This is a genomic window from Schaalia turicensis ACS-279-V-Col4 (genome assembly GCF_000296505.1).
GTDB lineage: Bacteria > Actinomycetota > Actinomycetes > Actinomycetales > Actinomycetaceae > Pauljensenia > Pauljensenia turicensis_A.
In genome coordinates, this window is the sequence record NZ_JH815209.1 from 523,407 (window position 1) to 638,749 (window position 115,343).

108 protein-coding genes and 1 riboswitch (2 of these 109 cut by a window edge) are annotated in these 115,343 nt (G+C 59.3%); of the genes, 17 read left to right on the forward strand and 91 right to left on the reverse strand.

Going from position 1 to position 115,343, the window contains the following annotated elements:
- The 3 genes in view from HMPREF9241_RS06070 to pth are tightly spaced (at most 48 nt apart) and all read right to left on the reverse strand, a layout consistent with a single transcriptional unit that may run on beyond the window.
- Nucleotides 1–11 carry the 5' end (the start) of a hypothetical protein gene (locus tag HMPREF9241_RS06070; RefSeq protein WP_006681406.1) on the reverse strand. Its footprint begins 610 nt before the window's first position, so the window shows 11 of its 621 coding nt (coding positions 1–11); its start codon is at nt 9–11; its stop codon lies beyond the left edge, outside the window.
- Nucleotides 12–59: 48 nt separating this feature from the next.
- Nucleotides 60–3,644: a transcription-repair coupling factor gene (gene mfd, locus HMPREF9241_RS06075; protein WP_006681407.1), complete on the reverse strand. Its 3,585-nt coding sequence runs from the start codon at nt 3,642–3,644 to the stop codon at nt 60–62.
- A 3-nt stretch (nt 3,645–3,647) separates the two neighbouring features.
- Nucleotides 3,648–4,259 (reverse strand): aminoacyl-tRNA hydrolase, encoded by a 612-nt coding sequence (gene pth / locus HMPREF9241_RS06080; protein WP_006681408.1) that lies wholly within the window; start codon nt 4,257–4,259, stop codon nt 3,648–3,650.
- Between the two features lie 147 nt (nt 4,260–4,406).
- Here pth and HMPREF9241_RS06085 point away from each other — a divergent pair, with 147 nt between their 5' ends.
- Together HMPREF9241_RS06085 and HMPREF9241_RS06090 are read left to right on the forward strand one after the other, a co-directional pair.
- Nucleotides 4,407–4,955, forward strand: a complete 549-nt coding sequence (locus HMPREF9241_RS06085; protein ID WP_006681409.1) for a 2'-5' RNA ligase family protein — start codon at nt 4,407–4,409, stop codon at nt 4,953–4,955.
- A gap of 73 nt (nt 4,956–5,028) precedes the next feature.
- Nucleotides 5,029–6,159 (forward strand): YihY/virulence factor BrkB family protein, encoded by a 1,131-nt coding sequence (locus HMPREF9241_RS06090; RefSeq protein WP_050998798.1) that lies wholly within the window; start codon nt 5,029–5,031, stop codon nt 6,157–6,159.
- Between the two features lie 150 nt (nt 6,160–6,309).
- Here the strand turns inward: HMPREF9241_RS06090 and HMPREF9241_RS06095 are convergent, their stop codons facing one another.
- From HMPREF9241_RS06095 to HMPREF9241_RS06160, 14 genes are all read right to left on the reverse strand, one after another.
- Entirely contained in the window at nt 6,310–7,116 is an 807-nt protein-coding gene (locus tag HMPREF9241_RS06095; protein WP_040318574.1) for an exodeoxyribonuclease III, read from the reverse strand.
- Nucleotides 7,117–7,143: 27 nt separating this feature from the next.
- A complete protein-coding gene (argF, locus tag HMPREF9241_RS06100) occupies nt 7,144–8,142 on the reverse strand; it encodes an ornithine carbamoyltransferase (RefSeq protein ID WP_006681412.1) in 999 nt (332 codons plus the stop codon).
- Nucleotides 8,143–8,207: 65 nt separating this feature from the next.
- Nucleotides 8,208–9,440 carry an arginine deiminase gene (locus tag HMPREF9241_RS06105; RefSeq protein ID WP_040318652.1) on the reverse strand — a complete coding sequence of 411 codons (1,233 nt, stop codon included), beginning with the start codon at nt 9,438–9,440 and terminating at the stop codon, nt 8,208–8,210.
- A gap of 83 nt (nt 9,441–9,523) precedes the next feature.
- On the reverse strand, nt 9,524–10,417 hold the full coding sequence (locus HMPREF9241_RS06110) for a bifunctional methylenetetrahydrofolate dehydrogenase/methenyltetrahydrofolate cyclohydrolase (RefSeq protein ID WP_006681414.1): 894 nt from the start codon (nt 10,415–10,417) through the stop codon (nt 9,524–9,526).
- On the reverse strand, nt 10,414–11,706 hold the full coding sequence (gene glyA, locus HMPREF9241_RS06115) for a serine hydroxymethyltransferase (RefSeq protein ID WP_006681415.1): 1,293 nt from the start codon (nt 11,704–11,706) through the stop codon (nt 10,414–10,416). The genes HMPREF9241_RS06110 and glyA overlap by 4 nt, the downstream gene beginning before the upstream one ends.
- A gap of 40 nt (nt 11,707–11,746) precedes the next feature.
- A riboswitch (ZMP/ZTP riboswitch) is annotated at nt 11,747–11,830 on the reverse strand.
- A 203-nt stretch (nt 11,831–12,033) separates the two neighbouring features.
- The gene (gene purU / locus HMPREF9241_RS06120) at nt 12,034–12,900 is read right to left on the reverse strand and encodes a formyltetrahydrofolate deformylase (RefSeq protein ID WP_006681416.1); all 867 of its coding nucleotides are present in this window, start codon (nt 12,898–12,900) and stop codon (nt 12,034–12,036) included.
- Between the two features lie 49 nt (nt 12,901–12,949).
- A complete protein-coding gene (locus HMPREF9241_RS06125) occupies nt 12,950–13,903 on the reverse strand; it encodes a sugar-binding transcriptional regulator (RefSeq protein WP_006681417.1) in 954 nt (317 codons plus the stop codon).
- A 30-nt stretch (nt 13,904–13,933) separates the two neighbouring features.
- A complete protein-coding gene (locus HMPREF9241_RS06130) occupies nt 13,934–15,610 on the reverse strand; it encodes a ribulokinase (RefSeq protein ID WP_006681418.1) in 1,677 nt (558 codons plus the stop codon).
- Nucleotides 15,611–15,746: 136 nt separating this feature from the next.
- On the reverse strand, nt 15,747–17,114 hold the full coding sequence (locus HMPREF9241_RS06135) for a sn-glycerol-1-phosphate dehydrogenase (RefSeq protein WP_006681419.1): 1,368 nt from the start codon (nt 17,112–17,114) through the stop codon (nt 15,747–15,749).
- A gap of 21 nt (nt 17,115–17,135) precedes the next feature.
- Nucleotides 17,136–18,698, reverse strand: coding sequence for an FGGY-family carbohydrate kinase (locus tag HMPREF9241_RS06140; protein ID WP_006681420.1), 1,563 nt, complete (start codon nt 18,696–18,698; stop codon nt 17,136–17,138).
- 70 nt (nt 18,699–18,768) lie between these two features.
- A complete protein-coding gene (locus HMPREF9241_RS06145) occupies nt 18,769–19,638 on the reverse strand; it encodes an HAD-IIA family hydrolase (RefSeq protein WP_006681421.1) in 870 nt (289 codons plus the stop codon).
- 31 nt (nt 19,639–19,669) lie between these two features.
- Nucleotides 19,670–20,632 carry a DUF7973 family transport facilitator gene (locus HMPREF9241_RS06150; RefSeq protein ID WP_006681422.1) on the reverse strand — a complete coding sequence of 321 codons (963 nt, stop codon included), beginning with the start codon at nt 20,630–20,632 and terminating at the stop codon, nt 19,670–19,672.
- Between the two features lie 144 nt (nt 20,633–20,776).
- The gene (locus HMPREF9241_RS06155; RefSeq protein WP_006681423.1) at nt 20,777–21,256 is read right to left on the reverse strand and encodes a ribose-5-phosphate isomerase; all 480 of its coding nucleotides are present in this window, start codon (nt 21,254–21,256) and stop codon (nt 20,777–20,779) included.
- Between the two features lie 312 nt (nt 21,257–21,568).
- Complete coding sequence (locus tag HMPREF9241_RS06160; protein ID WP_006681424.1) at nt 21,569–22,558, reverse strand: malate dehydrogenase; 990 nt, start codon at nt 22,556–22,558, stop codon at nt 21,569–21,571.
- A gap of 242 nt (nt 22,559–22,800) precedes the next feature.
- Between HMPREF9241_RS06160 and HMPREF9241_RS06165 the strand changes: the two genes are divergently transcribed.
- Nucleotides 22,801–23,907, forward strand: coding sequence for a PPK2 family polyphosphate kinase (locus HMPREF9241_RS06165; RefSeq protein WP_006681425.1), 1,107 nt, complete (start codon nt 22,801–22,803; stop codon nt 23,905–23,907).
- Between the two features lie 148 nt (nt 23,908–24,055).
- Here HMPREF9241_RS06165 and pgi read toward each other — a convergent pair whose 3' ends face one another.
- The 5 genes from pgi to HMPREF9241_RS06190 form a co-directional block, all read right to left on the reverse strand.
- The gene (gene pgi, locus HMPREF9241_RS06170; protein WP_006681426.1) at nt 24,056–25,732 is read right to left on the reverse strand and encodes a glucose-6-phosphate isomerase; all 1,677 of its coding nucleotides are present in this window, start codon (nt 25,730–25,732) and stop codon (nt 24,056–24,058) included.
- Nucleotides 25,733–25,821: 89 nt separating this feature from the next.
- Complete coding sequence (locus tag HMPREF9241_RS06175) at nt 25,822–28,107, reverse strand: 6-phosphofructokinase (protein WP_006681427.1); 2,286 nt, start codon at nt 28,105–28,107, stop codon at nt 25,822–25,824.
- A gap of 269 nt (nt 28,108–28,376) precedes the next feature.
- Nucleotides 28,377–29,702 carry a dicarboxylate/amino acid:cation symporter gene (locus HMPREF9241_RS06180; protein ID WP_006681428.1) on the reverse strand — a complete coding sequence of 442 codons (1,326 nt, stop codon included), beginning with the start codon at nt 29,700–29,702 and terminating at the stop codon, nt 28,377–28,379.
- 187 nt (nt 29,703–29,889) lie between these two features.
- A complete protein-coding gene (locus HMPREF9241_RS06185; protein WP_006681429.1) occupies nt 29,890–31,107 on the reverse strand; it encodes an NADP-dependent isocitrate dehydrogenase in 1,218 nt (405 codons plus the stop codon).
- Between the two features lie 155 nt (nt 31,108–31,262).
- Nucleotides 31,263–31,541 (reverse strand): DUF3017 domain-containing protein, encoded by a 279-nt coding sequence (locus HMPREF9241_RS06190; RefSeq protein ID WP_006681430.1) that lies wholly within the window; start codon nt 31,539–31,541, stop codon nt 31,263–31,265.
- A 95-nt stretch (nt 31,542–31,636) separates the two neighbouring features.
- On the opposite strand from HMPREF9241_RS06190, the gene pta reads away from it, so the two are divergent.
- The 4 genes from pta (at nt 31,637) to HMPREF9241_RS06210 (ending at nt 37,085) form a co-directional block, all read left to right on the forward strand.
- Nucleotides 31,637–33,181, forward strand: coding sequence for a phosphate acetyltransferase (gene pta, locus HMPREF9241_RS06195; RefSeq protein ID WP_131367659.1), 1,545 nt, complete (start codon nt 31,637–31,639; stop codon nt 33,179–33,181).
- 43 nt (nt 33,182–33,224) lie between these two features.
- Nucleotides 33,225–34,421, forward strand: coding sequence for an acetate/propionate family kinase (locus tag HMPREF9241_RS06200; RefSeq protein WP_006681432.1), 1,197 nt, complete (start codon nt 33,225–33,227; stop codon nt 34,419–34,421).
- Nucleotides 34,422–34,575: 154 nt separating this feature from the next.
- Nucleotides 34,576–36,702 carry an NAD(+) synthase gene (locus HMPREF9241_RS06205; protein ID WP_006681433.1) on the forward strand — a complete coding sequence of 709 codons (2,127 nt, stop codon included), beginning with the start codon at nt 34,576–34,578 and terminating at the stop codon, nt 36,700–36,702.
- Nucleotides 36,702–37,085, forward strand: a complete 384-nt coding sequence (locus tag HMPREF9241_RS06210) for a hypothetical protein (RefSeq protein WP_006681434.1) — start codon at nt 36,702–36,704, stop codon at nt 37,083–37,085. The genes HMPREF9241_RS06205 and HMPREF9241_RS06210 overlap by 1 nt, the downstream gene beginning before the upstream one ends.
- 70 nt (nt 37,086–37,155) lie before the next feature.
- On the opposite strand, the gene HMPREF9241_RS06215 is transcribed toward HMPREF9241_RS06210, so the two are convergent.
- Nucleotides 37,156–38,544, reverse strand: a complete 1,389-nt coding sequence (locus tag HMPREF9241_RS06215) for a DUF418 domain-containing protein (RefSeq protein WP_006681435.1) — start codon at nt 38,542–38,544, stop codon at nt 37,156–37,158.
- A 225-nt stretch (nt 38,545–38,769) separates the two neighbouring features.
- Nucleotides 38,770–38,973 (reverse strand): Dyp-type peroxidase domain-containing protein, encoded by a 204-nt coding sequence (locus HMPREF9241_RS06220; protein ID WP_006681436.1) that lies wholly within the window; start codon nt 38,971–38,973, stop codon nt 38,770–38,772.
- A gap of 507 nt (nt 38,974–39,480) precedes the next feature.
- Here HMPREF9241_RS06220 and HMPREF9241_RS06225 point away from each other — a divergent pair.
- Nucleotides 39,481–41,154, forward strand: a complete 1,674-nt coding sequence (locus tag HMPREF9241_RS06225; protein WP_006681437.1) for a fumarate hydratase — start codon at nt 39,481–39,483, stop codon at nt 41,152–41,154.
- Between the two features lie 298 nt (nt 41,155–41,452).
- Here HMPREF9241_RS06225 and HMPREF9241_RS06230 read toward each other — a convergent pair whose 3' ends face one another.
- The 4 genes from HMPREF9241_RS06230 to HMPREF9241_RS06245 all read right to left on the reverse strand — a co-directional run bounded on the left by HMPREF9241_RS06230 (nt 41,453) and on the right by HMPREF9241_RS06245 (nt 46,470).
- Nucleotides 41,453–43,129, reverse strand: coding sequence for a phospho-sugar mutase (locus tag HMPREF9241_RS06230; RefSeq protein WP_006681439.1), 1,677 nt, complete (start codon nt 43,127–43,129; stop codon nt 41,453–41,455).
- A 4-nt stretch (nt 43,130–43,133) separates the two neighbouring features.
- Nucleotides 43,134–43,787: a deoxyribose-phosphate aldolase gene (deoC, locus tag HMPREF9241_RS06235; protein WP_006681440.1), complete on the reverse strand. Its 654-nt coding sequence runs from the start codon at nt 43,785–43,787 to the stop codon at nt 43,134–43,136.
- 209 nt (nt 43,788–43,996) lie between these two features.
- Complete coding sequence (locus HMPREF9241_RS06240) at nt 43,997–44,944, reverse strand: sugar-binding transcriptional regulator (protein ID WP_006681441.1); 948 nt, start codon at nt 44,942–44,944, stop codon at nt 43,997–43,999.
- A gap of 401 nt (nt 44,945–45,345) precedes the next feature.
- Nucleotides 45,346–46,470, reverse strand: coding sequence for a GuaB3 family IMP dehydrogenase-related protein (locus HMPREF9241_RS06245; protein WP_006681442.1), 1,125 nt, complete (start codon nt 46,468–46,470; stop codon nt 45,346–45,348).
- Nucleotides 46,471–46,615: 145 nt separating this feature from the next.
- Between HMPREF9241_RS06245 and HMPREF9241_RS06250 the strand changes: the two genes are divergently transcribed.
- A complete protein-coding gene (locus HMPREF9241_RS06250; RefSeq protein WP_040318655.1) occupies nt 46,616–47,353 on the forward strand; it encodes an exonuclease domain-containing protein in 738 nt (245 codons plus the stop codon).
- Between the two features lie 194 nt (nt 47,354–47,547).
- On the opposite strand, the gene HMPREF9241_RS06255 is transcribed toward HMPREF9241_RS06250, so the two are convergent.
- The 4 genes from HMPREF9241_RS06255 to HMPREF9241_RS06270 form a co-directional block, all read right to left on the reverse strand.
- Entirely contained in the window at nt 47,548–48,237 is a 690-nt protein-coding gene (locus HMPREF9241_RS06255) for a transaldolase family protein (protein WP_040318656.1), read from the reverse strand.
- 138 nt (nt 48,238–48,375) lie between these two features.
- A complete protein-coding gene (guaB, locus tag HMPREF9241_RS06260) occupies nt 48,376–49,902 on the reverse strand; it encodes an IMP dehydrogenase (protein ID WP_006681445.1) in 1,527 nt (508 codons plus the stop codon).
- Nucleotides 49,903–49,952: 50 nt separating this feature from the next.
- Nucleotides 49,953–51,227: an AGE family epimerase/isomerase gene (locus tag HMPREF9241_RS06265; RefSeq protein WP_006681446.1), complete on the reverse strand. Its 1,275-nt coding sequence runs from the start codon at nt 51,225–51,227 to the stop codon at nt 49,953–49,955.
- 83 nt (nt 51,228–51,310) lie between these two features.
- On the reverse strand, nt 51,311–52,243 hold the full coding sequence (locus tag HMPREF9241_RS06270; protein ID WP_006681447.1) for a MerR family transcriptional regulator: 933 nt from the start codon (nt 52,241–52,243) through the stop codon (nt 51,311–51,313).
- A gap of 316 nt (nt 52,244–52,559) precedes the next feature.
- On the opposite strand from HMPREF9241_RS06270, the gene HMPREF9241_RS06275 reads away from it, so the two are divergent.
- From HMPREF9241_RS06275 to HMPREF9241_RS06285, 3 genes are all read left to right on the forward strand, one after another.
- Nucleotides 52,560–52,856: a WhiB family transcriptional regulator gene (locus HMPREF9241_RS06275; protein WP_006681448.1), complete on the forward strand. Its 297-nt coding sequence runs from the start codon at nt 52,560–52,562 to the stop codon at nt 52,854–52,856.
- Between the two features lie 120 nt (nt 52,857–52,976).
- Nucleotides 52,977–53,822: a DsbA family protein gene (locus HMPREF9241_RS06280; protein WP_006681449.1), complete on the forward strand. Its 846-nt coding sequence runs from the start codon at nt 52,977–52,979 to the stop codon at nt 53,820–53,822.
- A complete protein-coding gene (locus tag HMPREF9241_RS06285; protein ID WP_006681450.1) occupies nt 53,819–54,664 on the forward strand; it encodes a cytochrome c biogenesis CcdA family protein in 846 nt (281 codons plus the stop codon). The genes HMPREF9241_RS06280 and HMPREF9241_RS06285 overlap by 4 nt, the downstream gene beginning before the upstream one ends.
- Nucleotides 54,665–54,745: 81 nt before the next feature.
- Here the strand turns inward: HMPREF9241_RS06285 and groES are convergent, their stop codons facing one another.
- Nucleotides 54,746–55,042 (reverse strand): co-chaperone GroES, encoded by a 297-nt coding sequence (groES, locus tag HMPREF9241_RS06290; RefSeq protein ID WP_006681451.1) that lies wholly within the window; start codon nt 55,040–55,042, stop codon nt 54,746–54,748.
- Between the two features lie 363 nt (nt 55,043–55,405).
- On the opposite strand from groES, the gene HMPREF9241_RS06295 reads away from it, so the two are divergent.
- Nucleotides 55,406–56,635, forward strand: a complete 1,230-nt coding sequence (locus HMPREF9241_RS06295; protein WP_006681452.1) for a THUMP-like domain-containing protein — start codon at nt 55,406–55,408, stop codon at nt 56,633–56,635.
- Between the two features lie 164 nt (nt 56,636–56,799).
- Here HMPREF9241_RS06295 and tsaD read toward each other — a convergent pair whose 3' ends face one another.
- The 12 genes from tsaD to glmS all read right to left on the reverse strand — a co-directional run bounded on the left by tsaD (nt 56,800) and on the right by glmS (nt 70,372).
- Complete coding sequence (gene tsaD / locus HMPREF9241_RS06300) at nt 56,800–57,855, reverse strand: tRNA (adenosine(37)-N6)-threonylcarbamoyltransferase complex transferase subunit TsaD (protein WP_006681453.1); 1,056 nt, start codon at nt 57,853–57,855, stop codon at nt 56,800–56,802.
- A 76-nt stretch (nt 57,856–57,931) separates the two neighbouring features.
- The gene (locus tag HMPREF9241_RS06305) at nt 57,932–58,201 is read right to left on the reverse strand and encodes a hypothetical protein (RefSeq protein ID WP_006681454.1); all 270 of its coding nucleotides are present in this window, start codon (nt 58,199–58,201) and stop codon (nt 57,932–57,934) included.
- 284 nt (nt 58,202–58,485) lie between these two features.
- Nucleotides 58,486–59,229, reverse strand: coding sequence for a succinate dehydrogenase/fumarate reductase iron-sulfur subunit (locus tag HMPREF9241_RS06310; protein ID WP_006681455.1), 744 nt, complete (start codon nt 59,227–59,229; stop codon nt 58,486–58,488).
- The gene (locus HMPREF9241_RS06315; protein WP_006681456.1) at nt 59,226–61,205 is read right to left on the reverse strand and encodes a fumarate reductase/succinate dehydrogenase flavoprotein subunit; all 1,980 of its coding nucleotides are present in this window, start codon (nt 61,203–61,205) and stop codon (nt 59,226–59,228) included. Before HMPREF9241_RS06315 ends, HMPREF9241_RS06310 begins: the two co-directional genes overlap by 4 nt.
- Before the next feature lie 15 nt (nt 61,206–61,220).
- A complete protein-coding gene (locus tag HMPREF9241_RS06320) occupies nt 61,221–61,922 on the reverse strand; it encodes a succinate dehydrogenase cytochrome b subunit (protein WP_006681457.1) in 702 nt (233 codons plus the stop codon).
- A 322-nt stretch (nt 61,923–62,244) separates the two neighbouring features.
- A complete protein-coding gene (gene rimI, locus HMPREF9241_RS06325) occupies nt 62,245–62,715 on the reverse strand; it encodes a ribosomal protein S18-alanine N-acetyltransferase (protein ID WP_006681458.1) in 471 nt (156 codons plus the stop codon).
- Nucleotides 62,712–63,407 (reverse strand): tRNA (adenosine(37)-N6)-threonylcarbamoyltransferase complex dimerization subunit type 1 TsaB, encoded by a 696-nt coding sequence (gene tsaB / locus HMPREF9241_RS06330; protein ID WP_006681459.1) that lies wholly within the window; start codon nt 63,405–63,407, stop codon nt 62,712–62,714. Before tsaB ends, rimI begins: the two co-directional genes overlap by 4 nt.
- 83 nt (nt 63,408–63,490) lie before the next feature.
- Nucleotides 63,491–64,051, reverse strand: coding sequence for a tRNA (adenosine(37)-N6)-threonylcarbamoyltransferase complex ATPase subunit type 1 TsaE (tsaE, locus tag HMPREF9241_RS06335; protein WP_006681460.1), 561 nt, complete (start codon nt 64,049–64,051; stop codon nt 63,491–63,493).
- Nucleotides 64,048–65,307, reverse strand: a complete 1,260-nt coding sequence (alr, locus tag HMPREF9241_RS06340) for an alanine racemase (RefSeq protein ID WP_006681461.1) — start codon at nt 65,305–65,307, stop codon at nt 64,048–64,050. Before alr ends, tsaE begins: the two co-directional genes overlap by 4 nt.
- A gap of 228 nt (nt 65,308–65,535) precedes the next feature.
- Nucleotides 65,536–67,212, reverse strand: a complete 1,677-nt coding sequence (locus tag HMPREF9241_RS06345; protein WP_006681462.1) for a bifunctional ADP-dependent NAD(P)H-hydrate dehydratase/NAD(P)H-hydrate epimerase — start codon at nt 67,210–67,212, stop codon at nt 65,536–65,538.
- A 180-nt stretch (nt 67,213–67,392) separates the two neighbouring features.
- The gene (locus HMPREF9241_RS06350) at nt 67,393–68,286 is read right to left on the reverse strand and encodes a GRP family sugar transporter (RefSeq protein WP_006681463.1); all 894 of its coding nucleotides are present in this window, start codon (nt 68,284–68,286) and stop codon (nt 67,393–67,395) included.
- Between the two features lie 175 nt (nt 68,287–68,461).
- The gene (glmS, locus tag HMPREF9241_RS06355) at nt 68,462–70,372 is read right to left on the reverse strand and encodes a glutamine--fructose-6-phosphate transaminase (isomerizing) (RefSeq protein ID WP_040318575.1); all 1,911 of its coding nucleotides are present in this window, start codon (nt 70,370–70,372) and stop codon (nt 68,462–68,464) included.
- A 128-nt stretch (nt 70,373–70,500) separates the two neighbouring features.
- Between glmS and coaA the strand changes: the two genes are divergently transcribed.
- The gene (gene coaA, locus HMPREF9241_RS06360; protein WP_006681465.1) at nt 70,501–71,463 is read left to right on the forward strand and encodes a type I pantothenate kinase; all 963 of its coding nucleotides are present in this window, start codon (nt 70,501–70,503) and stop codon (nt 71,461–71,463) included.
- A 156-nt stretch (nt 71,464–71,619) separates the two neighbouring features.
- Here the strand turns inward: coaA and glmM are convergent, their stop codons facing one another.
- The 11 genes from glmM to infA form a co-directional block, all read right to left on the reverse strand.
- The gene (gene glmM, locus HMPREF9241_RS06365; protein WP_006681466.1) at nt 71,620–72,969 is read right to left on the reverse strand and encodes a phosphoglucosamine mutase; all 1,350 of its coding nucleotides are present in this window, start codon (nt 72,967–72,969) and stop codon (nt 71,620–71,622) included.
- Nucleotides 72,970–73,394: 425 nt separating this feature from the next.
- A complete protein-coding gene (gene rpsI / locus HMPREF9241_RS06370) occupies nt 73,395–73,886 on the reverse strand; it encodes a 30S ribosomal protein S9 (RefSeq protein ID WP_006681467.1) in 492 nt (163 codons plus the stop codon).
- A gap of 43 nt (nt 73,887–73,929) precedes the next feature.
- Entirely contained in the window at nt 73,930–74,373 is a 444-nt protein-coding gene (gene rplM, locus HMPREF9241_RS06375; RefSeq protein WP_006681468.1) for a 50S ribosomal protein L13, read from the reverse strand.
- A 344-nt stretch (nt 74,374–74,717) separates the two neighbouring features.
- Nucleotides 74,718–75,800: a tRNA pseudouridine synthase A gene (locus HMPREF9241_RS06380; protein WP_006681469.1), complete on the reverse strand. Its 1,083-nt coding sequence runs from the start codon at nt 75,798–75,800 to the stop codon at nt 74,718–74,720.
- Nucleotides 75,788–76,537: an ROK family protein gene (locus tag HMPREF9241_RS06385; protein ID WP_006681470.1), complete on the reverse strand. Its 750-nt coding sequence runs from the start codon at nt 76,535–76,537 to the stop codon at nt 75,788–75,790. The genes HMPREF9241_RS06380 and HMPREF9241_RS06385 overlap by 13 nt, the downstream gene beginning before the upstream one ends.
- 402 nt (nt 76,538–76,939) lie before the next feature.
- Nucleotides 76,940–77,428, reverse strand: coding sequence for a 50S ribosomal protein L17 (gene rplQ, locus HMPREF9241_RS06390; protein WP_006681471.1), 489 nt, complete (start codon nt 77,426–77,428; stop codon nt 76,940–76,942).
- A gap of 43 nt (nt 77,429–77,471) precedes the next feature.
- Nucleotides 77,472–78,470 carry a DNA-directed RNA polymerase subunit alpha gene (locus HMPREF9241_RS06395; RefSeq protein WP_006681472.1) on the reverse strand — a complete coding sequence of 333 codons (999 nt, stop codon included), beginning with the start codon at nt 78,468–78,470 and terminating at the stop codon, nt 77,472–77,474.
- Nucleotides 78,471–78,616: 146 nt separating this feature from the next.
- On the reverse strand, nt 78,617–79,027 hold the full coding sequence (gene rpsK, locus HMPREF9241_RS06400; protein ID WP_006681473.1) for a 30S ribosomal protein S11: 411 nt from the start codon (nt 79,025–79,027) through the stop codon (nt 78,617–78,619).
- A 69-nt stretch (nt 79,028–79,096) separates the two neighbouring features.
- Nucleotides 79,097–79,471, reverse strand: a complete 375-nt coding sequence (gene rpsM, locus HMPREF9241_RS06405; protein WP_006681474.1) for a 30S ribosomal protein S13 — start codon at nt 79,469–79,471, stop codon at nt 79,097–79,099.
- Between the two features lie 146 nt (nt 79,472–79,617).
- A complete protein-coding gene (rpmJ, locus tag HMPREF9241_RS06410) occupies nt 79,618–79,731 on the reverse strand; it encodes a 50S ribosomal protein L36 (RefSeq protein ID WP_003790577.1) in 114 nt (37 codons plus the stop codon).
- 39 nt (nt 79,732–79,770) lie between these two features.
- Entirely contained in the window at nt 79,771–79,992 is a 222-nt protein-coding gene (gene infA, locus HMPREF9241_RS06415; RefSeq protein ID WP_040318576.1) for a translation initiation factor IF-1, read from the reverse strand.
- 492 nt (nt 79,993–80,484) lie between these two features.
- On the opposite strand from infA, the gene HMPREF9241_RS09300 reads away from it, so the two are divergent.
- Nucleotides 80,485–80,703 (forward strand): hypothetical protein, encoded by a 219-nt coding sequence (locus HMPREF9241_RS09300; RefSeq protein ID WP_006681476.1) that lies wholly within the window; start codon nt 80,485–80,487, stop codon nt 80,701–80,703.
- A 198-nt stretch (nt 80,704–80,901) separates the two neighbouring features.
- On the opposite strand, the gene HMPREF9241_RS06425 is transcribed toward HMPREF9241_RS09300, so the two are convergent.
- The 29 genes from HMPREF9241_RS06425 to rpsL form a co-directional block, all read right to left on the reverse strand.
- On the reverse strand, nt 80,902–81,810 hold the full coding sequence (locus HMPREF9241_RS06425; RefSeq protein WP_006681477.1) for a type I methionyl aminopeptidase: 909 nt from the start codon (nt 81,808–81,810) through the stop codon (nt 80,902–80,904).
- Between the two features lie 5 nt (nt 81,811–81,815).
- Nucleotides 81,816–82,394 (reverse strand): adenylate kinase, encoded by a 579-nt coding sequence (locus HMPREF9241_RS06430; protein ID WP_006681478.1) that lies wholly within the window; start codon nt 82,392–82,394, stop codon nt 81,816–81,818.
- On the reverse strand, nt 82,391–83,683 hold the full coding sequence (gene secY, locus HMPREF9241_RS06435) for a preprotein translocase subunit SecY (RefSeq protein ID WP_006681479.1): 1,293 nt from the start codon (nt 83,681–83,683) through the stop codon (nt 82,391–82,393). The genes HMPREF9241_RS06430 and secY overlap by 4 nt, the downstream gene beginning before the upstream one ends.
- A 185-nt stretch (nt 83,684–83,868) precedes the next feature.
- Nucleotides 83,869–84,345, reverse strand: coding sequence for a 50S ribosomal protein L15 (rplO, locus tag HMPREF9241_RS06440; protein ID WP_006681480.1), 477 nt, complete (start codon nt 84,343–84,345; stop codon nt 83,869–83,871).
- A gap of 2 nt (nt 84,346–84,347) precedes the next feature.
- The gene (gene rpmD, locus HMPREF9241_RS06445) at nt 84,348–84,533 is read right to left on the reverse strand and encodes a 50S ribosomal protein L30 (protein WP_179369897.1); all 186 of its coding nucleotides are present in this window, start codon (nt 84,531–84,533) and stop codon (nt 84,348–84,350) included.
- Nucleotides 84,530–85,222, reverse strand: coding sequence for a 30S ribosomal protein S5 (gene rpsE, locus HMPREF9241_RS06450; RefSeq protein WP_006681482.1), 693 nt, complete (start codon nt 85,220–85,222; stop codon nt 84,530–84,532). Before rpsE ends, rpmD begins: the two co-directional genes overlap by 4 nt.
- Before the next feature lie 28 nt (nt 85,223–85,250).
- Complete coding sequence (gene rplR, locus HMPREF9241_RS06455; protein WP_006681483.1) at nt 85,251–85,622, reverse strand: 50S ribosomal protein L18; 372 nt, start codon at nt 85,620–85,622, stop codon at nt 85,251–85,253.
- Nucleotides 85,622–86,158, reverse strand: coding sequence for a 50S ribosomal protein L6 (rplF, locus tag HMPREF9241_RS06460; protein WP_006681484.1), 537 nt, complete (start codon nt 86,156–86,158; stop codon nt 85,622–85,624). Before rplF ends, rplR begins: the two co-directional genes overlap by 1 nt.
- A gap of 15 nt (nt 86,159–86,173) precedes the next feature.
- Nucleotides 86,174–86,572 (reverse strand): 30S ribosomal protein S8, encoded by a 399-nt coding sequence (rpsH, locus tag HMPREF9241_RS06465; RefSeq protein ID WP_006681485.1) that lies wholly within the window; start codon nt 86,570–86,572, stop codon nt 86,174–86,176.
- Between the two features lie 59 nt (nt 86,573–86,631).
- Nucleotides 86,632–86,817: a type Z 30S ribosomal protein S14 gene (locus tag HMPREF9241_RS06470; protein WP_006681486.1), complete on the reverse strand. Its 186-nt coding sequence runs from the start codon at nt 86,815–86,817 to the stop codon at nt 86,632–86,634.
- Between the two features lie 3 nt (nt 86,818–86,820).
- A complete protein-coding gene (rplE, locus tag HMPREF9241_RS06475) occupies nt 86,821–87,366 on the reverse strand; it encodes a 50S ribosomal protein L5 (protein WP_006681487.1) in 546 nt (181 codons plus the stop codon).
- A 2-nt stretch (nt 87,367–87,368) separates the two neighbouring features.
- Entirely contained in the window at nt 87,369–87,803 is a 435-nt protein-coding gene (rplX, locus tag HMPREF9241_RS06480; RefSeq protein ID WP_006681488.1) for a 50S ribosomal protein L24, read from the reverse strand.
- Entirely contained in the window at nt 87,803–88,171 is a 369-nt protein-coding gene (rplN, locus tag HMPREF9241_RS06485) for a 50S ribosomal protein L14 (RefSeq protein WP_006681489.1), read from the reverse strand. Before rplN ends, rplX begins: the two co-directional genes overlap by 1 nt.
- A gap of 555 nt (nt 88,172–88,726) precedes the next feature.
- Nucleotides 88,727–88,993, reverse strand: coding sequence for a 30S ribosomal protein S17 (rpsQ, locus tag HMPREF9241_RS06490; RefSeq protein WP_006681490.1), 267 nt, complete (start codon nt 88,991–88,993; stop codon nt 88,727–88,729).
- A 5-nt stretch (nt 88,994–88,998) separates the two neighbouring features.
- Entirely contained in the window at nt 88,999–89,232 is a 234-nt protein-coding gene (rpmC, locus tag HMPREF9241_RS06495; RefSeq protein ID WP_006681491.1) for a 50S ribosomal protein L29, read from the reverse strand.
- Entirely contained in the window at nt 89,232–89,651 is a 420-nt protein-coding gene (gene rplP / locus HMPREF9241_RS06500; protein WP_006681492.1) for a 50S ribosomal protein L16, read from the reverse strand. The genes rpmC and rplP overlap by 1 nt, the downstream gene beginning before the upstream one ends.
- Nucleotides 89,652–89,656: 5 nt before the next feature.
- Nucleotides 89,657–90,457 (reverse strand): 30S ribosomal protein S3, encoded by an 801-nt coding sequence (rpsC, locus tag HMPREF9241_RS06505; protein WP_006681493.1) that lies wholly within the window; start codon nt 90,455–90,457, stop codon nt 89,657–89,659.
- Between the two features lies 1 nt (nt 90,458).
- Nucleotides 90,459–90,830 carry a 50S ribosomal protein L22 gene (gene rplV / locus HMPREF9241_RS06510; RefSeq protein WP_006681494.1) on the reverse strand — a complete coding sequence of 124 codons (372 nt, stop codon included), beginning with the start codon at nt 90,828–90,830 and terminating at the stop codon, nt 90,459–90,461.
- 30 nt (nt 90,831–90,860) lie between these two features.
- A complete protein-coding gene (rpsS, locus tag HMPREF9241_RS06515; protein ID WP_006681495.1) occupies nt 90,861–91,142 on the reverse strand; it encodes a 30S ribosomal protein S19 in 282 nt (93 codons plus the stop codon).
- A 16-nt stretch (nt 91,143–91,158) separates the two neighbouring features.
- Nucleotides 91,159–91,995, reverse strand: a complete 837-nt coding sequence (gene rplB, locus HMPREF9241_RS06520; protein ID WP_006681496.1) for a 50S ribosomal protein L2 — start codon at nt 91,993–91,995, stop codon at nt 91,159–91,161.
- A 24-nt stretch (nt 91,996–92,019) separates the two neighbouring features.
- A complete protein-coding gene (rplW, locus tag HMPREF9241_RS06525; RefSeq protein WP_006681497.1) occupies nt 92,020–92,325 on the reverse strand; it encodes a 50S ribosomal protein L23 in 306 nt (101 codons plus the stop codon).
- Entirely contained in the window at nt 92,322–92,966 is a 645-nt protein-coding gene (gene rplD / locus HMPREF9241_RS06530) for a 50S ribosomal protein L4 (protein WP_006681498.1), read from the reverse strand. Before rplD ends, rplW begins: the two co-directional genes overlap by 4 nt.
- Nucleotide 92,967: 1 nt before the next feature.
- On the reverse strand, nt 92,968–93,636 hold the full coding sequence (gene rplC, locus HMPREF9241_RS06535) for a 50S ribosomal protein L3 (protein WP_006681499.1): 669 nt from the start codon (nt 93,634–93,636) through the stop codon (nt 92,968–92,970).
- Nucleotides 93,637–93,647: 11 nt separating this feature from the next.
- On the reverse strand, nt 93,648–93,956 hold the full coding sequence (rpsJ, locus tag HMPREF9241_RS06540) for a 30S ribosomal protein S10 (protein ID WP_006681500.1): 309 nt from the start codon (nt 93,954–93,956) through the stop codon (nt 93,648–93,650).
- A gap of 474 nt (nt 93,957–94,430) precedes the next feature.
- The gene (locus tag HMPREF9241_RS06545) at nt 94,431–94,814 is read right to left on the reverse strand and encodes a hypothetical protein (protein ID WP_131367646.1); all 384 of its coding nucleotides are present in this window, start codon (nt 94,812–94,814) and stop codon (nt 94,431–94,433) included.
- Between the two features lie 177 nt (nt 94,815–94,991).
- Nucleotides 94,992–96,179 (reverse strand): elongation factor Tu, encoded by a 1,188-nt coding sequence (gene tuf, locus HMPREF9241_RS06550; RefSeq protein WP_006681502.1) that lies wholly within the window; start codon nt 96,177–96,179, stop codon nt 94,992–94,994.
- Between the two features lie 163 nt (nt 96,180–96,342).
- Nucleotides 96,343–98,466 (reverse strand): elongation factor G, encoded by a 2,124-nt coding sequence (fusA, locus tag HMPREF9241_RS06555; protein ID WP_006681503.1) that lies wholly within the window; start codon nt 98,464–98,466, stop codon nt 96,343–96,345.
- Nucleotides 98,467–98,555: 89 nt separating this feature from the next.
- A complete protein-coding gene (gene rpsG / locus HMPREF9241_RS06560) occupies nt 98,556–99,026 on the reverse strand; it encodes a 30S ribosomal protein S7 (RefSeq protein WP_006681504.1) in 471 nt (156 codons plus the stop codon).
- Nucleotides 99,026–99,400 carry a 30S ribosomal protein S12 gene (rpsL, locus tag HMPREF9241_RS06565; RefSeq protein WP_006681505.1) on the reverse strand — a complete coding sequence of 125 codons (375 nt, stop codon included), beginning with the start codon at nt 99,398–99,400 and terminating at the stop codon, nt 99,026–99,028. Before rpsL ends, rpsG begins: the two co-directional genes overlap by 1 nt.
- A gap of 665 nt (nt 99,401–100,065) precedes the next feature.
- Between rpsL and HMPREF9241_RS08790 the strand changes: the two genes are divergently transcribed.
- The gene (locus HMPREF9241_RS08790; protein ID WP_006681506.1) at nt 100,066–101,112 is read left to right on the forward strand and encodes a hypothetical protein; all 1,047 of its coding nucleotides are present in this window, start codon (nt 100,066–100,068) and stop codon (nt 101,110–101,112) included.
- A 372-nt stretch (nt 101,113–101,484) separates the two neighbouring features.
- Here HMPREF9241_RS08790 and HMPREF9241_RS06575 read toward each other — a convergent pair whose 3' ends face one another.
- Together HMPREF9241_RS06575 and rpoB are read right to left on the reverse strand one after the other, a co-directional pair.
- A complete protein-coding gene (locus tag HMPREF9241_RS06575) occupies nt 101,485–105,381 on the reverse strand; it encodes a DNA-directed RNA polymerase subunit beta' (protein WP_040318664.1) in 3,897 nt (1,298 codons plus the stop codon).
- 15 nt (nt 105,382–105,396) lie between these two features.
- On the reverse strand, nt 105,397–108,876 hold the full coding sequence (rpoB, locus tag HMPREF9241_RS06580) for a DNA-directed RNA polymerase subunit beta (protein WP_006681508.1): 3,480 nt from the start codon (nt 108,874–108,876) through the stop codon (nt 105,397–105,399).
- A 132-nt stretch (nt 108,877–109,008) separates the two neighbouring features.
- Here rpoB and HMPREF9241_RS09805 point away from each other — a divergent pair, with 132 nt between their 5' ends.
- Nucleotides 109,009–109,284 carry a transposase gene (locus HMPREF9241_RS09805; protein ID WP_006681509.1) on the forward strand — a complete coding sequence of 92 codons (276 nt, stop codon included), beginning with the start codon at nt 109,009–109,011 and terminating at the stop codon, nt 109,282–109,284.
- 260 nt (nt 109,285–109,544) lie between these two features.
- On the opposite strand, the gene HMPREF9241_RS06590 is transcribed toward HMPREF9241_RS09805, so the two are convergent.
- The 4 genes from HMPREF9241_RS06590 to HMPREF9241_RS06610 all read right to left on the reverse strand — a co-directional run.
- Nucleotides 109,545–110,795, reverse strand: coding sequence for an InlB B-repeat-containing protein (locus HMPREF9241_RS06590; protein WP_207326475.1), 1,251 nt, complete (start codon nt 110,793–110,795; stop codon nt 109,545–109,547).
- A 729-nt stretch (nt 110,796–111,524) separates the two neighbouring features.
- Complete coding sequence (locus tag HMPREF9241_RS06600) at nt 111,525–112,541, reverse strand: class C sortase (protein WP_006681511.1); 1,017 nt, start codon at nt 112,539–112,541, stop codon at nt 111,525–111,527.
- Nucleotides 112,542–112,654: 113 nt separating this feature from the next.
- On the reverse strand, nt 112,655–114,244 hold the full coding sequence (locus HMPREF9241_RS06605; protein ID WP_006681512.1) for a SpaH/EbpB family LPXTG-anchored major pilin: 1,590 nt from the start codon (nt 114,242–114,244) through the stop codon (nt 112,655–112,657).
- Nucleotides 114,245–114,461: 217 nt separating this feature from the next.
- On the reverse strand, nt 114,462–115,343 hold the end of the coding sequence (locus HMPREF9241_RS06610) for a hypothetical protein (protein WP_006681513.1). 4,911 nt of this gene lie beyond the right edge of the window; only the last 882 of its 5,793 coding nucleotides appear in the window; its start codon lies beyond the right edge, outside the window — the gene reads right to left on this strand; the stop codon is at nt 114,462–114,464.

Here is a 115,343-nt window from a genome sequence, read left to right on the forward strand (position 1 = left end):
GCCACGGTCATTTTATGACACGTTCCTTTAAAAGTGCTGAAAGCGCCGTAATGATGAAATCAGGCGTTGAAAGGGACAAGAATCTTCGTTACCAAAGTTTCAACCCAATCCAGCAACGCTTCATCCGTGAGCGGTTCTCCGCCGATTCGACTAGTCATGGGAAGGGGAACCATGACCTGTCGAACAGCAGCTTTAATGACCGCACCCGGGTGTAAACGCTTCAAGCGAAGAAGCTGAGACTCGCGCAGGTCTACCGGACCAACACGCAGATACTTGCCCTGGGTCACGATCTCTTCAATACCGGTTGCGCGCACGATAGTGCGAAGGCGAGCAACATCGAACAGCAATTCCACATTTCGGGGTAACGGCCCGTATCGGTCAATCAGTTCCTCGCGCACATCGGCTGCTCGTTCGGGCGACGTGATCGACGCAATCTTGCCGTATACCTCCAAGCGCAGACGCTCACCGGGCACATAGTCCTCAGGAATGTGAGCATCAACGCTCAGATCCATCCGCAGGTCGCTCTTCTCTTCAGGAGCCTCGCCCCGATAGGCTGCGACCGCATCGGCGACCATCCTCACATACAGGTCGAAGCCAACCCCTTCAACATGACCGGATTGAGCCCCGCCCAGCAGGTTGCCGGCACCTCGGATCTCTAGATCCTTTTGTGCGACAGCAAGCCCTGCACCCAGGTCGGTGTTCGCAGCGATAGTTTTCAGGCGCTCATGCGCGGTTTCCGTCAGAGTCTTGTCCGCCGGATAGAAGAAATAGGCGTACGCACGCTCGCGGCCTCGTCCCACTCGACCACGCAACTGGTGCAATTGGGACAAACCGAACACATCGGCGCGATCCACGATCAGCGTATTCGCGTTGGAAATATCCAAACCGGTTTCCACAATGGTGGTGCACACCAGAACGTCGAACTCGTGGTTCCAGAAGTCGACGATCACGTCCTCTAGCTGGTGTTCGCTCAGTTTTCCGTGAGCGATCCTCACGCGCGCCTCGGGAACGAGTTCCTGAATGTGGGCTGCGACCTTCGAAATTGAATCCACGCGATTGTGGACAAAAAACACCTGTCCGTCGCGTAACAACTCACGGCGAATTGCCGCGCTGACCTGCGCATCCGTGTACGCTCCAACAAAAGTCAAAACCGGCTGACGTTCTTCTGGCGGAGTCTGCAGAATCGACATCTCGCGAATACCTGACACTGCCATTTCCAGCGTTCTTGGGATCGGCGTGGCTGACATCGACAGCACATCCACATCGGTGCGCAGCGCCTTCAGCGTCTCTTTATGCTCAACGCCGAAACGCTGTTCCTCGTCAATCACGACAAGGCCGAGGTTCCTGAACACCACCGTTCCTGTCAGCAAGGAATGAGTGCCAATCACAAGGTCAACGCGCCCCGAGGCAAGCCCCTCTTTCACCTCTTGTGTTTCCTTCGGCGTTGAAAAACGCGAGAGGGATGCAATGGTCACGGGGAAGCCCGCGTAGCGTTCGGTGAAAGTTTCGACATGCTGTTGTACAAGCAGGGTCGTCGGGACAAGCACAGCAACCTGCTTGCCATCTTGAATTGCTTTAAACGCAGCGCGAACAGCGATTTCGGTCTTGCCGTATCCGACATCGCCCGTCAGCAGGCGATCCATGGGGATCGGCTTCTCCATATCAGCTTTCACTTCATCAATCGTCACCAGCTGATCGGGGGTTTCCACATATGGGAATGCATCCTCAAGTTCGCGTTGCCACGGAGTATCGGGGCCGAACGCGTGTCCTTTGGTTGCTTGACGGGCAGCGTAGAGGCGAATAAGCTCCTTGGCGATCTCGTTGACCGCTTTCTTCGCCTTCGCTTTCCGCTTCGCCCAGTCAGCTCCACCCATCTTCGTCAGCGTCGGCTGATCCGAACCCGTGTACTTGGAAATCTGTCCAAGGGCATCGGTCGGAATAAACAACTGATCCCCACGCTGGCCTCTCTTTGAAGGCGCGTATTCCAAAACCAGATAGTCACGGGTGACAGATGCGGAGCCACGTCCCACGGTGCGCGAGACCATCTCAATGAATCGGCCGATACCGTGTTGCTCGTGGACGATGTAGTCACCCGGGTGCAGTGACAGCGGGTCGACACCCTTCTTGCGACGCGAGGGCATCCGTCGCATGTCCCGGGTTGTCGAACCCGTACGACCCGTCAGATCCGACTCCGTGAGGATAACGAACCGCTCATCCGGCAGGACAAAACCCTGTCCAGCTTGCGCGGTCGTAACGGCAACCGAACCGGCTTCGACAGGAGTCTCAATATCGTCGCGCAGAGTTGCCCGAACCCCTGATTCAGCCATAATTGTGCGGATTCGGCGTGCAGGACCTGGGCCTTCGGTTGTGATGACAATCCGCCAGCCCTGCGACGCAAGCTGCTTCAAATCTGCGCTTGCCGACACAAAATCGCCCCTGTACGAGCGTACGTCACGCGCTCCCATGCTCATCAGAGTTGGGGACGCAACCACTGCCTTCGTCTCTTCCGCGAGCGCGTCGGAAGTGTCCTCGCCGAGCGCGTCGGCAAGTTCGGGTGGGGGGAGCGTGGTCAATTCCCACCAGGCACGATCGTCCGACTTCCAGATGTCCTCGTACTGAAGGAACGAGGCCTCGCCTGCTTGAATGGGCACGTGTCCCCCACCGGCGGCGGTGGACCAGGCGGCTGCTAAGAATTCTTCGGTCGTTGCAATCAGGTCTTGGGCGCGGGCAGCGATCCTCTCCGGGTCGCAGGCGATAATCGGGCTATCTGCGGGCAGAAGGTCAAGCAGACGATCCATGCCGGAGGTCAGAACCGGTGCCAGGGATTCAATGCCGGGCGCCGCGATACCTTCGGAAGCGAGTGCCAGCATTTCTGCCGCTCCTGGAAGCTTGGTGGCCAGTTCGCGCGCTCGAGCTCGCACGGCCCTATTGAGCAGGAGCTCACGGCATGCGGTTGCCCAGAGGCCGTCCGGTGCTTCCCCTAAGGTTCGCTGGTCTTGAAGAGAGAAGGCACGAATCTCGTCGACTTCGTCCCCCCACAACTCGATGCGTAGTGGATGCGCTTCCTGAGGCGGGAAAACGTCAAGGATTCCACCGCGAACGCTGACTTGTCCGCGAGATTCGACCATGTCGGTGCGCTGGTATCCCAGTTCGGTCAGTCGGTCGACAAGATCCGTCAGGTCAACACGATCCCCGACTTTGACGCGCACGACTTCAATGTCAGCCACACCTCGAATAATTGGCTGGAGGAACGCGCGGATCGGGACAACAAGAACCGAAAGTGGACCCGCATGCGGATCGCCTGCAACGGGATGGACCAGCCTGCGGAGCACAGCAATACGACGGGCCATCGTGTCGACCTGAGGTGAAAGACGCTCATGCGGGAGCGTTTCCCAGGAAGGGAACATTTCAACACTGTCCGTCCACGACCTCAGGGCAGCAGTCAAACGTTCAGCTTCACGCCCCGTCGCAGTCAGGGCAATCAGTGGCTGTGCCTGTCCGTATTCGCTCAGAGCAGCAAGAACGGGAGGATGCGCGCCAGCGGGAGCAACAAAACAACCGTTCCGTGCCGACGAGATCGAACCGCATGCCTGATCAAGTGCAGAATCTGAGGCAATGATGCCTTTTAAACCGGTAAGGTTCACTCTTTACTTCCCTGAGTTCGCTGAGTGCAGAGCCATCTGAGTCGGAGCAAAACCGTTTGTCACGATGGATTCGACAACATCGGCAGCATTTTCAAAGGTCACGTCCCATTCGGGGCGGTCTTTGGCGCTCAGACGAGCAAGAACAAAGTCGGCGGGGGCCTGCCTTCCTGGCGGGCGACCGATACCAATACGCAGGCGATGATAGTCCTTCGTTCCAAGGACCTGAGAAATGGACTTCAACCCGTTGTGGCCACCTTCGCCACCGCCCTTTTTCAAGCGAAGCTCATGCGCAGGAAGATCCAGATCGTCGTGAATGACTAGAAGATGACCGGCATCGATTCCAAGGAACTTCATCAGTCGGCCAACCGGGCCACCCGAGGTGTTCATATAGGAATCCGACTTTGCAAGCACAACCTTCGGGCCGGGCACACCACCAGGAAGAATTCCAAGACGCACATCCGCTACGTGGGTGCCACTTCGATGAGATGACCACGATGCACCTGTACGTTGGAGCAACACATCTTCGGTCAACTGACCGACATTGTGATGGGTCGCAGCATACTGCTCCCCCGGATTACCAAGGCCAACAACAAGCCACGTGGATGAAGACGTCATACGTCGATTCTGCCATTAGCGTCCACACAATGACGTATAAGGCGTTGCACACCACGCGGACCGAAGTGGGTTAGCGGGCATATGCGTTGCTCACGTAGGCTTGTCAACAGCTACTCCGCTTGTTCACCATCTACCCTAGGCATTGCAATGTTTCTTCCTCAGCGTTCCCCCGGCCAAGACTGGCTCGGTGTCGTTGTTGCAATCCCGGAGCCGTGGGTCACACAGCTGACAGAACTTCGCTTGAACCTCGGAGATCTTCAAGGGTCGATGGTGCCGGCGCACATTACGATCCTTCCGCCGACGCCGTTCCCCTCGGGCGAGCGTCCCGAAGTCATTCGTCACCTGCGTGAAGTGGCAAAACACCACCGCCCCTTCCGCCTGACCCTCAAAGGCAGTGGCTCATTCCGTCCGATTTCACCGGTTGCCTTCCTCAATCTGGATCACGGTGCGCGTGAATGTGAAAGCCTCGCCGACGAAGTCCGCACTGGGCCACTGAACATCGAGCAACGTTTCCCCTACCACCCGCACGTCACCTTGGCGCAGGGTCTTGAGGATCCTGTGCTTGACTTGGCCGAAGATATCGGCGATACCTTCGAAGCCTCGTGGATTGTCCCCGGATTCCGCCTCGACAAAGTCGATGAACGAGGTATGTACTCCACCATGGCCCTATTCGACTTCGAAGCAGCCACACTCTAATCTCTTCACCCCGTCGCTAAGGGGTCCGTCACGTTCGTTGTGTCCACTCATCCGCCACCGTTACGGTGAATACATGACGAAAGAACAGGCGGCCTCGTCCCCTCAAACACAAGAAGATGCCATCCCCACTTCCGCACCCCCGCGTCTCGGCGACGCGCTCCACGCCCCGACCCTGGGTGATAAGGTCGCCCAACTTGGCGCCTGGTGGGCACATACGCGCCTGGCGCGCATGCTCGCACGCTACAACGGGGTCTCCGGCAACCTGATTTCTTCAGGCATGGCCCTGACCGCAATCCTGTCATTGACCGCCGCTTTGACCGTTCTTGTCACTGTTTTCCTGTCGATCATCGGCGACAATCAGGAGCTCCGCACCGCATTCTTCGATGCGATTGCGCAGGCCATCCCATCCCTGATCCAAACAGATGACAACCCGAACGGCATGCTCAGCCCCGATGATTTCGTGATGACCGGAGCCGTGTCGATCACCGGCATCATCGCTCTTGTGATCATGACGTGGAGTGCCATCGGCGTGATTGGACAGCTCGCGAATTCGATTCGCAAAATGTTCGCGATCCCCACGGTCCCCGACAATCCGGTGATACAGATTCTGCGTAACGCGCTGGGGGCACTCGGCCTTGCGCTCTCCATCATTCTGGGCGCCGGCCTTGGCATTGTCGTCGATCTTGGTGGCCAGTGGATCCTAGGCACGATTGGTTTGTCTTCCGGACCCGTTGCCACCGGCCTGCTGAAAATTGCTTCCTACGCGGTCGCTTTCGTCGTCTATGCGCTGGTCACATGGCTTCTCATCTGGGTTGTCGCACGCGTTCATCCTCCACACAAAGACCTAATCTGGGGGCTGGCAATCATCTCAGTCGCATCGATCGTGCTACGAATTCTTGGCACGTCTGCAGTCAGCGCTTCGTCGAGCCCACTCCTTGCGGCGGGCGCTTCCATCATCACGCTGATCCTCTGGATCAACCTACAAATGAGAGCTTTCCTGATGGCATGCGCGTGGACGGCAAACCCGCCGGCACCCGGCAAGCCCGCGGATGCTGACGAAGTCCATTTCACAGAACGCCCGAACTACATCACCTGCTCGGATCCGCGAACACTGCTCTGGCCACACCACCCGATTTCCGGGGAAGTTCGCCCCGACCCGTTGTATTCGGCAAGCCGTGACTTGGAGTGGCAGACGATCAAGTAACTGCCCTCCGCCGTTAGTTCACGAGGCCGGGCAGGCTGAATACGACTGTGGGGGAACATCAGATGATGTTCCCCCACTTCGCTTGTTTCATGCTCGAGTTGAAAAGAAATCCAGAAGATTCCCTTCCAGGCCCCACGACAGCCTTAGCGGTCAAACCTGGTAGGTCACGGTGAGTGGTGCATGATCAGAGAATCGCTGGTCGTAAGCCTGAGCGCGCCCGATCGCGAATGCAGTCGCGATCGATGCCAGAGTCGGAGTTGCATAGTGATAGTCGATGCGCCAGCCCGTGTCGTTATCGAAGGCTTTGCCTCGCCACGACCACCACGTGTACGGCCCCTGCACGTCACCGGCTAGGTCACGAACAACGTCATGCCAGCCGGCATCGACCCAATCGTTTAAGAATACGATTTCCTCGTCCAAGACACCCGCACGTTTATTGTGGTTCGGCGTCCAGTTCTTTATGTCCTGACGTGAGCGAACAACGTTGTAGTCACCGCAGACGACAGCCTTTTCACCCGACGCAAGAATCTCAGCCATACGCTCGCCAATGCGAGGCAGATGAGCCATCTTCGCTTCTTGTTTCGGCGTATCCTTTTCACCCGAATGGAAGTATGCGGACACAACACGAACACTCTGAGAGTCCGCGGTGACAACAGCTTCAATCCAACGCCCAGAGTCAACGTCAGTGTCCGCGTCCCCCAACCCTGCGCGAACATCATCTAGGGTTGCACGGCCTCGTCGCACTGCAATCGCAACACCCGCGCGACCTTTGATGCGACACGGCTCGGTGGCAAGCAACCACTCTTGCCCCAAGATGTCTTCGGTGATCTGAGTATCGGCGCGCACTTCCTGCATCAGCAGAACATCCGGGTCTTCCACCGCAATCCAATCAAGAAAACCACGTTTTACCGCTGCACGGATCCCGTTCAGGTTAATGCTTGTAATCTTCACGCTTATCCCTTGTGCGTTGAATTCGGCAGGGTGTCAGTCGCCCAGCGTGGCAACCATGACCGCCTTGATCGTGTGCATACGGTTTTCTGCCTGATCGAAGACGATCGAAGCGCCTCCTTCGAAAACCTCGTCGGTCACTTCGATACCATCCATACCGGTGGCTTCAAACAGCTGCTCACCAATCGCGGTCTTACGATCGTGATACGCCGGCAGGCAGTGCATGAACTTTGCCTGCGGGCCAGCCTTTTCCATCAGCGAAGCATTCACCTGGTAGTCACGTAGCATCTCGATGCGTTCATTCCAGACATCTTTCGGCTCGCCCATCGACACCCAAATGTCAGTGTGGACGAAGTCAACACCCGCAACACCTTCATCAACGTTGTCGGTCACCGTCACCTTCGCACCGGTTTCTTCGCCAATACGGCGTGCGTGAGCGATGCATTCTTCATCCGGCCAAAGTTCACGCGGCGCAACAATGCGGACATCAGCTCCGATCAACGCGCCATTGACCAGCAGGGAACGACCCATGTTGAAACGAGCATCACCAACGTAGGCGTAGGACACCTGATTCAGAGGCTTACCAGCGTGTTCACGCATGGTCAGTGAATCGCAGAGCATCTGAGTCGGATGCCAGTCATCGGTCAGACCATTCCACACCGGAACACCGGAGAGCTCCGAAAGAACCTCAACCTTTTCCTGCTCATCACCGCGGTATTCGATACCGTCAAACATGCGACCCAGAACGCGAGCGGTATCAGCAGTCGACTCCTTGTGTCCCATCTGCGAACCGGAAGGATCTAGATAGGTGGTGTGTGCCCCCTGATCGAAAGCTGCCACCTCGAAGGAGCAACGCGTGCGCGTCGACGTCTTCTCGAAGATCAGCGCAATATTGCGCCCCTTGAGGTGCTGAACCTCGGTACCATTCTTCTTCGCGGCTTTGAGTTCAGCTGCCAGATCAATCAAAGACAGCCATTCAGCAGGAGTGAAGTCGATTTCGCGGAGGAACGGACGACCATGAAGAGCGTGAGGCATGGATGCTCCTTGTGAGATTGTGTAGGTCTGAGAGTAGGAACGTTGAACGTTCGAGGCGTCAAACGTTAAACGCGTGCGGGTAAAGTATCGCGCACAATCGGGCAAGTCATGCAGTGCGCCCCGCCACGTCCGCGACCAAGTTCATTGCCGGGGATCGTAATGACCTCGAAACCCTGGTCCGAGAAGTAGTCGTTCGACACCGTATTTCGTTCGTATGACATGACGACACCGGGCTCTAGGGCAAGGAGATTCGAACCGTCATTCCACTGTTCGCGTTCGGCGGTCAAGGAATCCGTGGGGACCGTCAGCACGCGGATGGAATCGAATCCCAATCCGGCAGCGATGACGTCATACATCTCATCAGCTTCGTGAACGGTGATATCCAATTCGCCAGCAGCACCGGGGCGAATCACCTGAGTACGAACCTTCCCCAACCCGGCATAGGCAGTAAATGTTGCTTCATCGAGCATCGTGAAGATCGTGTCGAGGTGCATCTGAGCACGCTTCTTTTCGATCTGCAAAACAATCACGGTGGACGCTACTTCGCCGGCAAAAAGCCTGCGAGCAAGACGTTCAATTCCCTGCGCAGTCGTACGTTCTGAGGCGCCAATAATCAGTGTGTCGTTTCCGGCGTTAATGATGTCGCCACCTTCGATTGTGGCCTGGCCGTCAAGAGTCCCGTGCTTCCAGAAGGGGATGTTGAGATCAGCGAAACGCGGGTGTAACCGGTAGACGATCTCTTGGTTGATCGTTTCGCGACGACGAGCCTGTTTCCGCATAGACAAAACCGCAACTCCCCCGCCGATCCACGACGAGGTGTCACGAGTGAACAGGTGGTTCGGCAACGGGGCAAGAATGAAGTCATCCAAGTCCATTCCGGAGATCCAGGCGGACTTCGGTTCATCGATCTGTTCTAAAAGCTCACGCTTCGTCATGCCGGCAATCAAGATCTCGGCAAGGTGAGACGAATCCAGTCCGGCTGTAAAAGCGCGGAGTGAATCCAAAGCTGCAGGACCAACCGTTTTATCGGTGAAAACGAGTTCCAGGGCTTCATCACGACCGCCTGGAACTTCGAGGGCTTCAGTCAAAAGAGTCGAAAAATCAAGAACCTCGATGCCATGACGACGCATCTTTGAGGTCATCGCATCGTGTTCTTCTTGGGCGCGCTCCAACCAGATCACGTCATCGAAGAGGAGTTCTTCCATGTTCGTTGGCGTAATACGCGACATTTCGTTACCGGGACGGTGAACGAGGACTGTCTTCAGCGCGCCAACTTCAGATGTGACTGACGGATTCAATGAACTCAATATCTTCAACTCCAACATATGTGGCACTGGGGTGGAGCCTCAACGCCAAGGCTCCACCCCACCACCAAAAACAGTTACGCGAGGCGCTCTGCTGCCTCGACAACGTTCGTCACCAGGAGCGCGCGAGTCATGGGACCTACGCCCTTCGGGTTCGGGGATAGCCACGATGCGACCTCATCAACACCGTCTGCAACGTCGCCGTGCAGGCGAGCCTTACCGTCTTCACCTTCAACGCGGGATACACCAACATCAAGCACAACTGCGCCCGGCTTCACCATGTCTTTGGTGATCAGTCCAGCACTACCCGCCGCGGCCACGACAACGTCCGCCTGACGCACGTGAGCAGCAAGATCCTTCGTGCCGGTGTGGCAGACGGTGACGGTTGCATTGATTTCCTTGCGGATCAGTAGCAAACCAATCGAACGGCCAACAGTGACACCGCGACCAACAACGCACACATCCTTGCCACGAAGGTCAATGCCGTGTCGTTCCATCAGTTCGATGACGGCGCGAGGCGTGCACGGAAGCGGAGTATCGATCGGCCCAGAGCCACGAAGAACCAAGCGACCAAGGTTCATCGGGTGCAGGCCATCTGCGTCCTTCGCAGGATCAATGCGTTCTAGGATCGCGTTCTGGTCGATGCCCTTCGGCAGTGGCAACTGAACGATGTAGCCCGTGCATGCCGGGTCAGCATTCAACTGGTCAATCGCTGCTTCAATTTCAGCCTGCGAAGCCGTTTCCGGCAGGTCAACGCGGATGGATTCGATACCCACTTCAGCGCAGTCGCGATGCTTACCCGCAACGTAGGACACCGAACCGGGATCTTCACCGACGAGGATCGTGCCAAGGCCGGGCACAACACCACGAGCGCGGAGATTCTTCACACGCTGGGCAAGTTCCGCCTTGATTGTGGCAGCTGTACCCGCACCGTCGAGGACCTTAGCGGGCCCTTCCCAGGGAGCCCTCATTCGCCAAGTCCAACGTAGAGCGGACGAGCGTCGGTCAGAGCCTTCACGCGTGCGCGCAAGCCGTCAACGTCAACCGATGCGCCCGATGCCCCCTGAACCAGCGTGGTGCCGATGATGTCGGCGACCTCAGCGAAGTCCTTGGCGTCGAAGCCACGGGTTGCTAGAGCCGGCGTGCCGATACGCAGACCGGAGGTGCGCATCGGGGGACGCGGATCAAAGGGAACTGCGTTGCGGTTGACGGTAATGCCGACCTCGTGCAGAAGATCTTCTGCGTCGCGACCGTCCAGCTTCGATTCGACGAGGTCAACGAGGACCAAGTGAACGTCGGTACCACCGGTGACCAACTTGATGCCGGCTGCTTTCGCATCGTCTGCATTGAGACGATCAGCCAGTAGCTGAGCACCTTCGAGAGTGCGACGCTGACGATCCTTGAATTCTTCGGTCTGCGCGACCTTCATGGCGATTGCCTTTGCGGCAATCGCGTGCATGAGCGGACCGCCCTGCTGGCCGGGGAAGACTGCGGAGTTAATCTTCTTGCCCCACTGCTCGCCACGAGACGACAGAATCATGCCCGAACGCGGGCCACCGATCGTCTTGTGGACGGTAGTGGTGACAACGTCAGCGTGCGGGACTGGGCTGGGGTGCAGGTCTGCTGCGACAAGGCCGGCGAAGTGTGCCATATCGACCCAGAGTGCTGCGCCGACCTCGTCAGCGATCTCACGAAATGCCGCAAAGTCCAGATGACGCGGGTAGGCGGACCAGCCGGCGATGATGACCTTGGGGCGCTCACGCAGAGCAGCTTCGCGCACCTGCTCAGCCTCGATACGCATGGTCTGACGGTCGACCTCGTAGGCCACCGCGTTGTAGTTTTTGCCGGAGAAGTTGATCTTCATGCCGTGGGTCAGGTGACCGCCGTGAGCGAGGGACAGGCCAAGAATCGTGTCGCCCACGTTTGCCATCGCCATCAGGGCTGCAGCGTTTGCCTGCGCGCCGGCGTGTGGCTGAACGTTGACGAAGTCGGCACCCTTGAAGACCTGTTGTGCGCGCTCGATCGCAAGGTTTTCTGCGACGTCAACGGCTTCACAGCCACCGTAGTAGCGACGACCCGGGTAGCCTTCCGCGTACTTGTTCGTCAACACGGATCCCTGCGCTTCTAGGACTGCGCGCGGGACGAAGTTCTCTGACGCAATCATTTCGAGGGTCGCCCGCTGACGTGCCAGTTCAGCGTCGAGCACAGCCTGAATCTCGGGATCCAGCTGGGCAAGGGTCATGTCATTAAGGGAATCCATTGGGTTCTCCTGCTCCTTGAACTGCCGATTTCTCGGTCGGCGCCTTAGCCCAGGCGGGCGGCTATGGTGCCTGTTCATCGCTCCCCGGTGGTTTCCCACCTGTTCGCCAGTCACGACTCATCCACCATATCGCGAAGCGACCAGTTCGCGCACTGCCTTCCCACGTACGAGGCCGCCTCCATCTAGGCACTCCCAGCCTGCTATGGGGCGGATGTGGCGAAAGCCGAAACCGTCGCTCACACTCACCAGCGAGAAGCGGTCTCGGCCTCGTGAATCAATTCCTCAGCAGTGCGTGCGTCACGCATCCGCCTGGGGAATAGAGGAAAACTAGCGGGAGAACACCACGGTTCGCGTGCCGTCCATAAGGACGCGACGCTCGACGTGCCAACGGACTGCCTGAGCCAAAACGCGACGCTCCACGTCCTGGCCAAGCGCCACCATGTCCGGCGTGGAGTCGGCGTGCGTCACGCGCGTGACGTCCTGCTCGATGATCGGGCCCTCGTCCAGGTCGGCGGTCACGTAGTGTGCGGTCGCACCAATGAGCTTCACGCCACGATCATGCGCCTGCGCGTACGGGCGAGCACCCTTGAACGACGGCAGGAACGAGTGGTGAATATTGATGACGCGCCCCTGCATTTCTTCGCAGACCTTCTCAGACAGAATCTGCATGTAGCGTGCCAGAACAACTAGCTCCACCTTTTCCGAGCGGACCAGGTTGAGCAACTCACGCTCAGCGTCAGCCTTCGTTTCCTTCGTCACCGGAATATTCAGGAAGGGAACGCCGTAGAACTGAGCAACGGGAGCAAGATCCGGGTGGTTACCCACGACCGCGACAACCTCGATCGGCAGGCCCTGGCTACGCTGACGGTAGAGCAAGTCAGTCAGGCAGTGGCCCTCGCGCGACACCATGATGACCGTACGCAGGCGACGACCGAGGGCATCAATATGCCAGGTCGCATCAAAAGTCTTCGCAACCTTCGCCAGACCTTCTTCGACGGGACCTCGACCGACCGGCGAGTCAACCTCAATACGCATGAAAAACAGTCCCGAATCCGGATCCCCGAACTGCTGGGACTGAATAATATTGCCGTTCACACTGCCGATCACACCCGTCACCGCGTGGACAATACCCGGCTGATCCGGGCAGGACAGCGTGATGACAAGCTTCGTGTTTTCTACGGTCGATTCACTCATGGGTACAGATTAGCGGAGGCGGACGAGATCGGGTCGGACCGCCCGGCCCTCAGTCGCGGAGGCGGTCGGCCTCGCGGAGCATCGCGAGGGCCCCCTTCTCGTCGACGATGAGGGCGTTCGCGATTCCGATCCGCAAGGAGACGACCAGGGGCAGGGCCTTCGCTTCGCCCCAGCCTATCGCGAGGGAGCGCTTCGACGTCCGCACCGCGTCGAGGGAAACAGCGATGGTGCGCTTTTCGAGCTCAGGTGAGATCGCGTTGCCGTCAACGTCGACGACGTGGGAGAAGAGATCGGTGACGGCGCCGAGCTCGCGCATCCTCTGCATGCCCTCCGCCGTGAGGAAACCCGAGCGGACGAGGACCGACCCCGGCTCGAGGATGCCGGGCGAGAATACGACGAGGTCGGCCCTCGGGCCGGCGTCCAGAGTCGCCGCGACCGAGGGCTCGCGCAGCAGTCGGACGCTGAGCTCGGGGTCCGTGACGATCGCCGGGGCGGGGAGCATGTGGCCGACGCCCTGCCCGCGACGCGCCATGAGACCGATCGAATCGGCCACCTCGTCGTCGTTCGAGCGGACGAGGCCGCCGTACATCTGGTAGACCTCCAGGCCACTCGTCCATTCCTCGGGCATCGCCCGGGCGACCGCGGTGAGCGATCGGCCCCAGGCGATGCCGAGGGATTGCGGAAGCGGGCGTTGGGCGGTGATGTAGTCGGCCGTCGTCGCCGCGACGAGGGCGCCGGTCGCCACCTCGGAGTCCTGGCTGCGGACGACGAAGACCTCTGAGATCCCGAAGCGCTCCGCCAGCTCCTTCTCGAGGTGGCGGACCCTCGCGCGGGGGTGGTTGATCGTGATCCTCACGATCCCCGACTGGCGCGCCTCCTCGAGGAGGCGCCCGACGGTCCAGCGCGTGCAGCCGAGACGGTCGGCGATCGAGTCCTGCGTCATGTTCTCGTAGTAATAGAGCTGCGCCGCGCGGAGCACGGCCATTTCCCGATCATCGTCCATCACGTCGGATCCGTACCTCTCTTCAGCCGGTCACTCCCCGGTGAGGGCGCGGTCGCGCAACCTCTTAAGGGAGTACATCCTGTTGTCGCCGCGGCCGAAGGAGTCGTAGAGGTCCCTGTACACGGCGTAGAGCTCATCGTATACGGCAGCGGCCTCCTCGTTCGGCTCGTAGGCCGTCTCGGACACTCCGCCCATCGCCTCGGCAGCGGTCGGCACATCCTCGTAGAGCCCCGCGGCGACGGAGGCGAAGATCGCGGAGCCGTGCGCGCCGGCCTGCAGGGTACGCGCGGTCTTGAGCGGGCGGCGCGTGACGTCGGCGTACATCTGCATGAGGAATGCGTCCTTCAGCAGGCCGCCAGCGACGCGCACCTCGTTCACGGGCACGCCGTGCTCCTCGAAGTTCTCGATGATCATGCGTGCGCCGAAGGCCGTCGACTCGAGGTGGGCGCGGTACATGTCCTCGGTACTCGTCCGGAGAGTCTGCCCGATCATCAGGCCGGTGAGGTTCGAGTCGACGAGGATCGATCGGTTGCCATTCCACCAGTCGAGAGCGACGAGGCCGTGCGCGCCGACCTTCTGCTCAGCCGCCTTGTTGCCGAGGACGCGGTGGATCGACACGCCCTGGCGCTCGGCCTCGTCGAAGTAGGACTGCGGGACGCAGTGGTCGATGAACCAGGCGAAGATGTCGCCGACTGCGGACTGTCCGGCCTCATAGGCCCAGTAGCCCTCGCAGACGCCGCCGTCGACGACGCCGAAGACGCCAGGGACCTCCTCGAGGGTCGCGGACGGGAGGATCCAGCACGTCGACGTCCCGAGGATGCCGGTGAGCTGGCCCGGGAGCACCGCCCCGACGGAGACGCACTGGACGTGCGCATCGATGTTGCCGGCGGCGACCGCGATTCCCGCGGGCAGGCCGAAGGCCTGCGCGTACTCCTCGGTGAGGCCCGCAACCTTCGAGCCGAGCGGGACGATCGGGTGGCTCATCTTCTGGGCGAAGACGTCGCCGAAACCGGGGGCGAGGGCCTCGAGGAACTCGGGGTCGGGGTACTTCCCATCCTGGTGCATGCGCTTGTAGCCGGAGTCGCCGGCTGCGTAGACGAGGGTGCCGCTGAGCTCCCAGGTGAGCCAGTCGACGATGTCGAGGACCTCGGCGGTCGCCCGGTAGAGCGCAGGCGCCTTCTCGAACATCTCGAGGGTCTTCGGGAGGAGCATCTCGGCGGAGAGGACGCCGCCGTAGCGGGAGAGCCACTCCTCGCCGCGCTCCTTCGCGAGCGCGACGATGCGCTCGGACTGCTCCTGGGCGCCGTGGTGCTTCCACAACTTGAGGTAGGCCTGCGGCTCGTCGACGAACTCGGGGTACTCGCACATCGGCTTCCCCTCGGCGTCGGTGACGACGACGGTGGCGGAGGTGCAATCGAGGCCGATGCCGACAACCCGGGAGGGGTCGATGCCGGATGCGAGGATCGCTGCGGGGACGACCTCGCGCATCGCCGCGATGTAGTCGGCCGGCACCTGGAGCGCGAAGTCGGGGGGCAGGGGCGCTCCCCCGCCGACCGCGAGGGTCCTGTCCATGATGGGGGTCGCGTATTCGCTGACGGCGTCGGCGAGCACCTCGCCGTCGCTCGTGCGGACGACCGCGGCGCGCACGGAGAGCGTGCCGAAATCGAGGCCGATGGTGTACGTGATGTCGAGGTCTTCCTTGATCATGCTCTTCGCCTTCTCATGAGTAGAACGGGCCCGCCCCGTCGGGGCGGGCGGCGCGAGGGCGCCGGAGGCGGACCCCTGTGGGCCCGCGGAGTCGGCGCGCCCGCCGAGTGATAGGCGGTGGGCGCGCCGACGGGTCTCAGGCCTCCTTGTGGGCGTGACGGCCCCAGTAGCCGTCCTCGGAGAAGAGGCGCTCGACGACCTCGTCGAGCATCCCGAGGTCGGTGAGCAGGTCGAGCACGGTGTAGCGATTGCGGATGGTCTGGGCCTTGATGTGCGTCTCGCGGAAGCGCGCCATGTCGATGCCGATCATCTCCGGGTGGTACGGGGCGCCGACCTTCTTCAGTCGGTCGACGGCCTCGTCCGCGGTGATGAGCTGGTCCTTCACTCGCGCGACGATGCGGGGCCAGGCCTCGCGGATGGCGGCGATGCGGGCGCGCAGTTCGTCGCCCTGGAGGTTCTTCTCGATGGAGTGCTTGACGGCCTCATCGGCGATACGCGGGATGAGGAGGCCGCGGACCTTCGCCTCGATCTCCTTGTCGGTCTTCGCGGCCGCGACGATCGCGTCAACGTCGAGGGCATCCATGTCGATCTTGAGGGCCTCCTCCCAGATCGCGCAGGAGGCGACGGTGCCGACGCCGACCTTCATGCCGTGCGAGAGCGGCGGCTCCCAGTCGAGGCCGTGGCCCTCCATCTCCCACACGTGGGAGAACTGGTGGCCGGCGCCCGAGGCCGGGCGCGACGACTGGGCGGCCTGCATCGCGAGACCGGACATGATGTTGCCCTCCGCGAGTCCGGTGATGGCCTCGGCGTCGCCCGCGCCGATGCGCTCGGGATCGGCGAGGGCGCCGCGGAGCGGGCCCTGGACGAGAGACCACACGTAGTCGTCGATCGGTTCGATGCCGAGCTCGTCGGCGAGTATCCAGTCGGCGCCCGCGGGGATCTTCTCGATGAGATCGCCGTAGCCGGTGGCGATGAGGCGCTGGGGAGCCGCGGCGATGACGCGCAGATCGGCGACGAGAGCGGTCGGCGCAGGGCAGGAACGGGTGATCTTGAAGCCGTCTTTCGAGATCGACGCGCCGAAGGCGGCGTAACCGTCGACCGAGGGCGCGGTGCAGACGTTCATATACTTGCGGCCGAGCTCGCCCGAGGCGAGCTTCGCGATGTCGTTGAGCGTGCCCGAGGCTATCGAGCAGACAACCGTGTTCTCGAGGGGGCGGATGTGCTCGCGGAGCTTCTCGACGTTCTCGTAGCCCGCGTAGAGGGTCGGGGTGCCGGGGAAGACGTAGGGTTCCTCCGCGAATTCGATCCCCGCGGCCTTCAGGGAGGCGACGACCGCCTCGCCGGCTGCGGCGAAGGTGTTGCCGTCGGCGACGACGAGGACCCTCGCTCCGGGGAACATGCGGACGAAGAGCTCGCCCGTCTTGTCAAGGACGTCCGTGCCGAAGACGATGTCCTTCGTCTCGGTGGCCGTCTTCAGCGCCTGTTCGATGAGTTCTTGCGACATTTCTTCTTCACTCCTTGCCGGTCACGCGAGGTGATCGATCATCTGATGCGAGAGGTCCTGCATCTGCGGGTAGGTCTCCATGTACTTCTCGAGGTAGAACTGGTACTCCTCGTGAACGTCGGGGCGGGGCTCGATGCGCGCAGTCTCGCGGACCATGTTGCGGGCCGCGTCCTCGATCGACTGGTACTGGCCCGAGCCGACGGCGGCGAGCATGCACGAACCGAGGACGACGGCGTCCCCGACCTCGGTGAGCGTGATGGGCAGGCCCGTGACGTCGGAGTGCATCTGCATCCAGTCGCGCGACTTCGTGGCGCCGCCGCAGGCGACGAGCTCGGTCGACTCGAAGCCCGCGTCCTTGAAGGCCTTGAGGACGTGCGCGGTGCCGTAGCAGACGGCCTCCTCGATCGCGTGGTAGACCTGCTCGGGCGTCGTGCCGAGGGTGAGGCCCCACATGATGCCGCGGGCCTTGGAGTCGGTGTAAGGGGTGCGGTTGCCCTGGAAGTACTCGTTGATGATGAGCCCATTGGAGCCGACCGGGATGTCGGCGACTCGCTCGTCGAGGATCTTGTAGGGGTTCATGCCGAGGCGCTCGGCCGCGCCCGTGAGGTCGCGGCAGAAGTTGTCCTTGAACCACTTGAGCACGGATCCGGAGGAGACGAGACCTCCCTCGCACGTGTACTGGCCGGGGATGACGCCGTCGGTGTATCCGCCGAAGAAGCCCTCGCCGTGGAGCGGGTTGCCGGACTGGCCCGTGATGACGTGCGAGGAGCCGGTGATGACGGCGGTCTTGCCGGGCGAGACGACGCCGAGGCCGATCTGGCCAGCCCACGCGTCGGCGCAGCCCTGGGCAACCGGAGTGCCGGGGAGGAGGCCGAGCTCCTGGGCGGCGGAGATCGAGAGGCCACCGATCGGGTGGCCTAGATCGTAGATCTTCTCGGGGATCTTCTCGAAGACGTCGCCGCAGCCGATGTGCTCGTAGAACTCGACCGGCCAGCCGCCCTTATCGCGGTTGTAGTACATGCGCAGGGCCGCGGAGTTGATGTTGAGCGTCCACTCGCCGGTGAGCTTGTAGGTGAGCCACTCGGGCGCGTCGACGAGGCGGTAGGCGTTCTTGTAGGTCTCAGGCTCGTTCTCCTTGAGCCACGCGGCCTTGAAGGGGTACCACTCGGCGGTCGCGGGCATCGTGCCGCCGCCGTTGTAGAGGCGCGCCCAGTGATCGATCGTTTCGGCGCGGGCGGACTGCTCGGTCGCGCGGACGTCCATCCACATGATCGCGTTGCGCAGCTCACGGCCGTTCCGATCCATGGCGACGACGGTCATCGTCGTCGCGTCGTAGGAGATGCCGGCGATGTGGCGAGCGGGGATGCCGGTCTCGTCGAGGACCTTGCGGGTCGAGGCGACGAGGGCATTCCACCAGTCGGCGGGGCTCTGCTCGGCCTGGCCGGGGCGGGGGTGGTGGGTCTTGTAGGGGGTCGCCGCGAAGGCGATCGGGTGTCCGGCGAGGTCGAAGATCGCGGCTCGGCACGACTCCGTACCGTAGTCGAATCCCATGACGAACGGGCCTTCGTATCCGGGTGCAACCATTTCTTGGTCTCTTTCTTGTCTGCCGCGGCACTGCGGCTCGGGTGCTGTTGGAGTGGGGCGCTCGGGGCGCTCAGACGATGGGGTCGTTTTCCTCGGTCCAGCCGATCTCGTCCCAGAGTACCTTCGGGATGAGGCGGTCGACGCGGTCGAGGACGTGGGTGGGGCGCTCGGCCTCGGGGAGGGCGAGCGCCTCCTCGAGGGTGGATTCCCCCGTGAGGGGCATGGCCGAGAACATGCCGGTGTTCACGGCCATCTTGATGTCGGTCATGATGCGGTCGCCGACCATCACGCATCGGGTCGGGTCGACATCCGTATTGCCGAGGGCGGCCTCGGCCATGACGGGATCGGGCTTGCCGACGACCATCTCGCACGTCGTGTTCGTGCACGCCTCGATGGCGGCAATGATCGACGCACAGTCGGGTTCTCCGCGTCCACCCGGGAACGGGCAGAAGCGGTCGGGGTTGGTCGCGATGAGGGTCGCGCGCTTGTGGAACCAGATCGCGTCGAAGGCAATCTGGAGCTTGCGGTAGTCGAAGGTCCGGTCGTAGGAGGCGACGACGACGTCGATCTTCTCCGGATCGTCGCTCATCTCGATGCCGGCCTCGTGGAAGGCGCGGATGAGGGGCTCCTCGGCGATCGGGAAGACGACGGCGCCGGGCTTGTTCTCGAGGAGCCAGCGGGTCGTCGTGACGACCGTGTTGGCGATCTCCTCGACCGGGGTCGGCAGTCCGAGCCGTTCGAGCTTCTCGACGTACTGCTCGGGATCCTTCGTCGGGTTGTTCGAGAGGAAGCGGACCGGGATGCCGCGCCGCCGCAGCTCCTCGATGAGGCGCTTCGCCCCGGGGAGGAGGTGGTCGCCGAGGTAGATGGTCCCGTCCATGTCGAAGACGTACGCGTCGTAGAGGCGCTCGGGCCAGGCGGTGAGGGCTGTGGCGGACACGGCGTTCCTTTCGGTCGGTTCGGGTCGCCGTTCAGGCGACGAGGGCGGCGGCGGAGACCGCGAGGGTGTTCATCAGCCAGATGACGCCGGCGGGCGGATCGATGTGCGTGTCGCCGTGGGCGTAGGTCCAGCGGGCGAAGTACTCGCCGGCGAAGCCCGCGAGAACGCCGAAGCAGGTGCCGACAAGGACGGCGAGCATTCCGGAGCCGGTCGCGTTGAAGAAGAGGACGGCGGCGAGGCCGGCCGAGATCGTCATGTGATGCGTGACCGGGAACTTCAGGCCACCGGCGACGAAGAAGATGCAGAGCGCGGAGATCCCGAAGGGGATCGCCTGGGCGTTCGCGATGATGACGCCGCCGTTCGCGCTGTTCGGGGCGATGTAGCCGACGAGCATCGTCGCGATGCCGGAGGCGAAGAGACCCGCGAAGGCGGAGACGGTGAGGAGCTGGCCGGGGGTCTCCTGCCAGTCGAGCCAGCGGGTCGTGCCCTCGGGCTTCGTGATCGAATGGAAGACGCCGGTCTTGCCGAAGACTACGCGGACGAGGATGCCGGAGCAGACCACGGTAAAGGCGACCGAGTCGGTGTGCGTGCCGAACCACGGGACGAGAGCGACGAGCTTCTGGAAGAGGTAGCCGCCGACACCGAAGAGAGCGCCGATGAGGAGCACGTCGGGCTTGCCGAGGCCGGCGAGCGGGCTGTTGATGTCCTTTCCGCCGGACTTGAGGTAGCCCTTCTTCGCGGCGTAGGCCGCGGCGGCGACGCCGCCCGCGAAGGCGATGTGCGGGCCGAAGGCGGGGCCGAAGGAGACGTAATCGAGAACTGTGGTGGAGCCGGTGGCCGCGGCGACGCCGAAGCCGAGGAGAATCGTCACGCCGGTGAACGAGAAGGCGTAGTTCGCGCCGATCATCGTGCCGAACACGCCGCCGGCGGCGGCCATGAGGAGCCAGAAGAGGTTCATGTTCGAACCGATGGCGAGTGCTGCGTCAGGTGTCATGTCTTCATCCTTGAAGATTCGGGGGTCGGCCTCGTCCTCGAGGCCCTCGCCCTGCTGTCAGATGGGGTGGTCGCGAGCGACGCCCTGGGGAGGGCGCCGGGACTGCTCGTGCTCGCAAACGAGCGGTCCCAGGTTCTGGGGGCTTCAGCAGCCGACGAACTGAAAGTCGGGGTCACGGTCGTAGGCCTCGAGGGCAGCGACCTTGGGGGCGGAGGCGGAGGTCTCGTCGAAGGTGTAGCCGAGCCACTCCTTCGCGAGGCGCCGAGCCAGCTGGAGCCCGATGACGCGGGCGCCGAAGGTGAGGACCTGCGCGTTGTTTGAGAGGATGAGGCGCTCAACGGAGAAGGAGTCGTGCGCGACCGAGGCGCGGATCCCGGGGACCTTGTTCGCGGCCATCGCGACACCCATGCCGGTACCGCAGACGAAGAGACCGCGATCGGCCTTCCCGTCCGCGATCATGCGGGCGGCGGCGACGGCGACGTGCGGGTAGTCGACGTCCTCTCCGGGCTTGAGGCCGGCGTCAATGACCTCGTCGACGCGCGGATCTGCTTCGAGATCTTTCTTCAGGACATCCTTGTACTCGACGCCAGCGGAATCGGCGGCGAGAACGATTCTTAGACCCACGGTGGCCTCCTCATCGATCCTAGGCGGCGCCCGGGTGGCTCCGCTCCTTCGCGATAGGTTCATCCTAGCCACCGCGCACGGGGTCGCGCTGGGAATGCGCACAGGTGCGAGGGGTCCCCTCCCGCTCATGCGTTGTCGAGTGCGCGCCGCCCACAAATGTGCACATCGAACCCGGTTGCGGAAATCCGCCGGGGCGTCTCCCCGGGGCCCTCGGGTCTCCCGATCCGCGAGGGCGGGGCCCGGACACGACGAGGCGGCCGCGGATCACGAGGATCCGCGGCCGCCTCAACCCCGAGCGCGGGGCCTACGGGCTCACTTGATGAAACCGAGAGCCTTCACTGCGTCATACTCTTCCTGCAGAGCCTTGATGTTGTGATCGATGCCTGCGCGAGTTGCCTCGGAGATCTCCAGACCGTCGACAATCTGCCACTCGCCACCGTCAGAGGTGACCGGGAAGCCGAAGCAGAGGCCTGCTGGGACGTCGTAGTGGGTGCCGTCGGACATGACGCCCGCAGTGACCCATTCACCCTCGGGGGTGCCGTGGATCCAAGAGTACATGTGATCGATTGCTGCGTTTGCAGCCGATGCTGCCGAGGATGCGCCACGAGCTTCGATGATGGCGGCGCCACGCTTTGCGACAACCGGACGGTAGGTCTCAGAGAGCCATGCTTCGTCAACCAGGTCAGCAGCCTTCTTGCCAGCAACGGTCGCGTAGGAAACGTCCGGGTACTGGTCTGCGGAGTGGTTGCCCCACACGACAACGTCCTTAATGTCGGCAACTGCTGCGCCGGTCTTGTGGGCCAGCTGAGCAACTGCACGGTTGTGGTCAAGACGCATCATTGCGGTGAAGCGGGATGCCGGAACATCCGGAGCAGCGTTCTGAGCAATGGTGGCGTTGGTGTTGGCCGGGTTGCCAACGACGAGGACGCGGATGTCGTCTGCTGCGCCATCGTTGATGGCCTTGCCCTGCGGGCCGAAGATGCCTGCGTTGGCTTCCAGCAGGTCTGCGCGCTCCATGCCCGCCCGACGCGGCATTGCGCCAACGAGGTAGGCAACGTTGGTGCCTTCGAATGCCTTGGTGGCATCGTCGAAGATTTCAACGCCGGCAAGAGTCGGGAATGCACAGTCATCGAGCTCCATTGCGGTGCCCTCAGCGGCCTTCACGCCCTGGGGGATCTCAAGAAGGTTGAGCTTGACGGGGACATCGGGACCGAACAGCTGGCCGGAGGCAATACGGAAAAGCAGGGCGTAGCCAATGTTGCCGGCGGCGCCGGTGACGGTAACGATGCGAGGTTCTGCCATGATTCGGCACTCCTTCTTAGTTTGTGTGCGTCGGCGGTGTTCGCCGTCGCCTGGTGGCGGTTTCGCCACATACTGACGTTCCAAGCCTAAACGCTTTCGGCGTGGGAAAACAGGGCTAGCAGTCCTACTTTTCATATACGCAAGCACGTGATCTAGACCATGATTAGAGTTGCACATACGTACATTCGTTTTCGAGCCTTGCATTTTCTAGGTTGCGTCGAGGTCATGCGGTGGAGGTCATCATGGAATCGAAAGAAAACACAGGTCAGGAGTCACCTGAAGACACCATGACCTACGTGTCTGGGCCGTCGAAGTATTGGACGGGTGATCCGCGCGATCTGCTGGTTGCCTCTGAGGCGTTCGACCTGAATTCCTTCATTCGTGACGCCACGCCCGGTTGGGGCGCAAGCAAAAAGAAGGCGTTGAAAGCGATGGCTAAGCGGGCAGTTGATTTTTCTGAACTCCAAGAACGCCTGTATGCCGCGTCGAAGGAAGGTGCGTCGGATTCAGTTCTGTTGATCCTTCAGGGTTTAGACACGGCTGGTAAGGGCGGAATCGTTCGCCACGTCATCGGGCAAGTGGATCCGCAGGGTGTTGCTCTGAAAGCATTCAAAGCACCCACGGAAGAAGAGCGTGCCCACGATTTCCTTTGGCGTGTCCGCCCACACTTCCCCCGCCCGGGATACATCGGTGTTTTTGACCGCTCGCACTATGAGGATCTTCTGGTTCCCACCTCCGCGCGTAACGCCAACCAAGAATCTATCTTCACCGCTGATGAGGATGAGCTAAACCGTCGCTATCACGATATCTACGAGATGGAATTAGAAGCCGTTCGAGCCGGGATGAAGGTCATTAAAGTCTGCTTGGTCGTCTCCTATGAAGAACAGGGGGAACGTCTGATGGAGCGCTTGGAGCGCCCAGATAAGCACTGGAAGTTCTCCACGGGTGATCTCGATACTCGCGACAACTGGAGCGCCTACCAAGACGCCTATTCCGAAGTGATTCGCCGGACCTCGACGCGTATTGCTCCGTGGTATGTCATTCCTGGCGACCACAAGTGGTATGCACGCTTGGCAGTCCAAGAGATCCTTGTCCGTACGCTCGAAGGCATTAACCCCACATGGCCACAAGCCGATTTTGATGTCGATGCTGCGAAAGATCGTCTTTCGGCTTCGCTCACTCCTGAGGTTCTGTCATCTCATGCCCACGAGAAGTCGGGTGACGCGGGATCCCAAGATAAGAATGAGGGCGAATCAAAGTCCAAGAAATCCAAGAAATTCGACAAGAAGAAGTCGGACGCTTCCGCTTCACAAGATGCGCCCCACATTTCCGTGAGCGCCTGGGGATAGGTGCTCCCCGCTCACTCCCGGCTATGAAGGGAGAGAGCGACAATAAAGTTTCGTCCTCGTCGATAATGAAATCAACGAGGCCAAAACTGTGGCGCTACGCTTGTCGCGCACAGCCGTCAAACCGGCGCAGCACTTAAGCTGAGAAGGGTCACTTGCGGTTCGCGCGGTAGTACTCGATGAGAGCCTTCGTGGAGGCATCCTGCGCGTCGAGTGCAGCCGAGTCACCTTCGATGGCCGGCAAGATCTGCTTGGCCAGGACCTTGCCTAGCTCTACGCCCCACTGGTCGAAGGAATCGATGCCCCAGACGGCGCCCTGGACGAAGGTGATGTGCTCGTAGAGAGCAATCAGTTCGCCAAGAACACGCGGGGTCAGGGCCGGTGCCATGATCGACGTGGTCGGCCGATTACCGGTGAAGACGCGAGCCGAAACGATGGCCTCCGGGGTGCCCTCGGCGCGAACCTCGTCCGAGGTCTTGCCGAATGCCAGAGCCTTCGTCTGAGCCAGGAAGTTCGACAGGAACAGCTCGTGCATGTCAGCCTCGCCATCCTTCAGGGGCCACGCCGGATTAGCGAAGGCAATGAAGTCGGCGGGAACCATGCGGGTGCCTTGGTGAATCAGCTGGTAGAAGGCATGCTGACCGTTGGTTCCCGGTTCGCCCCAGAAGACCTCGCCGGTCTCGTAGGTGACGGGAGCACCATCGCGCCGGACGGACTTGCCGTTCGACTCCATGGTCAGCTGTTGAAGGTAGGCCGGGAAGCGGTGCAAGTACTGCGAGTACGGCAAGACAGCGTGTGTGTCGGCACCGAGGAAGTTCGAGTACCAGACGTTCAGCATGCCCATGAGAATAGGTAGGTTTTCTTCCGGCTTCGCGGTGGCGAAGTGGACATCCATCGCGTTGAAGCCCTCAAGGAATTCAGCGAAGCCATCCGGGCCGATCGCGATTGCCAGCGAGGTGCCGACAGCGGAATCCACGGAGTAGCGGCCGCCAACCCAGGACCAGAAGCCGAAAGCATTGTTCGGGTCGATGCCGAACTCAGCGACCTTGTCCAGAGCGGTGGACACGGCGACGAAGTGCTTGGCGATGGCGCCCTTCTCGGTTGCCTCGTCGGTAACGATGCCACGGTCGCGCAGGGCGCCGAGGAACCAGTCGCGCACAACCTTGGCGTTCGTGATCGTTTCAAGCGTCGTAAATGTCTTCGACGCAACAATAACCAGGGTGGTTTCCGGATCGAGATCCTTCGTGGTCTCACCCGCGTCGGTCGGATCAATGTTCGAGATGAAACGGCATTCAAGACCATCCTGGACAAAGGGCTTCAGGGCCTCGTAGGCCATGACCGGGCCCAGGTCCGAGCCACCGATACCAACGTTGACAACCGTTTCAACCGGCTTGCCGGTAATACCGGTCCACTCGCCGGAGCGAACGCGCTCTGCGAAGTCGTAGACCTTGTTCAGAACCTCGTGAACGTCCGCGATCGCATCCTGGCCGTCAACGGTCAGCTCGTCGGTTGCCGGGCGACGCAACGCGGTATGCAGAACAGCGCGGTCTTCGGTGACGTTGATGTGCTCACCGGCGAACATGCGATCGCGCAGGTCGTAGACGCCAGTCTGCTCAGCAAGAGCCAGCAGGTCAGCAAGCACGCCTTCGTCAATCAGGTTCTTCGAAAAATCAACGTGCAGGTCGGCGCCGTCAATCGTCCAGCGAGTTGCACGGTTCGGATCAGCTCCGAACCAAGCGCGAAGATCCGGGTCAAAAGCGTCGGCACGTCCGTCCAGTGCTTCCCACGCGGGAGTCATTGTGGGGTCAACGACCGGATTGTCAGTCATGAATTCTCCTGTATCAATGGATCTGCGATGAGTTCGCGGTTCTTGAATGAAAAAACAGTTTTGGTCGAATCAGACGATTCGGCGATGTCTTACTCGGGATCTGCGTCTGCGATGGAAATCTCGACAGCGGGCTTACCCGAATCCTTCATCGAAACGATGCGCTGAACCGGGCTGAGCTCTCGCCACCACTGATCGAACGGACGACGATTGCGGATATCCAGATCCTCAAACATGTTCTTCACCAGGCGAGCTTCGATCTGGTTGCGCACCTGACCGATGTACACGCCCTCGGATTCGCCACGATTGAACTGGTTGTTGATGTGGTCGAGCGCGCGGTGAGCAAGACGCGTTGCCAGCAGGCGGTCGAACGGGCTGGGCGAACCCCCCTGTTGCAGGTGGCCGAGCGCCGCATGACGCACGTCGTACTTGCCGTCAGATTCTGCCTCGTACACGGACGCAAGGAATTCGCGGTCGTAGTACTTCGACACTGCCTCGTTGACGAGGACCAGGAACAGGCGGCGTCCTTCAGCGAAGGAATCAACCATGCGCTTCGTGTCATCAGCGATCTCATTCAGAGTCACATCATCTTCGTTGAGATAGATGTACTCAGCACCGGATGACAGTGACGCCATCAGCGTCAGGTACCCGCAACGTCGTCCCATGATTTCGGCGACGAAACAACGCTTGGTCGCTGCGGCGGATTCCTTGATGCGGTCAAGCGCCCAGGTGGCATTGTTGATCGCGGTATCGGCACCGATCGATAGTTCCGAACCGGGCAGATTGTTGTCGATGGAGGCGGGAACCAGAACGATCGGGATACGGAACGCCGGGTAGCGGTCACGCTCGGAGATCATCGAGTGGACAGCAAGGTAGGCGTTGAGGCCGCCAATAACAATCAGCGCATCCAATTCGTTACGTTCAATAGCGCGTCCCAGGGCGTAGAACTGCTCAACTTCGGGGACATCGCGCCTCGTGCCGAGTTCCGCGCCACCCTTGAACGCCCAGCCTTCAACGTCAGCCCAGGTCAGTTCTTTGACCGCGTTATCGGCCAAGCCCTTCCACGAGCCTTCGATTCCCAGCATCGTCCAACCGCGAGCGATGCCTAGGCGGACTGCCGCGCGCGCTGCCGTGTTCATGCCAGGCGCAAGACCGCCAGCGTGCAGGATACCGATTCGACGAGGCTTTTCAGTAGGTTCGGGCGTCAGCTGAGGCGGAGTCGAAAGGATCGTGTTAATTTCGACCATCGTCGTGAAAGAAACGCCGCGCGAAGCCTGGGCAGCTTCATAGTCGCCGGCCTCAATCAGGTGCTTGACCGCACGAGTATCGTGCACCGCCTTCATCAGCGGAATACGGGTCACGCGGTTGTGGCGGACACCCAGAACATTCGGGGTGTTTTCCGGCGTTGCTGAAAGCATTTCCTGAACAGCGGCGTAGCCAAGCAACGATGACATCCAGCGGTCATAGGCTGACGGCGAGCCACCACGCTGGACGTGGCCAAGGATCGTCACGCGAGCGTCTTCACCCGTGCGCTCAGTAATCACATCGGCAATGTGTTGAGTGGTCAGTACATTACCCTCGCGGTCGGTTGCACCTTCGGCGACCAACACGATGGATTCGCGTCGCCCTGCTTCACGACCCAAACGCAGGTGTTCAGCGAGGTCTTCTTCCCAGCCCGGTCCAACCGGATCTTCGGGGGTAAACACGTAGTCAGCACCACCGGCAACCGCTGCCATCAGGGGGAGGTAGCCACAATGGCGACCCATGACCTCGACAACGAATGTGCGCTGGTGAGATGCTGCCGTGGAGGTCAGCTGATCCATCGCGTCCAAAATGCGATGGAGTGCAGTATCCGCACCGATTGTCATGTCGGTGCCCACCATGTCATTGTCGATCGAGCCGACAAGACCAACAACCATCAGAGCCGGATGCTTTGCCGCTTCTTCTTCACTGAGCACGCCTTCATCAACGAGTTCGCGAATGTGCTGCGACCATTCGCCTCGGAATTCATCCGTGCCAGAGAGGGAGCCGTCGCCACCAATAACGACAAGGTGGTCAATACCGTGTTCGACCAGATTCTTCGCGGCCGCATGCCGGCCCTCGTAATCGCGGAATTCTGGACACCGGGCCGTACCGATGACCGTGCCACCCTCGGCGAGGATTGATGAGACGTCCGACCAGCAGAGCTTCTTGATCGCATCTCCGCCTTTAACGGCGCCGGCCCACCCTTCCATGACCGCATAGGGTTGGGCGCCCACGGCAAGCGCGGTTCTCACGACGGCGCGGACGGCCGCATTCATTCCCTGTGCGTCACCGCCTGATGTGAGAACGCCGATCTTGAAGTCAGCGGGGGCTTTGAGCGGTTGCGGAGTAGCCATTGCGTGAAGCTCCATTCCTATTCACGGTCTGAAAGTGTTACCAGCTTCGTCCAGTTTACGTTTCGTCCAGTTTACGGCGAAGCGGGAAGTGATGGGTAGAGCAATCGGGTATTCAGGGGTGTCAGAACAGTTTTCGGGAATAAAAGAGTGGTGGCCCGCATGTCTCATTGCGGACCACCACTCTTAGGGCATGTGAGCTCGTGCGTTGAAGAATCAGCGTCTATTCGTTTGATGACAAATAATGACGGGTACGCGCTTGAGCCAATCCGTCAGTTACTAGCCGACGGGTTCGCAGCAGCAGATGCAGCGAGGTCTTCGGCGCTGACAACGCCTTCGACCGAGACGCGGTCAAGGTAAGCCATACCGTCGAAGGAAAGCTCACGAGCGTTCTCCGGATCGCCTTCTGCGCCGATCTTGCCACCGGCCATCCGGTCAACGATGATCGCGATTGCGCCGTCACCGGTCACATTGGTTGCGGTGCCGAAGGAGTCGAGGGCGATGTAGGTGGCGATCATGAGGGCAACCTGGGCATCGTTGAAGCCAAGCATCGACGAGAGTAGACCGGTTGCTGCCATGATTGCACCGCCGGGAACGCCGGGGGCTGCGACCATCGTGATGCCGAGCATGAAGATGAAGCCAACCCACTGTACAGGGCCGACATCGATGCCCTGGGTGATGACGATAGCGAACGCGAATGCGAAGATCTTCGAGGTCGAGCCTGCCAGGTGGATCGTTGCGCAGAGCGGAATGGTGAAGGATGCAACGGCGTCGGAGATGCCGTTCTTCTTTGCCTGACGCAGAGTAACCGGGATAGTCGCCGCGGACGACGAGGTGCCGAGTGCCGTCAGGTAGGCGGGCATCATGGTGAGTAGCGACTTGATCGGGTTCTTCTTGCCGATTGCGCCAGCAACGATGTACTGCGTGAGCAGGATGACGACCTCAAGCAGGAGGACGACGACAACAACGCGGACCAGGGTGCGCATAATGTCCCACGCCTCACCGGTGTAGGTGAGGTTCAAGAAGATACCAAAGATGTGCAAGGGCAACAGCGGGATGATGATGCGCTCGATGAGCTTGGTGATGATGGCACGGAATTCAATGAAGCCCTTACGCATAACGCCACGCGGGATCATTGCAAGTCCGATGCCGACCACGAAGGAGAGCAACAGCGCGGTCATAACCGGGACAGCTGCAGGCATTTCGATGGTGAAGAACGATTCGAGTGCCGAGCCGGGCTCGGTAACATCAGCAAGACCGTTCGAAAGGAGCTTCGGGAAGACGGTTGCTGCGACCAGGTAGGTCAGGAAGCCTGCGAAAAGAGTCGAGGTGTAGGCCAGCGCGGCGGTAACGCCGAGCCACTTGCCCGCGCCACGTCCGAGATCAGCAATAGCCGGAGTGACCAGACCGATGATGATGAGCGGAATCGAGAAGGACAGAAACTGGCTGAAGATAGCTGAGAATGTCGCGAAGACTCGTCCAACTGCGACAGGCACCAGGTGCGAGTCACCCACTTTGGTGGATCCCAGCACGAGGGCGAGGATGATTGCGACGAGCACCCACACGAGGATGCTGCTCTTCTGCATAAACTTTCGCATGATTTTCCTTGAGTCGTTCGACTGATCGGGATACGTACAGGATGCCCACAGACCGCATTCCGATTAGTTTTCGTTCACTATTCGAACATTCCGACACCGCTACTCGGGCAGTTTCACGCGCTATAGAGACGAAACCGGGGCGGGCAAGCCGAAGCTCACCGCACCCCCGTTTCGTTGAGTGAGCAGATCAAGCGAGGGCTTTCGCCAGATTATCGTCGAGCGCTACAAGGAACTCTTCGGTGGTGAGCCACGGAGTATCGCCACCGACCAGACGAGACAGATCGCGCGTCATCTTGCCTGAAAGAACCGTGTCAATGATGACCTTCTCAAGCGTGTGGGAGAAATCGATAATCTCAGGCGTATTATCAAGCATTCCTCGGTGAGCAAGAGCGCGGGTCCAAGCGAAAATCGAGGCAATCGGGTTGGTTGACGTTGGTTCCCCCGCCTGATGCTTGCGGTAGTGACGGGTAACAGTGCCGTGAGCGGCTTCAGCTTCCATCGTGCGACCATCTGGGGTCATCAGGACGGAGGTCATCAGACCCAGCGAACCGAATCCCTGAGCGACAGTATCTGACTGAACATCACCGTCGTAGTTCTTGCACGCCCAGACGTAGCCACCTTCCCAGCGCAAGGACGAGGCAACCATGTCATCAATCAGACGATGTTCGTAGGTCAAGCCAACTTCGGCAAATCTGTCCTTATATTCGCGCTCGAAGACATCGGCGAAAATGTCCTTGAACGCACCATCGTAGGCCTTGAGGATCGTGTTCTTCGTCGACAGGAAGACCGGATAGTTGCGCTTGAGTCCGTATTCAAAGGATGCTCGAGCGAAGTCTGCGATCGATTCGTTGAAGTTGTACATGCCCATCGTGACGCCACCACCTTCAGGCATACGGATCACTTCGTGCTCGATCGGTTCCGACCCATCGTCGGGAGTGAAGGTCAGCGTGATGGTGCCCGCTCCCGGAACCTTAAAGTCAGTCGCACGGTACTGGTCGCCGAATGCGTGTCGACCGATAACGATCGGCTTGGTCCATCCGGGGACGAGGCGCGGAATGTTGTCAATAATGATTGGTTCACGGAAGACAACGCCACCAAGAATATTGCGAATCGTGCCGTTGGGGCTACGCCACATCGTCTTCAGGCCGAACTCTTCAACACGCGCCTCGTCGGGAGTGATTGTCGCGCACTTGACGCCCACGCCATGCTCTTTGATCGCATTGGCGGCATCAATCGTCACCTGGTCGTCAGTCGCGTCGCGATTCTGGATCGACAGGTCGTAGTAACGCAGATCAACATCCAGGTAGGGGTGGATCAGACGGTCTTTAATGAACTGCCACATGATGCGGGTCATTTCGTCACCATCGAGTTCAACGACCGGGCCTGCAACCTTAATTTTCGACATCGTTTCTCTTTTCGTCGGGCGAGCTGGCGCTACGCGAGAAATTATCTTGACATCAAGATTAGTTGATTAAACACACTCGCGCTCATAGATGAGACAGAAGAAATACGTTCGCCAACCCAAAGACCCCGACAGCACAACCATGTCGGACTGAGCGGTTAGGACAGAAGGTTCATCGTTGCCGTGAACGGCGAAAAATACCAAATACCAAGCGCCAAGAAAGCGAGCACCACGGCATCCACCCACCGATTACGTGAAGCAAACCATGGGCGTCCTGGCAAAACAAGACGCGCACCGGCCATCACAAGCAGCGTGCCAGCAAGGGCATAGACCGCACGATGAGGGTGGTTCAAAAGAGCCAAAATCGCCGTAACGCCAACACCGACGAGGACGAAAATGATCGTCCCCCAGTACGCATACGACGGCGAAGTATTCATTCGCACCTGCTTCTTCACACTGCAAGCCTACGGGGTAATGCATTATTCACACATCTTCACGTCTTAATTTACCTCCGGAGCGCGCTACCATGTTCATGCGACCGTGCAGGCCGCGCACATTTTCACGTGTTGAAGGAGCATCAGTGACTTCCCGTTACATCGTTGTCGGGCCCGATTCCGCAAATGCTGCAACAGACGCAGCTCACGAACTTGCCACCGCGCTTTCAGCGCGTGGAACGCTTGCGCGCATGAACGCGCTCGCTGGCACGACCCCATCCGAAGCAGCGACCTCCGGCACCTCGGCTTTGCCGGCAGCTGTCGAAGCTGTTCGCGCAGCTGACGCAGACTTCGTCCTCATCGACGGAGTTGTCGCCGGAGAAGCTCGCACGTTCGATGCCATCCGTTGGAACGTGAACCTGGCAGCATCGGCTCGCGCAAACGTCATCTTGGTCCTCGACCCCGAAGGTGTTCCAGCCGAACTGCTCACTGAAGAAATCAACGTTTTCGCTGCCCGTTGCAAGTCGCACCAGGCGCAGCTCGTGGCAGTGATTCTGCCCGGCACCCCCACTGCTCTCGGCGTCGACGTCCCCGTCTTCTCCCTTCCCCTTTCCGACGAGGCAATCAAGACCCTGGTTGAGGCCCCCGCCCCGACCGCAGTCACTCCCCTCGCTTTCCAGGCAGATCTGATTGACCGCGCACGCGCAGACCGCAAGCGCATCGTCATGCCCGAACCGGAAGACGATCGCGTCCTCCTAGCAGCTGGCGAGGTCCTCGCTCGCGGTATCGCAGATGTCATCCTCGTTGGTGACGCAGCTGCCGTTGCAACCCGCGCAGGTGAACTTGGTATTGACCTCACCGCAGCATCCGTCGTCTCCGTAGACGACCCAGAACTGTCCGAAAAATACGCCGTTGAATTCGCACGCCTGCGTGAAAAGAAGGGCGTCACCGTCGAGCAGGCTCGCGAAAAGATCAAAGACGTGTCCTACTTCGGCACGATGATGGTCCACATGGGCGACGCAGACGGTATGGTTTCCGGCGCAGCTCACACGACCGCGCACACGATCGTTCCCTCCTTCCAGATCATCAAGACCGCTCCCGGCGTCTCGATTGTTTCTTCTATCTTCCTCATGCTGATGAAGGATCAGGTGTGGGCATTCGGCGACTGCGCCGTGAACCCAAACCCGACTCCGGAACAGCTTGCCGACATCGCCATCTCCTCGGCACGCACCGCCGCTCAGTTCGGTGTCGAGCCTCGCGTTGCAATGCTCTCCTACTCCACCGGCACTTCCGGCTCCGGCCCGGACGTCGACGCCGTTGTGGAAGCAACCCGCATTGCTCAGGCAAAGGCTCCAGAGCTCGCTCTGGAAGGCCCGATCCAGTTCGACGCAGCCGTTGACGTGGCCGTTGCTTCGAAGAAGCTCCCCGGCTCCCCCGTTGCCAGCAAGGCAAACGTCTTCATCTTCCCGTCACTATCCGCAGGCAACATTGGCTACAAGGCCGTTCAGCGTTCCTCCGGTGCCGTTGCTGTCGGCCCGGTTCTGCAGGGTCTGAACAAGCCGGTCAACGATCTGTCGCGTGGCGCACTGGTCGAGGACATCGTCAACACCGTTGCTCTGACCGCCGTTCAGGCACAGGGCTGAAGCTTCCAAGTTTTTACCGATTACTCACAGGAAAGGCGAACTCGTGTCCCAGACCGTTCTCGTCATTAACTCCGGCTCTTCATCGATCAAGTACCAGCTGGTCGATCCCGAAACCGGTGAAGCAATCGCCAAAGGCCTTGTCGAGCGTATCGGCGACCCGGTCGGCAAGATCAAGCACACCCACGGTGACGACGTCACCATCGAAGAAATTCCGATCGCAGACCACGAAGTTGGTATGCGTGAGGTTCTTCGCCTCTTCGACAACAAGGGCCCGAAGCTTGCAGAAGCTGGCATCGTTGCCGTCGGCCACCGTATCGTTCAGGGTGGCAAGTACTTCGATGGCCCGGCCGTCATCAACGACGAGGTCCGTAACCTCATCGAAGAACTCTGCCCGATGGCTCCCCTGCACAACCCCGCACACCTCAAGGGCATCGACGTGGCTCGCGAGCTCATGCCGGAAATCCCTCACGTTGCAGTCTTCGACACCGCGTTCTTCCAGGCTCTTCCCGAAAAGGCCTACACCTACGCACTCAACGCCGAAGTCGCTGAGAAGTACGCTGTTCGCCGCTACGGCGCACACGGCACCTCGCACCAATTTGTTTCCCGCGAGGTCGCAAAGTACCTGGGTCGCGATGATCTCAAGCAGATCGTCATGCACCTCGGAAATGGCGCTTCCGTGTCCGCAGTCCTCAACGGTAAGCCGATCGATACCTCCATGGGCCTGACCCCGTTGGAAGGCCTCATGATGGGCACCCGCACCGGCGACATCGATCCGGCCGTTGTCTTCCACCTGGCTCGCCAGGGTGGCATGACGATTGACGAGATCGACACGCTGTTCAACAAGCAGTCCGGCATGAAGGGCCTGACCGGCGAATCCGACATGCGTAGCGTGTGGGAAATGATTTTCAACGATGACGACAAGGAAGCGCAGCACAAGGCTCGCGTTGCCATGGACGTCTACATCAACCGCCTGCTCAAGTACGTTGGCTCCTACACCGCTGAACTCGGTGGCCTGGATGTCATCACCTTCACCGCTGGCATCGGCGAGAACGACTGGGATGTTCGTAAGGAACTCGCCCAAGCATTAGAGCCCTTCGGCGTGAAGATCGACCTGGCAGCAAACGACGGTCGTATCGGCGAGCCTCGCGTGATCTCCACCCCCGATTCGAAGGTCACCCTGCTGGTGTACCCAACGAACGAAGAGTTCGCGATCGCGCGCCTCGCACGTGAGGTGATCTGAGTTCTGCTCGCGCCTCGCACGTGATGAGCTGTGGTGGGCTGGCTCGAAAGAGCCAGCCCACCATTGTTGTTTTTCCTGCCATCAGCTTTGAGCGTAAGCGCGTGGGCAAACGGATGGGTCATGGGAGACAATAGAGGCAACACTAGGAGGAAAGTTGAACTTCCATTCGCTTTACGATCAGGGCTTCGCGCGCGTTGCTGCGGTGACGGTTCCTGTTCATCCCGCTCAGCCACTTGCTAACGCTAACGAGGTCATTGACGTTGCTCGCGAGCTTGATGCCAAGGGTGTTGCCGCGGCCGTCTTTCCCGAGCTGGGCATTTCCGGCTACGCCATTGATGATCTGTTGCTTCAGGATGTCGTGCTGGATGAAGTGACTGAGGCTCTGCATCGCATTGCTGTTCAGACGAAGGATCTGTTGCCGATCCTCATTGTTGGTGCCCCGATTCGCAACGATGGTTCCCTCTACAACTGTGCGGTAACGATCCACCGAGGCAAGATCCTGGGTGTCACCCCGAAGTTGCACCTGCCGAACTATCGCGAGTTCTACGAGAAGCGCCATTTCGTGACTCCCGGCCCGACAACTCCTTCCTTCATTGACACAACCGCGTGGGGTTTTGTCGACGATGACTGTGCTTCGGCATCCGTTCCTTTCTCTCCGATCACAATCGATGTTGAGGATGTTCCTGGCCTCGTCATTGCCCCCGAAGTGTGCGAGGACATGTGGGTTCCGCTCACCCCGTCGACTCTTGCTGCTCTGAATGGCGCAACGGTTCTGATGAATCTTTCCGCTTCGCCGATCACCGTTGGTCGTGCGGAAGACCGCCGACTGTTGGTTCGCAGTTTGTCAGCGCGCCTCAACTCCGCCTACGTGTACTGCGCGTCGAGTGCGGGCGAATCGTCAACCGACCTGTCATGGGACGGCCAGACGATGGTGTACGAGGCCGGCGACCTGCTGGCAGAGGGTGAGCGTTTCAAAGCCGGCGGTCGTCAGATCACGATCGCTGACGTGGACATTGATCGTCTTGTCACTGAACGTACGCGCCAGAATTCGTTTAAAGACAACGCGGATCGCTACCTGGGCGAGGATCAGGGGCTGAAGGCAACCGCTCCTATGGACGTCTACACCCAGCTGAACCCACCCCGCACGGATCTTGGTTTGGAACGCCCCGTTGATCGTTTCCCCTTCGTTCCCGACGATCCGGAGCGCCTGGCTCAGGACTGCTACGAGGCCTACAATATTCAGGTTCATGGTCTGGTTCAGCGCCTCAAGGCGATCGGTAATCCGAAGATCGTTATTGGTGTTTCCGGTGGCCTCGATTCCACGCATGCTCTGATCGTCGCGGCGCGCGCAATGGATATGCTGGGTCGGGCGCGAACGGACATCTTGGCCTACACGATGCCCGGTTTCGCAACGTCCGATCACACGAAGTCGAACGCGATTGCGCTGTGCGAAAGCCTCGATATTCCCTGCCAGACGATCGATATTCGCCCGGCGGCTCGCCAGCTGTTGGCCGACATGGGGCATCCCTACGCCGACGGCAACGACACGTATGACGTCACCTTCGAGAATGTTCAGGCAGGTCTGCGCACCGACTACCTGTTCCGCATTGCCAACCACAACGGCGGAATTGTTCTGGGCACGGGTGACCTGTCCGAGCTGGCGCTCGGCTGGTGCACGTACGGCGTGGGCGACCAGATGAGCCACTACGCCGTCAATACGGGTGTTCCGAAGACTCTGATCCAGCATCTGATCCGCTGGGTTGCAGCTTCCGGCCAGTTCTCCGATCGTGCGGGCGAGGTTCTGACCTCTATCCTCGGCACGGAGATTTCTCCCGAATTGGTTCCCGCTAAACCCGGTGAGAAGATGCAGTCCACGCAGGACAAGATCGGCCCGTACAACCTGCAGGATTTCAACCTGTACTACGTGTTGCGTCGAGGGGCTCGTCCGTCGAAGATCGCCTTCCTTGCTGAGAAGGCGTGGGCTGATGTGAATGCTGGCGAGTGGCCGGCCGGGTTCCCCGAAGGCGACCGCGTCGCCTATTCACTCGAAGAGATTGTCAAGTGGGAGACCCTGTTCCTGCGCCGCTACTTCACGCAGCAGTTCAAGCGTTCTGCTCTGCCAAATGGCCCGAAGGTTGTGGCTGGTGGCGCCCTATCGCCTCGTGGTGACTGGCGAATGCCGTCCGACGTGACTGGTGCACGGTGGATCGCAGAGTTGGAAGAGGCCGTCGCGGGCGTTCCTCACAGTGGTGTTCCGGCTACTCAGACGAAGGAGAACTGATGACGACGCTGACGTTGACCGGCGTGATCGGTTTTGCCGTGATCGCGTGTGTTTTCGGCTTGGTTGCCCTGAAAGGCAGGGCCGGCACTCTGGCACGAGGCTCAGGCTTGGGTCTTCATTCGGCAGTGTTGGAGTCCTCCGACAACGCATGGAATACGGGTCACGAGGCCGCCTGGCCGATCATGGCCATGGCCTGCGTTGTGGCGGTGTTTCACGCGGTTGGCTGCGGTCTTGCTTCACTCATGGGCAATGACGGCGAAGCCTTCCTTCACGTTCTGTTGATCTCCGGGATTATTGTGTCCCTCGCTCTTGGGGCGTTGGCGCGCGCGGCCGCGATTAACGCGGCAAAGCGCCAGGCGGAGTCTGATCAAGCCGAGAGCTGATCTTTATCCTTGATACGGCGCGCCCCCCGGGTTTCTACCCGGGGGGCGCACGCTATTTCACAGTCAGTGTTTAACGCTCAGTGTCAGCCGGTGGCGCATACGCTGACATCGGGGTGAGCGCCGATTGCGGGGTGTTCACTTCTGCGTTTATACCTGCCGGCTGAATCATATGAGGAATCCGAGGCACCGGATGAGTGCCAGCGCTTCGTGCCACTGCGCGACGGAGAAGAACCTCCAGGGGACCTCGTTGATATCCCTTCGATTCGAGCACCCAGCAGAACAGCGCCATCAAGGTCCAGACCGCGAGCGCAATAGCAAGCCCGAGGGTCTGGGAAACTCCTCGAATACCCGCCAATCCGAGAGCAATGAACGTGGCAAGGAAAAGAACGGTCTGACCAACATATGCGGTCATTGAGCGCTTACCAACCGCGATAAAGAAGTGGCGCACTCCCCCGAGATTTTCGCGTGCAGGACCGGCAAGCAACCCGAGCAGGGCCAGCCAACCTGCAGCTCCAAGCAAACCAGTAATCTCGTGAAGAGCGTCCTGACCGAAGAAGTAGGAATCCATCAGGCCCGAATCCTTCAAGGAATAGGACAGGCCACCAAGGGCACCCAGAGCAAGACCCAGGAACGCCACCAGCATCAGGCGCCCCTTGTGAACGTCCGGGCGCGAAATATAGTCCGTGGTGGCCAGCCAAGCACCGAAGACGGTCGCAGGAAGGATGGTCGTCATGATCAGCCCGAGGAGCGACGAGATTACCCAGCCAAAGACGCTGATCAGCGGGTAGTACCAGCCGAGCATCAGGTCGGCGGGAGCGTTCGTCATCTGCGTATTGGTTGCGCCACCAAACCCCTTCAGGCTCTCGCCCCAGTTCACGAACGATTCGGCTCCAAACTGGCTGAGCGTCATGACGGTAAGGACGATGAGAGCAATCACGGTCAAGATCGTGAAGCGTCGCCGCGCAATGAGTCCTGCGAAAACAATCGCAACCAGCGCATACGCGCCGATAATGTCGCCGGAGAAGAAGAGTGCGTGGACAAAGCCGAAGAGGAGCATCCACCAGCCGCGCCTACGGATCAGACGGCGAGAGTCATCAATACTCTCGTTTTCGAATCCTGCGATCCACGTTGCGCGCACCTGCTCAGGCATTCCGGGCAGGTTCTCATCAAGTTCGTCGATTCGACGTTCCACGTATGCGCGCTGGCGTCGCAACACCATCGTCATCAGACCGAAACCGAAAAGCATCGAAAAGAGCGGATACGAGCGGTGGTCGATGAACATTCCGCGAATGAACACCCACCACTGATCGCTCAGTGAGTATTCGGGATTGTCGGGGAAGAAAGAAAGCCAAAACGGCACGTTTGCGACCGCGATCAGAATCAGCATGAAGCCGCGTGCAAGATCCGGCGCGGGATAGCGGACAGAGTTCTTCGGGGTAAACGAGGCCGAGCTAGACATACTCGAACACTATCCAAGGATTCGGGCTCGCTTCAATCAGGTGTCTCCCTGATTTGCTTGTAGGCGCTCGCTGAACAAGCGCGACCGCAAGCTAAGCAAACGGTGAACAAGCGCGACCGCAAGCTAAGCAAACGGTGAACAAGCGCGGTCGAGCAAGGTAGCGAAAATAAAGGAGGCGCGGCCTCGTCGAAGACAACACGACCGCGCCACATTGAAACTTTTCGCTCAGGCGAACAGCTTCTCACCCACGTAGGTGTCGGAATCCTTCACGCCCGGCAACACAAAGTACATGCCGGTCGCGATGTGCTGGAGGTACTCCGTCATCTGGTCGTTCACCATTTTCGACAGGATCGGAATGAAGTTCGTCGAAGGATCACGGACGAAAGCGATGAAGAACAGGCTGGCTTCGAGGCGACCCAGCTTGTCCACCTGCTCTTTTACCGCGCTTGTTCACCACCACCCGCTCTTCTACCGCGCTTGTTCACCACCACCCGCTCTTCTACCGCGCTTGTTCACCGCTTCACCCCCCGACGACGCCGGCACCGACTTCGCGGGCCTGCTATTTTACCGCGCTTGTTCACCGCTTCACCCCTCTATTCGAGCAGGAAAGGTTAGGCAAACCGTAGAGATATCCGCAAAATACGTAGCCCGTTAAGCGTCGCAAATCCGCGCCACAGACAAGGAAAGACACTAGGAATGTGGGCGCGGCCTCGTGAATTCATCAGTGCACGTCACCGAATTATTCGCACCAGCTTGCGAAAAACAAAAGGCGAGAAAAACACCAAAAGATCTGACGCTTTCAAACGGGACAACGGTCCCGAATTGGTGAACAAGCGCGCAATAGCGTGGGGACGAACACGGCGTTTTCTGGGCGCAATCCAGCGCACGGAAGCTGCCAGATCTACTGACTGACACATTCCCTTCCAAGGAGTCCTAATGACCGAGTTCTTCTACGAAGACATGCTGCCGCTGGGTGAAGACACAACCGAGTACCGTCTGCTCACCACCGAAGGCGTCGAAACCGTTGAAGGCCCTGACGGAACACAGTTCCTCAAGGTTGCCCCCAGCGCACTCGAACTACTGGCGAAAACCGCGTACCACGACATCTCGTACTACCTGCGCACCGCGCACCTCGAACAGCTGGCGAAGATCCTCGAAGACCCGGAAGCATCCGCAAACGACCGCTTCGTCGCACTCGACCTACTGAAGAACGCAAACGTTGCCTCCGCAGGCGTTCTGCCGATGTGTCAGGACACGGGCACGGCCATCATCAAGGGCGAACGTGGCCAGCGCGTCATCACCGAAGGTGTGGACGGCAAGCCCCTGGCGCACGGTGTCTACGACGCCTACACCGAGCTCAACCTGCGTTACTCGCAGAACGCTCCGATCACCATGTACGAAGAGAAGAACACGGGCTGCAACCTGCCGGCGCAGATCGAACTCTACGCGGACACGCAGGTCGGTCACGAGCTCGACTACCACTTCCTGTTCATGGCTAAGGGTGGCGGTAGCGCGAACAAGTCGTACCTGTACCAGATGACGAAGGCAATCCTTGATCCGGAACACATGATGCAATTCCTGGAAGAAAAGATTCGTTCCCTCGGCACCGCAGCATGCCCGCCGTACCACTTGGCAATCGTCATCGGTGGCACCTCCGCTGAATACGCGCTCAAGACCGCGAAGTACGCGTCCGCCCACTACCTCGATACGCTACCGACCACCGGTTCGGAACTGGCGCACGGCTTCCGCGATGTCGAGATGGAAGACGAGGTCTTCAAGCTGACCCAGCAGATGGGCATCGGCGCCCAGTTCGGCGGCAAGTACTTCTGCCACGACGTCCGCGTCATTCGCCTCCCTCGCCACGGCGCATCCCTACCGGTCGCCATCGCGGTATCCTGCTCAGCTGACCGCCAGGCAAAGGCAAAGATCACGCCCGAGGGTGTCTTCTTGGAGCAGCTCGACTTCAACCCCGGCCGTTTCCTGCCGGCAACCGACCCGTCTGAGCTGGGCGAAGACACCGGCGCCGTGTCGATCGACCTCGACCGCCCGATGAGCGAAATCCTTGCCGAACTGTCGAAGTACCCGGTGAAGACGCGCCTGTCCTTGAACGGCACGATGATCGTTGCCCGCGATATCGCCCACGCGAAGATCCGCGAGCGCATCGAAAACGGCGAGCCGATGCCGGAATACATGCTCAAGCACCCCGTCTACTACGCGGGCCCAGCGAAGACTCCGGAAGGTATGCCGTCCGGCTCCTTCGGCCCGACGACCGCGGGCCGCATGGACTCCTACGTGGATCAGTTCCAGGCGCTCGGCGGATCCATGATCATGGTCGCGAAGGGCAACCGCTCCAAGCAGGTCACCGACGCCTGCCACAAGCACGGCGGTTTCTACCTCGGCTCAATCGGTGGTCCGGCTGCTGAACTGGCCGCAAACTGCATCAAGAAGGTCGAACTTCTTGAATACCCGGAGCTCGGCATGGAAGCCGTGTGGAAGATCGAAATCGAAGACTTCCCAGCCTTCATCGTCGTCGACGACAAAGGCAATGATTTCTTCGCTGGCACGCAGGAGGTCACGCTGACAATCGGCAAGCGCCCCGGCATGTGCTGATTGTGTTTCTGCCGGCGGGCATCGCGGTTGCGTGGTGTCCGCCGGCAGCTGCGTGTCGGCTTCGTGATTGAGATGAACGAGGCTGCCGCCACGCCCTACCCCGCGCTTGTTCACGGGCGGAGCGAAAACCGAGGAGCACGAAAATGGGCTGCGGCAAATGCGCGCTTGTTCACGTTCCTTCCGGTTCAAGTGCGCGCTTGTTGACCACTCATTCAACCTCAGAGGGGAATGACATCACCGCCGGCGGTGAACAAGCGAAGTCCTCAGCAAGTAAGTCGGTGAACAAGCGCGGTCGGGACTAAATTCCGATCGCGAGCGCGAACTCGGCCTTGATGGTTTCAAGTCTCGCCCGAGCCTCGTCCCACGGCACTTCTCCGCCACCTGGAGCATCGAGAATGACCTCAAGGTAGCACTTGAGCTTCGGCTCGGTGCCGGACGGCCGAGCGATGACGCGGTCGTTCGCCTCAGTGGTGACCATGATCGCGTTCGTACCCGGCAGGCCGTCCCACCCCTGAGACATGTCGACGACGGAGACGACCGACGAGCCCGCGAGCTGCGACGGCGGGTTCCCGCGCAGACGATCCATGCCCTCGGCGATGAGACCGAGATTCTCGACGCGGAAGGTGAGCGGCATCGTCACGTAGCAGCCGTAGGCGCGAGCCATTCGCTCGAGCTCGTCCTGGCCGGTGTGGCCCTGCGCCTTAAGCTCGGCGAACAGGGAGGCGGCGACGACCGAGGTCGAGATGCCGTCCTTGTCGCACACGTGCTCGGGATCGGGGCAGAAGCCGATGGCCTCCTCGTAGCCGAAGACGATGCCCGGGGTGCGGGCGATCCACTTGAATCCCGTGAGGGTGTGGCGGTAGTCGAGGCCGTGCGCCAGGGCGATCCGCTCGAGCTGGCGGCTCGACACGATCGAGTTGGCGAAGACCCCGCCCTTCGGGGCCCGCCCGGCCAGGAACTCGCCGAGGATCGAACCGGTCTCGTCGCCGGTGAGCTGACGCCATCCGCTCGCCGAGGCCTCGTCCGGAATGGCGAGGGCGCAACGATCGGCGTCGGGGTCGACTGCGATAATGAGGTCCGAGCCGTGCTCGCGCGCATGCGCCATCGCCAGATCGAGGGCGTCGGGCTCCTCCGGGTTCGGGAAGGAGACGGTCGGGAAATCGGGGTCGGGCGCCGCCTGCTCGGCGACGAGCGACACCCGGGTAAAACCCGCCTCCTTGAGGACGCGCTCGGTGAGCGCTCCGCCGACGCCGTGCATCGCGGTCAGGGTGATCTTGAGGTCTCCCCGGTGGTCGCCGGCGGCCAAGGCCGCGGCGACTGCAACGTAGTCGTCGCGCGGATCGACCTGCTCAATGCGCTCCTCGTCCTGGGGGACCTCGTCGGCCGGGGCGGCTGCCGCGATGGCGGTGGCGATGCCCGCGTCGTGCGGAGGCACGATCAGGGCGCCCTGACCGGCGTCGGTGACGATGCTTCCGCCGAGGTAGACCTTGTAGCCATTGTCCTTGGCGGGGTTGTGCGAAGCGGTGATCATGATGCCCGCGTCGGCGTCGAGGGCGCGCACCGCGAAGGAGGTGAGCGGGGTGGGGTGCGAGACGGGGAGGGCCAGAGCCCGGCAGCCCGCCGCCGACACAACGCGCGCGGCCGCACGGGCGAAATCGACGGAGCCGTGCCGGGCGTCGCAACCGATGACGACGCGAGGTTCGCGCTCGGTTTGCGTCTTGAGGTAGGCGGCGAGGCCCGCGGTCGCACGGATGACGACGGCGAGGTTCATCCGAGATTCACCCGGGCCAATCTCGCCGCGCAGACCCGCGGTGCCGAACTCAAGGGGCCCGTTCATCGCGGCCCGCAGTTCGGCCAGGGCGCCCTCGTCACCCGCCGAAGCGGCCTCGACGGAAGCGAGGAGCGCTGAGGAGGTCTGGCCGTCCGGATCATGGGTGGCCCATTCGCGGGCCGTCGCGAGAAGCTGATCGTTCATCGTCTCACTCTTCGATCCCCTCGAGGATCGCGACCGTCGCAGATACGCCGAGACGCGAGGCTCCGGCCTCAATCATGGCGAGCGCGGTCGTGGCATCGCGGATCCCGCCCGAAGCCTTGACGCCAAGGCGGTCGCCGACCGTTTCGCGCATGAGCTTAACGGCGTGCACCGAGGCGCCACCGGCGGGGTGGAAGCCGGTGGAGGTCTTCACGAAGTCGGCCCCCGCGTTCTCGGAGGCGCGGCAGGCCATGACGATCTCCTCATCGGTCAGAGCAGCGGACTCAATGATGACCTTGAGGACGCGTGGAGCGGGGACGGCGTCGCGCACGGCGCGGATCTCAGCTTCGAGCTCAGCCTCACGGCCTTCTTTCACGAGGGCGATGTTGATGACCATGTCGACTTCGTCGGCGCCGTCCTCAACGGCGCGCGTGGCCTCGGCGGCCTTGATCTCAGGCTTGACAGCGCCCGAGGGGAAGCCCGCGACGCAGGCGACCATGAGGCCCTCGGGGGTCTCGAGGGGCAGCATGGAGGGCGAGACGCACACCGAGTAGGTGCCAAGCTCGGCGCCCTGGGCGACGAGGGCCGCGACATCGGCGGCGGTCGCCTCGGGCTTGAGGAGGGTGTGGTCGATCATCTGGGCGACTTCAGTCTTCTTCATGGTGGTGCCTTCCTCAGATCTGCGCCAGGGGTGGCGCGAGTTCCATCATCTGGGTGAACGCTGTCTCGCGTTCCTTTGCGGTTGTGGCTTCGCCCGGGACGGCGAAACCATTCGCCGGGCGTCCTTGCGCCGGGGTCCGATTAGACTAATCAGAGGTATTCCAAAGTGTCAAGCTTTACTTTTACATTTGTTTGCGACGAGGGCGGGGCTCAGGCGGGAGAGGATTCGGCGAGAAGCATCCTCGCGAGATCCTGATCGACCACGACATGCGTCGCCAAGCCCATCCGCAGAGCTGCCGCAAAAGCCACAGCCTTCTTCGGACCGCCCGCGACGAGCACGCGGATTGGACGCGAGGCAAGATCCTTCAAGGAAATGCCCACGGTCCTCTCATCGATTCCCGGCACCGCGATCTCACCCTCGGCGGTGAAGAACCGCGAACACGCATCCCCCACCGCCTTAGCGAGCAACTCAGTCACCTCGGATCCCTTGAGTCGGGAATGGCTAATCGCCAGGCTCTCGGCGGCGATGTCCCCGACCGTGAAGACCACGAGATCCGTCTGCCTGCCAGCCTCGAGGATCGCCGCGATATACGGGTCCGAGCACACGATCTCCAAGGTGCGGACATCCTCGAAGATCACCGGCAGGGGCAAGTAGCGCGGAATCGCATTGAAGGCCTCGCAGAAAGCCCTCATGACCTCGAAATCATTGGTCACCTCCGAGGAATGCGAGATCCCGCCCTTGAGCTGCACGATCTCGACATCGCGCCTCAGCGTGCGGCCCAGACGCGACGCGATTGCGTTCATCGTCCGCCCCCAAGAGACGCCGACGCTCATGCCGTCCTTGACGAGGGACTCGACGAGGCCGGCGCCGACGCGCCCGAGATCGTCAAGGATCTCGCGCTCGGATGCACCGAAACCATGGACGACCCGCGCTTCAACCAAGCCGAATCGCTGAGCGAGCTGCTCGCCCAGCACAGACGAAGTCTCTCGTGGATCGTGGATCTCCACGGTGACGAACCCGGCCTTTTTCCCGCGTAGCAGGAGCTTGGCGACGGTCGGACGCGAAATGCCCATCTTAGCCGCAACTTCGGCCTGGCTCAGGCCACGCTCAAAATAGAGCCGGACGGCGTCGATCGCCTGTTCGTCTCTCTTATCCACTCCTCCTCCTTCCGAATCGTGATCCGCGCCCCGATGCACGCAACCACGGGCATCCTTGCCAGGGGATCGGAATCGAAACGGGCATCAACTTTGACATCCCGCAAATCCCAAGATTAACAAATAGACACCCTACTCGTGAACGAAAATCATTTATTTACTTCTCAAAGACCCTTATTGTCCGCCCGAGTATGCGAATACAGAACATCCCAGTCGGGATCGAAGCACACATGGTTACCACGGGGCCCTCACCCTAGTAAGGGCCACCTTGCTCCATCAAACATGCCGAAGCCCCCACCACACACTCGCCCTACAACGGCTAAACGGAGACGAGAAGCGCCCAAGCACGGCAAAGAACCGCGACCGTACGCACCTAGGCGATCCCACAATGGAGGTTGAAGAAGTCAGCTTGGCTGATAGGGCGAGACCACCACATCCACCTTCTGCAAGTCTTTGACTTCCGAATAGCCGGTCGATGCCATGGTTCTCTTCAGGGCACCAACAAAGTTCAGGGAACCGTCTGCACGCGTCGAAGGACCGTAGAGAATCTGCTGCAGGCTTCCGGATGTGCCTACGTGAACACGCTGACCGCGAGGCATGTCTGGGTGCGTGGCCTCGGAACCCCAATGCCAACCGCGCCCGGGCGCTTCTTCCGCGCGAGCCAGGGCAGCACCCAGCATGACTGCATCCGCACCACAGGCGATGGCGCGCGATAAATCACCAGAACGCCCAATGCCACCATCAGCAATGACGTGAACGTAGCGTCCGCCGGATTCATCCATGTAATCGCGACGTGCAGCGGCCACATCGGCGATTGCTGTTGCCATCGGGGCGTGCACGCCGAGCGATTGACGGGTCGAGTGTGCCGCTCCCCCGCCAAATCCGACAAGAACGCCGGTGGCACCCGTGCGCATCAGATGCAACGCTGCCGTATTCGTGCAGACTCCACCAACAATGACGGGGACGTCGAGTTCATAGATGAACCGCTTGAGGTTGAGGGGCTCAGATCGGCTGGAAACATGTTCTGCAGAGACTGTGGAGCCTCGGATGACGAAAAGGTCCACGCCCGCATCGACGACTGCTCGCCAGTACTTTTGGGTACGCTGAGGCGACAACTTACCTGCAACAACTACGCCGGCTTGCCGAAGTTGAGCGAGGCGAGCAGTGATAAGCGACGGCTTAATTGGTTCCGAATAGATCTGTTGGAGTCGCGCAATAGACTCGTCTTCTCCAAGATGGGAGATTTCTTCGAGAAGTGGCTCCGGATCTTCGTAGCGCGTCCATAGACCGTCCAGATCTAGAACACCCAACCCGCCGAGTTTTCCGAATGCGATTGCTGTTTCGGGGCTCATGACCGAGTCCATGGGGGCAGCCATGATCGGAATATCGACGTGGTAGGCATCGATTTGCCAGCCGACGTTCACATCTTCGGGATCACGAGTGCGCCTTGAGGGAACCAGGGCAATATCGTCCAGACTGTAAGCGCGTCGCGCACGCTTTCCACGCCCAATTTCAACTTCGTTGCTCACGACTTGATACTAACCACTTTGGGCCACTGACATGCGCTTTTGTTGATGGTTGCAGCGTGGGTGCGATGAGGTAGTCGACGAGGCCGGCTTCGCCGACCTGATGATTGCCATTTTGTTTCTCCATGGTTTAGGCGACACTAGTTCCATGAATGAAAACACTTCTTGGATTGATCAGCCTTGGCTTGGTTTCGACACAGAGACAACCGGCACAAATCCTCTTTCGGATCGCCTTGTCACGGCTGCGCTTGTTTTGCGACGCGGGGGTATCAACCCGTCTAGCCCTGACGAAGTTGTCACATGGCTCGCTAATCCCGGGGTAGAGATCCCTGAAAGCGCCAGCGCTGTTCACGGGATTTCCAACGAAAAAGCTCAAACCCAGGGACGGAATATTTCCGAGGTTTTAAATGAGGTTGCTGATTCTTTGGTTGCGCACTGGCAACGCGGATTCCCTGTTGTTGTCTTCAATGCGGCGTTCGATATTACATTGATGAATGCCGAGCTCACTCGCCATGGTCTGCAGACTTTGGAAGAACGCCTTGGTGGCCCTGTTGGACTCATTCTTGATCCGATCGTCCTTGATCGTCACTTCGATAAGTACCGGAAGGGAAAGCGAACCCTGACCACCATGGCACCGCACTACGGTGTGGATCCGGATCCGAATGCTCACACGGCAGAAGTTGACGTTTCGATGACATTAGACGTGTTGGCAAAGATTGCCCAGGCGTTTGGCGCTCCGCTCACGCTAAGCAACGCTCATGCGTTGATGGCATTGCAGGCCAGCGCTTTTAAAGAATGGGCTCAGGGGCTTGAAACCTACTTTGCACGTCAGGGTAAACCCCAGCAGATTGATTCCCAGTGGCCACAAAGGGCTCTCAATAGCTGAAGGGGTTAGCATCCCCATCATTAAACGGGTCGGTTAATGAAAGAGGTCGATGACCCAATAGAACGCCCTTGTTGCTATCGGGTCACCAGTCTTCAGCGCGCTGTCGCTTCCATGTGCGGGCGCAACTTCGTCCCATAGGTGGGACTGATTAGACGCGTGGTGGCCAGCGCTAAGCGCTGACCACCACTGTGACGTCACTTGGTATCGATCAGGTCTTTCCATGTGCGCTTCTCACCGACCAGAAGGCTGAAGTGCTTGTTCTGTTCAGCGATCGCCGCATCGGTTGCGGGATTCTTAATCAGTGCCGCAAGAACCTCGGGGGCAGCAGTGATAGCGCCAACGCCCTGGCGGACCAGTTCAAGAACCTGTTCAGAGTTTTTGAAGGAGGCAGCCAAAACATCAGCTTCCATCCCATACGACTTCAGCGTGCGGTGGATTTCGCTAGCAACGCGAACACCATCAATGCCGTAGTTATCCATGCGGTTCACGTAGGGAGCAACATAGCGGGCACCAGCCTTTGCTGCCATGAATCCCTGCATCGAAGAGTGAATGCCTGTTGCCGTCACCTGCATGCCCTCTGCGACAATGCGAGGAATTGCCGCGAAGCCGTCGCGAGTGACAGGAAGCTTCACAAATAGGTTGCCACCAATTTCTTCACGCAGAGCACGCGCTTCGGCAACCATATCGTCGGCTCGTTCCGACACGATCTGAACATGCAACTGCGACCCATAGGGCAGCAAATCTTGGATCTTATGCAGAACATCCAAAGGCTCTTTGCCCTCGCGGTACAAGATGGTCGGGTTAGTCGTAACACCGTCAATCGGAAGGTAGGACAGTGTCTGTTCAATTGCTTCGACGTTTGCATAATCGATCAGGATGAGCATGTGCGCGATCCCCTTTTTCAACAGTGTGAAAACATGTTCCGACAGGTTCAGATTAATGCCCATTTTGGCACAAAAATAGGACCCCCGTCGCATACGCAAAACCGCCTACGACGAGGGTCAATACCTGTCAAACGTTTATCAGCGAGAAGACCCTGACGAATGGTAGTTCGGAGCTTCGCTGGTCATCTGCACATCGTGCGGATGAGATTCGCGCAGACCTGCAGATGTGATTCGAACAAAGCGACCATTCTTCTTGATCTCCTCGATCGACGAAGCACCCAGATAGAACATCGTCTGATGCAGGCCACCAACAAGCTGGTAAATCACCGAGGCAAGTGAACCAGTGAACGGAACCTGCCCTTCAATACCTTCTGGAACGATCTTGTCATCACTGGTGACATCGGCCTGGAAGTAGCGGTCCTTCGAGTAGGACTTGCGACCACGCGAACTCATTGCGCCCAGCGATCCCATACCACGGTAACGCTTGTACTGCTTACCGTTCGTGAAGACAACCTCACCCGGGGACTCTTCACAGCCGGCCAGAAGCGAGCCGAGCATGACCGTATCAGCACCGGCCACAAGAGCCTTACCGATATCACCCGAGTACTGCAGACCACCGTCAGCGATCAGCGGAACACCGGCGGGCTTACACGCTTTAGCAGCCAAGTAAATTGCAGTAATCTGCGGGACGCCCACGCCAGCAACCACTCGGGTGGTGCAAATCGAGCCCGGGCCAACACCAACCTTCACCGCATCGACACCGGCATCAATCAGCGCTTGAGCACCTTCAGTGGTTGCGACATTGCCACCGATGATCTGAACGCCAGCGAACAACGGATCCGCCTTAATACGGCGAATCATATCCAGCGCAAGCTGGGCGCCACCGTTAGCCGTATCAACAACAAGAACGTCAACACCTGCTTCAGCGAGCGCGGTTGCACGTTCCCACGTATCACCCCAATAACCAACAGCAGCGCCGACAACCAGACGACCACGGTCATCCTTCGTCGCGTTCGGGTACTGCTCGGTCTTCACGAAGTCCTTGACCGTGATCAAGCCGGTCAACCTATTATTCTCGTCAATAATCGGAAGCTTCTCCACTCGATGCTCAGCCAGCAAAGCCTTCGCATCTTCACGAGAAATACCAACCTGACCCACAACAAGATCCTCGCGCGGGGTCATGCAATCGCGAACCTTCAGCGTTGCCCACTGGGATTCAGGGACAAAACGCAGGTCACGGTTCGTGATGATGCCAACAAGACCATTTTCTTCGTCAACAACAGGAAGACCAGACACACGATAGTGACCGCAAAGCTCATCAAGCTGTTCGATGGTCGCATCGGGACCAACAGTCACAGGATCTTCAACCATTCCAGATTCGGAGCGCTTCACCTGACGAACATGCTGCGCTTGTTCTTCAATCGAAAGATTGCGGTGAAGGATGCCAATACCACCCTGACGAGCCATGGCAATCGCCATACGAGCTTCAGTCACAGTATCCATTGCTGCAGAAAGCAACGGAACACGCAGGGTAATTTTCTTCGTCAGCCGCGACGTAGTGTCAACAGTGGATGGAACGACGTCAGTCAGCTCTGGGAGCAGAAGAACGTCATCGTAAGTAAGGCCAGTCAGTGAGAACGGATCATGCTCTAAAAAGTCTCCCATGAGCCAAGTCTAGGCTGTGGCTCAAGCCGGATAAAAACTTCGGACGAACCTCACAATTCCGAGTGGTCGTGTGCCCTCACCTGCGCTAATGCCGCCGCGAATCCCGGATACAAGCCAATACGAGGCAACAGCAACATCTGACCGACATGGTAGGCATCAGCCTTGCCTGCCCAGACAGTTTCACTCTCGTGTCCATCTGCGTCGACTTCATGGATCCAGCGTCCCGGGCCAGCATGAATGACCTGATCCGCCCACGCCACATAGCGAGCGAAACGCTCCGACTGGACCATGACGTCGTCATCATTACCTAGTTCTTCACTGACTTTACCCAGAGCGAGCGTTGCATTCACAGCTTCGCAAGCAACCCAGTGCATGCGAGTATCCACAACAGTCTTTCCATCAAAGTCCGTCGTGTAAACGATCCCACCCTTTTCACTGTCCCAACCATCTGCATCCGCTCGATCAACAAGGCAATGCGCAACGTCATACATCCATTCACCCGGAGTATCCCCGCACGCAATGAGTGAGGCTCGACCATGCAGGATCAAACGCGCCCACTCAAACCCGTGTCCCGGAGTTGCACCGTAAGGACGGAAAGGATCAGCGGGATTTTCAATGAACATCTCGGGACAAACAACCCAGTTTTTATCGAAGTGCTCAGGTAAGCGCCAACCAAAGCGAGCACCAAGATCGGCAACAAAACGCATCATTTCGCGCGCACGATCCAACCAACGTCGCTCACCCGTCGCATCGAAGGCAGCAAGATACGCCTCGACCGTGTGCATATTCGCGTTCAGACCTCGATATTCTTCACACTCGCTCCAGTCGCGGTTCCACGAGTTCGCGACGCGCCCATACGACGGTTCCCACCAGTGCGCGTCCTGATCGGCAAGCGCTTCATCAAGCAACGCCCGGCCTCGTTCATGCCCAGCCAAATAGGACGCGGCAGTCGCGAGAATCACGAACGCGTGCGCATAGGCTTCCTTGCGGATCGGTTCAACCGGGCGAGCCTGCTCCCCCGTCGCATCCAGAGCGGAGAACCACCCGCCGTATTCATCGTCATGCAACGAGGTGGACAGCGCATCAAGCCCGTGCTCGACAAGACCAGACACTCCCTGGACACCACGCATCTCAGCAAGTGCAAACATGTACGTCATTCGACACGTAATCCACAGCTCAACGCCCTTGGACTCTGTAATAGCACCATCAGCATCCAGATAACCGAAGCCAGCAGGGCACGCTGAAGCTGAGGCGAACTCAACAAGCGCAGAGAAATCAGCATCAAAAGCGTCGATAAGAGCGGAATCATTCCAGGGGGTCTTCATTGTCACTCCCGGTCAAAAGATGTGCGTAACACCGATAAAGGTATCACTGCCTCAAGTTTCGATGAGAGGTTCTATGGGACTTGTTAAGACACAACCGAGGAAAGATCAACACCGGGCGCAAGTACCGCAAGAGTTTCTTCTACGCCGGCAGCAATTGTGCGCACGCGCAGGACGCGCTCATCAACGACCTTCGGAGCATCCGCGCCAACCAGCATGACATCAAGGTCAAGATCAGCAGTAAGACCATGAATAAATTTCTCGCAGGTTGCTCCAGAACCCATGACAATAGCCAACACGACCGGGCGTTCTTCGGTATGAAGCGCAACGCGAGCACACGCTCCCTGATCATCAACTGTCGCAGTCGAAACGACGCGCACATCGATGCCGTACCAGCCAAGAGCAACACCAAGAACGTGCGCTCCCAGCTCGTGGGCAACGTCCGTAAGAACAACAACAGCCCCCGGGGCTGTCTGAGGAGAAACGCACTCGCTAGCAAACTGAGCAAGCACATCAAGGAAAGCGTTTTGAAGAATCGTAGACGGCGCACATCCAGGTTTCTGCCCGCATGTAGAGGCACGCAAGGTGTCGAGCGCTGGGCTGACTAAGCGACTCCAAGTATGAACAAGCCCCTCGTCGCCCACCGCGGAACGAAGGACATTCTTCAGCTGATGCCCGTGGCAGGCTGATACACAATTCAGTAGTTCAGAAACCGTATGAGGAACGGGCAGGTCTTCTTGACGCGAACGCGCAGGGGTCGTCGCCAACACGGTAGCGGCAGCATCTGCGGGAGAAACACCCTGATGCACAAGGTCAACCATCGCGGTCAAACGCGCAACATCGCTGGCACGATAGCGACGATGAGTTCCTGCTTGGCGCTCATCTGGGCCAAGACCATAGCGTCGTTCCCAGGTGCGAAGAGTCGAGGGGGAGATTCCGAGACGAACGGAAACAGCAGTCACTGTCAGCGGAGCATCGACGCCTGAATCAGCTGAAGACGCAAGATGTGCGCGAGGCATGTCGTTTCCTTTCCGCTCGCCAGCTACCAACGTTTTTATTCAACGTTGTTCACCCCTACAACGATTGTTCACCGAAGAGCGAGCTTTCGCCACCGGAGCGAAGAAGATGTGTCAAGTAAGTGAGACAAATCTTCTTCATGGCATTCCGCATGTTTTGTAGCGATATATTCAGATTTTTCTCAGGTTTATTGCCTTTTCTGAGAAATAACTAAGAATGTATGAACGGGTCTTGAACAACTTACGAACAATATCTAAACTGATGGAGGCTGCTCGCGAAGAAGTACTTCGACTGGCAGTCACCGAATGAGAGGTACACATGTCTGACGTTTCACGTCTCCCCGGCCCAATGATCGACGCTTGGGATTGGCAGTACGACGGCGCATGCCGTGACCTCGACACCGAGCTCTTCTTCCACCCTGAAGGCGAACGCGGTTCAACGCGTCGCCGTCGCGCAGCAAACGCAAAGGCAATCTGCGCAACATGCCCCGTGATCGACCAGTGCCGCGAATACGCGCTGGCATCACAAGAGCCCTACGGCATCTGGGGCGGAATGACAGAAGAAGAACGACGCGAAGAAATACGTTCATCGCATCGTCAGCGTCGAGCGTCGTAATCTACCCCAGTCTTACAGAGGCGTCGCGCACATAGCGCGACGCCTCTTCACTTCTCATGCCACACTAAAGAATCATCGATAGTTTTCACTATTCCCCAACAACCAATCGGAAGCGAAGTCGTGACATCACCAGTTGTTTCATCCCAGCCACGCCGTAAATCCCGATCGCTCATCATTTCGATCGCACTCATCATCATTGCAGCATTCGTCCTTGCCGTCAGCATTTGGACAACTAGTGGAAACAAGCAAGCAGATTCGGCAGCATCAGCGCAATCGTCAGACTCGACGCACACTCAATCTGCCCAATCTGCATCAGCGACGCCAGGAGCCTCGTCCGCTGCCGCGGCGGCCGCCGACGTTGACCCGAACGTCGCAGCACCCAGTGAGAAGAACGCAGAGCTCCTTGCAATCATTCGATCCGCACCCAAGCGCGACGCCAACGACAATCAGGCCAAAGGCGCTCTGGACGCTCCGGTTGTCCTCACACTCTTCTCTGACTTCTCCTGCCCCTACTGCACGCTGTTTGCTAAAAAAATCGAACCCCAACTTGCCGATCTGATCGAAGACGGAACTCTTCGCATCGAATGGCGCGACCTGGCACAGATCACCCCCACGTCCCCCTTAGCAGCTCAAGCGGGACGTGCGGCAGCCGATCAGGGCAAGTTCTGGGAATTCCACGACCTGCTGTATCAGGCAACCAACGAACACGAACACCCGGAATACACCGAGGAATCTCTCGTCGCATTCGCTGAACAAGCTGGCGTTTCAGACATCGACACCTTCCGCGCCACGATGAATGCGGCCGAAACCGTTCAGGCTGTCGCCAACGCGAAGAAGGAAGCCTACTCCATCGGCATCACCGGCACACCTTTCATGTTCATTGGGGACACCTACATTTCGGGCTACCGCGATTACGAGTATGTGCGCACAACGATTGAACTTCAGGCGGAGGCCGCCCGGTCATGACTTTGACCCCATTGGCTGCCCTGCTCGGTGGCGTATTGACGGTCTTCGCCCCCTGTTCGGTGATGATCCTGCCAGCATTCTTCGCATACGCATTCCAGTCGCGTTCTGCACTGCTACTGCGCACCGGAATCTTCTGGCTGGGTTTGCTGACTTCTCTTCTGCCTTTGGGCGTACTTGTCGGCGCGGCGGGATCAGCTCTGCGCGATCACCTGGATCTGATCACACGCATCTGCGCCTTCATCATCATCATTCTTGGCATCGTTGAGATTATCGCTCTTGAAATCCCCACGCCCCATCGCAAGGCGTCGGCGGGAGTACGCAAAGAACGTGATCGCACTCATCCTCTGTCGATCTACCTTTTGGGGCTCACCTATGGCTTTGCCGGTATCGGTTGCGCTGGGCCAATCCTAGGGGCCGTTTTGGTGGCCGCAGGTATCGGAGCTTCGCCGGCAACAGGCGCTGCTCTGATGGCTCTGTACGCCACTGGCATGGTTGTTCCTCTGGCAGTGCTCGCATTGGCGTGGCAGTCTACGAATTTGTCCTCAAGCACCTGGTTGCGTCCCCGCCCCCTTCGACTATTCGGTCGCGATACAACGTGGACGAACGTCGTCTCAGGCATCGTTTTGGTTGCGCTGGGCGCGGCGCTTCTGGTCGCTGGCATCGCGAATCCACTTGGGGGATTGATTTCAGCAACGACCTTGGCTTCGTGGGAACAGTCTCTGATGCGGTTCGGTTCGACGATTCCTACGTGGGCAATGATCACAGTTGTTGTCTTGGTGATTGCCGCCGCGTGGTTCGCGTGGCCTCGTCGGACAAAGGAGACGGAAACAAACGCCGCGTAGTTCTTTGCTGTTCTCGATACAGTGTGGGCCTGGCACCTGAGGTGCCAGGCCCACACTGTTTGTCAGTGGTGAACTCTAGGTTCAGCGCTCAACGATTGCGAGGACGTCGCGTGCGGAGAGGATCTGGTATTCCTTGCCTTCGTACTTGACCTCGGTACCACCGTAGCGCGAATAAATCACAACGTCGCCGACCTTCACGTCGACGGGAACGCGGTTTCCATTGTCATCAACGCGGCCAGGGCCGACTGCGATAACTTCGCCTTCCTGTGGCTTTTCCTTGGCGGTATCCGGGATAACCAGGCCAGAGGCGGTGGTCTGAACTGCCTCGACCTGCTGGATAACAATACGGTCTTCGAGGGGCTTGATGGAGATCGACACTGTCGCTCCCTTTCTTCTTGAAAGTTTCCGTCATCCCTTCCCTGCCGTCGCGGGGGTCAGGGGCAGGATCGCTTCGCGGTTTTCACCGCTTCATGCATGAGCATATTCCGCCTCTGGCACTCGAGCAACCTGAGTGCCAAACAGTTCACTTTCAGCAGATTACCCACCGCGCTTGTTCACCGATCCACCACCTCCACCACCGCGCTTGTTCAAGAAAAGCAACCAGTTCATGTGCGCAGCCTCGTCCCCAACATCTGAAATCCAGACGCACTAACGCTGAACAAGCGCACTCAATCGGGGAAAGCAAATGCCCAACGATGTGCGTAAACGTCGAACAAGCGCGGTCCGTGGCAGAATCGGAGGATGAATTCTTCCCTCGATCCTGTTCTGACGCGCGAGGGGTGGGACCTGCTTACCCGCCTGCAGGCCCTCCCGCACACAACAGAAGCAGACCAGGCACACTTGAACGCGCTCTTACGGAAAGAAGGGATCGAGCCGGCACTCGTGTCAGCGCTCCTCACCCAATTGGATCTGCGCGTTCACGCTCACACGAAGTTCGGCGAATTTGCCAACCATATGATTTTCACGCGCGACGGACTGGAGCAGGCAACGCGCCTCAATGTCGCCGCACACCACGCTGGGCGGTTTCGGGACAGCGGAGCAACCTACGTCGCAGACCTCGGATGTGGGATTGGTAGTGACTCGCTGGCGATTGCCGGCCTAGGATTAAAAACGCTCAGCGTCGACCTGAATCCCGATGCCGTCGCATGCGCAGCAACCAACCTGCGCGATTTCCCGGACAGCGACGTGTTACTTGGGAATGTCCTGGATCTTGACATTCATGAGCTTGCCGACCGTGGCGTCGACGCCATCTTCGCTGATCCTGCACGACGCACCGGAGCAAAACGCGGATCCAGACGTCTCATGAATCCTGAATCCTGGTCTCCCTCACTTTCAACGGTACTGGGCTGGCGCGAGGCAATTCCCCGCGTTGGCATCAAAGTCGCGCCCGGAATCACCTATTCGGCTCTGCCTGAAGACGCGTGCGTGCAGTGGACAAGCGTCGATGGATCCATAGTCGAGGCGGCAATTTGGACTGGCCCGCTCGCCCACGATGGCTCGGGTCGGGTTGCGTGCGTCATCAAGGGATCGCGGACGTTCACCTTGCGCGCAATTCACGAGGCCCCAGCAAACGCTCCACTTATCCCAACCCCCGTCGGGAAGCTGGCGGATTACTTGGGTGAACCCGACGATGCAGTGATTCGAGCCGGGCTCATTTCAACGCTCGCCGACCAGTTGGATGCACACCTGATCTCTGAGTCGATCGCGTATGTGAGTGCGACTGAGGCAACGCCGAGCGAATTCATCCGCTGGTTCAAGGTCGAAGATGTCGTCACGTTGAAACCGAAAACAATTTCCGCTGCTCTTCGAAGCCTTGGCATCGGACGCATTGAAGTCAAGAAGCGAGGCGCCGACATTGACCCTGCGACACTGAGGCGTTCACTCAAGCTCTCAGGCGATAAGGACGGCGTCGTCATTGCCACGCGCATCGAGGGACGTCACCGCGCGATCATTGCAACGCGTGTCAGCTGATCCGCGCACACATGCGCAGTGATGTGACGGTAAGTGGCCTCGCCAATTAACGTCTTCGCGCCACCGACGCGCCAACCTGAACGGTGAACAAGCGCGACCTCACCCCACACAAACGGTGAACAAGCGCGGTGGTGATTAGGCGCAACCGATAGCAAAGAGGAAGATCAGGCACTAGGCAACATTGACGTCTGCGTCAGAGGCATGCCCGAATCTGGCGAGAAATTCCAATCCGACGGAGCAACACCTGCGCGAACAAGCTCCGACCCCATCGCAGCGATCTGCGCACCGTTATCCGTGCAGAAACGCAACGGGGGCAGGCGAACCTCAAGCCCAGAAGCCTCAGCACGCTCAGCAAGAAGCGCACGCAGACGAGAGTTCGCAGAAAAACCGCCACCCACAACGATCGTCTGGCACCCCGTGTCCAACGCCGCGCGCACTGCTTTAGCGGTCAGAGAGTCATTCACTGCCTCAGAGAAGCCTGCGCACACGTCTTCAGGGTTCACAGCTTCACCGCGAGCCTCGGTACCCTCTATGTAGCGAGCAACAGCGGTCTTCAGACCGGAAAAGCTGAAATCGTACTTGTGACGCTCTTTATCCTTGCCACCGGACAAACCGCGCGGGAACTTAATGGCATTCACGTCGCCAGCCTGGGAGAGCCGATCGACGTGCGGCCCACCCGGGTAAGGCAGATTGAGCAGGCGTCCAACCTTATCGAAGGCTTCGCCGGCAGCATCGTCAAGCGTGCCACCCAGTTCTTGAACGTCGGTTGCAATGTCGTTAACCAGCAAAATATTCGAGTGACCACCGGAAACAACCAGACCGATAAAGCGCTCAGGGAGCGGGCCGTCAGCAAGCTTATCGACAGCAAGATGGCCGATCACGTGGTTCACACCGTACAGGGGCTTACCAAGGGACGAGGCAAGCGCCTTCGCAGCACAAATACCGACCGTCAAAGAACCAACGAGGCCCGGACCACCAGCAACAGCAATCGCATCCACGTCATCAAGCGTCACGCCAGCTTCATCAAGCGCCGCATTCAAGGTTGGGATAAACGATTCAAGGTGAGCGCGCGACGCAATTTCTGGGATGATACCACCGTAGCGGGCATACTGATCCATCGATGTGGCCGTGCGGTCGACGAGCAGTTCGCACCCGCGCACAAGACCAATGCCAGTTTCGTCGCAGGTGGATTCGATTCCGAGGATGAGTGGTTCCTTCACCCTTCCAGTTTATGCCGGCAAAGAACGAGGCCGTGAATCCAAATGTGTGACATCCGCGCCGTGGCACGGACCGCCATCACTGTGAGTTTTCTACGGGGTCATCATCCTTCAGCGGAGTCCGCTTGTTGGCAACGATCATCGCAACACATGCAACGGCGAAGGCAAGAAGCGACCAGGGGAGTGCTTTATCCGCGATGACCTTGATTGCATCCGAGCCGAACATCAAGCCGGACAGAAGCAGGATCGACAGAATCGCGAAGACAATCATTGCTCCGATAGCAACCGATGATGAAACCCTGTAGCGACGAGTGTGAGTGTTCGGGCCTGTTTCGTCGAATTTCTCCATTGAAATCACCTTCCGCATCGACGCCGAACTATGGCGCTGACCAGCAGTTTTATCTGCTCTTACTCTAGCCTCTTCTGCATTGAGCAGTCGGCGAGATGGGCCGATGCTTCCAGACTTAATGTGTAATTCTGAGCGCCCGATGGTGAACAAGCGCGGTATTACTTGGAGGCGAAACGGTGAACAAGCGCGGTCAGGGAAGACGGATATAGGGCAAGGAAGATGGAGAAACAAACGCGGGGTCCCGGTGGTAAACCACCGGGACCCCGCGAAGGCCACAAGCCGGATCAGACGCCCTTGAGGGCAGCCTTTCCGAGCTGACGGTTCAGCGTGGAGATGACGTCAAGCGGGATCTGCTTCGGGCAGACCGCAGCACACTCACCGATGTTGGTGCAGGAGCCGAAGCCCTCTTCATCCATCTGGTTGAGCATGTTGACAACGCGCTTGTAGTTCTCCGGCTTGCCCTGGGGCAGAAGCTGGAGGTGTGTCACCTTAGCCGAGGTGAACAGCATCGCCGAAGCGTTCGGGCAGGCTGCCACGCAAGCGCCACAGCCGATGCATGCAGCCGCTTCGAATGCGCGGTCTGCGTCCTGCTTCGGGACCGGGGTTGCGTGAGCATCCGGGGCCGCACCGGTGTTGACCGAAATATAGCCACCAGCCTGGATGATGCGGTCCAGTGCGGAACGGTTGACAACCAGGTCCTTGATGACCGGGAATGCTTCTGCACGCCACGGCTCAATGGTGATGGTGTCACCGTCATGGAAAGTACGCATGTGAAGCTGGCAGGTCGTGGTGACCTCTGGGCCGTGAGCAATGCCGTTGATGACAATGCCACACTGACCGCAGATGCCTTCACGGCAGTCAGAATCGAATGCGATGGGTTCTTCACCACGTGCGAAGAGTTCCTCATTGAGGACGTCGAGCATTTCAAGGAAGGACGACTCCTCGGAGATTCCCTTCACCTGGTACTCGTGCATCGCGCCACGGTCCTCGGGACCATCTTGGCGCCAGATCTTCAGTGTCAGGTTCACTTGTAGCTCCGCTGCTTCAGCTCGATGTTGTTGTAAATGAGGTCTTCCTTGTGGAGGATCGGTGGCTGGTCTTCGCCACCCCACTCCCACGCGGCGACGTACAGGAACTTGTCGTCATCACGAAGCGCTTCACCTTCGGGGGTCTGTGACTCGGCGCGGAAGTGGCCGCCACAGGATTCCTCGCGGTGAAGAGCGTCGATGCACATGAGTTCACCAAGCTCCATGAAGTCGGCAACGCGACCAGCCTTTTCGAGGGACTGGTTGAGTTCACCAATGGATTTGCCGGGAACGCGAACGTTCTGCCAGTACTCTTTGCGAAGTTCGCGAATCATACCGATTGCCTTCTTCAGGCCTTCCTCGGTGCGCTCCATACCGCAGTATTCCCACATGATGTGGCCGAGTTCCTTGTGGAAGGAATCAACCGATCGGGAACCGTTGATCGACATCAGGGTGTCGATGCGCTTCTGAGCCATCGAGAGAGCTTCGACAACGTCAGCGGACGATTCGTCCAACTTCGGCAGATTGAAGCACTTGGAGAGGTAATCGTTGATTGTGTTCGGCAGGACGAAGTAGCCGTCCGACAGCCCCTGCATGAGCGCGGATGCACCCAGGCGGTTGGCGCCGTGGTCGGAGAAGTTTGCTTCGCCAGCAACGTACAGACCGGGAAGGTTGGACTCGAGATCGTAGTCAACCCACAGCCCGCCCATGGTGTAGTGGACTGCCGGGTAGATGCGCATCGGCACCTCGTAGGGGTTGTCGCCCGTAATGCGCTCGTACATATCGAACAGGTTGCCGTACTTCGCAGAGACGGCGGCCACACCCATGCGCTCGATCGCATCGGCGAAGTCGAGGTAGACGCCACGGGCGACGCCGGCGATCTTCGGGCCGACGCCACGACCTTCGTCACACATGTTCTTTGCCTGACGCGATGCAATATCGCGGGGAACCAGGTTGCCGAAGGACGGGTAGATGCGCTCCAGGTAGTAGTCGCGATCCTCTTCGGGGATCTGACGCGGGTCCTTTTCGCAGTCTTCAGCCTTCTTGGGAACCCAAATACGACCGTCGTTACGGAGAGACTCCGACATGAGGGTCAGCTTCGACTGCTGATCGCCGTGCTGCGGGATGCAGGTCGGGTGGATCTGCGTGAAGCAGGGATTACCGAAGTAGGCACCCTTGCGGTATGCGCGCCAGATTGCGGTAGCGTTACACCCCATCGCGTTGGTCGACAGGAAGAAGACGTTGCCGTAACCACCGGTTGCCAGGACAACTGCGTCAGCGACGTAGGTTTCCAGCTTGCCGGTTGCCATGTCACGGGCGACGATGCCACGGGCGCGACCATCGGAAACGATGATCTCAACCATTTCGTGGCGCGAGTATTCCTTGACCGTGCCGGCTGCAACCTGACGTTCCAGCGCCTGGTAGGCGCCGATCAGGAGCTGCTGACCTGTCTGGCCACGCGCGTAGAACGTACGGGAGACCTGGACACCACCGAAGGAGCGGTTGTCGAGCAGACCACCGTATTCGCGCGCGAACGGAACGCCCTGTGCGACGCACTGGTCGATGATGTTCGCGCTGACCTCTGCCAGACGGTAGACGTTGGTTTCGCGGGCGCGGTAGTCACCACCCTTAACCGTGTCGTAGAAGAGGCGGTAGACGGAGTCATTGTCGTTGCGGTAGTTCTTCGCAGCGTTGATACCACCCTGCGCAGCAATAGAGTGCGCGCGACGAGCGGAGTCCTGGTAGAAGAACACGTCGACGTTGTAGCCCATTTCGCCGAGCGAAGCGGCAGCAGCGCCACCCGCAAGGCCACTGCCTACGATGATGACACGGAGCTTACGACGGTTAGCCGGGTTCACCAGAGCGGCGGAGAACTTACGCTGTTCCCAGCATTCGGCGATTGGCACATCAAGAGGAGCCTTGGCGTCAGCGATCTTCTCGCCTTCACGGTAGAGGCCCTTGATCAGGGTTTCAGTCATGAGTAATCAGCTTCCTCAAGAGATGAATCCGGCGGCGATTGCGATCGGAGGTGCCATGAACATCACGAAGATGATGGCGCCAACGAGGCCGGAGAGGACGATCATCGGCTTACGAGTCGCGGGGCGAACCCAACCGAGCGTCTGGAACATTGACCAGAAGCCGTGCGAAACGTGAATACATGCAAGACCGACGAAGATTGCGTACACGATGACGAGCAGCGGCGAGTTGAACGATGCAACCATGCGCTCGTAAGGCGTCGAATCAGCGGTGAAGCCCGTGCGGACAGTGCCGGTCGTGAAGTGCAGGATGTGGAAGATGAAGAGGAACAGGATCAGAACGCCGGACATGCGCATGGTGCGCGCGGCGTACGAATCGGTAACGGACTTCTTCACGACGTAGCGGGTCGAACGTGCGCGACGCGAACGCTTCCACGTGTATGCAGCTGCGTACAGGTGGATGACAAGCATCAGGAGCATCGCGGCGCGGAATACCCAGATGAATCCGCCGTGCGGGAAGATCGGCACGAAAGCCTCTTCCTTCAGCCAGTGTGCGTAATGGTCATACGCTTCCTGACCGAGGAACATCTTGAGGTTGCCGTAGGAGTGGAACAGCAGGAAGAAGACGAAAATGAAGCCCGAGATGGCCATCAGTTGCTTAATAAAAACACTGGTGGTCCACGCGCGGCGCTTCTTCGTTGCGACATTTGTAGTGGCCATGTCCCAAGAATATCCACACGTCTTCAAGCGTTTTAGGACTGTTGTCCGCCCTTGGTCCTAGATGAGCGTTTTGTCAGCTCAGTTTTCCGCGTAATTTAGCTAAATTCTTAGGGGCTTCCTTGGCGGTTTGGAGGCTGGTTACGCGTGCGACAGAGATGTTTCAGGCGGGTGTTGACTGCCTTTTACCTAACCGTCCTGTTTCAAATTTCGGGCATATGACAGTTTTGAGAAACCCGTCGTAAAACGCAGGTGCGCGCCTACTTGTGTGCTCTCTTCCGTCACCGTCACGCTCGACGTTGAAGGGACGAGGCCACCCACACTTTCAGTTCGTCAGGTCCAATCGCATGGCGATGCCGTCTTCGAGTGGATTCTTGAAATATCCCCTCAAGCGGTCCAGGACGATAAAACCTGAGCGTTCGTAGAGGCGTCGTGCAGCTTCATTCGACTCGCGAACTTCAAGGAACACGTAGTCCGCTCCAGCTTCACGTGCGCGAGATACCAGCAGGTCGAGGATCTGTTTACCCAGGCCCTGGCCTCGTACATGGGGGAAAACGCCGATTGTCATAATGTCGGCGCCATCGCCCACCACTTTCACTCCCCCGTAGCCGACAACCTGCAGGTCAGGGCCATCTGGGAGGGCCGCCAGGTAGTAGGTGGAAAACGGGGAGGCCAGCTCGTCGGCGATCATTCCCCACGTCCATGGGTCCTCCGGGAAAAGAGCTTCTTCAAGCGCAACCAGGATCTCTTCATCCCCCGGCTTTGCCTGATGGATCTCAACCGGAACGCCGGTCACATGCGCTCCATCGGCTGGCCGTGAATCTCGGGACGGCGCAGGTAGAGCGGCTCGGTGCCGAGGCGATCTTCTTCACCCTTGGCCAAACGAGCAGAAACAATACGCGACAGAACTGCCGGATCTCCATCAACGATCGGCCCCTTACCCGCGAGGGCAAGGCAGTCGACGGAGTGAGCGGGAAGTTCACCCGCGCTGATGATCAGACCGTCCGCATCACGCATCGAGTTGAGCAGGCTCTGAGCCGTGCCGACCTCAAGGCGGCCGATCAGACGCACATCATCGGCACCTTCTGCGACGTAGTGTCCCCAGTACAGTTCCTTACGGCGCGCATCAGAAACGGCGTACACGTGGGTGTCCGGGGGAAGCAAGTCGAGTGCCTGGCGGGCAATGACATCCAAGCTTGAGGCTCCGTAGACGGGCACGCCTGCCGCGAGCGCAAACACTCGCGCGGAGACGAGGCCCGCGCGCAGACCGGTAAACGGTGCAGGACCCGTACCAACCAACACGCGTTCAATACCAGCGTCCTTCGCCTCGACCGGCAGACCGGCTTGACCGAGTGTCTCGCGGACAAGCTCGGTGATCGATTCAGCGTGGTGACGCGTTGATTCGTTGTGAGCGTGTCCCACCACGGTTCCGTCTTTCAAGACGGAAACGATCGTGGCGGCGGAGGTATCAAGGCTCAGTTCAATCACAGGGGTAATCCTACTCGTCGGATCAGCGAGTCACGATGTGAGCTTCGGGAGCGGGCGATCCCAAGAAACGCGGGGCTTGCCAATCAGTCTTCGTCCAAGGTGGCAATCAGTTCGCTGGCGCGTGCCATGACTGCTTCGAGAACGCCGTCCCAGCGGTTGCCGTGCGGGTGGAGCGTAATGGTGCGCTCGCCGTCATCCATCGTTTCAAGGTCGATCGCGTCTCCGTCGTGGGCAGCTTCACCACCGGTCTTGCGCGTGACATCAATTTCGAGGCGCTCATCAGACAGGGCTTCCGTCTTACCTTCGCCCCATTCGACGACGGTCACGGACTCTGCCAGAGAAGAATCGAGGTCCAGGGTTTCGAGGTCTTCGAGGTCGCGGATGCGATAGGCGTCGGCGTGGATCAAGTCAGGACCGTCACCGAGGTTCGGGTGAACGCGGGCCACGATGAACGTCGGGGATGCCACACGGCCTCGTACCCCGATTCCTTCACCCACGCCTTGAGTGAACGTCGTCTTACCCGCGCCCAAACCGCCACGCAACATGATGAGATCGCCGGCGCGCAGGTTTTCACCCAAGGCGCGCCCGAGGCACCGCGTTTCATCAGCGGAAGCAGACACCAACGACTGGGGTTCAGCGGTCATGAACAGTTCTCCTCACGTCGAGCCGCGCCAATATAGAGGCGCGGGATGCGTTCGCCCAAGCGGGCAACGATTTCGTAGTTGATGGTGCCGGCTTGGCTTGCCCATTCGTCAGCCAGTGGCGCACCGGTGGCCGGGTCACCGAAAAGGATGACGCCGTCTCCAACCTGTGCGGGCGCATTCTCGGTGCGGCCAGTCGGCAGACCCGCCTCCCCCGATGCTGGGCCAAGGTCGATGATGAACTGATCCATACACACTCGGCCTACAATATGCGTGCGAATCGGACCCCTATCCGTGTTAACAAGGACGGGAGCGCCGTTCGATCCGGCGCGCAGAATACCGTCGGCATATCCGAGGGGCACCAGACCAACCCAGCGCCTCGAGGGCGAACGCCACGTGCCACCATATGAAGCGGGGGTGTCCTCTTCGATTACTTTGACGCTGGTCAGTGGCGCTTGCAGGGTCATCGCGGGACGCAACCCCAAGTCAGATGCGGACGCCACGGCGGAGTTGGGGCTCAGTCCGTACATACCGATGCCGGCGCGCACCATGTCGTAGTGCGCTTCGGGATGCCAGAGGATGCCTGATGTGGCACTCAGGTGGCGAAGTTCCGGCCTAATTCCAGCCTGCGCCAGAATTGTGCAACCGGCCTCGAAAATGTGGACATGCGAGGCGGTCGATGCATTGCCCTCGTCGCTGGGGTCGTCCGCGCGCGACAGGTGACTCCACGCGCCGATCACCTCAACAAGACCCTCGTCGCGGGCCATCCGCACTGCCGAAGCAAGCGCCGGCAGATCCGCAAGCGTCGAACCCGCGCGCGACATGCCCGTATCGATCTTCACGTGAATGCGCGCCTTCTTACCCGTTTCGCGTGCAGCCGCGCAGATCTGGGCCAGCACCCAGGTCCAGGACACCGACAGATCCAAGTCTGCTTCGAGCGCCTGCGCCCAGTCAGCTCCCGAGGGGGCGATCCACGTCAGAATCGGCGCTTTCTCACGTGCTATTCCAGCTTCGTCGAGCGCGTATCGCAGAGTGAGTGCTTCACCGAGTTGCGCGACACCGAGCCACGAAGCTCCTGCCTCAAGCGCAGTCATCGCAACGGGAAGAATTCCATGCCCGTAGGCATCTGCCTTGACAACTGCCATCTGAATGGCCGTCGGCGCAGATTGTTTCAGCACCGCCAGATTGTCGGCAATGGCGCTGAGGTCAACGACAGCGCGCGCCGGGTACTGGGCGAAAGCGGAAGACTCTTCGTTCATCACGCTTCTAGTATCGCACCGGTGAACAAGCGCGCGTTACGGAGGGTCATCATTGTTGCGTTCACCTTCAGATTCACGCGTCTCCCACCGCGCTTGTTCACCGTTTACTCGTCAAACAACACCGCGCTTGTTCACCGTTTACTCGTCAAACAGCACTGCGCTTGTTCAAGAAAACAGCTCGTCAGCACCAATTTGTTGAAACGGAGCACTGAACAAGCGCGGTAAAAATCAGGCGAGCAACTCCCCGATCACGCTCGACACGCATTTTGCAATCTGGATTGCGGTCACCGGGCCACCACTCACACTCACCTTCGACGCAGCGCGTTCGCCAGCACGCGCGTGAACAAGCGCGCCCGCAGCCAGAGCTTCAACAAGCGAAGTAGTTGATGAGCCTCGTTCACTCTTCGCACCCCACTGTGCCGCAAAGCCTGCGAGCAGGCCCGCCAGCACATCGCCACTTCCTGCGACTCCGGCCCAGCCACTCCCTCGCGGAACAATAACGATTTCGCCTTGCGGTGTTGAAAGAATGCACGAGGCCCCTTTCAGCAGCACATTTGCTCCACTGAGCTTCGCAAGAAGACGTGCGGCCTCTACCGGGCACTGCTCAACCCACCAGCGAGGGCGCTTCTGGCCCCATTGGCTGAACATAGCCTCGGCTTCGCCTGCGTGAGGCGTGAGGAGCACCCGCTCCAATCCTCCCACCGTCGCCATTTCTCGGACAAAGGACAGCGCACCCGCATCAACAATCAGGGGAAGATGCGAGGCAACGCAGAACTTTGCCAGCTCGAGCGCGTTCACACGCGTATCATCATCCATTCCCGGACCAACCAGACCCGCCTGGATTCGACCACCGACACCAACGATCCCCGGCTCGAGCGTCAACACCAAGTCAAGGACTTGATCGGGCGCATCCAGACGCACCATGCCCACGCCGGAATAGCTGGCCCCCAGACAACTCAGAGCGCCTGCTCCGGGGTAGGTTTCTGAGCCGACTACCAAGCCTGCGACTCCGCGCGTGTACTTGTGGTCCGCCCAATCGGGGCGAATGACAGTGCGGGCAACATCTTGGTCGGTCACGACTCGAACATCTGATTCTTGGGCGTTAAAACCCAGCGGAACACACTGCAGAGTCCCCGTGTAATAGGCGGAGGGAGGAAGGACGAGTGGTGTCTTCAGCAATCCCATAGTGACGGTCGTTGTCGCAGACACTACTGGCCCAGTCACTTCCCCATCATCTGAGAACTGCCCGGAAGGCACGTCGACCGCGACGACCTTCACTCCCCGCGCTTGTTGAAGCTGGACAAGCTCCTCGATGAACGAGCGCGTCGGTTCCCGAAGCTCGCCTGACGCGCCAATTCCAAGAATTCCATCGATCCAGATAGGAGCTTCCAAAGCCGTAGCAATGTTTGAAATGTCAGTGAGCGCCCACAACTTCGACCGCGCTTGTTCACCGTCAGCGCCACCGGCTGGATCCTGCTGATCGGCAAGCTTTTCCTGAACAAGCGCGTAAGCATCAAGAATCTGCACACCTGCCTCAAGCGCAACTGATCGGCCTCGTGAATGAGACTTCGGAGCAAGAAGCAGAGCCGAGCAGGAAAACCCCTGTTCAGCTAGGTAGGCGAGCGCATACAGGGCATCGCCTCCGTTGTCCCCGCCTCCAACAAGCGCGCACACGCGAGGAAGCGTCAGACAATCATCGCTTTCAACGCATCCGGGTGAAAAGGCGGGTGAACGGTGAACAAGCGCGGTATCGCCGCGGTGAACAAGCGCGGTCACGGCTTCAGCTACTGCGTGTGCCGCTCGCTTCATTAACCAATCCGGATCGCCATCTCCAGCTTCTGTGTGGCGCGCTAAAAAGTCAGCCTCAATGGCACGCGCAGTCGCGCGATCGTTCACGAAGATCATGCAGTGATAGTGTCACCCCTTTGGGCACGCATCAACCTATTGCGCGGATTGTCGCGGTTTCTTCACTCTCAGGGGTTGGTGCCGCACGGTGAACAAGCGCGGTCGTATACACCCCAAACGGTGAACAAGCGCGGTGGTATAAGACCGGGGGATGTGCGCCAAGGCGCGGACGAAAAGGCCTCAGGCGGCGTCGAGCCCCTTAGCGACCCCCGCAAGCACCGCGCCGACGATAACCAGCGCAACACCAATGACAGTCCAACGCAGTTCGCGACCCGCGCGGTGCTCACCCAGCCAGAGGATACCGAGAGGAGTCGAAATCAGAATGCCCAGCTGCGACAGAGTGAAACCGGTCGCGACACCGACGCGTCCAGCGCCGACCTGGAGTAGGACGACGGCGGCACCCCACATCAGGCCGAGTGCCGTCATTTGCGCCATTGGGAGACTCACTAGCGTCGGAGCCTCGTCCCCCTTCCGGCGCGCGTCAACGGCGTACGCGATCAGGGCAACAAGGAAGTAGCCCGTCGCCTGCGGCAACAGGATCGAGGGACCATCCAGCCCAAAGGCACGACCGATCAACACGTAACTCGAAAAAGCGAAGGTCGACGTCATCAGCAAACGCGTTCCGCGCGCCCAATCCAGGTTCTTCGTATCGGAGCCTTCCTCGGTGCGTGAGACGAACCAAATACCCAGAATGAGGACGATAATCGCAGTCGCACCGACCGGGAGCGCCCCACCGTGACGCCATTCGCCGAACAGAAGAACACCACCCAGCGAGATCGCTGCCAACTGCCCGCCCGTCGACACCGGCATCGTGCGCGAAACACCCAGCACGTTGAAAGCAGCGACCTGGTCCACCAGACCCCAGCCGACAATCAATCCGGTAACAAAAGCGACGATCACATCGCGCACATTCCACTGAACCCCAAGGAAGGGCGTGACTGCGAGCGCAAAAATAAAACCACCCATCGTCAAACCGAGAACACGCTGCTGGTCAGTTGTCTTGACCGCGCCGGTGATGGTGGTTTGAAGGCCAAACAAAATCGATGGAACGAGCGCCCAGAGAATGTCGATCACGATAATCTCAATCCTGTTTTTGGTGTACGAGGCCGGGCTCGCATACTCGGTCAACAAGCGGATACAGCCCGATGGTAGTGGGATTTGTCCCACGAAAGCGAAAACGTCCGCACAAAACGAATCCTGCGTCTGCCACGACGTGTGGCAGACGCAGGAAAAGTCCAGTCAGGGATGCTTACTCAACGGTCACAGACTTAGCGAGGTTGCGTGGTTGATCGACGTCAAGGCCCTTCACGGTTGCAAGTTCGCAGGCGAAGATCTGCAGTGGGACAACCGTCAACAGGGGTGCGTACAGCGTCGGAATCGGAGGAATCCTGAACACGATTTCAGCGAATTCGTCGACGGAGGTGTCGCCTTCTTCAGCGATGACGATGGTCTTTGCACCGCGAGCGCGAACTTCCTGAATGTTTGCCAGAACCTTGTTGTGCAGTTCGGGACGACGCGGGGTCGGAACAACGATGATGACTGGCTGGCCTTCGTCGACCAGTGCGATCGGGCCGTGCTTGAGTTCGCCGGCCGCGAAGCCTTCTGCGTGGATGTAGCAGATTTCCTTGAGCTTCAAGGCGCCTTCAAGGGCAACCGGGTATCCGACGTGGCGACCGAGGTAGATGACGGACGTCGCGTGTTTCATGGTGCGAGCAAACTGTCGGACAGTCTCGCCCTGATCGAGGATCTTCTGGATCTTCGCCGGTGCTTCAGCCAGCTTTTCCATGTAGTCGATGATCTCGTCGGAGTACTTGTTGCCACGAACTTGGGCAAGGTACAGGCCAAGGATGAAGCAGGCGGTGACCTGAGACGTGAACGCCTTGGTGGAGGCGACAGCGATTTCCGGGCCCGCGTGGGTCAGCAGAACAGCGTCGGACTCACGCGAAATAGTCGAGCCCGGAGTATTCACGATCGCCACGACCTTCGCGCCCTGCTCGCGAGCGTGACGGATCGCCTGGATCGTGTCCATGGTTTCACCGGACTGCGAGATGGCCACGACCAGTGTTTTTTCGGTGACGACCGGGTCGCGGTAGCGGAACTCAGAGGAAAGCTCGACCTCGACGGGGATACGGCACCAGTGTTCGATCGCGTACTTGGCGACCTGACCGGCGTAGGACGCGGTACCGCAACCGATCATGACGATCTTGTCGACGCCACGCAGAATGTACTCGGGGATACGGACCTCGTCGAGTGCAAGGTGACCGGTGGAATCGATACGGTCTTCCAAGGTTTCGCGAACACCACGGGGCTGTTCGTGAATTTCCTTTTCCATGAAGGTCGGCCAGCCGTCCTTCGTCGCGCGATCCGAAGTGAAGTCAACTTCGTATTCCTTGAGCGGAACAACATTCCCATCATGGCCAAGAACAGTCACGCCACGAGCCGTGACAATGGCCATCTGATCCTGATCGATCTCGACAGCGCGGTTCGTGTGCTCAATGAATGCCAAAACGTCAGAACCGAGGAAGTTTTCGCCGTCACCCAAACCAACGACCAGAGGCGAAGAACGGCGTGCCGCAAGAATAACCTCCGGCGCATCGGCTGAAACGAGTAGCAGCGTGAATGTGCCCTGCAGGCGCTCAGTAACAGCGCGCATCGCAGCAATCAGGCGACGAACAGTATCTTCGCCAGCGTGCACTCCGGCAAGAGAGCCGCCCCACTGCCCAGCGGTCCCGGCCTCGTACATCTTGGCAATCAGGTGGACGACAACCTCAGTATCCGTATCGGACGCAAAAGTGACGCCATCGGCGCGAAGTTCGGCGCGCAACGCGTCAGCATTTTCGATGATGCCATTGTGTACCAGAGCGAAACGACCGTCTGCGGACGAATGCGGGTGAGCATTCGCAACAGTCGGACGACCGTGCGTCGCCCAACGAGTATGACCGATCGCAGCGAAAGCATCGGCAGGCTTGAGGACCTCGATCTTGTCAGCAAGGTTCGCGAGCTTACCGACCGCGCGAATCACCTCCAGGCCGTCCGGAGTTGACAGAGCCAAACCGGCAGAGTCGTATCCTCGGTATTCCAGGCGAGCGAGGCCCCCCATGACGACCTCACGCGAATGAGCCGAAGGGGCACAACCAATATGTCCAACAATTCCACACATGCAAGCAATTCCAGCACATCGAGCGGAGTTGCGCTCGTCGCCTTGCCCATGTCCGACAGATACCCGCCATTCTTCACACTTTTGCCTCAAAGGTGCATTCGAACAAGCGAGTGCGAGACAATGCCATCGTGACTTCCCACAACGCACACGCCTACTCTGCGATCTCCCCTTTTACGCGCATTGAACGCGCCGATTGGGATAGGTTGGTCGACCACACTCCCCTGCCGTTGACGCAAGAAGACATCACCAGGATCGCTTCCTTGGGCGACCCCATCGACATGAGCGAAGTCGACGCGATTTATCGCCCTTTGTCTGCGCTCCTTCAGCTGTACGTTGACGGCAGGCGACGCACCGCCCGCGAACGCGCCACCTTCCTGGGCGAGCAAACGCCCACACCCACCCCTTTCGTCATCGGAATTGCCGGCTCAGTTGCCGTTGGAAAGTCAACCGTCGCCCGTCTTCTGCAACTTCTGCTCCAGCGTTGGGAGCACACCCCGCGCGTCGACCTGGTGACAACCGACGGCTTCCTCTATCCGAACGCCGTGCTCGAAGAAAAGGGCATCATGGCACGCAAGGGCTTCCCGGAGTCCTACGACCGTCAGGCTCTGCTGAATTTCTTGGCCGCCGTGAAGTCGGGGGCGGGCGACGTCACTGCTCCCGTGTACTCGCATGTCATCTACGACGTTGTCCCGGGCAAAATCCTCCACATTGAGGCTCCCGACATTCTGATCGTCGAGGGAGTGAACGTTCTGCAACCCCCGCGCCTCCACCCTGGGGCGCTCGGTGTTTCCGTGTCTGACTACTTCGACTTCTCGATCTACGTCGATGCTGAAGAATCCGACATCGAGCAGTGGTATGTCGACCGGTTCCTCACTCTTCGCCAAACTGCCTTCTCGCGTGAAGATTCCTTCTTCCGCACTTACGCCAGTTTGACGGACACGGAGGCCGAAGCGACAGCGCGCATGGTCTGGTCGGCAATTAACTTGCCAAACCTGCGTGAAAACATCGCTCCCACTCGCGAACGCGCCACGATGATCTTCCACAAAGACCAGGATCACCGCGTCGATTCGTTGCTACTGCGTAAGGACTAGCGACCGCCTTTCCCAGTTCGTGTCAGGGGCGACGAGGTCCCTTCTGAGACGCTGAACGCCTCTGGTGGTGAAGACAAAGCTCAACGGGCTCAGTAGAGGATTCCCCTACCGAGCCCGTTGATTGTCTCAGTCACGCCCCTCAGCGGATGCCTCGTATCAGATCGCCAAGTTTTCCTTCACCACGTCAGCGAGTGAGGCTGCGACTAAATCAGCCTGTTCCTGGGTGGCGGCCTCAACCATGACGCGCACCAACGGCTCGGTGCCCGACGGGCGAAGAAGAACACGACCGGTATCGCCGAGCTGTGCTTCAGCAGCCTTGACAGCCACCGCAACAGCTTCGTTCGTCGCTGCACTGCTACGGTCAACCCCGCCCACATTGATGAGTGTCTGGGGTAAGCGCTCAACGAACGCAGTCAGATCCGCCAGGGAGCGACCGGATTCCTTCACCATGCGAGCAACCAGCAGGGACGACAGGATGCCATCACCCGTCGTTGCATGGTCGAGATCAATAATGTGGCCGGACTGTTCGCCGCCCAGCACATAGTTGGAGGCGCGCATTTCTTCGAGCACGTAACGGTCGCCGACTGCGGTCTGAACCGTCTTAATACCTTTGTCACGCATCGCGAGAATCAGACCGAGGTTCGACATCACGGTCACGACAAGGGTGTCTCCCTTGAGCTTGCCACGCTCACGCGCATCCACCGCGAGTGCGCCCATGATCTTGTCACCGTCGATCAGGTTGCCTTCAGCATCGACTGCCAAGCAACGGTCTGCGTCACCATCGTAAGCGACACCGAAGTCTGCTTTGTGCTCGACGACGGCCTTCTGCAGGCCTTCAGGGTGGGTTGAACCAGCATTGAGGTTGATATTGCGACCGTCAGGTTCAGCGTTGATCACGATGACCTCGGCACCCGCTTCACGTAGCGTTAGCGGACCGAGCTCGAAGGCGGCACCATTAGCGCAGTCAACGACGATTGTCAGACCATTCAAGTCCGTGTTCACAGACTTCACCACATGGTCAACGTACAGGCGCTTCGCCTGCTCATGTTGTTCGTCGACCTCGCCGACACCGTCGCCGGTCGGGCGATCCCACTCGGTTCCGATCAGTGCTTCAATCTCATCTTCAACCGCGTCGGGGAGCTTGTAGCCACCCTGCGCGAAGAACTTAATGCCGTTGTCAGGCATCGGGTTGTGTGACGCCGAGATCATGACACCCAAGTCAATGTCGTCCTGCGAAGCAGTCAGGTAGGCAACGGTCGGAGTCGTCACAACGCCAAGAAGAGTCACGTCCATGCCTGCGCTTGCAAGCCCGGCAGCCAGAGCGTGCTCAAGGAACTCACCCGAAATGCGCGTATCTCGACCAATGACGACACGCGCTTTCGTCCCGTCACTGCGGAGCGCACCAAAGTAGCGAGCAGCAGCTTCACCGATCTTCAGCGCCAGGTCAGCCGTAATATCAACATTCGCGAGGCCACGGACACCGTCGGTGCCAAACATTCGTGCCATTTTAGTTCCTTCATTCACGCCGGCATCGCGCCGGAAAGCGTTGTGTCAGTTGTCCCTAGCGTACCCGTGGCCCCGGCGAGTTCGGTTCTTCTGCGGCCCCGTCTGTCACTTTGCGAGAATTTCCACCCTCGCGTATTTCCGGTATCGCAAAGGACCACGAGGCCCGGATCCCGCTCTTCCCACCGCGCTTGTTCACCGCCAACACCGCAAAAGCAGCGCGCTTGTTCACCACTGGCACCCAAAAAGACCGCGCTCGTTCAGTGCGAGGCATCAACAAGTACGCGGCCTCGTCAATGAGAGACCACCCACACGCCAAAGCCGGACGCCGTGAACAAGCGCGGTAGGCGCCGAGTAGCACGATGCCCTAAAAACACTTGTGGCCCCGCTCCACAAGGAGCAGGGCCACAAGCCAAGAAAACGAAGGATCAGCGCTTCGAGAACTGCGAAGCCTTACGTGCCTTCTTGAGGCCTGCCTTCTTACGTTCGATGACGCGAGCGTCACGAGTCAGGAAGCCAGCCTTCTTGAGTGCCGGGCGGTTGGCATCGCGGTCGATCTCATTGAGAGCGCGCGAAATGCCGAGGCGCAGGGCGCCTGCCTGACCGGAGATGCCACCACCGTTGATACGGGCGACAACATCGAAACGGCCATCAAGGTCAAGAAGGACGAACGGGGACTTCACGAGCTGCTGGTGCAGCTTGTTCGGGAAGTAATCCTCGAGGGTGCGTCCGTTGATCTTCCATTCGCCGGTTCCGGGAACCAGACGAACACGGGCAACGGCCTCCTTGCGGCGACCAAGGCCCGCGCCGGGCGCGGTGATGGACTGGCCGGCACCTGCGGGCGCGGTTTCAGTCTCAGTGGTGTACGAGCTAGGGGCGTTCTCCTCATCCAGCTCGACGATTTCGGTGGTCTCAGCCACGGTTCTCCTCAGTGCTTATGTCGATTATTCAGTGGCACGAAGCTCACTGAGCAACCTGGGTGATCTCGTAGGGAACCGGCGACTGGCCGGCGTGGGGGTGCTCAGCACCGGCGTAAACATGCAGCTTCTTGAACTGCATACGGCCGAGGCTGGTGTGAGGAAGCATGCCGCGAACGGCCTTCTCAACCGCGCGCTCAGGCGACTTGGCCATGAGGTTACGGTAGGAGGTTGCGGTCAGACCACCGGGACGACCAGAGTGGCGGTAGGCCATCTTCTGTTCGAGCTTCTTACCGGTCAGAACGACCTTGTCCGCATTAATGATGATGACGTTGTCACCCATATCCATGTGAGGGGCGAACGTCGGCTTGTGCTTCCCACGAAGAATGGCGGCAACCTGAGCCGCCAGGCGGCCGAGGACGACGTCGGTGGCGTCAATGACGTACCACTTCTTGTCTGCGTCCCCAGGCTTGGGTGAATAGGTGCGCACGGGCGTAACCTTCAATTCTTATCAGTCATGGAGCGTCGATCCCCAATGCCAGGATCGCGCTCGCGATGTAACGGTTCGCGCGAGGCGTCAGTTGCAACTCAACGGCGAGTGGGAATACACCGAGGGCGCTAGCTAACGCACAGCGTCACCAAGTCTATCGGGCAGGATTGAGCCGGTCAAAGTTGCCGGGCCTTTGTGTCCGATTCCTCAGTTGCTACTGCCTACCCCCACCGCGCTTGTTCACCGTACGGGCAACCCCAAGAAAACCGTTTCGGTGATGATCCCGGCCTCGTGAATTGGTGAACTAGCATGCACGAACGCTGGCGCACCAAGGCAGACTGGGCCTAGCTCCCGTCGCCACAACACGAATCGCGACGCGACCGCGCTTGTTGAGCGCGCGAGGCCCACTGATCCGGCGCCGGATAGTCCACGCCCTCCAAAGTCAGTCCGTGCGCAGGAGCAATCGGCGCCGCGCTTGTTCGAGAGCAGGCTTGAAGCAGCTCATACGGCCAGTCGACGCTCCGGCGCCCCAGACCCACTTCAACAAGCGCGCCTACAAGCGAACGCACCATCGAGTGGCAGAACGCATCAGCGTCGACAAAACACTCAACAAGCGCGGACTCTGACGCGCCCTGTTGGGGAGTAAGCGCCCCCGAACGGTGAACAAGCGCCCCCGAACGGTGAACAAGCGCTGTCGAAGACGGCTTGAATTCCAGGCGCGTCAGCGTGCGAATCGTTGTGGCTCCTTCGCGTGGCCGGCAATACGACAGAAAATCATGCTCGCCAAGCAATGGGGCTGCTGCCCGATTCATCAAGTCAACATCTAGAGGTTGTTCAAGACTCAGAACATCAAAACGGCGGAGCGGATCGACTCCCCCGCTCATCAGCCGGTAGCAGTAATGACGTCCTAGAGCAGAAAAACGCGCATCAAAATCCGACGAAACAACATGCGCCTCGCGGATCACAACATCGGCCGTACCTTTGGGCGCATTCAGGGCGCGATCGCGCATCCACTGCCCATACGCGCGCGCAATCACACCGTTCAATCGGCGAACAAGCGCGTTCGCACAGGCCTCCGCAGTCGCTTCCGCCCCTCGAGGCGCGAGCTTTTCCCACCGCGCTTGTTCAACGTCGAAGTGGACCACTTGATGGCGCGCGTGCACTCCGGCATCCGTTCGCCCAGCGACCGTCAGCACAGTTGGGCACCGAAGTACGAGGCCTAAGCCAGCTTCAATTTCACCTTGCACGGTTCGTTGGCCTGGCTGGGAAGCCCACCCGTGGAAATTCGTCCCGTCGTAGCTGAGGTCAAGACGGATGCGAAGAGTGTGAGGTGCTTGAACAAGCGCAGCGGATTCTTCAACAAGCGCGACAGGTTCGTGAACAAGCGCGGTAAAAGCTAAGGGGTCGGAGTTGCTCATAGAGACCACGCGCGCACTCCCCCGATGATGCCTGCATCATTGGGCACGATGATGACATCGTCACCTAGGCGGGCGCGATGTCCGCTTGTAATCAGCTTCGAGTTGCCGCCTCCAAGGTAGAGACGGTCCCACATGTACATGGGACGAAGTCCATCGATGACGCGACGGACGCGACGCGACCAGTGTGCATCGCCAAGTCGTAGCCGTTCGTGTTCCCCGATGTAATCGTCGTAGGTCAGGCCCCAACGGACGAAGCCCTGCGACACTTCAACGTGAGGTGCCAGCACTCCGGAATCAAAGACTGCATTTCCGAGGCCCGTCCCCAGGGTGATGATCATTTCGAGCCCCGTACCGGTAATGACACCGGCTCCAGCAACCTCGGCGTCATTCAAAACCTTCGTGGGCAAGCCAAGCGCCCTTTCGATGCCTCCTCTCATGTCGAAATGGTCCCAACGTTCAACAAGTTCGGGAACCACTTTGGAGCGAGGGCCGGAGCGCGTGATGTAGTGCGGGGTAGCCACAACCACTCCGTGTCGGATCATTCCAGGCATTCCCATAGTCACACGGTCAGCTTGAGGGAGCTTGTTCGCCAGATCCTGCGCAACTTCGATCAAGAGCTCCGGCGGTAGCGGGTACGGCGTAGGCGTGCGAATCGCCGGTGCGATCATCGTGCCTCGTTCGTCAACGACGGAGCCTTTAATTCCGCCACCACCGCAGTCAATGGCGAGCGTCATGGGTTCAGACATGCCACCAACTCTAACGATCCACCGCGCTTGTTCACCGATTTAGTCCGAATTGTCGTCGATTCCCACCGCGCTTGTTCACCGATTTAGTCCGAATTGTCGTCGATTCCCACCGCGCTTGTTCACCGCCATGGGCCCGCCTGCATATGCCCGATAGTCGGCCTGAGCATGAACAAGCGTGGTCACAAAACACCCCAAACGCGAACAAGCACAGTCACAAAACACCCCAAACGCGAACAAGCACAGTCACAAAACACCCCAAACGTGAACAAGCAGAGCCACAAAAACACGCCACGCCTGAACAAGCGCGGTGGACGCAAACAAAAAGGTGGGGCCGGAAACGCATCAGCGTCTCCGACCCCACCTCAAAAGTGAGAGTCAATCACGGGCAAGCCCGCGACCTAGTCACTCAGCTTCAGATGCCTCAACCTCGGTCTCTTCAGACTTGGGGGCTTCCTCAACCTTTTCAGCAGGCTTTTCAGCTGCCTTGGCGGCAGTGTCTTCAGCCTTCTTCACAACAGCCTTCTTCTCGAGCTTCTCGAGAACGATTTCGATGCGCATGAGAGGAGCGTTGTCACCCTTACGGTTACCAACGCGGATGAGGCGGGTATAGCCACCCTGACGCTCAGAATCGATGGCCGGCGCGATCTCGTCGAAGAGCACGTAGAGCGCTTCCTTCGAGGTGATCTTCTTAGCAACCGTGCGACGAGCGTGCATGTCGCCACGCTTTGCCTTGGTCACGAGCTTCTCGAAGTAAGGCTGCAGAAGCTTAGCCTTAGCTTCGGTGGTCGTGAGTGCGCGGTGTTCGATGAGCTGAGTCGCGAGGTTCGACAGGATCAGCTTCTGGTGTGCCGGGCTTCCGCCCAGACGAGCACCCTTCTTGGGGGTGGGCATTGTGTCTCCTACGGATTAGGTGCGTCCATCGGACGCATAAGGGTCAGATGGACTGTTCGTCGCTGAACTGGACCGAACCAGACTCAGAGGCACCCGGGATCGGCATAACCGAATCCTTGAGTGTCATGCCGAGAGTGGCCAGAGATTCCTTGATCTCTTCGATCGACTTGGTGCCGAAGTTACGAATATCAAGAAGATCAGCCTCGGAGTGAGCGACAAGCTCGCCCACGGTGAGGATCCCACGACGACGCAGCGCGTTGTAAGAACGAGACTGCAGGTTCAGGCTTTCGATCGGCAGAGCAAGGTCTGCTGCGAGGGTTTCGTCGGTGGTCGACGGACCCACTTCGATGCCTTCTGCTTCCTCGTTCAGTTCGCGCATGAGGCCGAACAGTTCAACAAGGGTCTTACCAGCCGATGCAAGAGCATCACGCGGGGTGATCGCCGACTTGGTCTCCACGTCGATGACGAGGCGATCAAAGTCGGTACGCTGCTCAACACGAGTTGCCTCGACCTTGTAGGTGACCTTGACAACCGGCGAGTAGATCGAATCGATCGGAATCCGCGAGATTTCAGCCTGAGGATCCTTGTTCTGCGCCGCGGAAACGTAACCGCGTCCACGCTCAACGGTCAGTTCGATCTCGAGCTTGCCCTTGTCATTGAGGGTGGCAAGGTGAAGATCCGGATTGTGGATCTCAACGCCTGCCGGCGGGGTGATGTCGCCAGCGAGGACGACACCGGGGCCGGCCTTACGCAGGTACATCACGACGGGTTCATCCATCTCAGAGGAGAGGACGATCTGCTTGATGTTGAGGATGATCTCTGCGACATCCTCCTTCACACCTTCGATAGTGCGGAATTCGTGGGCAACGCCATCGATACGGATGGACGTAACCGCCGCACCCGGGATCGAAGAGAGCAGGGTACGACGCAGGGAATTACCCAGCGTGTAACCGAAGCCCGGTTCGAGGGGTTCGAGTGTGAAGCGTGAACGGTGTTCGCTGACTTTTTCCTCGGTGAGGATTGGTCGCTCTGCAATGAGCACGTCTTGGTCCTTTCTTCCCGGCGCCCGCCATATGACGCCGGACAGTGGATCCCACATGAGTGGGACGGAGGGTGTGAGCACGACCGAATGGTGTACTCAGACGTGGGGATGCGATGCCGGACGGCAAAGCATCCCGGTGCGACGAATCAGACGCGACGACGCTTCGGGGGGCGAGCGCCGTTGTGTGCCTGAGGGGTAACGTCCTGGATCGAGCCGACCTCGAGGCCAGCGGCCTGGAGGGAACGGATCGCGGTTTCACGGCCGGAGCCGGGCCCCTTAACGAAGACGTCGACCTTCTTCATGCCGTGTTCCTGGGCGCGACGCGCGGCCGCCTCTGCTGCAAGCTGCGCAGCGAAGGGGGTGGACTTACGCGAACCCTTGAAGCCGACCTGGCCAGACGAGGCCCAGGCGATAACGGCACCAGTGGTGTCGGTCAGGGAAACGATGGTGTTGTTAAACGTCGACTTGATGTACGCGTGACCGTGGGTGACGTTCTTGTTGAGCTTGCGGCGCGGCTTACGAGCAGCACCGGAGCGCGAAGTTTTTGCAGCTGCCATTGTGTTTAACAGTTCCTTCTTCAGTCGTATGAAGAACTATCCGCCGTAAAGGCTGGAAGTCCTTAGGCCTTACTTGGCCTTCTTCTTGCCTGCAACGGTGCGCTTCGGGCCCTTGCGGGTGCGAGCGTTGGTCTTGGTGCGCTGACCATGGACCGGCAGGCCACGACGGTGGCGAAGACCCTGGTAAGAGCCAATTTCGATCTTGCGGCGAATGTCAGCCTGAACTTCGCGACGAAGGTCGCCCTCAACCTTGAAGTTCGATTCGATGTATTCACGGAGCTTGACGAGATCTTCCTCGGTGGCGTCCTTCACGCGGACGTCCGGGCTGACACCCGTTGCTTCGAGGGTCTCGGCCGCGCGGGTGCGGCCGACTCCGTAAATGTAGGTAAGTGCAATCTCCAGTCGCTTTTCACGGGGGAGGTCGACACCGGCAATACGTGCCATGTTGTTGGTGCTCCAGTTGTTCTTCGGAGGTCGTCATCACATCTTCCGGATGAGCTATCCGGCCTCGGCCTCCGAACCGAGGGTCGCGTATTCGCGCTTGATGTGATCCTGTGGGCTGTTGTGCCCGGGTCAGCTACGTGAGGATTTCAGCCCTGACGTTGCTTGTGCCTGGGGTTGTCGCAGATGACCATGACATTGCCGTGGCGACGAATCACCTTGCACTTGTCACAAATCTTCTTGACACTCGGCTTGACCTTCATGGTTATTCCTCCACCGTCCGTAGACGGTCGTGTCGGGGTTTACTTGTAGCGGTAGACGATACGGCCTCGGGAGAGGTCGTAGGGGCTCAGTTCGACGAGAACTCGATCCTCGGGGAGGATTCGAATGTAGTGCTGTCGCATCTTTCCTGCAATGTGGCCGAGCACAACGTGCCCATTGGCCAGTTCCACACGGAACATCGCGTTCGGCAGGGCCTCAACGACCGTGCCTTCCATTTCGATGACGCCGTCTTTCTTTGCCATATCCTCCGTCTGTCCTCTACGTTCTTCGGATGAGTCATGGCCCAAGGGCCACGGGGCGCATGCAACACGTACGACACAGCCGACATACGACACGCCCGAAGATCTAGAGTACAGCAAAAGCACATCCCTCTGGTAGTTGACTGCCCTGTCGACTGCCTCACCTTCGGCCGGATTCATCGACAAGGAGGGAAGCGCTGGCCGAGTTCATCGACGAGGACGAGAGCACGAGCCGAGTTCATCAACAAGGACGGAGCGGTGCAGCGGACGAGGCGAAAGGTCTCGCCCTCCTCCCCTCCTCGCCTTACTGTGATGCCTTGTCGCTTCAATGACGTTTGGAAGCCGGGCAGAGCATCACCATCCCCGCATCCCACACAGCATCTTCTGTAACGAAAGTGGCCCCTCCGTCTTGAAAACATGGAGATACTGGGATCACCTGCCTCAAATCAACAAAGGAGTTGTCATGACGCACAGACTCAGACGCGCGGTGGCGTCATGTTCATAAACGGCAGAGCATCAACCGGTAGCGCTACCTGGTGGAACGTCGGCTTCGCCCTCTGTCTCGTAGGCGTCGCGTTGACTGCACCGCGCTGGAACTGGATCTTCTGGGTGGGTGCCCTCGTCTACATCGTCCGCGCCTTGGTCATCGTCGCGAAGAGCCACAGCTCCTCGAAGAAATCGGGACATTCCTCGGACGAGCACTCCCCCCGCTAACGGTCGATTTGGGCTCAATCGATCACCGATAGCCCAACCTGATACTCCGGCAGGAGAGTCGCGGGGCACGGACAAAGATAAGTGTCCGCGTCGCTGTGTACATTGTCGCACCACGCTTACGGCGCTGACCTCGCCTCGAGGAGCAGAGTCATCGCCGACCTCACCACGAGGAGCAGAGCCAGCGTTGCGACATTTGTGTCAGAGCTCGATCGGTTCGACCCCGAAAGGCGCGAGCCCGGCCTTTCCATAGTCGGGGGCGGTGAGCACGCTGATGCCGTCGTCGAGGATCGCGACCGTGTGCTCCCAATGGGCGGCGTCCGAACCATCGACGGTACGGACAGTCCATTCGTCAGACTCGGTGAGGGTCTCGATCGAACCCGACGTCAGCATCGGCTCAACCGCAAGGACCATACCGGGCTTCACACGCGGGAAGATTCCACGAGCGTCGTAGTTCAGGACCTCGGGATCCTGATGCATCGCGGTGCCGATACCATGGCCTGTGTATTCCTCGATGATGCCGGCTTCCCAACCGAACTCGTCGTCATACTTGGCAACGACTTCTTCGACGGCGCGACCGACGCTGGAAATGCGACGCCCCTTTTCGAGGGAAGCGAGAGCTGCCCACAGAGACTCGCGCGTCACAACGTCCAGTTCACGGCGACGCTTCATCGTGGCCTCGTCAACTCCCTGAGGGTGAGCACCCGAGCCACGCTTTCCTGCCATGAAGGACTCGTCGTCCACCCACTCGTCAGCAACGATGATGGAGAACGCCGCGTCACCGTGCCACTGCTTGCCACCGCGAGACACCCACGCACCGCAGTCGAAGGAGACGATGTCCCCATCCTTCAGCTTCTGCTTGCCGGGAATACCGTGGACGACCACATCATTTACGGAGATGCAGACCGTGGCTGGGTAGCCGTAGTAATTGAGGAAGTTCGAGGTCCCTCCCCCGCGCCTAATCGCGTCGGCGGACACTTCATCCAGTTCAGCCGTAGTCACACCAGCGCGCACCGCTTGGCGCAGGCTCGCGTGAATGTCAGCAACAATCAAGCCAGCTTCACGCATCCAGCGGATCTGGTCTCGAGTCTTCAACTCAATACGCTGCATAACGGTCAGTTCTTCGCGACAGAATTGAGGACAGTGAAAATACGCTCGGTCACTTCGTCGATCGAACCCGAACCATCAACAACCTGAAGCAAATCATGGTCGGCATAGTACGCCGCAACCGGTTCTGTCTGCTGGTGATAGACCTCAAGGCGGTGACGCATGACAGGCTCAGTATCATCGGTGCGATGCTGTTCCTCGGCACGCTTCATCATGCGGGTCACAACTTCGTCCTCATCAACCTGGATTTCAAGAACCAGGTCAAGCTTGATGCCGACCTCTTCGCACATGTCGGCAAGCACATGAGCCTGCTCCACGTTGCGCGGGTAGCCGTCAAGAAGAAAACCGTTCGCAGTGTCCGGAGCAGACAGACGCGCCTTCACCATCGCATTGGTCACCGAGTCAGGAACGAACTCACCACGGTCGATGAATGCCTTGGCCTGCAGGCCAATCTCAGTGCCTTCAGACATATTCGCACGGAAAATCTCTCCGGTAGAAATAGCCGGAATACTCAGCTTTTCCGCGATTCGAGTAGCTTGCGTCCCCTTGCCTGCGCCGGGCGGACCCAAAAGAACCATGGCGGTCATTGCAAGAATCCTTCGTAGTGATGCTGCTGAAGCTGAGTATTAATCTCCTTCACGGTCTGCAGACCGACGCCCACAATAATCAGAAGCGTCGTGCCCCCGAACGGCATCTGCGACTGCGAAATCTTCAGGGGGATAATAAGGAGTGACGGCAACAGGGCAACGATCACAAGGTAGAGCGCGCCGGCACTCGTAATGCGGTTGATGACGTAGGACAGGAACTCGGCGGTCGGACGACCTGCGCGAATACCCGGAATGAAGCCACCGTAGCGCTTCATGTTGTCAGCAACCTCTTCGGGGTTGAATGTAATCACCGTGTAGAAGAAGGCGAAGAAGAGAATCAGGAGTGCATAAATCGTGAGGTAGACCCACGATCCCTGATGTAGGTTCGCCGAAATCCACTGAACCCAACCGTCGGTCTGGGTACCAAACTGAGCAATCATCAACGGCAACGCAAGAATCGACGAGGCGAAAATAACCGGGATAACGCCAGACATATTGATTTTCAGCGGGATGTACGTCGTCGTGCCACCGTACTGGCGACGACCGATCATGCGCTTCGCGTACTGAACTGGAATGCGACGCTGAGCCTGCTCAATGAACACCACGGCGAGCGTAACGGCGAAGAGGAGCAGAAGGATCGCGATCACGGCACCCCACTTGCCAGACTGACCGATGGCCAGCATCTGGGAGGGAAGACGGGCAATGATCGAAGTAAAGATAAGGAGCGACATGCCATTGCCGATGCCACGCTCGGTGATCAATTCGCCGAGCCACATGACCACGCCGGTACCCGCCATCATGATGATGATCATGATAAGGAACATCCACCAAGAGTCATCTGCCAAAACGTTCGCGGAACAACCGGAGAACATACGTCCGGTGCGAGCCAATGTCAGTGTTGTCGTGGCCTGTAGAACGCCCAGGAAGATCGTCAGGTAACGCGTGTACTGCGTCAGCTTGGCTTGACCGGTTTGTCCTTCCTTATGGAGGTCATCGAAACGCGGAATGACAACACGCAAAAGCTGAATGATGATCGACGCTGTGATGTACGGCATGATGCCGAGTGCGAAGATCGATAGCTGGAGCAACGCGCCACCGGAGAACAGGTTCACGAGGTCAAGAAGATTCGCTTCTTCCTGCTGAGCCAGACATTGTTGGATCGCGGTCGAGTCAACGCCGGGGGTCGGAATGTATGAACCCAGGCGGAACATCGCCATGATAAACAGCGTAAACAGCAGCTTACGACGAAGGTCAGGGGTGCGGAACGCCTGTGCAAATGCACTAAGCAAGGCTTCCTCCTACGGGTAATGGGAATGCTGGAGCATGTGCCCTAGCGACCGTGTCAGACTACCGGAAAAATGGCTCCGTGTAGACATCGGCCTTGGGTTCAAAGGTTCTGCGAGGAACCGTCTATCAGTTTAAGACACTAAAAGGGGGTGATCCGGGTTGATGCCGGACCACCCCCAATCAGCTGTCAGCGTGCGGAAATGGTTCCGCCAGCTGCGGTGATCTTCTCCTGAGCAGAAGCTGACCAGGAGTCAACTTCGATCTCAAGCTTGACGGTGAGCTCACCGGTGCCGAGCACCTTAACCGGAGCGCCGTCACGAACCGCGTGCTTTGCGACAAGATCCTCGACCGTCACCTTGCCACCCTTGGGGAACAGTTCCTCAAGCTTGGCAACGTTGACGACCTGGTACTCAACGCGGAAGGGGTTCTTGAAGCCACGGAGCTTGGGCAGACGCATGTGAATCGGCATCTGGCCACCTTCGAAGCCTGCTGCCACCTGGTAGCGAGCCTTCGTACCCTTGGTACCGCGACCAGCCGTCTTGCCCTTGGAGCCTTCACCACGACCAACGCGGGTCTTGGCGGTCTTGGCGCCGGGGGCTGGACGGAGGTGGTGCAGCTTAACGATCTGCACCTTTTCGCCTGTTGTGGACTTGGAGTCCGCCATGGTCAGTCGACCTCCTCAACGGTCACCAGGTGACGAACCGTGTGAACTGCACCGAGAACGGTCTCGGTGTTCTCACGGACGACGCTCTGGCCGATCTTACGCAACCCGAGGGTGCGCAGAGTGTCCTTCATGTTCTGCTTGGCGCCGATCGACGACTTGGTCTGCGTGATCTTGATGTTCGCCATCACTCATTCACCCCCGCGGAAGCCTTTTCTGCCTCAGCCTTTTCAGCCTTGGCCCGCTTCTCAGCTTCACCCTCTGCGCGTGCGCGGAGCATCGAAGCCGGAGCAACGCGCTCCAGCGGAAGACCGCGACGTGCTGCAACAGCTTCAGGCTGTTCCAGTTGCTTGAGGGCATCAACAGTCGCGTGAACGATGTTGATTGCGTTGTCAGAGCCGAGCGACTTGGTGAGCACGTCGTGCACGCCAGCTGCCTCGAGCACTGCACGAACCGGACCACCGGCGATAACGCCGGTGCCCGGTGCTGCCGGGCGCAGAAGCACGGTGCCGGCGGCATCGTGACCCTGAACCAGGTGCGTGATAGTGCGGCGGATCATCGGAACGCGAATGAAATTCTTCTTCGCTTCCTCAACGCCCTTGGAAATGGCCTGGGGAACTTCCTTGGCCTTTCCGTAGCCAACACCGACGGTGCCTTCGCCATCGCCCACGACAACCAGAGCGGTGAAGGAGAAACGACGTCCACCCTTCACAACCTTGGAAACGCGGTTGATGGTCACAACACGTTCGATGTATTCATTCTTTTCGTTGCCACGACGTGTATCGCGGTCGCCACGACCATTACGGCGGTCGCGACGCTCGCCGTCGCCCGAACGCTCAGAGCCTTCCTGACCGTTCCTGCCTCGCTGCGGTGCAGCCATCAGATGATCTCTCTTTCCTTCGATCCGGTCACAGCTCGAGGCCACCCTGGCGGGCAGCTTCGGCGACGGCCGCAACGCGGCCGAAATACTTGTTGCCACCACGGTCGAAAACGACGGCGGTGATGCCGGCCGCCTTCGCACGCTCTGCAACGAGAGCGCCAACCTTAGTTGCCTTTTCGGTCTTCGTGCCAGTCATGGTTTCGACGCCGGACTCGAAGTCGGAAGCAGAAACCAGGGTGTGACCGACGGTGTCGTCGATAACCTGAGCAACGATGTGACGATTCGAGCGGGTGACGACCAGGCGCGGACGCGCCGGGGTACCGTTGATCTTCTTGCGAAGGCGAATGTGACGACGCTTGCGAGCGACGAACTTGCCCTTGCCCTTGACCGTGTACGCCATCACTTACCAGCCTTTCCGACCTTGCGACGGATCGTTTCGCCCACGTAGTGGATGCCCTTGCCCTTGTAGGGTTCAGGCTTCTTCAGCTTGCGGATGCGAGCTGCGGTTTCGCCAACGAGTTGCTTATCGATGCCGTGGACCGTGAACTTGGTCTGCGACTCAACGGTGAACTCGATGCCTTCCGGAGCTTCGACCGGAACGGTGTGCGAGAAGCCGAGAGAGAACTCGAGGTTCTTGCCCTTGGCGACCACGCGGTAACCGGTACCGGTGATTTCGAGTTCCTTCTTGTAGCCCTCGGTCACGCCAACGATCATGTTCGCAATAAGGGTGCGAGTCAGACCGTGGAGCGAACAGGAAAGGCGCTCATCGTCCGGACGGGAAACCAGAATCTGACCGTCTTCAATAGCCACCGTGATGGGGGCTGCGACGGTGTGTGAAAGTTCGCCCTTCTTGCCCTTCACCTTAACGTCTGCACCGTTAACGGTGACGTCGACGCCTGCGGGGATAGCAATGGGTTGCTTACCGATTCGCGACATTGTTCAGCCTCCTGTTCACCAGATGTAGGCGAGGACTTCCCCACCTACACCCTTGTCGGCTGCCTGACGGTCGGTGAGCAGACCGGAGGACGTGGACAGAATTGCCACGCCCAGGCCGCCGCGAACCTTAGGCAGGTTGGTGGACTTGGCGTACACGCGCAGACCCGGCTTGGAAACGCGCTGCAGACCCTGGAGAGCCGCTTCGCGGTGCGAACCGTACTTCAACGTGATGGTGAGGGTCTTGCCCACGCGGGCATCCTCAACCGAGGTCGAAGCAATGTAGCCCTCTTCGACCAGGATGTTTGCGATCGCGTTCTTCATCTTGGAGTACGGCATGGAAACCGTATCGTGATGCGCACGATTCGCGTTACGCAGACGCGTCAGCATGTCTGCAATGGGATCAGTCATTGTCATTGGGGAAATTCCCCTTCCTCGTCGTGGTTTCTCCTTTTGAGACCTACGACGTCAGTGTTTTACCAGCTGCTCTTGGTGACTCCGGGGAGTTCGCCAGCAAGGGCGAGCTCTCGGAGGCAAACGCGGCACAGGCCGAACTTGCGGTATACCGAGTGGGGGCGACCACAACGGTTGCAACGCGTGTATGCACGAACGCCGAACTTCGGCTTACGTGCGGCCTTGACCTTCAGGGATGTCTTCGCCATGGGTCAGTCCTCCTTGAACGGGAATCCGAGATGACGCAGGAGCGCACGGCCCTCATCATCGGTGGAGGCCGAGGTAACGACGGTGATATCCATACCGCGAACTCGGTCAATCGAATCCTGGTCGATCTCGTGGAACATGGACTGTTCCGTCAGACCGAAGGTGTAGTTACCGTGACCGTCGAACTGCTTGGCCGACAGACCGCGGAAGTCGCGGATACGCGGAAGAGCAGTTGAGAGAAGACGATCGAGGAATTCCCACATACGATCGCCACGGAGCGTGACGTGAGCACCGATGGCCTGGCCTTCGCGTAGCTTGAACTGTGCGATGGACTTCTTTGCCTTGGTGGTCACGGGCTTCTGGCCAGTGATAGCGGTGAGGTCGCGGATTGCGCCCTCGAGTGCCTTCGAATCGCGAGCTGCCTCACCAACACCCATGTTCACGACGATCTTGGTCAGACCGGCAACCTGCATGATGTTCTCATGCTCGAACTCGGTGCGGAGGGCGTCACGAATTTCGGAGACGTACTTTTCCTTGAGACGCGGGGTCATGTTCAGATCTCCTTGCCCTGCTCGATGCCGCGCTTGGCGCCACCGCGGGTCACGCGAACGCGGACGGTCCGGGTGCGGCCATCGCGCTCGACGACATCCTCGCGGAAGCCGACGCGCACGCGCTGCTTGGTTTCGGGATCGACCAGTGCGACCTTTGCGATCGAGATCGGGGCTTCGATGGTCTCGATGCCACCGGTCTGCCCCTGGGTCTGGCCCTGGCGAACGTGACGGGTCTTCAGGTTGATGCCTTCGACGAGAACCTTGCCCTCAGCCGGGAAAACCTTGATGACGCGTCCCTGCTTGCCCTTGTCGCCAGCCTTGAGGGGTTCGAGGCCCTCGGCTGCACGGCGGGCGTTGCGCTCTGCGAGCTTCTTCTCGTCGGATGAACGACCGCGAACGACCTCAACCAGGTCACCCTTACGGATCTTGGCTGCCATCAGATCACCTCCGGTGCGAGCGAGACGATACGCATGAAGCGCTTGTCGCGCAACTCACGGCCGACTGGGCCGAAGATACGCGTGCCACGCGGTTCGCCGTTGGAATTGATAATGACGGCTGCGTTCTCATCGAAACGAATGTACGAACCGTCGGGACGGCGGGTTTCTTTGCGAGTGCGGACTACGACTGCCTTGACGACTTCACCCTTCTTGACGTTGCCGCCGGGGATTGCGTCCTTGACGGTGGCGACGATGGTGTCACCAATACCCGCGTAGCGTCGAGCCGAGCCACCGAGCACGCGGATGGTCAGGATTTCCTTTGCACCCGTGTTGTCGGCGACCTTAAGTCGCGACTCCTGCTGGATCATTTTCTATTGACTCCTGTTGTCGAGCTGGTTCTGTTGGGAGCATTACTTCCCTCGAGCCTTGCCGAACGTGCATGAACTATTGCGCATCGATGCCGACAATAGTGAGAACGCACCACAGGATTAAATATGGTGTTGCTCGCTCTCACTACCGACGCGAGGCACAGTGCACCTTGCGTCACGCAACCCTCCAAGAGTACCCCACTTCCCCACTGACTTGAAACCGCCAGTTTCGTGAGGTGTGCCCCATCCACCGCGCTTGTTCACCAACATCCCCTCCCTCCACCCCGCGCTTGTTCACCGTTTCGGGTTCACGAGGCCACGCGGCTTCATTAACCAACACACGCGAATAGGCGCGAAGAACGATGTTCGATTTCTTGAACAAGCGCGGTCAAAAAAAGAGGGTGACCAACAGTGAACAAGCAGGTTCAAGCGTGGACAAGCGCAGTCACTTTGAGGCGCTATTTCGTGAACAAGCGCGGGGAAAGCGCGCAAAACAGCAGGGAGCCCGGCTCCCCAAACCGGGGAACCGGGCTCCTTACAAACCTCAGTGACGAATCACTTGGCCTTTTCGATGATCTCCACTACTCGCCAGTGCTTGGTAGCGGAAAGCGGACGAGTCTCCATGATGCGAACGCGGTCGCCAATGCCACATTCGTTGTTCTCATCATGAACCTTGACCTTCTTGTTACGACGCATGACCTTGCCGTAGAGGGCGTGCTTCACACGATCCTCAATCTGGACAACGACGGTCTTATCCATCTTGTCAGAGACAACCAGGCCAATACGAACCTTGCGGTCGTTACGCGCGGTGCTATCTGCCATCAGAATCACTCCTCAGTGCTCGGGGCGGTGCGGTAGCCAAGCTCCCGCTCACGCGCGATCGTGTAGATACGGGCGATGTCACGGCGCACGGTCTTCATGCGACCATGATCCTCGAGGTTGCCAACAGCCTGTGCGAAGCGCAGGTTAAAGAGCTCGGCCTTAGCCTTCTCGAGTTCCTTGGACAGCTGGGCGTCGTCCATGGCATCGAGGTCGGAAGGGGTAAGTGCCTTTTCCGCCATCAGATGTCACCACCCTCTCGGACCACGAAACGGGTCTTCATCGGAAGCTTGTGCTGAGCGCGACGCATAGCTTCGCGTGCAAGCGCCTCGTCGACGCCACCCAGCTCGAACAGAATACGACCCGGCTTGACGGGGGCAACCCACCATTCAACCGCGCCCTTACCGGAACCCATTCGGGTTTCAGCCGGCTTCTTGGTCAGCGGACGGTCCGGGAAGATGTTGATCCACACCTTGCCGCCACGCTTGATGTGACGCGTCATAGCGATACGAGCTGCCTCGATTTGACGGTTGGTCACGTATGCGCCGGTGAGTGCCTGGATACCGTAATCGCCGAACGCCAGTTCGGTGCCACCGGTTGCATTACCGGTACGGTGCGGGCGGTGCTGACGGCGCCACTTTGTACGACGGGGAATGAGCATTGGGCTCAGGCCTCCGATCCGTTTTCAGTAGCTGCGGGCGCCTCGGTTGCGGGCGCCTGCTGCTGAGCGGTCTCCTGGTTCTGGCGTCCGCCGCGGCGCTGGCCACGACGATCACTGCGACGTCCGCCACGGTTGGCCTGCTCGGCCTGCTGGCGTGCGAACTCGCGCTCGGTGATGTCGCCCTTGTAGATCCACACCTTGACACCGATACGACCGAAGGTCGTGCGTGCCTCGTGGAATCCGTAGTCAATGTTCGCGCGGAGGGTATGAAGCGGAACGCGACCCTCACGGTAGAACTCGGAACGGCTCATTTCGGCGCCACCGAGGCGACCGGAAACCTGAACACGAATACCCTTGGCGCCTGCGCGCTGCGCGGACTGAATGCCCTTGCGCATTGCACGACGGAAGGAAACGCGAGCAGCGAGCTGTTCTGCAATGCCCTGTGCGACAAGCTGAGCATCCATGTCGGGGTTCTTGACCTCGAGGATGTTGAGCTGAACCTGCTTGCCGGTGAGCTTTTCGAGGTTCTGGCGGAGGCGATCAGCCTCTGCACCACGACGACCAATGACAATGCCCGGGCGAGCGGTGTGGAGGTCAACGCGAACGCGATCACGCGTACGCTCAATATCGACCTTCGAGATGCCTGCGCGCTCGAGGTTCTCGGTCAAGTTCTTGCGGATTGCAACGTCCTCTGCAACGTAGTCAGAGTAACGCTGTCCCTTGGTGGTCGAGTCGGAGAACCAGCGGGAGCGGTGATCCGTGGTGATTCCCAGGCGGAACCCTGTGGGGTTAACCTTCTGGCCCATTTCAGCGGGCTCCCTTCTTCTTGTCTTCCTTGGTACCGACGACGAGGGTGATGTGGCTCGTGCGCTTCAGGATGCGACCTGCGCGTCCCTGTGCACGCGGGCGGAACCGCTTCATAGTCGGACCTTCATCGACGAATGCTTCGATGACCAGCAGGTCTGCCTCGTTGAAGGTTTCGCCAGCCTGTTCGGCCTTGACCTTCGCGTTGGCAACGGCGCTCATGAGCACCTTGCGGACATCGGTGGCGACTGCCTGCGGTGCAAACCGCAGGATGTCAGCGGCCTCCAGAGCAGCCTTGCCACGAACCTCGTTCACGACACGGCGGGCCTTCTGGGGCGTGACGCGGACAAAACGCGCCTGCGCCTTAGCTTCCATTTATCTGCCTCTTCTTCCGTGGAGGCCGGCTCAGCGCCGGCGTCCCTTTCGATCGTCCTTGTCGTGGCTGCGGAAAGTACGCGTGGGAGCGAACTCGCCAAGCTTGTGACCCACCATCGACTCGGTGATGAAGACGGGAACATGCTTGCGGCCATCGTGCACCGCAAAGGTCAGACCCAGGAAATCCGGGGTGATGACCGAGCGACGCGACCAAGTCTTGATGACATTCTTTGAGCCGGATTCGATTGCGGCGTCGACCTTCTTGAGCAGGTGGTCGTCGACGAACGGGCCCTTCTTCAAACTGCGTGGCATAGTTATCGACTCCTACTCAGCGGTTCTTACCGGTCTTGCGACGGCGAACGATCAGACGATCGCTGTCCTTGTTCGGACGGCGGGTACGACCCTCAGGCTTACCCCACGGGCTAACCGGATGACGGCCACCAGAGGTACGACCTTCACCACCGCCGTGCGGGTGATCAACCGGGTTCATAACAACACCACGGACGTGCGGGCGCTTGCCCTTCCAGCGCATACGGCCGGCCTTGCCCCAGTTGATGTTGGATTGTTCAGCGTTGCCGACCTCGCCGACCGTTGCACGGCAGGTGATTTCGACGTTGCGGATTTCGCCGGACGGCATACGCAACTGGGCGAAGCGGCCTTCCTTGGCGACGAGCTGAACGGACGAACCGGCGGAGCGGGCGATCTTTGCGCCGCCACCGGGCTTGAGTTCGACAGCGTGGATAACGGTACCGAGCGGGATGTTACGCAACGGCAGATTGTTACCGGGCTTGATATCGGCGCCGGCGCCTGCTTCGATGCGGTCACCCTGGTTCAGCTTGGCCGGTGCCAGGATGTAGCGCTTTTCGCCATCTGCGTAGTGCAGAAGGGCGATGCGAGCGGTACGGTTCGGGTCGTACTCGATGTGAGCGACGACTGCCGGGACACCGTCCTTGTCATGACGACGGAAGTCGATGACGCGGTACTGACGCTTGTGGCCACCGCCACGGTGACGCGAGGTCACGCGGCCGTTCGAGTTACGTCCACCGGTCTTGTGCAGCGGACGAACCAACGACTTCTCGGGCTCGGAGCGGGTGATCTCAACGAAATCAGAGACCGACGCGCCACGACGACCCGGGGTCGTGGGCTTGTATTTGCGGATTCCCATTTTTGTCCTCTACCTCTCCGGTTTTCAGGCCTGATCGCCGAAGATGTCGATGGCGCCTTCACGCAAGGTCACGATTGCTCGCTTGACGTCCTTGCGCTTGCCCTGACCCGTGCGGGTCCGGTAGGTCTTGCCCTTACGGTTCTGAGTGGCCACCTGACCGACCTTGACACCGAAGATTTCTTCGATGGCAATCTTGATTTCGGTCTTGTTGGCGCGCGGGTCAACCTCGAAGGTGTACTTGCCTTCATCCATGAGGATGGAGGATTTCTCGGTGACGACGGGCTTCAGAATGATGTCGCGCGGGTTCTTGCCCGCTTCGAGGGTGCTCACTTGGTCTCCTCCTTGGTGCCGAGGAAGGACTCCATGGCTGCCAGGGTGAACACGATATCGTCGGCGTCAAGGACGTCGTAGGTGTTCAGCTGGTCTGCCCAAAGGACGTGAACCTCGGGAGCGTTACGCAGGCTGAGAGCGGTGAGCTCATCGTTACGCTCGATGACGACGAGAGCCTGACGGTCCTCGACGATCGCGCGAAGCGCTGCGAGAGCGGACTTCGTCGACGGCTTCTCACCTTCGATGAGAGCGGTGACGATGTGGATGCGACCTGCGCGTGCACGGTCAGACAGAGCGGAGCGGAGTGCGCCCTGCTTCATCTTCTTGGGGGTGCGCTGATCGTAGTCACGTGGCTGCGGGCCGTGGACGATGCCACCACCGGTGAAGTGCGGTGCACGGATCGAGCCCTGACGAGCGTTACCGGTACCCTTCTGGCGGAACGGCTTCTTGCCACCACCAGAAACCATGCCACGCGTCTTGGTTGCGTGCGTACCCTGTCGGGCAGCAGCAAGCTGTGCGACGACGACCTGGTGCATCAGCGGAATGTTCGTGGGAACGTCGAAGATCTCTGCGGGGAGGTCAACCGAAGCTGCCTTCTTGCCCTTGAGATCGAAGACGTCGATGGTCTGAACGTCAGCCATTTCACGCACCCTTCACGGACGAGCGAACCAGGACCACGGAGTTCTTCGGACCCGGGATGGCGCCACTGATGAGCAGTAGGCCCTTCTCGGTGTCGACTGCCTGGACCTTGAGGTTCTGGACGGTACGACGAACGCCACCCATGCGGCCGGCCATGCGCAGGCCCTTGAAGATGCGTCCGGGGGTTGCGCAAGCACCGATCGAACCGGGCTTGCGGTGGTTACGGTGTGCACCGTGCGAAGCGGAAACGCCGGCAAAGCCGTGACGCTTCATAACGCCTGCAAAGCCCTTGCCCTTGGTGTTGCCGGAAACGTCAACAGCCTGTCCAGCCTCGAAGGTGGAAGCGTCGAGTTCCTGACCCACCTCGTAAGAGTCATGGGCGGAGGTGCGGACCTCGGTCAGGTGACGACGGGGTTCGACGCCAGCCTTTGCGAAGTGGCCTGCGAGAGGCTTGGTGACCTTGCGTGCTTCGATTTCGCCGAAACCGATCTGAACGGCGGAGTAGCCGTCGACCTCTTCGGTGCGAACCTGGGTCACAATGTTAGTGCCGACCTGCACGACAGTGAGGGGCACGAGGCGGCCGTCAGCGTCCCAAACCTGGGTCATGCCGAGCTTGCGGCCGAGCAACGCCTTAATCGGCGCAGCTGCGTGCTGCTTGTTGTCAGTAGTCATTGCAGATGTCCTCAGAGCTTGATCTCGATGTTGACGTCTGCGGGCAGGTCGATACGCATGAGCGAATCGACAGCCTTCGGCGTCGGGTCGATGATGTCGATGAGCCGCTTGTGTGTGCGCATCTCAAAGTGCTCGCGGCTGTCCTTGTATTTGTGGGGCGACCGAATGACGACAAACACGTTCTTTTCGGTCGGCAGTGGAACCGGGCCCACAACAGTGGCACCTGCTCGTTGCACGGTGTCCACGATCTTGCGCGCGGAGCTGTCGATGACCTCGTGGTCATACGACTTCAGCCGGATGCGGATCTTCTGTCCCGCCATGCCGTCTTACCTCTTCTCGTACAGATTCGTCACCGGTCCCCGCACTCGGGCGTGTCGCTTAAAAAAGTGACACACATATTGCGCGGTTCCTTCTTATGTGAAGGTGGACCGTTGTCTTGTCCAAAGATCACGGGCGTTTCAGCCCAGTCCGCAGAATCCCTGCGGAACCGCCCCACGGGTCGCGAGGCAACCGTTCAAGTCTGACAGAGCCACACCTTTCCTAGCAAGTTTGAACTCGCCATCTGGAGTGTGAATCCTCATACATTACACGGACGATTAAATTACTTGTCAGCCCCCATGCGCTTCGACTTGGAGCCTTTAGCCCACAGGTGCTTGAAGCACCGCGAATCAGTGTACCCGCACTCGGGCGTGTCGTCTACCTGGGGGTGTACTAGCACGAGGCGCCTGCGGGGCACCGACCAGAGGTTCAGTGCTCCACAGTCACCCTAGTATTCGCTAATGACGCTGGGCGTCTCAGTCGCATTTCTGACGAACTGCACACACATCCGCAACCAGGCAGAGGATTCCGAGTCCGCCAACGAGCGTTCCATTGAAGCCGGTCTTCGCGATCTTTCGCGGCCTCGAATTGTTGGTGTTCGGGGGGTCAGACGGTGTCGGGTTGTTCGGCCCAGCCGGGGCGGGCTTGTACTTCACCGTGTACGTAATACCCACCTGAGTCTTCGCATCCGCACCCTCAGGCGTCTGCTCACCAGTCCAGGTGAACTTGAACTGAATATCACGACCACCCGTCGCAGCCGACTTCGACGCCAACGCAGCAAAGTGCCCCGACACCGACCCTTTAACCGTGTACTCCGTATCCGCCGTCGACGCCGCCCCGACGAACAAGCACGCAAACACGACGAACAAGCACGCAAACACGACGAACAAGCACGCAAACAACCACGAACAAGCACACACAAAAAGCGAAAAGGCCGCCACCCCCTGACGGGGATGGCGGCCCTTCGAGGTCCGCTGGACCGAAGCTCTCACCCGGTCCGGACGAGCCGCCTCAGCGGAACGCCCGACCGGAGTCGATCACTTCTCGATCGCAGTCACACGACCGGAACCAACCGTGCGACCACCCTCGCGGATCGCGAAGCCGAGGCCCGGCTCCATAGCGATCGGCTGGATGAGCTCGACGGTGATCTCGGTGGTGTCGCCCGGCATGACCATGTCGGTGCCCTCGGGGAGGGTGATGACGCCGGTCACGTCCGTGGTGCGGAAGTAGAACTGCGGACGGTAGTTCGAGAAGAACGGGTTGTGACGACCGCCTTCTTCCTTCTTGAGGATGTAGACCTGTCCGGTGAAGTTGGTGTGCGGGGTGATCGAACCGGGAACGGCAACGACCTGACCGCGCTCAACCTCATCGCGCTTGGTGCCACGCAGGAGGAGACCACAGTTCTCGCCTGCCCATGCTTCATCCATGGACTTGTGGAACATCTCGATACCGGTAACGGTGGTCTTCTGCGGTTCGCGGATACCGAGGATTTCAACCTCAGAGTTGATCGGGAGCTTGCCACGCTCAACACGACCGGTAACAACGGTGCCACGGCCGGTGATGGTGAAGACGTCTTCGATCGGCATGAGGAACGGCTTGTCCATGTCGCGCTCAGGAGTCGGCACGAAGGTGTCGACTGCCTCCATGAGCTCCTCGACCTTAGCAACCCACTGCGGATCACCTTCGAGAGCCTTCAGCGCGGAAACCTGGATGATCGGGGCGTCACGATCGAAGTCCTGGGACTCGAGCAGGTCGCGGCACTCTTCCTCAACGAGCTCCAGCATTTCCTCATCGTCGACCATATCGGCCTTGTTGAGGGCAACCAGGATCGTCGGAACGCCAACCTGGCGAGCAAGCAGAACGTGCTCGCGGGTCTGAGCCATCGGGCCGTCGGTGGCGGCGACAACGAGGATTGCGCCATCCATCTGAGCTGCACCGGTGATCATGTTCTTGACGTAGTCGGCGTGGCCGGGGGCGTCAACGTGTGCGTAGTGACGCGCCTCGGTCTGGTACTCGACGTGGGAAACGTTAATCGTAATGCCACGCTCACGCTCTTCAGGAGCGTTGTCGACGTTTTCGAACGGGGTGAACTCGTTCAGTTCCGGGTACTTGTCGTGCAGAACCTTGGTGATTGCTGCGGTAAGCGTGGTCTTGCCGTGGTCAACGTGACCGATGGTACCGATGTTGACGTGCGGCTTGCTGCGCTCGAACTTGGCCTTCGCCACTTGTGTCCTCCTGGACTCGGGTAGTTTTTCTAGCCTTTGGCTACGTGCAACTCTAACACCCAGCCGGCCGAAACCTACATGGAAATTGTTGGTATGTGAGGCGGGTCGCTACGCTCGCGCTAATTTCTTAGCGCGAGCGTAGCGAAACGCGACTGATCGGGACTCACTCGCCCCGGGACTTGCCGACGATTTCGTCAGCGACGTTACGCGGAACTTCCGCGTAGGAGTCGAACTCCATCGAGTACACTGCACGGCCCTGCGTCTTGGAACGCAGGTCGCCAACGTATCCGAACATTTCAGAGAGCGGAACCTGTGCCTTGACGACGCGGATACCGTGCTGCTCATCCATGGACGAAATCTGTCCACGACGGGAGTTCAGGTCGCCGATGACGTCGCCCATGTACTCCTCAGGAGTACGGACCTCAACGGCCATGATCGGCTCAAGAAGAACCGGGCTTGCCTTCTTCGCGGCTTCCTTCAAAGCCATCGAACCGGCAACCTTGAACGCCATTTCCGAAGAGTCAACTTCGTGGTACGCACCATCGAGGAGCGTTGCCTTGATGTCAACCATCGGGTAGCCGGCGAGAACACCGGACTGCATGGCGTCTTGGATACCAGCGTTAACCGAAGGAATGTACTCGCGCGGAACGCGGCCACCAGTGACCTTGTCCTCGAACTCGTACTCTTCCTCGGAGCCTGCGGGGATAGGTTCGAGAGCGATGATGACACGCGCGAACTGACCGGAACCACCGGTCTGCTTCTTGTGCGTGTACTCGTACTTCTCGACCTTCTTGCGGATGGTCTCGCGGTAGGCAACCATCGGAGCACCGACGTTTGCTTCAACCTTGAATTCGCGACGCATACGGTCAACGATGATGTCCAGGTGAAGCTCACCCATACCACCGATGATCGTCTGGCCAGTCTCAGCGTCGAGCTCGACCGTGAAGGTCGGGTCCTCTTCGGCGAGCTTCTGAATTGCGACGCCCATCTTTTCCTGGTCAGCCTTCGACTTCGGCTCAACCGCAACCTGGATAACAGGCTTCGGGAACGTCATCGATTCGAGAACGATCGGCTTGTCGATTGCGCAGAGCGTATCACCAGTGGTCGTGTCCTTCAGGCCGATAACCGCGTAGATGTGGCCAGCATGTGCCTGATCCACGGGGTTTTCCTTGTTGGAGTGCATCTGGAAGATCTTGCCGATGCGTTCCTTCTTGCCCTTGGTGGAGTTCAAGACCTGTGCGCCAGAGTCCACCTTGCCGGAGTACACGCGGACGAAGGTGAGCTTGCCGTAGAACGGGTGAGCAGCAATCTTGAATGCAAGAGCTGCGAACGGTTCGTTCTCGTCAGGCTTACGGGACTCGGTCTCTTCTTCGGTTTCCGAACCGGGCTTGAAGCCACGGACGGACTCAACGTCCAGCGGAGACGGGAGGAAGTCAACAACCGCGTCGAGCACGGGCTGAACACCCATGTTACGAAGAGCGGTACCGCAGTAAACCGGGAATGCGCGACCAGAGATCGTCAGCAGGCGGATGCCTTCCTTAATCTGCTCGACGGTCAGCTCACCATTCTCCAGGTATGCCTCGGTCAGCTCGTCGGAGCCTTCCGCAGCAGCCTCGATCATGAGTTCACGGTATTCTTCCGCGCGTTCCTGCAGATCCTCGGGGATCGGGCCACGAACAACGAGGGAGCCGAGGGTTGCCTCGCCCTTGTCGTCTTTTGCCGGGTAGCGCAGGGACTCCATCGAGAGCAGGTCAACCTGACCCTCGAAGTCATTCTCTGCACCGATCGGGAGCTGCATGACGATCGGGGTCGCGTGGAGGCGATCCTTAATCGTCGAAACGGAGAAGTAGAAGTCAGCGCCCATCTTGTCCATCTTGTTGATGAAGCAGATACGCGGAACCTCGTACTTGTCAGCCTGACGCCACACGGTCTCAGACTGTGGCTCAACGCCTTCCTTACCGTCGAAGACTGCAACAGCGCCGTCGAGCACACGCAGGGAGCGCTCAACCTCAACCGTGAAGTCAACGTGGCCGGGGGTGTCGATGATGTTGATCTGGTTGCCGTTCCAGAAAGAGGTAACAGCGGCGGACGTAATCGTAATGCCGCGTTCCTTTTCCTGTTCCATCCAGTCGGTCGTCGAGGCGCCGTCGTGGGTCTCGCCGATCTTGTAGTTAATGCCCGTGTAGAACAGGATGCGTTCCGTCACGGTCGTCTTGCCGGCATCAATGTGAGCCATGATGCCAATGTTTCGAACCTTGTTAAGGTCGGTAAGCACGTCTAGTGCCACGAGTGCGATCCTTCGCTCGAAGTGATTGTGAATTCGCGGGCAAAATTAAGGTTGACGAAGACCGAAGATCCCGGCCTCGTCACCCAAAATCACCAGCGGTAGTGAGCGAACGCGCGGTTCGACTCGGCCATCTTGTGCATGTCCTCACGACGCTTCACGGCGGCGCCGAGACCGTTGGAGGCATCCAGGATCTCGTTCGCGAGGCGCTCGGTCATCGTCTTTTCGCGACGCTGACGCGAATAGTCAACCAGCCAACGCAGGGCAAGGGTCGTGGCGCGCGCGGGGCGAACCTCAACCGGAACCTGGTAGGTCGCGCCACCAACACGGCGGGAGCGAACCTCAAGGGCGGGACGAATGTTGTCAAGAGCGCGCTTCAGAACCGAAACCGGTTCCTGCTCGGTGCGCTCACGCACGGTCTCCAGTGCACCGTAAACGATGCGCTCTGCAACGGTCTTCTTACCGTCGAGGAGTACGCGGTTGACGAGCTGGGTCACGACCTTCGAGCCGTAGACCGGATCGTCGACGAGGGGACGCTTAGGAGCTGGGCCCTTACGAGGCATTACTTCTTCTCCTTCTTCGCGCCGTAGCGGGAACGAGCCTGCTGGCGACCACGAACACCCTGGGTGTCGAGGGAGCCACGAACGATACGGTAACGGACACCCGGGAGGTCCTTCACACGACCACCGCGAACGAGCACGATCGAGTGCTCCTGCAGGTTGTGGCCTTCACCGGGGATGTACGCCGTAACCTCAATGCCGGACGAAAGGCGCACACGAGCGACCTTACGGAGGGCTGAGTTCGGCTTCTTCGGGGTGGTGGTGTACACGCGGGTGCACACACCACGTCGCTGAGGCGAGCCCTTAAGCGCCGGGGTCTTCACCTTCGAGCGCTTCGAGCTACGACCCTTGCGGACGAGCTGCTGAATGGTAGGCACTGGTTCTCCAGTTTCTTTCCGTCGGAGGCCTTTCGATTGAACAATTGCGAAAGGCCCTTGTCTAGTCATCCATGGCTTGACGAATCCCCTTACGGACACACGCATGTCCGCCAAGGGGCCGGTGCGCCATGATAGCCACCGTTCGGCTGGCCAGAGAATGACGCCCGGAGCTCCGACGGACGGAGCCCGCTGTCAGCGAAAGCTGACGAAAGAGAACCCGTAAATTCACGGGAACCTCGTCTAGTTTACGAGGCTTGGGGTTTCTTGGTCAAAGGCACAACTCGTGAGGTGCGCCCCACTTCCCCCACCGCGCTTGTTCACCACCTCCCGCCCCACCCACCGCGCTTGTTCACCACCTCCCGCCCCACCCACCGCGCTTGTTCACCACCAACGACTCCTCATTTAGGGCACCGCGAACCCTTTTCCAAACCCTGACGGACTTGAACGCCTAGGAGCGCTTTGCTTCAACAAGCGCGCCAAAGTCGCAAAACTACGCGCTTCCCTCCCCGTATTGAGTTCCGCAACGGTGAACAAGCGCGGTAGTTTTCCACAGTTTTCACACACCCCGACTTATCAACATTTCGCTCTAGGGAGCCTCGCACATTCCCTCTCCATCGCGGAAGCTAGACACCTACTTTCCCCCGCAGCCCACAATCGAGGTCCTCATGCACCGTTTCCAGGCGCCTCGCATCCGCGACGTCCGCAAGGCAATGACATTCACCCGCCCGCACCGAGCTTCGCGCGACGAACTCATGTACAACGTCGAAATACGAAGAGGCGCTTTCCTGAGCGTCACCTACCTCTCGACACTTCCTCAGCATTGGCAACGTGAACAGGCCGTCCAACTTGCTCGCATTATCGCTGTTCAGCACACTCATCCGCGATGCGTTCCAACGGGTATATCAGCAGCGTACTTGCACGGTGCCCGCGCGTTTGATTACCCCGGCGACGTCCATATGGCTTCCCTGTCAAATTCAACGCGTTCCGCAAAGGCGTTACCAGCGGTCACTCTCGGCGAAGAAGTACTAGCCAGTCGCGCCACAATCGTGTTTCACCGGATGCTTCCTATCGCCAATCACTGGTGCAGGATTGATGGAGTGCGGAGTTTGACCTTACATGACGCGCTGTTGACGCTCGCAGTGCAGGAGTGCGGTGCGCTAGCTTTCTCGATGGCTTGCTCGGGGATGCGCCTGTTGATTGAGAACACACGAAGCAGAAGCATTGGATTCAAAAAACGCCTTCGAACACTCAGGCAGTCGTTGATCGCTCAGTTCAAACAGCTCGAATCGGGCCACCGCCATCGCGCGGACGGCTCTTGGCTGTTCGCTCACGCCGATGCCGCGTGCGAGAGTCCTGGAGAAAGCCACATCCTATGGATTCTGCGTTCAAGCGGACTAGCTGGCATTGAAACGCAGTACGAAGTCACAAGTAACGGCAACCGTTTCTTCTTCGATCTCTGCTTTCCTGAGGCTCACGTCGCAATCGAGTTTGACGGGCGTTTCAAGTACGGGGACAGTGACTTAGAGATTGACGAGGCTACGGCCAAGCAAGTTCAACGACAGACACAATTAGAGGCCGACGGTTGGCAGTTCATCCGTTTCCGTTGGGAAGACTTGTCAGACTGTTCGAAGATATTGAATTCCGTGTTCATGCTACTTCTGCAGGTTGACGCTTGTCCGGCCACTATGAGACGCGCTCGCGTCCACGCCTGACACCTCGCCTGTCTCTACTGACCGAATCAATCCACCGTTTTTACTGACATTTCCACCCTTGCCACTCGGCACCCCTGCCACTGCCTAGGCACTACGGTGTCGTCTCGGGTCTGATACCGCTTCCTCACCCCCGCGCTTGTTCACGATTTACAGTCACATTTCGTAACTTCTGTGTCCCGCGCTCGTTCGACGGCGCACCAAATACAATCTGTTCGCTCTGAGCGAACAGGCGCTTGTTCACCGTTCGCCGACGGTGAACAAGCGCCGAAAGACAGACGACAACATATACAAAGCGTGGCGCCCGAGCGAACAAATCGCATCAAGCGCCACGCCTCGTATTTAGCCAGTCATTGCCTAGCTAAAGAGCAACTACTACTCACGGAATGACATACCGAAGTCGATCGCACCAAGGGCATCAAGGAAGTCCTCGGACACCCCACCATCCTGGAAATCCATCTGCGTGTAGTTCGAAGCAGCAAGCGCTTCCGCAGTCGGCTCAACGGTGACTCGGTTGTAACGCGACAAGCCGGTACCAGCCGGGATGAGCTTACCGAGAATAACGTTCTCCTTCAGGCCAACGAGCGAATCAGACTTGCCGTTCATCGCTGCCTCAGTGAGAACCTTCGTCGTCTCCTGGAAGGATGCCGCCGACAGCCACGAGTCGGTTGCCAGCGACGCCTTCGTGATACCCATAAGCATCTGACGACCGGAAGCAGGTTGCCCGCCCTCGGCAGCGACCTTGCGGTTCTGCGCCAGGTAAGCCATACGGTCAACAAGCTCGCCGGGCATGAAAGTCGTATCACCGGGCTCAAGGATGGTAATTCGACGCAACATCTGGCGAACGATGACCTCAATGTGCTTCGCGTGGATACCGACGCCCTGATCGCGGTAGACCTTCTGGACCTCGTCAACAAGCTGCTTCTGCGCGACGGAGCGCCCCATGATGCGAACGATTTCCTTCGGATCAAGCTGACCCTCAGTCAGAGGCTTACCTGCCTCGACATGCTCGCCTTCAGAAACAAGAAGCTCCTGACGACGCGAGACCTCAATAACGTCATCTTCCTTCGCGTCATCACGAGTGATGATGATGCGACGGACCGACGGATCCTCGTCATCAATGTGAACGCGACCAGCGGCCTCGCTCATCTTTGCTTCCATCTTCGGACTACGAGCCTCGAAGAGTTCCTGAACGCGTGGCAGACCCTGGGTAATATCAGCTGCAGATGCGGCGCCACCGGTGTGGAACGTACGCATCGTGAGCTGAGTACCGGGCTCACCAATCGACTGAGCGGCGATAATGCCAACTGCTTCACCAATATCAACCTGCTTGCCGGTAGCCAACGAGCGACCGTAGCAGGCAGCACAGGTGCCGACCTGCGATTCACAGGTGAGGACGGAACGGCAGGTGATCTCTTCAACGCCTGCTTGCGCAAGTGCGATGAGCTCATCGTCACCAAGATCGGTGCCTGCGGGCATGACGACCTCGCCGGCTTCGTTCACAGCATCGCGGGCAAGGTTACGCGCATATGCGGTGGTCTCAACCGTTTCGAGAGCCTCCCAAACGCCGTCGACCTTCTTCGCGATCTTGATCTTGACGCCCTGGCGGGTGCCACAATTCTCTTCACGAACGATGACGTCCTGCGAGACGTCAACCAGACGACGAGTCAGGTAGCCAGACTCTGCGGTACGAAGTGCCGTATCAGCAAGACCCTTACGAGCACCGTGCGTTGCGATGAAGTACTCGAGAACGGTCAAGCCTTCGCGGTAGTTCGCCTTGATCGGACGCTCAATGAGCTTCTGCTTCGGGTCGGACACCAGACCACGCATACCTGCGATCTGCTGGACCTGTGACCAGTTACCACGCGCGCCCGAGTTGACCATGCGGTACACGGTGTTGCGATCGTCGAAGTTACCGCGCATGTCATCTGCAACCTTCTGGGTGCATTCGAGCCAAAGGTCAACGAGGTCCTTGTAGCGGTTTTCTTCGAGGATGAAGCCTGCGTCGAAGTCTTCCTGAATCTTGGCTGCGCGAGCCTCGTATTCAGCAAGAATTTCTTCCTTGCGCGGCGACGCCTGGATGTCGGAGAACGCGATCGTGATACCCGACCACGTCGACCAGTGGAAGCCGGCCGACTTCAGGGCATCGAGGCATTCTGCAACCAGAACGTTCGGGTAACGCTGGGTCAGGGTGTTGACGATCTGGCCGAGCTGCTTCTTGCCGACGACCTCGTTCACGAACGGGTAGTCAACCGGTAGCTGCTCGTTGAAGATCGCGCGACCGAGGCTGGTTTCGAGCAGAACATCGTCGCCCGGTTCCCAACCTTCAGGTGCTTCCCAATCGGCCGGCGGAACGATGCCGTCGAAGCGAATGAGAGCCTTCGCGTTGAGGTCAAGCAGACCCATGTCGAACGCCATAATCGCTTCAGCGGCACTGGAGAACGACGGAACGATGGGGTTGCCGGCAGAATCCTTGGCAACTTCGATCGTCGAATCCGGTTCCGAAGTCAGGTGGAACAGGCCAATGATCATGTCCTGTGACGGCATCGCAACGGGGCGGCCGTCGGACGGCTTCAGAATGTTGTTCGTCGACAGCATGAGGATACGCGCTTCAGCCTGAGCCTCGGCACCCAGTGGCAGGTGGACTGCCATCTGGTCACCGTCGAAGTCAGCGTTGAACGCGCCACAGGCGAGCGGGTGCAGCTGAATGGCCTTACCTTCAATGAGCTGAGGCTCGAACGCCTGGATACCCAGACGGTGAAGGGTAGGTGCGCGGTTCAGTAGCACGGGGTGCTCGCGGATAACGTCGTCGAGGACGTCCCACACCTCGGGGCGCTGACGCTCGACCTTGCGCTTCGCTGCCTTGACGTTCTGCGCGTAGTTCTTCTCAACGAGGCGCTTCATGACGAAGGGCTTGAAGAGCTCGAGTGCCATCTGCTTGGGCAGACCACACTGGTGGAGCTTCAGCTGCGGGCCGACGACGATGACCGAACGGCCAGAGTAGTCGACGCGCTTACCGAGCAGGTTCTGACGGAAGCGACCCTGCTTGCCCTTGAGCATGTCAGAGATCGACTTCAGCGGGCGGTTGCCCGGGCCTGCAACGGGGCGACCACGGCGGCCGTTGTCGAAGAGCGCGTCTACAGATTCCTGCAGCATGCGCTTTTCGTTCGCGACGATGACGTCCGGCGCACCCAGTTCAAGCAGTCGCTTGAGTCGGGTGTTGCGGTTGATCACTCGACGGTACAGGTCGTTGAGGTCGGAGGTCGCGAAGCGGCCACCGTCCAGCTGAACCATCGGGCGCAGGTCCGGCGGAATAACCGGAATCTTGGTCAGGACCATCGATGCCGGCGAGTTGCCGGTCGCGATGAAGGCGTTGATGACCTTCAGGCGCTTGATGGCACGTGCTTTACGAGGCCCGGAGTCGGACGCAATGGTCTGACGGAGGGATTCGACTTCGGCTTCAAGATCGAAGGTTTCCAGGCGCTTCTGGATGGCAGCTGCGCCCATGTCGCCCTTGAAGTAGGTGCCGTAGCGGGCGACCATCGCGCGGTAGAGGCGCTCGTCACCGATCAGGGCACCGACCTTCAGGTTCGTGAAATTATCCCACACGACCTCAAGACCGTCGATGTCACCGTCGAAGCGCTTACGAAGGCGCGCCATGTCCTTCTCGGCGCTCTTGCGGAGCTTTTCGCGTTCCGCGGCGGAGGCGCCATCAGCTTCGAGAGCAGCGAGGTCAGCTTCGAGCTTCTCGGCTGCCTGGTTGATGGCGTCGTCACGGCGGTCTTCCATCTGCTTCTTCTGAACTTCGAGTTCAGCGCGCAGATCCATGAGGTCCTCGTCGCGGCCCTTTTCGTCGATTTCGGTGACCATGTATGCGGCGAAGTAAATGACCTTTTCGAGGTCCTTCGGAGCGAGGTTCAGCACGTAACCGAGGCGCGAGGGCACGCCCTTGAAGTACCAGATGTGGGTGACCGGTGCGGCGAGGTCGATGTGGCCCATGCGCTCGCGGCGAACCTTAGAGCGCGTGACCTCGACGCCACACTTTTCACACACGATGCCCTTGTAACGGACACGCTTGTACTTGCCACACGCGCATTCCCAGTCGCGTGTGGGGCCGAAGATCTGTTCACCGAACAGGCCGTCGCGCTCGGGCTTGAGCGTGCGGTAGTTGATGGTCTCCGGCTTCTTGACTTCACCGTGTGACCACGAAGCGATGTCATCGCTTGTGGCCAGGGTGATCTTCAGGCTGTCGAACGTTTTGGCGTCCAGCAAAGTCATCTCTCCCTATCAGATCGCGTCGATGGTCGCCGCAGCGTTCGGACGGGCATCAAGCGTGATGCCGAGGTCTTCGCGCGCGTTGAAGTCTTCTTCCTGATCACGCAGGTCAATGGCGTTGCCGGCTGCGTCGAGAGCTTCGACGTTCAGGCACAGCGAGCGCATTTCCTGGATGAGAACTCGGAAGGACTCGGGGATTCCGGGCTCAGGAATGTCTTCGCCCTTGACGATCGCTTCGTAGACCTTCACACGACCGGTCGTGTCATCCGACTTGATTGTGAGGAGTTCCTGGAGCGCGTAGGCTGCACCGTAAGCTTCGAGCGCCCACACTTCCATCTCACCGAAACGCTGGCCACCGAACTGGGCTTTACCGCCCAGTGGCTGCTGCGTGATCATCGAGTACGGGCCGGTTGAACGGGCGTGAATCTTGTCGTCAACCAGGTGGTGGAGCTTGAGCATGTAGGTGTAGCCCACTGCGATCGGATACGGGAACGGTTCACCGGAACGACCGTCGAACAGGCGGGCCTTGCCCTGCTCGTTCGTCAGACGGTTGCCGTCGCGGTTCGGGTTCACGTTACGCAGCAGGCCTGCGAGTTCGTCGGCTTCAAGACCGTCGAACACGGGGGTTGCCACGAGAGTCTCAGGTTCGGTGGTGATGCCGTCAGCCGGGAGGTGACGGGTCCATGCTTCGCCGGCCTCGACAGCCTTGGAAGCATCCCAGCCCTGGTGAGCGAGCCAGCCGAGGTGGTATTCGAGTACCTGGCCGACGTTCATACGGCCGGGGACACCAAGCGGGTTGAGGATGATGTCAACCGGGGTTCCGTCTTCGAGGAACGGCATGTCCTCGACCGGCAGAATCTTGGAGACAACGCCCTTGTTACCGTGGCGGCCTGCCATCTTGTCACCAATGGTGATCTTGCGACGTTGGGCGACGTAGACGCGAACGGTCTGTCGAACGCCAGGGTTGAGTTCGTCTTCTTCGTCGTTGAATTCGCGGACGCCGATGACGATGCCTTCCTGGCCGTGAGGAACACGCAGGGAGGTATCGCGAACCTCGCGGGCTTTCTCACCGAAGATTGCGCGCAGAAGGCGTTCTTCGGAGGTGAGCTCAGTTTCACCCTTCGGAGTGACCTTGCCAACGAGAACGTCGCCAGCGGTAACCTCGGCACCAATGCGGATAATGCCACGTTCGTCTAGGTCAGCGAGTGACTCTTCGGAGACGTTCGGGATATCGCGGGTGATTTCTTCTTCGCCGAGCTTGGTTTCGCGGGCGTCGACCTCGTATTCCTCGATATGGATCGAGGTGAGGACGTCCTCTTCAACGACGCGACGCGACAGGATGATCGCGTCTTCGTAGTTGAGGCCTTCCCACGACATGTAGGCGACGAGCAGGTTCTTGCCGAGTGCGACTTCACCGTTGTCGGTTGCCGGACCATCAGCCAAGACGGAGCCGGCCTCAACGCGGTCGCCTTCGTCGACGATGACACGCTGGTTGGTGCAGTTGCCCGGATTCGAACGTTCGAACTTTTCAAGACGGTAGGTGTCGCGACCGCCTTCGTCCGTGGAAACGATGATCATGTCTGCCGAAACTTCGGAAACAACACCAGCGTGGGTGGCGATGATCATTTCACCGGAGTCCTGTGCTGCACGACGTTCCATACCGGTACCGACCAGCGGCGCTTCGGTGGTCAGCAACGGCACTGCCTGACGCTGCATGTTCGCGCCCATGAGTGCGCGGTTTGCGTCGTCGTGCTCGAGGAACGGAATGAACGCTGCTGCAACAGACACCATCTGACGTGCGGACACGTCCATGTAGTCAACTCGGTCGCGCAGGATCAGCGTCGGGTCTTCGCCGGCGACACGGCAGAGGACATGGTCTTCTGCGAAAGTGCCGTCGTCGTTCAGACGGGACGAGGCCTGTGCAATGTAGTGACCGATTTCGTCGTCTGCGGTCAGGTATTCGACCTCGTCGGTGACTTTTCCGTTGCGAACAACGCGGTACGGGGTCTCAACGAAACCGAAGGGGTTGATGCGACCGAAGGTTGCGAGCGAGCCGATCAGACCAATGTTCGGGCCTTCAGGGGATTCGATCGGGCACATACGGCCATAGTGCGACGGGTGAACGTCACGAACTTCCATGCCTGCGCGTTCACGGGACAGACCGCCAGGGCCAAGAGCCGACAGACGACGCTTGTGCGTCAGACCTGCAAGCGGGTTGTTCTGATCCATGAACTGCGACAGCTGGGAGGTGCCGAAGAATTCCTTGATCGCTGCAACAACCGGGCGGATATTGATCAGCGACTGAGGAGTAATCGAGTCGGCTTCCTGGGTCGTCATGCGTTCGCGGACGGTGCGCTCCATGCGGGACAGACCTGCGCGGACCTGCGCCTGAATGAGCTCGCCAACTGCGCGAATGCGGCGGTTACCAAAGTGATCGATGTCGTCCGCTTCAACACGGAGTTCGACAACCTCGCCACCGTTGCGGGTGCCGAGGAAGGTCTTCTCACCCTTGTGCAGAGCGAGCATGTACTTCACGGTTGCAACGACGTCATCGATGGAGAGAGTCGAAGCCTTCGGATCTGCGTCGGTGCCGAGCTTCTTGTTGATCTTGTAGCGACCGACCTTTGCCAGGTCGTAGCGCTTCGAATCGAAGTAGAAGTTGTTCAGCAGGGTGCGTGCCGATTCGACGTTTGCGGGCTCGCCGGGGCGGAGCTTGCGGTAGATGTCAACGAGGGCTTCTTCCTGGGTCTTGACGGTGTCCTTTTCGAGGGTCTCGAGGAGCACCGGGTATTCGGCAAACTCTTCACGAATCTCAGATTCGGTCATGCCGATTGCCTTGAGGAAGTGGGTGACAGGTTGCTTGCGCTTGCGGTCAATACGAACGCCAACAGAATCGCGCTTGTCGATTTCAAATTCGAGCCATGCGCCGCGGCTAGGAATGACCTTTGCGCTGAACGTTTCACGGTCGGTGGAACGTTCGGAAACGCGCTCGAAGTAGACGCCCGGGGAACGGACGAGCTGCGAGACGACAACACGCTCAGTGCCATTGATGATAAAGGTGCCACGCGGGGTCATGAGCGGGAAATCGCCCATGAACACGGTCTGACGCTTGATCTCAAGGGTCTCGTTGTTCATGAACTCCGCGGTCACATACATCGGTGCAGAGTATGTGTAGTCCTTGGTCTTTGCTTCTTCGATCGAGTACTTCGGTCGTTCGAGCTGGCATTCCCTGAACGTAAGGGACATGGTCTTGCCCAAGTCCTCAATCGGCGAAACTTCTTCGAAGATTTCTTCAAGACCGGAGACGTCGGGGACGTCGTTACGGCCTTCCGCCTTAGCGGCTTCGACGCGAGCCTTCCACGCGTCATTGCCCAGCAGCCAATCGAAGCTCTCGACCTGCAGGCCCAGAAGGTTCGGGGCCTGAAGCGGTTCGGCGAGCTTAGCGAATGAGATGCGGTTCCTGGGCTGGTTGGCAGTGCTACTGGCAGCCAAAGGGGATCCTTCCCTGCATTTTCGGTGCGCACACACGCCTTCGCCCATTATCTGACTCCGTCCATCCCGCTCAGCGCCTGATACAGCGGGGTGGATACGGATCACCTCGGGCATAATAAGGCGCAAGTATCAATGATAGGGATTCGCGACTCCTCACCTCAATATCTTTTGGCGTTTGTGCCGAGTTTCACGCAACTACCACGTTGGCGCGTCGACCGTGCGCTCGTCGCGCCGGTCGCCGAGATGTACCTCATGGGTGTGTCCACGCGGGAGGTCGAAAAGGTGGTGACCGAGCTGGGCGTGGAGTCCATGCCAAAGACCCATATACGTCAGATGTATGGGAAATTGGGCGCGCACACTCGCCAGGAGCTGCTTGACCTTATCGAGCAGAAGAAAGGTCTCCGATAGAGCGGCGGGGATACCTGCGTCCCTAGTGTCGAGAGCGCGACAGCTGAGAATTCAAGCAGTTTCATGAGCGTTATCCACGAGGCTCTTCGGCGCTGTGCCTTTAAATCAACCATGCAGTCGCGCACCAGTAAGCAAAAGCGGCGGCGACCCCACTGTGGGAGCCGCCGCCGCTCAGATACGGTGAGAGCCAGTCGAAAGAAATCCTGCGACCACTCCAGCGCTCAGTCGGCAGTTTCTTTGACGCCTACACGATTGTCGGCCTATTCCCGGCGACGCCGAGCCAGCTTGCTGAAGGCTGCAATGCCAGAGCCTACGAGCAATGCGAACGCAGCTACCTCGAACAGATAGGGGATATTGCTGCCAGTAGCAGCCAGCTTGGGGGCCTTCATCGTCTTGGCGGGCACCTCTTTCCACTGGGCATACAGCGTGGTGTCGGCGTCGAAGGTCACTTCTTGACCTGCGGAATACGACGTGCCGCTCCCGTCGGCCTGCGTGTTCCAGCCGGTAAACTCCGCTTTACCCTTGTTCAGCTCGCCATGGCCCGCAACAGTAACCGAAGCACCCTTCATGAACGATGCCTCGTCGGGGGTTGCGCCTTCCCCGCCGTTGGCATCGTAGGAAAGCTTATAGGGCACCTTTGCCGTGAGGGAGGCGCTGCCCAGCACCATGCGGTTGCCCTCTGCAGGAAACTCTCCGGGGTACTCTTTACCGCTACGGGGCGTGAGGTAACCCCTTATGGGTTCATCGCCTGTCGTGGGAAGCTCAAAGCCAATCTCGTAGGTGACCGTGTAGGTCCCAGGGTTTGCGGTGATTTGGCTCGGGTCGACCGGATTCCCGTTCTCATCGACGGCAGTTATCCTGGTCCCGTGGGCGGCAAAGGCACTCGATAGCTTGTCATAAGCCTTCAACCGCTCGATCGGCATTACGTCGAATCCGGGCGCCTTCTTACCCCCGAGGTTTGTGCCGCGTCCCAACAGGTACGTGTCCCAGTCAACTAGCTGGTCGCGCTTGAGCTCGAGCTCCTTGGGCTCAGCCAGTTTCCCCTGTATAGTGCCCGCCTCGTCAAGATCGGCCTCAGTGGTGAGAATTGGGCGAACGACCAGTCGACGTTTGACGTATGTGGCACTGTCAGAATCTTCATCATCAACATTGCCATACACCCTTTTGACGCCTTTATACTCGATCATTATGTCAAAGTCCCGGTCCCCACTCGGAGAGGCATCCACGGTGAACTGGTACATGCCGTTCTGATCGGTGGTTGCTTGATAGACGGGGGCGACAGCGCCAGACTCTCTGTCCTCTTTTGACGTGGGATGGGGATACAGGCTAACCGTAGCCCCAGGCAATTTTGCCTCGGTGCCGCCAGGCCAAATTGCGCTCACCGAACCGTAGATCGGTGCCTTGCCATCCGCCCCCGGCAGGAACCCTCCGGGAGTATATGCGGAGATTGTCGTTGGAACGGGGTCCGCGCTTCTCGTTGGAACGGGGCCCGCTTCAGCCGGCTCGGCCACAGCCGTGCCCGCTCCCCCTACCACGAGACACAATGCGGTTACAAAAGCCAAAAGACCGCACCAAATGCCGGAACGCCTAACTGTTTCCACAAAAACCACCTTCAAAAGGATAGTCCTTACCACACATTTTAACTATATCAATTCCTCATCAGTTCCTACTGGGTTTGCCCATGTTAGCGTCGGGCTATTCTAGCCATTCAGGGTCAGGCCAAAATAGCCAATCCGAGGCAATTAAAACAGCCATTACATTCCCTCCAGGCTTACACTGACGGCGCTAGTGCGTCAGGAAAGGAGAATGATGAATGAATGTAATGACTTACAAGAGATTTAGACACTGCGTTCAACAAGATGCGCGCGGAACAAGGTGATTCGTTCAGCTTGGATACCGTGAACCTCGCTGAACTCACCCGCCTAACGGGGATCAGCAGAGGAAAGGCCCGCGCCCTCAAATCCAACGACTTCGTCGTCACACCCCACGGGCGTCGCGGCAAGAAGAGCGCCCTCCTCGAACACCCACCAGGCTTTACGTTAGCCTCCACACAACTCTAAAATGTGCGATTTGCATAATCACTTATGCTCACTACGCCAGGCAAGACATCCATGATGGATAAGTGAGGCATGACCATCACTCATCTAACAAGTCTTGACCCACAATCTGCGAAGCACCAGGCCGCCACGCCTCTGCATTCTTCAAATAAGCCAGGTTTTCCGGACGGAAAACGAGTCTGGCTAGGCGAGTTCGGCAAGTGAATCGGGAGCCTCAGCACCCTCGGCGGATTCCTCTTCCTTCTCTTTCTTGCGCCTGGCAGCCGTGTAGCGGGCCACCTGGGTCGCGATCAGCAGCGAAATCACGATCGCAATCAAGAACAGGATCATCCACCACGACCACTGGGTGCCGTCGACCGCGGGGATTTGCGGGGTCGGCATGATTCGCTCGCCGGTCACCAGCAGCCGATGGGAGTTGATGCCGTAGGGCGTGCAGGTGAGCAGGGTGGCCAGATCCTTGTCCTTTTCGCGGCCGAGCAGGGACGGGTCATTGGGTTTCACAACGTCGATTCTGGTGACGCGATAACCGAATGATTGGTCTTGAACCTCGAGGAAGAACTCGTCGCCGATCTTCAGGTCGGTCAGCCGGTCGAACATGGTGGAAGTCGGCAGGCCGGTGTGAGCTGTAATGACCGTGTGTCGGTCGACACCGCCGACCGGCAGGTCGGAGCCGAACATGTGGCCGGCACCGGCACTCAAGGTGTCATGGTCGGTGCCGTGCCGTATCGGCAACTTGACCTGGATCTTGGGGATCTTGACGACGCCGATGATGCCGCTCGGCTGGTCGAGCACATTCAGGTATTCCTGGTATTCGGGCGAGTCGGGGGCCACGTTGCCCAGGTACGGGTCGAGCACCGGGAAGCCCTTGTGGGTGTCATTGTATTCCCTGGCACGCTTGATGTAGGAGTCTTTCAATTCCTGCGACTGCTTATTCACCTGGTCTTTGTAAGCCTCGCTGACGATTTTCTGCTGATGATTATTCCAGACCGTGGAGGTGATCGGGTATGCCAGGCAGAGCACGCCCAGCAGAATGAAGATTAGTGGTGTCCAGCGCTTTCGGCGATCTTTCTTGTCGTTGGCCTGGTCGTCCGAGCCGCGAATGGCTCGGTATTCGGGGTCGGGAGTATAAGCGTCGTCTGCAAGAGAGGTTCGCGCAGCCTTGCCGGTTGCCTCGTTGTGGCCTTGGAGATCTTCGTTCATTCTTCCTACCGTGTCTTTTCGCAGTACCTAGCCTGCGTGTGGTTTGAGAGAGTGTGGGGGGCTGACCGTTTGGCCAGCCCCCCACTGTTCAACGGCTATCTACCGCTGCGTTGTTAGGCGTCTTCACGACGACGCGAACGCAGGTGCATTGCGGTACCGCCAGCTACCAGGCCAGCGCCCAGCAGAGCGAAGATGCCAACACCGATGGCGCCGGTGCGAGGCAGGTTGAACCACTTGCCAGAGTCCTTGGTCCGGATGTTGGTGATACCGGTCTCGAAGATGTTGCTACCAGCAGTAACAGTGACCGCAGTCACCTTGTTGGAGAGGATGTAGCCCGACGGAGCCTTCTTCTCAACCACATAGAATTCCTGGCCTACCTTGGCTTTGTAAGCCTCAGTCTTGCCGTCAGTGCCGGTGGTCTTGGTGCTGTACTCAGCAGCAACTCCTGCACAGTTCGACCGATCGTCGGTCTTAACGCAGTTTTCGGCGTCAGCCTTCTGGGCGAAGGCGATGAACTCTGCGCCCGAAAGTGCAGCATTATCGGTGGCGTCGGTCTTCTTGATCTGGAAATCGCCGAACTTGATGGTCGGGTCTGTAGGGTTAGGGTTGTTCGGATCGGGATCGCCCGGGTTCGGGACAACCGGGTCGGAGGGGTTCTCGCCCTCACCGTTGCCGGGAATGAAACCGAACTTGTTGATTACGACAACGTTACCGGCATTATCTTTCTTCGCACCAGACAGATCGTCCTTGAGCTTCAGGTTGAAGACAGCGGTTACCTGAACGTTGGTGCCAGCTGCAGCGTTAGCGGCAGTGGCAATCTTGGTGAGGCCGGCGTCGGTGAAGGTCACCTGGACACGGGTACGCGTACCAGCGGTGTAACCAGCCGGGTCGGGTGTGACAGAAACAGTGTAATCATCGGTGAGAGTCAGCTTGGTGTCACCGACCTTCACATCACCTACAACTGCCGCGGCGGGAGTTTCGAAAGCGTCAACCTGGACGTCATCGAAGATGGCGAAGCCCTGAATATCGGCCTTGGTCAGATCCTTGGCGCCCTGTTCGGTGCCCTTGGACTTGTTCAGCTTGGCGGTAACGGTGTAGCTGGTATTAGCTCCCGCGCCAACAATGCTACCCGACGGGTTGCTCTTGGTGACGTTGCCGGACTCGTTGACGTTCTTCGGGTTAACGGTTACGTCGTAGTTGTAGGTCAGGTTGGTCGAATCGGTGCCGGTGATTTCCGGGATGGTCATGTAGAACTTCTTGACATCCACGGTGTGGCCAGCAGGGATCGTGGTCTCCTCGACCTGGTAGAGGCCTACCGGGAGGTTAGAGAAGGTTGTCTCACCATTGGTGTCAGTCTTCTGCTCAGGATGCACAGTGCCGGGAGTAACGGTAGCGGTGCCCTTATTCATCGCATCGATGTTCTTGGCGATGGTCTCCCAGCCGGCGTAGGTAGTGGTATTCACGTCATCATTGCCGATTTTGGCGACCTGAGTGACGGTGAAGCCAGCGCCTTCAACCTTGGCGCCACCGTTCTTGTCATCTGTCTTGATGATCTTGATCGAGCCCGTGGTCGGTGCTCCGTCTGCCCAAGGGGCAGTGCCAGTGGGCGCAGCGTTCGCTGCTCCGCCAGCGCCCAGTCCGCCGACTAGCGTCAGCGCGAAAGCTGCTGCTAGCAGCTTTCGGAATGACTTTTTCTTAGCCATTTTCTTTCCTTTCAATGTCATTTTGACATCGGTTGATGTCCTTGCTGCCCGAAGTTTCGGGCCAGGCATCTTCCGATGCCCCTACTATGTCCAGGATTCGAATTGCTGGTTATCTCGTCCCAACTTGTGCGTGTCGGATCTCTCCAGCAGGCACAAGATGAGTTATTTGGCTTTCCAGCGATCGGCCAGTTTCAGCTGTCCTACCGGCGGACCCCATTTAAGCCCTGGACTCTCCACGTCTAGTCCGATACAGGTAGCCACCCCCTGCCAAAGCAACTATCAACAGCGCCGCGTAACCCGCGACGTAGTTGAGGCTAAACACGCCCGTCTTGGGCAGTACAGCCTCGACAACATGAACCGTGATCGGCTTACGCACCCAGTTGACACCCTCAATGGGCGTGCCGTCGCCACTCACCGTGCCGTCGTCATTCAGTGTGAAGCCCTCGCCCACTGCGTAGACGTAACACTTGTACGTGCCAACCTGGGCGTCGTTTGCGTTGCCGTCAATCTTCGCGACAGTACGCGCCTTGTAGCCGTCCAGACCGATCTGGTCGGCGTTAGGCGTTTCGACGCCGAACTTGGTGTCGCTGATCCCCACCGAAGGCTGGCCGTTTTGATCGGAAGGTAGGCCGTCAACGGAGCCGTCAGAGGCCTGGGACGGGGCGCAAAGCGTCTGAACGTTGATCTTCGAGGGATTCCCGTGAGAGAAAGCCTCAACGTTCATCGGCCTGAACATCGGCGAACCCTTAACGATCGTCTCCTCGTCGGGCATAACGTTCAGCTCCAACGCCTGCTTGATGTTAAGCAGGAACGTGCGCTCGCCAAGCCAGTTCTCGTCGACATGAGTGGTCTTGTTCAGCGACTTGTTCGGGCTGAACTGCGTGGTGTTGCGATCTGTGTTGCCGGTGGCGTCGGTGAAGTTCACGTGGCACATGTATGTCCCCGCCGACTTACCCTCCGTGCCGACAGTCAGTTGCCACGGGTCGTTAACCACGTCGGTTGCTGGCTCGAACACGCCGCTGTCGTTGAGCCTGCCCTGCTGGCCGGTCAAGGTCAGCGTCTGGCCACCAACGTCCTCAGTGTATTCGATGCCTTGGTG

What these genes read in the sequence shown, in the direction of transcription:
- HMPREF9241_RS09805 (WP_006681509.1), top strand. Translation starts at nt 109,009, where the DNA reads ATGATAGGGATTCGCGACTCCTCACCTCAATATCTTTTGGCGTTTGTG.
- rplP (WP_006681492.1), bottom strand. Translation starts at nt 89,651, where the DNA reads ATGCTCATTCCCCGTCGTACAAAGTGGCGCCGTCAGCACCGCCCGCAC.
- HMPREF9241_RS06110 (WP_006681414.1), bottom strand. Translation starts at nt 10,417, where the DNA reads ATGAGGGCTCCCTGGGAAGGGCCCGCTAAGGTCCTCGACGGTGCGGGT.
- pth (WP_006681408.1), bottom strand. Translation starts at nt 4,259, where the DNA reads ATGACGTCTTCATCCACGTGGCTTGTTGTTGGCCTTGGTAATCCGGGG.
- HMPREF9241_RS06470 (WP_006681486.1), bottom strand. Translation starts at nt 86,817, where the DNA reads ATGGCGAAGACATCCCTGAAGGTCAAGGCCGCACGTAAGCCGAAGTTC.
- HMPREF9241_RS06295 (WP_006681452.1), top strand. Translation starts at nt 55,406, where the DNA reads ATGAATTCTTCCCTCGATCCTGTTCTGACGCGCGAGGGGTGGGACCTG.
- purU (WP_006681416.1), bottom strand. Translation starts at nt 12,900, where the DNA reads ATGAGTGAATCGACCGTAGAAAACACGAAGCTTGTCATCACGCTGTCC.
- rpsJ (WP_006681500.1), bottom strand. Translation starts at nt 93,956, where the DNA reads ATGGCGGGACAGAAGATCCGCATCCGGCTGAAGTCGTATGACCACGAG.
- rpmC (WP_006681491.1), bottom strand. Translation starts at nt 89,232, where the DNA reads ATGGCGGAAAAGGCACTTACCCCTTCCGACCTCGATGCCATGGACGAC.
- HMPREF9241_RS06130 (WP_006681418.1), bottom strand. Translation starts at nt 15,610, where the DNA reads ATGATCAAGGAAGACCTCGACATCACGTACACCATCGGCCTCGATTTC.
- rpsH (WP_006681485.1), bottom strand. Translation starts at nt 86,572, where the DNA reads ATGACAATGACTGATCCCATTGCAGACATGCTGACGCGTCTGCGTAAC.
- rplF (WP_006681484.1), bottom strand. Translation starts at nt 86,158, where the DNA reads ATGTCGCGAATCGGTAAGCAACCCATTGCTATCCCCGCAGGCGTCGAC.
- HMPREF9241_RS06185 (WP_006681429.1), bottom strand. Translation starts at nt 31,107, where the DNA reads ATGTCGAAAATTAAGGTTGCAGGCCCGGTCGTTGAACTCGATGGTGAC.
- HMPREF9241_RS06385 (WP_006681470.1), bottom strand. Translation starts at nt 76,537, where the DNA reads ATGTCTGAACCCATGACGCTCGCCATTGACTGCGGTGGTGGCGGAATT.
- alr (WP_006681461.1), bottom strand. Translation starts at nt 65,307, where the DNA reads ATGAACGAAGAGTCTTCCGCTTTCGCCCAGTACCCGGCGCGCGCTGTC.
- rplD (WP_006681498.1), bottom strand. Translation starts at nt 92,966, where the DNA reads ATGGCTGACGTTCAGACCATCGACGTCTTCGATCTCAAGGGCAAGAAG.
- HMPREF9241_RS06425 (WP_006681477.1), bottom strand. Translation starts at nt 81,810, where the DNA reads ATGCAGCGTATTGAGTTGAAGACTCGAGACCAGATCCGCTGGATGCGT.
- rpmJ (WP_003790577.1), bottom strand. Translation starts at nt 79,731, where the DNA reads ATGAAGGTCAAGCCGAGTGTCAAGAAGATTTGTGACAAGTGCAAGGTG.
- rplR (WP_006681483.1), bottom strand. Translation starts at nt 85,622, where the DNA reads ATGGCGTACACGGTCAAGGGCAAGGGCAAGTTCGTCGCTCGCAAGCGT.
- HMPREF9241_RS06180 (WP_006681428.1), bottom strand. Translation starts at nt 29,702, where the DNA reads ATGCGAAAGTTTATGCAGAAGAGCAGCATCCTCGTGTGGGTGCTCGTC.
- rplO (WP_006681480.1), bottom strand. Translation starts at nt 84,345, where the DNA reads ATGGCGGACTCCAAGTCCACAACAGGCGAAAAGGTGCAGATCGTTAAG.
- guaB (WP_006681445.1), bottom strand. Translation starts at nt 49,902, where the DNA reads ATGGGAGACTTTTTAGAGCATGATCCGTTCTCACTGACTGGCCTTACT.
- HMPREF9241_RS06135 (WP_006681419.1), bottom strand. Translation starts at nt 17,114, where the DNA reads ATGTCGCAAGAACTCATCGAACAGGCGCTGAAGACGGCCACCGAGACG.
- rplN (WP_006681489.1), bottom strand. Translation starts at nt 88,171, where the DNA reads ATGATCCAGCAGGAGTCGCGACTTAAGGTCGCCGACAACACGGGTGCA.
- HMPREF9241_RS06320 (WP_006681457.1), bottom strand. Translation starts at nt 61,922, where the DNA reads ATGGCCACTACAAATGTCGCAACGAAGAAGCGCCGCGCGTGGACCACC.
- rpsE (WP_006681482.1), bottom strand. Translation starts at nt 85,222, where the DNA reads ATGGCTGCACCGCAGCGAGGCAGGAACGGTCAGGAAGGCTCTGAGCGT.
- HMPREF9241_RS06085 (WP_006681409.1), top strand. Translation starts at nt 4,407, where the DNA reads ATGTTTCTTCCTCAGCGTTCCCCCGGCCAAGACTGGCTCGGTGTCGTT.
- HMPREF9241_RS06125 (WP_006681417.1), bottom strand. Translation starts at nt 13,903, where the DNA reads ATGGACGATGATCGGGAAATGGCCGTGCTCCGCGCGGCGCAGCTCTAT.
- HMPREF9241_RS06090 (WP_050998798.1), top strand. Translation starts at nt 5,029, where the DNA reads ATGACGAAAGAACAGGCGGCCTCGTCCCCTCAAACACAAGAAGATGCC.
- HMPREF9241_RS06175 (WP_006681427.1), bottom strand. Translation starts at nt 28,107, where the DNA reads ATGGCTACTCCGCAACCGCTCAAAGCCCCCGCTGACTTCAAGATCGGC.
- glyA (WP_006681415.1), bottom strand. Translation starts at nt 11,706, where the DNA reads ATGGATTCCCTTAATGACATGACCCTTGCCCAGCTGGATCCCGAGATT.
- HMPREF9241_RS08790 (WP_006681506.1), top strand. Translation starts at nt 100,066, where the DNA reads ATGCACCGTTTCCAGGCGCCTCGCATCCGCGACGTCCGCAAGGCAATG.
- HMPREF9241_RS06430 (WP_006681478.1), bottom strand. Translation starts at nt 82,394, where the DNA reads ATGACCGCCATGGTTCTTTTGGGTCCGCCCGGCGCAGGCAAGGGGACG.
- HMPREF9241_RS06605 (WP_006681512.1), bottom strand. Translation starts at nt 114,244, where the DNA reads ATGGCTAAGAAAAAGTCATTCCGAAAGCTGCTAGCAGCAGCTTTCGCG.
- rpsS (WP_006681495.1), bottom strand. Translation starts at nt 91,142, where the DNA reads ATGCCACGCAGTTTGAAGAAGGGCCCGTTCGTCGACGACCACCTGCTC.
- HMPREF9241_RS09300 (WP_006681476.1), top strand. Translation starts at nt 80,485, where the DNA reads ATGTTCATAAACGGCAGAGCATCAACCGGTAGCGCTACCTGGTGGAAC.
- HMPREF9241_RS06600 (WP_006681511.1), bottom strand. Translation starts at nt 112,541, where the DNA reads ATGAACGAAGATCTCCAAGGCCACAACGAGGCAACCGGCAAGGCTGCG.
- HMPREF9241_RS06275 (WP_006681448.1), top strand. Translation starts at nt 52,560, where the DNA reads ATGTCTGACGTTTCACGTCTCCCCGGCCCAATGATCGACGCTTGGGAT.
- rplV (WP_006681494.1), bottom strand. Translation starts at nt 90,830, where the DNA reads ATGGAAGCTAAGGCGCAGGCGCGTTTTGTCCGCGTCACGCCCCAGAAG.
- rplC (WP_006681499.1), bottom strand. Translation starts at nt 93,636, where the DNA reads ATGACTACTGACAACAAGCAGCACGCAGCTGCGCCGATTAAGGCGTTG.
- HMPREF9241_RS06230 (WP_006681439.1), bottom strand. Translation starts at nt 43,129, where the DNA reads ATGAACGATCAGCTTCTCGCGACGGCCCGCGAATGGGCCACCCATGAT.
- HMPREF9241_RS06285 (WP_006681450.1), top strand. Translation starts at nt 53,819, where the DNA reads ATGACTTTGACCCCATTGGCTGCCCTGCTCGGTGGCGTATTGACGGTC.
- glmS (WP_040318575.1), bottom strand. Translation starts at nt 70,372, where the DNA reads ATGTGTGGAATTGTTGGACATATTGGTTGTGCCCCTTCGGCTCATTCG.
- rpsK (WP_006681473.1), bottom strand. Translation starts at nt 79,027, where the DNA reads ATGGCAGCTGCAAAAACTTCGCGCTCCGGTGCTGCTCGTAAGCCGCGC.
- rpsC (WP_006681493.1), bottom strand. Translation starts at nt 90,457, where the DNA reads ATGGGCCAGAAGGTTAACCCCACAGGGTTCCGCCTGGGAATCACCACG.
- rpsG (WP_006681504.1), bottom strand. Translation starts at nt 99,026, where the DNA reads ATGCCTCGTAAGGGCCCAGCTCCTAAGCGTCCCCTCGTCGACGATCCG.
- rplE (WP_006681487.1), bottom strand. Translation starts at nt 87,366, where the DNA reads ATGACCCCGCGTCTCAAGGAAAAGTACGTCTCCGAAATTCGTGACGCC.
- argF (WP_006681412.1), bottom strand. Translation starts at nt 8,142, where the DNA reads ATGCCTCACGCTCTTCATGGTCGTCCGTTCCTCCGCGAAATCGACTTC.
- HMPREF9241_RS06160 (WP_006681424.1), bottom strand. Translation starts at nt 22,558, where the DNA reads ATGGCAGAACCTCGCATCGTTACCGTCACCGGCGCCGCCGGCAACATT.
- HMPREF9241_RS06150 (WP_006681422.1), bottom strand. Translation starts at nt 20,632, where the DNA reads ATGACACCTGACGCAGCACTCGCCATCGGTTCGAACATGAACCTCTTC.
- HMPREF9241_RS06140 (WP_006681420.1), bottom strand. Translation starts at nt 18,698, where the DNA reads ATGGTTGCACCCGGATACGAAGGCCCGTTCGTCATGGGATTCGACTAC.
- glmM (WP_006681466.1), bottom strand. Translation starts at nt 72,969, where the DNA reads ATGGCACGAATGTTTGGCACCGACGGTGTCCGTGGCCTCGCGAATGTT.
- pgi (WP_006681426.1), bottom strand. Translation starts at nt 25,732, where the DNA reads ATGACTGACAATCCGGTCGTTGACCCCACAATGACTCCCGCGTGGGAA.
- pta (WP_131367659.1), top strand. Translation starts at nt 31,637, where the DNA reads ATGCGACCGTGCAGGCCGCGCACATTTTCACGTGTTGAAGGAGCATCA.
- HMPREF9241_RS06255 (WP_040318656.1), bottom strand. Translation starts at nt 48,237, where the DNA reads ATGCTCATCCTGATCGATTATGCAAACGTCGAAGCAATTGAACAGACA.
- HMPREF9241_RS06165 (WP_006681425.1), top strand. Translation starts at nt 22,801, where the DNA reads ATGGAATCGAAAGAAAACACAGGTCAGGAGTCACCTGAAGACACCATG.
- deoC (WP_006681440.1), bottom strand. Translation starts at nt 43,787, where the DNA reads ATGAAGAAGACTGAAGTCGCCCAGATGATCGACCACACCCTCCTCAAG.
- HMPREF9241_RS06345 (WP_006681462.1), bottom strand. Translation starts at nt 67,212, where the DNA reads ATGATCTTCGTGAACGATCGCGCGACTGCGCGTGCCATTGAGGCTGAC.
- HMPREF9241_RS06225 (WP_006681437.1), top strand. Translation starts at nt 39,481, where the DNA reads ATGACCGAGTTCTTCTACGAAGACATGCTGCCGCTGGGTGAAGACACA.
- rpsM (WP_006681474.1), bottom strand. Translation starts at nt 79,471, where the DNA reads ATGGCACGTATTGCCGGTGTCGACCTCCCCCGTGAAAAGCGACTGGAG.
- HMPREF9241_RS06250 (WP_040318655.1), top strand. Translation starts at nt 46,616, where the DNA reads ATGAATGAAAACACTTCTTGGATTGATCAGCCTTGGCTTGGTTTCGAC.
- HMPREF9241_RS06210 (WP_006681434.1), top strand. Translation starts at nt 36,702, where the DNA reads ATGACGACGCTGACGTTGACCGGCGTGATCGGTTTTGCCGTGATCGCG.
- tsaE (WP_006681460.1), bottom strand. Translation starts at nt 64,051, where the DNA reads ATGACCGCTGAACCCCAGTCGTTGGTGTCTGCTTCCGCTGATGAAACG.
- HMPREF9241_RS06305 (WP_006681454.1), bottom strand. Translation starts at nt 58,201, where the DNA reads ATGGAGAAATTCGACGAAACAGGCCCGAACACTCACACTCGTCGCTAC.
- HMPREF9241_RS06265 (WP_006681446.1), bottom strand. Translation starts at nt 51,227, where the DNA reads ATGAAGACCCCCTGGAATGATTCCGCTCTTATCGACGCTTTTGATGCT.
- HMPREF9241_RS06215 (WP_006681435.1), bottom strand. Translation starts at nt 38,544, where the DNA reads ATGTCTAGCTCGGCCTCGTTTACCCCGAAGAACTCTGTCCGCTATCCC.
- rpsQ (WP_006681490.1), bottom strand. Translation starts at nt 88,993, where the DNA reads ATGGCAGATAGCACCGCGCGTAACGACCGCAAGGTTCGTATTGGCCTG.
- infA (WP_040318576.1), bottom strand. Translation starts at nt 79,992, where the DNA reads ATGGCAAAGAAAGACGGCGTCATCGAAATGGAAGGCACGGTCGTTGAG.
- rplB (WP_006681496.1), bottom strand. Translation starts at nt 91,995, where the DNA reads ATGGGAATCCGCAAATACAAGCCCACGACCCCGGGTCGTCGTGGCGCG.
- HMPREF9241_RS06315 (WP_006681456.1), bottom strand. Translation starts at nt 61,205, where the DNA reads ATGACTGAAACCCTGATCAAGGGCCTCTACCGTGAAGGCGAGAAGATC.
- rplX (WP_006681488.1), bottom strand. Translation starts at nt 87,803, where the DNA reads ATGGCAGCCAAGATCCGTAAGGGTGACCTGGTTGAGGTCGTTCGCGGT.
- HMPREF9241_RS06190 (WP_006681430.1), bottom strand. Translation starts at nt 31,541, where the DNA reads ATGAATACTTCGCCGTCGTATGCGTACTGGGGGACGATCATTTTCGTC.
- HMPREF9241_RS06270 (WP_006681447.1), bottom strand. Translation starts at nt 52,243, where the DNA reads ATGCCTCGCGCACATCTTGCGTCTTCAGCTGATTCAGGCGTCGATGCT.
- rplQ (WP_006681471.1), bottom strand. Translation starts at nt 77,428, where the DNA reads ATGCCCACCCCCAAGAAGGGTGCTCGTCTGGGCGGAAGCCCGGCACAC.